Consider the following 109,533-nt stretch of genomic DNA (forward strand, 5'->3'; position numbering starts at 1 on the left):
AGGTCGCTCCGATCTCAAAGTGGAATCGTGGGGGTATATGCTTGTTGCGCTTGTTTGGTGGGCGCTGCGGTCTGTCTATATGGGGAGTATGTGACGCTGGCCGCTTGCGCAGCCGCACGCTGTCCACACGTCCAGCGTGCGCGGCGCCCTGTGGGGCGCGCCCGGCTCACCAGCCCCGCAGCAGCCGCGCCTGCTCCTGCTCGGCGCTCAGCGCGCCGGCGGGCAGCTCGCGGGCGATGAAGGCATCCACCGCTTCGTGCAGCGCCGTGCCGGCGGTCTGGTAGCCGCCACCGGGCGTGGCCGCGTGCGGCGCGTGCCGCAGAAAGGCCAGGCGCCACTGGCCGTCGGCCTCGCGGCAGGCCACGCCCACCTCGTCGCGCGCCACCGGGGCCGGGCGCGTGGCGGCAAATTCGCGGCACACCTGGCCGTCGGCGCGGGCAAAGCTGGCCACCAGTTCCACTTGCCCATCGCCCGTGGCCAGGTGGCGGCCGCTGGGCGCGGCCTCCAGCGCCAGCGCCAGCGCGGGCTCGCGCACGATCTGGCCGGCCTCGGCCAGCACAGGGCCGGCGGTGCCAGGGCCTTGCCAGGCGTGGCCCAGAAAGCCGCCCACAGCCAGCAACGCGACCGAGGCGAAGGCCGCGGCGCCCCAGTTCAGGCCACCGTTCAGGCCCAGCCAGCCGCTCAGGCGTTCACCCAGGCTGGGCGCGACGGGTGGCGGGCGGCGCGCACCGGTCGGCGCGGGTTCGGGTGCCGGCGCGAGGGTGGCCTGCAGCGCGGTGGGCAGCGGCGCGTTCAGGACGGCGGCGATCAGCGCCGGCGGCACCGGCGCCTCCAGCACGGCGTCGAAGGCGCGGCGCGCCTGCTCGCCGCTGTCCACCAGCGCCTGCAGGCGCGCGCGCAGGGCGGGCTGGGCGGCCAGCGCGTCCTCGACGGCGACGTAGCGCGCCTCGTCATCGAACTGCGCGTCCAGGTAGGCCAGCAGGGTGTCGTCGTCGATCAGCGCGGGGTTCATGGCGCGTCTCCGGCGCTGCGGCCCAGCCCGTCGGCCAGCTTGCCGCGGGCGCGCGCCAGCCGGCTCATCACGGTGCCCACAGGCACGCCCAGGGCCGCCGCCGCGTCCTTGTACGACAGGCCGTCCACCGTCACCATCATCAGCACCACTTTCTGCTCCTCGGGCAGGGTCGCAATCAACCGTCGCACGGCGCGCGCATCGCTGCGGGCCTCCAGCACCTGCCGGCCGTCCTCGCCCACCACGTCGGCCAGCGCCTCGGTGTCGGTATCGGTCTGCCGGCGCTGGCGGGTGCGGTGCTCGTCCAGCCAGGTGGTCTGGATGATGCGGAACACCCAGCTGGCCAGGCTGGTGCCCGGCTGCCACTGGTGCCAGCGCTCGATGGCCTTCAGGCGCGCCGCCTGCACCAAGTCGTCGGCCGCGTGGCCGTCGCCGGTCAGGCCGTGCGCAAAGCGCCGCTGCCGGGGCAGCAGACTGACCAGTTCGGCACGCGGATCGGTGGCGGGCGACATGCGCTCTCGTGCTTGGGGAGACAACGTGGTGGGGCTGGGTTTATTCCGCCGATCCGGTGGCGCGAAGGGAATGAACCCCCGCGCCTTGCGTTATCGTGCGGCGTGGGCATGCTAACGCAAGCCCCGGCGTGCCCCCTTGACGCCGATTCAGCACCCTCCGATTCATGCCAACGCGAGTCCTCACTTTCGTCCGAAGCCTCTTGCGCCTGTCTCTGGCGCTGGCCCTGATGCTGGCGCTGCCGATGCTGGAATGGCGCGGCTGGGATGGGCAGTGGCGGCACGGCGCCGCCGCCTGGGCCGACGATGGCGATGGCGGTGATGGCGGCGGCGGTGCCGATGGCGAGGGCGGCTTCACCTTCCCGTGGCGCGAGCCCAGCCGCCCCGCGGCCCGGCCCACGCGCCCGCCGCCGCGCCGCACCCAGCGTGCCCCCAAGCCGCCCCCGCCGCCCGCCGACGTGGTGCCCAACGAGCTGCTGGCGCTGAACCCCACCCCCGCCGCGCTGGGCCGCGCCACCGCCCTCGGCGCCACCGAGGTGGAAACCGTGGCCGCCGGCGCGCTGGGGCTGCGCGTGGTGCGCCTGCGCCTGCCGGCGCGGCTGAGCGTGCAGAACGCGCTGGCCCAGCTGGTGACCACCGATCCCGGCGTGTTCGAGCGCCACCACCGCTACACCCTGCAGCAGGCCAAGGCCGCCACCCCGGCGGCCGACCGCTGCGAGGGCCCGGCCTGCACCATGCCCGGCCGCCTGGCGGGGCTGATCGACTGGCCGGCCGATGCGCGCCAGTGCGGGCGCGGCCAGGTGGTGGGCATGGTCGACACGCCGGTGCAGGCCAGCCACCCGGCGCTGGCCGGGGCCGAATTGCGCGCCGAAGGCTTTCACGACGCCGACCGCACCGCCGCGCCGGCCGACCACGGCACCGCCGTGGCCGCGCTGCTGGTGGGCCGGGCCGACGACGCCTTTGCCGGCCTGCTGCCGCGCGCGCGGCTGTTCACGGCGGCGCCGTTTCACCAGCCGGCCCAGGGCGAGCCCATCGCCGACGCCAGCGCGCTGGTCAAAAGCCTGGACTGGCTGGCCGCGGCCGCCGGCAACGGCGGGCCGAACGCGGCGCCGGCCTATCCGGCGGCGTTCGAGCGCGTGCTGGGCGTCACCGCCATCGACGCCAAGCGCCAGGTCTACCGCCGTGCCCAGCGTGGCGCCCACATCGACTTCGCGCTGCCCGGCGTGGAGGTGTGGACGGCCGGGCTGGACGGCCAGGGCCGGCGGCGCAGCGGCACCTCGTACGCCGTGCCGTTCATGGTGGCCTTCGTGTCGCAGTCGCTGGCGCAGCGCAGCATCGGCCGCGACGAACTGCTGCAGGGCCGCGCCGGCCCCGTGCTGGACCTGGGGGCGCCAGGGCACGACCCGATCTTCGGCTGGGGGCAACCGCGGTTCGAAGGCAAGTGCTAGTTTGCTACTGATATGATAGCTGTCGGCGCCCTGTGGATGGGCGCTGAAGGTCGATCTGGCTTGAAAAAACAGCGCCCGTGCGATGCGGTCCGCACCGGCCAAACTCCTTGTTACATCCTCGTGCCCGATGACGGAATAAGCCGTTTGCCGGCCCGTTGTCGGAATGCGGAGGTGATGGATGGCTCCGCGCTTCCTTCACGCATTACAAGGAGATCGCCATGAGGATCGAACACGGACTGATTGCATTGAGCTGCGCCCTGCTGGTGGCCTGCGGCGGCGGTGACGATGACAACCCCAGCGCGCCCGCCACCCCGCCGGGGGCCGGCACCGGAGACACCGGCGGCACCGGCGGCACGACCACGCCGCCGCCCACTGGCGGCACCGGCGGCACCACCACCCCGCCGCCCACCACCCAGCTGCCGGTCGACCCGGCGCCCACCGGCGGTACCTACCAGTGCCGCAACGCCACGCTGCTGGCGGTGCGCATCGACAACCTGGAAGTGCCCGCGGGCTTTCAGTGCGCGCTGCGCGGCACGCAGCTCATCGGCACGGCCAAGGTCAACCAGGGCGCGCTGCTGGACGCGCAGGACGTGCGCATGAACGGCAACATCCAGGCGCAGGGCGCGGCGCACGTCACGCTGGTCGGCAGCAGCTGGATCGGCGGCTCGGTGCAGATCGAGCAGGGCCAGTCGGCCTCGCTGACCGGCGCGCGCATCGACGGCGACATCCAGCTGACCGACAACCGCGGCGCGCTGAGCGTGGAGCGCAACCAGGTCGGCCAGAACGTGCAGATCAAGCAGAACCTGGGCGGCGTCAGCGTCAACGGCAACCGCGTCGACGGCAACCTGGAATGCCAGGCCAACCAGCCCGCGCCCACCGGCGGCGGCAACACGGCGGCGCTGAAGACGGACCAGTGCCGCGCGCTGTGAGCGGGCCAGGGCGCCTGCGGACTGCACGGCGCCCTAGGCTTGCTACCAAACAAGAAGCTGCCGGCGCTTTTGTGGCAATGGTTTCAGGCTGTTTTGGTTAAAAATCAGGCCGTCTGCACCTGCGCATGCGCCCACTCGATCCAGGGCATCAGCGCGCGCACGTCATCCGGCTCCACCGTGGCACCGCACCAGATGCGCAGGCCGGGCGGCGCGTCCTTGTAGGCGCCGATGTCGTAGGCCACGCCTTCGGTCTCCAGCAGCTGCGCGATGCGCTTGACCTGCTCGGGCGGCAGGTCGAGCGTCAGGCACACGCTGGTGCACGAGCGCGTGTCCTCGCGCCGCGCGAGGAAATGCAGCCACGGGTGCGCGGCGACGAAGTCCTCGATCACCTTCAGGCTCGCCTCGCTGCGCGCCTTCAGCCCCGGCACGCCGCCCTGGGCGTCGGCCCAGGCCAGCGCGTCCAGGTAGTCGGCCACGCACAGCATGCTGGGCGTGTTGATCGTGTCGCCGACGAAGATGCCCTCCATCAGCTTGCCGGCCGAAGTCATGCGGAAGATCTTGGGCAGCGGCCAGGGCGGGGCGTAGCTTTCGAGCCGTTGCACCGCGCGCGGGCTCAGCACCAGCATGCCGTGCGCGCCTTCGCCGCCCAGCGCCTTCTGCCAGCTGAAGGTGGCCACGTCCAGCTTGTGCCAGGGCAAGTCCATGCTGAAGGCGGCGCTGGTGGCGTCGCAGATGGTCAGGCCCTGGCGGTCGTCGGCGATCCAGTCGGCATGCGGCACGCGCACGCCGCTGGTGGTGCCGTTCCAGGTGAACACGATGTCGCGCGCCGCATCCACTTGCGACAGATCGGGCAGCTCGCCATACGGCGCCTTGAACACGCGTACGTCGGGCAGCCTGAGCTGGTTGACGATGTCGTTCACCCAGGTCAGGCCGAAGGTTTCCCACGCCAGCACGTCGACGCCGCGCGCGCCCAGCAGGCTCCACAGCGCCATCTCCACCGCGCCGGTGTCCGACGCCGGCACGATGCCCACGCGGTAGTCCGCCGGCAGGCCGAGGATGCGCGCGGTTTCGCTGCACGCTTTGCCCAGCAGCTCCTTGCCCAGCGCCGAGCGGTGCGAGCGGCCGAGCGCGCGCAGATCGAGTTGCGACACGTCGTATCCCGGCCGCTTGGCGCAGGGGCCGGAGGAAAAGTGGGGGCTGCGGGGACGAGCGGCGGGCTTTTGCATGATGGCTGAACAGAGTGGCCGCGCACGGGAGCGCGAAGCCATGGATTCTAGAATCCGCCCCATGACCTTCCTCGACCAGCTGCGCGAAGCCGAAACCCTGAACCAGTCGATGCTGTGCGTGGGGCTGGACCCGGAGCCCAGCCGCTTTCCCACCGGCATCACGCGCGATGCCGAGGGCATCCATGACTTCTGCTTGAAGATCGTCGAGGCCACGGCCGATCTGGCGATCGCCTTCAAGCCGCAGATCGCCTACTTCGCCGCGCACCGCGCCGAGCCGCAGCTGGAGCGCCTGATCGCCCGCATGCGCGAGATCGCGCCGAAGGTGCCCGTCATCCTGGATGCCAAGCGCGGCGACATCGGCAGCACGGCCGAGCAGTACGCCAAGGAGGCCTTCGAGCGCTTCGGCGCCGACGCGGTGACGCTGTCGCCCTTCATGGGCTTCGATTCGGTCGAGCCGTACCTGAAATACCAGGGCAAGGGCGCCTTTCTGCTGTGCCGCACGTCGAACCCGGGCGGCGACGATCTGCAGAACCAGCGCCTCGCGTCGGTCGAAGGCCAGCCCTTGCTGTACGAGCACGTGGCCAGGCTGGCGCAGGGGCCATGGAACCTGAATGGCCAGCTGGGCCTGGTGGTGGGCGCGACCTACCCGCAGGAGATCGAGCGCGTGCGCGCGCTGGCGCCGACGCTGCCGCTGCTGATCCCCGGCGTGGGCGCGCAGGGCGGCGATGCGGCGGCCACGGTGCAGGCCGGCTGGCGCCCCGACGGCCCCATCGTCGTCAACAGCTCGCGCGCCATCCTGTACGCCGGCAAAGGCAGCGACTTCGCCGATGCCGCGCGCGCCGCGGCGCTGGCCACGCGCGACGCGCTGAACGCCGCCCGCCCGGCGTGATGCTTTTGATTTGATAGCTTCCGGCGCCCGCCAAATAAGCGTTACAGGCCATTTTCGCAAGTAACAGCCATGGAACTGCGCCAACTGCGTTACTTCGTCAAGGTCTGCGAAGCCGGCAGCATGGGCAAGGCCGCGCTCGACCTGGGGCTGGCCACCTCGGCGCTGAGCCAGCAGATCAGCCGGCTGGAGGGCGAGCTGGCCACGCGCCTGCTGCAGCGCCAGGCCACCGGCGTGGTGCCCACGGATGCGGGCCTGGCGTTTCTGCAGCAGGCCCAGCTGACGCTGCGCCACGCCGACGACGCGGTGCATGCGGCGCAGACGGCGCGCCTGTCGGGCCACGTCAGCATCGGCCTGGCGTCGACCACCGCCTCGGTGCTGGGCGTGCCGCTGATGCAGGCCATGGCCGAGCGCTACCCGGCGGTGCGCGTGCACCTGGTCGAGGCGCTGTCGGGGCACCTCACGACGATGCTGAACGCGCGCCAGCTCGACTTGGCGATCCTGTTCCGCGACGACGCCGCGCGGCGCTGGAGCGTGACGCCGTTGCTGGAAGAGAAACTGTTCGTCATCGGCGCGCCCGATCTGCCCGGCATGCCCGCCGGACCGCGCGTGCGGCTGAAGGACCTGCGCGCGCTGCCGCTCATCCTGCCGTCGCCCAGCCACGGCCTGCGCGCGCTGACCGACGCCGCCTTCGCGCGCCAGCGCATCACGCCGCGCGTGCAGGCCGAGGTGGATGGCCTGTCGCTGCTGATGGACGCGGTGCGCGCGGGGCTGGGCGCCACCATCCAGCCCGGCGCCGCCACGGCGCGGCTGCCCGAGGGCGCGGTGCGCAGCGTGCTGCTGGCCGATGCGCTGACGGGGCGCCGCAACCTGCTGGCCAGCCTGTCGGACGACGAGCTGTCGCCCGCCGCGCTGGCCGCGCGCGTGGTGCTGGCCGACGTGGCGCGGGCGCTGGTGCGCGCCGGGCGCTGGGCCGGTGCCACCCTTCACAAGAACTGAAGACCCGTTGCCGCGCGCCGTCTTGTGCGTGCGCGCAGCGGTGCCTACAGTTCGCCCCTGCAAACCTGAGGAGACACTCTTGGTCGATGTGCTTGTCATCGGCGGCGGCAACGCCGCGCTGTGCGCCGCGCTGATGGCGCGCGAGGCCGGCGCCAGCGTGTTGCTGCTGGAGGCGGCGCCGCGCGCATGGCGTGGCGGCAACTCAGGCCACACGCGCAACCTGCGCTGCATGCACGACGCGCCGCAGGACGTGCTGGTCGACGCCTACCCCGAAGACGAGTACTGGCAGGACCTGCTGAAGGTGACCGGCGGCCAGACCAACGAGCACCTGGCGCGCCTGGTGATCCGCCATTCCGCCACCTGCCGCGATTGGATGCGCGCGCACGGCGTGCACTTCCAGCCGCCGCTGTCGGGCGCGCTGCACGTGGCGCGCACCAACGCCTTCTTCATGGGCGGCGGCAAGGCGCTGGTCAATGCCTACTACCGCAGCGCCGAGAAGCTGGGCGTGCAGATTCGCTACGAGGCGCCGGTCGACCGCATCGAGATCGAGAACGGCCGCTTCGTCGCCGCATACGTGAAGGGCGAGCGCATCGAAGCCAGGACCTGCGTGCTGGCCGCCGGCGGCTTCGAGTCCAACCGCGACTGGCTGCGCGAAGCCTGGGGTCGCAACGAGCGCGGCGAATGGCCGGCCGACAACTTCCTGATCCGCGGCACGCGCTTCAACCAGGGTGTGCTGCTCAAGCACCTGCTGGATGACCACGGCGCCGACCGCATCGGCGACCCGACGCAGGCGCACATGGTGGCCATCGACGCGCGCGCGCCGCTGTACGACGGCGGCATCTGCACGCGCATCGACTGCGTCAGCCTGGGCGTGGTGGTGAATCGCGAGGCCGAGCGCTTCTACGACGAGGGCGAGGACTTCTGGCCCAAGCGCTACGCCATCTGGGGCCGCCTGGTGGCGCAGCAGCCGGGGCAGATCGCCTGGTCGATCATCGACGCCAAGGCCATCGGCCGCTTCATGCCGCCGGTGTTCCCCGGCGTGGTGGCCGACAGCCTGCCCGCGCTGGCGCGCAAGCTGGGGCTGGATGAGGCCACCTTCATGCGCACGCTGAACGCCTACAACGCCGCCTGCGTGCCCGGCACGTTCGACCACACCGCACTCGATGATTGCCACACGCAAGGGCTGACGCCCGCCAAGACCCACTGGGCGCGCCCCATCGACACCGCGCCGTTCTACGCCTACGCCGTGCGCCCGGGCGTGACCTTCACCTACCTCGGCCTGCACACCGACGACACGGCCGCCGTGCGCTTTGGCGACCAGCCCAGCGCCAACCTGTTCGTGGCCGGCGAGATGATGGCCGGCAATGTGCTGGGCAAGGGCTACACGGCCGGTGTCGGCATGTCTATCGGCACGGCGTTTGGCCGCATCGCCGGCGCCAATGCGGCGCGGGCAGCCATGAATCAAGGAGCATTGCATGGCCTCGCTTGAAGCCCTCGCACGCAACGCGCGCGCCCTGGCCAACGGCGAGGTGGTGCCGATGACGGCCGCCGAGACCGAGGTCGCGCGCCAGCTCACCATCTGCAACGCCTGCCGCTACTGCGAAGGCTTCTGCGCCGTGTTTCCGGCCATGACGCGCCGGCTGGAGTTCGCCAAGGCCGACGTGCACTACCTGGCCAACCTGTGCCACAACTGCGGTGCCTGCCTGCACGCCTGCCAGTACGCGCCGCCGCACGAGTTCATGGTCAACGTGCCGCAGGCCATGGCCACGGTGCGCGGCCAGACCTATGCCGACTACGCCTGGCCACCGGCGCTGGGCCGCCTGTACAAGACCAACGGGCTGATGCTGTCGGTGGCGCTGGCGCTGGGCCTGGCGCTGTTCCTGGTGCTGGCGGTGATGACCCGGGGGCCGATCTGGGGCGCGGGGCTGGGTGGCGACTTCTACGCCATCTTTCCGCACAACCTGCTCGTCGGCCTGTTCGCGCCGGTGTTCGGGTTCGCGGTGCTGGCGCTGGGCATGGGGGTGCGCGGCTTCCTGCGCCAGGTGAAGCCCGCCACCAGCGGCGCGGCGGCCAGCGGCGCCGCGGCGGCCGAGGCCACGCACGACGTGCTGCGCCTGAAGTATCTCGACGGCGGCCACGGCGACGGCTGCCACAACACAGACGACGAATACACGCTGAGCCGCCGGCGCATGCACCACTTCACGTTCTACGGCTTTCTGCTGTGCTTTGCCGCCACCAGCGTGGGCACGCTCTACCACTACCTGTTCGGCTGGCCGGCCCCGTACGACCTGCCTTCGCTGCCCAAGCTGCTGGGCGCGGTCGGTGGCGTCAGCCTGGTGATCGGCACCGTCGGCCTGTGGCGGCTGAACCGCGCGCGCCACCCGCTGCATGGCGATGCGGCGCAGAAGCCGATGGACCTGGGCTTCATCGCGTTGCTGTTCCTCGTCAGTCTCAGCGGCCTGCTGCTGTGGTGGGCACGCGGCAGCCACGCCATGGCCCTGCTGCTGTGCCTGCACCTGGGCGCGGTGATGGCGCTGTTCGCCACGCTGCCCTACGGCAAGTTCGCCCACGGTGTCTTCCGCAGCGCGGCCCTGCTGCGTTATGCGGTGGAAAAGCGCCAACCTAACCCGATCGGCCTCGGCGCCGACTGATCCGACTCACTCAAGGAGACAAGCGATGAACAAGCGTCAACTGATGCGCGGTGCCACCGCGCTGGTCTGCGCGGCCCTGGCCGGCGGCCTGGCCCAGGCACAGGACTTTCCGCCCAAGAAGCCGGTGACCCTGGTGGTGGGCTTTGCCGCCGGCGGCGCGGCCGACGCCGCGGCGCGCCTGATCGCCAAGAAGCTGGGCGAAAACGTCGGCCAGACCGTGGTGGTCGACAACAAGGCCGGCGCCGGCGGCAACATCGCGCACCAGTTCACCGCCAAGGGGCCCGCCGATGGCTCGCTGCTGCTGTTCGGCTCCATCGGCCCGCTGACCATCGCGCCGCACCTGATGAAGGTGGGCTACGACCCGTTCAAGGACTTGGCGCCGGTGTCCGGTGGCGTCAACTTCCCCAACGTGCTGGTGGTGCACAAGGGCGTGGGCGCGAAGACGTTGGCCGAGTTCGTCGCGCTGGCCAAGAAACCGGGTGCCAGGGTGGAGTTCGCCTCCACCGGCGCCGGCTCGGCCTCGCACCTGGCGGGGGAGATGTTCAACCAGGCGGCGAAGGTCGACATGGTGCACGTGCCCTACAAGGGCGGCGCACCGGCGCTGCAGGATCTGCTGGGCGAGCGCATCAGCTCCTACTTTGCCGCGCCGCCCACGGCCATGCCGCACGTCGAGGCCGGCAAGCTGATTCCGCTGGCCACCACCGGGCTGAAGCGGCCCGCCTACCTGCCCAACATTCCCACCGTGGCCGAATCGGGCTACCCGGGCTTCGAGGCGCTGAACTGGTACGCCTTCGTGGCGCCGGGCAAGACGCCGGCACCGATCCTGGACCGCTGGAACACCGAGATCGTCAAGGTGCTGAACGACGCCGAAGTGAAGAAGGCGCTGGAAGGTCACGGCCTGACGCCGCAGCCGACCACGCGCGCCGAACTCACCGAGTTCATGAAGAAGGAAGACGCCAAGTGGTCCGGCATCGTCAAGAGCCGGAACATTCACGCCAACTGACGCGCTGGCGCGTCCTCAGCGCCGGGCGCGCGCCTGCTCGTAGAGCGGCAGCACGCGCGGCATGGCGTTCTGCAGCGCGGCCATGCGGTCGCCCGAGTTGGGGTGGGTGGACAGGAAGCTCGGTCCGCCGCCACCGCCCTGCTGCGCCATCTTCTGCCACAGCGTGATGGCCGCGCGCGGGTCGTAGCCGCCGCGGGCGGCCAGCTCCAGGCCGTACAGGTCGGCCTCGCTCTCCATGTGGCGCGAGAAGGGCATGTCCAGCGCCAGCTGCTTGCCCAGGCCGGCCAGCTGCTGCGCGCCTTCGCCCACGCCCAGCAGCGCGCCGCCGATGGCGATCGCCATGTCGCCGGCGGCGCTTTGCGAGATCTTCTCGCGCGTGTGCTCGCGCAGCGCGTGGGCCATCTCGTGGCCCATGATGGCGGCGATCTCGTCATCGGTCAGGCGCAGCTTGCGGATGATGCCGGTGTAGAAGGTGATCTTGCCGCCCGCCATCACGTGGGCGTTGACGGTGTCCTCGTCGATCAGCACCAGCTGCCACGGCCAGCGCGCGGCGTCGGGGCGGAAGGTGGCCACATGCGGCACCAGGCGCTGCATGACGGTGTTGACGCGGTTCCACTCGGCGCCGCTGGTGACCAGCTTGCCCTGCGCGCGCGCCTTGGTGTTCTGCTGATCGTAGTACTGCAGCGACTGCTGCATCACCTGCTCGGGCGATACCAGCAGCAGCTGCGAGCGCGCCGAGCCGCCCGAGGCGACGCTGCCGGTGGTGGTGCTGGCGCAGCCGGCGGCCAGCAGGGCGGCGGCGAGGACGGCGCTCAGGTGGGCACGGTATTTCACGGGTCACTCCTTCGTCAGGGATGTGCGCCGACACCGCCGGCGCAGGATCGGGTTGACGGCATTTTGCCTGCCGCGCGGCGTGGCGGATGTCGGACGCCGCCCTGCGTGCAGGCGCCCGCTGGTTTCAAGCCAGATTGGCCTTCAGCGCTTGCTGGGTGGGCGCTGACAGCTATCAACAAAGGAGTATTCTGCGGTGTGCCGGCTCACTTGGGCATGGCGCAGTGCCCGCCCGACACGGCCTGGCCCGAGCCGGCGGTGATCATGGGCGGCTCCAGCCGCAGGTTGACGGGATCGGACTGCGCGAAGTCCCAGGCGATGAAGCCCACGAGCAGGCCCCAGAACAGCAGGCGGCGGACGTTGGTGGCGGTCATGGTGTGTGCTGCCTTCCGATCAGAAGCCGAAGCGGCGCCGCACGCGGATGCCGATCAGCGTGCCCAGGAAGGCCATCGGCACCCAGATCCAGCCGTGCAGGCTGCCGGTGCTGATGCCGCTGACCATGGCGCCCACGTTGCAGCCAAACGCCAGGCGCGAGCTGTAGCCCATGATGAAGCCCGCCGCCAGGCCGATCAGCCATTGCTGGCCGGTCAGCGGCTTGGCGTCCTGCGGGCGCCTGGGCGCCACCCACAGCGCGCCGGCCAGGATGCCGATGTTGGTGATGCTGGTCACGTCCAGCAGCAGCGTCTGCGAAAGGCGCTGGGCGTGGCCCGGGTCGCTCCAGAAGGCGTTCTGCGCCGGGTCGAACAGGCCCAGCGCCGTGGCGCCCTTGGCTGCCCACAGGCCGAAGCCGTACACCACGCCCCAGGGCTGGCCGGCGATCAGCAGGTTGAGCGCGGCGAACAGCGCCAGCACCACCGCGCCCCACACCCAGCGGCGCGGCATGCGCCTGAGGCTGAAGCGCTGGCCGCTCCACAGCCCCACCCCCACGGCCACCACGGCCAGCGCCGCCAGCGTGGCCAGCAGCGCGCCGGTGGCGCCGAACGATTGCACCAGCCCCACCGGCTCGGTGGCGCCCAGCGCCAGCCAGCCGTTGAGGTGCACCGAGCCCAGAAAGCTGCCCAGCGCGAACAGCGGCAGGATGCCCATGTTCAGCGGCACGCCCAGGCCCGCCTTGTACAGCGTGCCCGAGCCGCAGCCGTCGGCGATCTGCATGCACAGCCCGAACACGAAGGCGCCGACCACCAGGCTGATGGAGGGCGGCCCCAGCGCGGCGTGCGTCTCGGGGAAGTGCGCCAGCATCGGCATGCTGACGGCCGCCAGCAGCGCCAGCAGGATGATCTGGCCGTACACGCCGGATGGGTCGCGCTGCTCCACCAGAATGCGCCAGCCGGTGGTGAAGCCGAAGCGCGCCGCCGCCAGCCCCCAGCCCAGGCCCACGCCCACCAGCAGCAGCAGCGCCTGGCGCGACGAGACCGACCACAGCAGCCAGCCGAACAGCGCCAGCACGACGATGGCGATGGGCAGGCGCTGCGCCCACAGGCTGGGCGCGCGCGTGGCGCCAGCGGCGACGGTCGCGCCGGGTGAAGTGACAAGCGTGCTCATGGTGCCTTGGTTCCCAGGTTGCGGTGCGACCAGCCCAGCAGCTGGTAGCGCAGTTGTGCCAGCCGGCCGGGCTCGTTGGCCATGGGCAGTGGCGTGGCGGCCTGGCTCCACTCGACCATCGAGCCGGGGTAGAGCTTCACGTCGGGCTGGCCCAGCACCTCGGACAGCACGAACCAGTCGGTGGCGGCCCAGTGGCCGGTGTTGCAGAAGGCCACGGTGGCCTGGCCGGGCCGCGCGTGCAGGGCCGCGGCCTCGCTGGCCAGCTGCGCCTTGTCCATCAGCGCGGCGCTGCCGGGCTCGAAGAACAGGTCGCTGTCGAGGTTGATGGCGCCCGGCAGCGTGCCGGCGGCCTTGGCCGCGCCGTGCGACTTGCGGCCCTGAAAGAACGGCGCCGGCCGCGAATCGACCAGCACCGCGCCCTGGCCGTGCAGGTCGCCTTTCACGTCGTCCTGCGTGGCCAGCCACTGGTGGCTGAAGCGGGGCTGCCAGCTGCTGGCGGGCACGCTGGCCGGCTGCGCCGTCACCGGCAGGCCGGCGGCCTTCCAGGCGTTCAGCCCGCCGTTGAGGATCGACAGCTCGCGCATGCCCAGGCTCTTGAGCGTCCAGTACACCCGCGCGGCCGAGCCGAAGTCGGTCGAATCGACGCCGGTGTAGACGATGACGGCGTGCGTCTCGGGCGTCAGGCCGAGCTCCTGCACCAAGGCCGTCAGCTGCTTCATCGGCGGCAGCTGGCCGGGGTTGGTGGCCGGGCCGCGCCAGCGGCCGTAGGGCGCCGACACGGACCCGGGCAGGTGCTGCAGCGCGTACGCTGGGCCTTCGCGCGTGTCGACGATGCGCACCGAGCCCGTCAGGCGCAGCGCCTGCAGCTCGGCCGGTGTCAGCAGCGGCGGCGCGGCCCAGGCCGAGGCCGCCAGCAGCGCGCCGGCCAGCCAGGTGATGAAAAACGAGATCAGGGTTCGCATGCAACCAAACCAGCAAGGCAAATAAGCAAAGCCTGATATTTTCGCCAGTCGGGGCTGGCGGCCAAATACAGTTTCGTCACATGCTTATGCCGCGGGCGCAGAAACCTGCCGTGCGCGGCGCGTGAGCCGCTGTCCGACAGCCGCGGTGCGCCCGGCCCGACGATCAGTGCCGGGGCGCGGCCTTACGCTGTGTCGAGGCGCCTCGCCGGGGTGTTGGCGTTGGAAATGCTGACGAGCTTTACCCGCGCTTCACCGGGATCCGGCGCTGGCCCCTCAACCTTGGCGGGGTGCCACGCGTTGAACAGGCCAGCGGACGCCGACCGTGGATCGGTGCCCTGCATCGAAGGAGAGCGACATGACACAGACCCCTTCCAACTCCCGTATCGCCCGCCGCGGTGTGGCTGCGGCACTGGCCGCGCTGCTGGGTGCGGGCGTGTTCGGCCTGTCGGCGCCGGCCGCCGCAGCCGATGGGCGCTACTACCGAATGCCCGATGGCTCGGTGCAGTACGTGCGCGACCGCGACCTGCCCGACTCGCGCCGTTGGCAGGACCGCCGCTGGCGCGATGACGACCGGCCGCGGCGGTGGCGCAACGACGGTTACTCCTACGGCCAGGGCCGCAACAGCGGTGAACTGGGCGATGGGCGCCGGCGCTACAACGCGCCGCGCAACAGCGGCGAGCTGGGTGACGGCCGTCGCGACTGGCGCTTCGACGACCGTGACTGGCAGCGCTCAGCACCGCGCAACGGGCGCGGATACCAGTATCCGGCCGACGGCGGCTGAAGCCCGTCAGCCTTCCAGCATTCTTTTCAGATAGCGCCCGGTGTGGCTGGCCGGGTGGGCCGCCACATCCTCGGGCGTGCCCTGCGCCACCACGGTGCCGCCGCCATCGCCGCCTTCCGGCCCCATGTCGATCAGCCAGTCGGCGGTCTTGATGACGTCGAGGTTGTGCTCGATCACGACGATGGTGTTGCCCGCGTCGCGCAGCTGGTGCAGCACCTTCAGCAGCAGTTCGATGTCGGCGAAGTGCAGGCCGGTGGTGGGCTCGTCCAGGATGTAGAGCGTGCGGCCGGTGTCGCGCTTGGACAGTTCCAGCGCCAGCTTCACGCGCTGCGCCTCGCCGCCGGAAAGCGTGGTGGCGCTCTGGCCGAGCTGGATGTAGGAAAGGCCCACGTCGAGCAGCGTCTGCAGCTTGCGCGCCAGACTGGGCTGGTCCTTGAAGAAGGCGTGGGCCTCTTCCACCGTCATCTCCAGGATCTGCGCGATGTGCCGGCCCTTCCACTGCACCTCCAGCGTCTCGCGGTTGTAGCGCTGGCCGTGGCACACGTCGCAGGGCACGTAGACGTCGGGCAGGAAGTGCATCTCCACCTTCACCACGCCGTCGCCCTGGCAGGCTTCGCAGCGGCCACCGCCGCTGGACTGCGGCACGTTGAACGAGAAGCGCCCCGGCCCGTAGCCGCGCTCGCGCGCCGTGGCGGTCTCGGCCATCAGCTCGCGGATCGGCGTGAACAGGCCGGTGTAGGTGGCCGGGTTGCTGCGCGGCGTGCGGCCGATGGGCGACTGGTCGACCGCGATCACCTTGTCGAACTGCGACAGGCCCAGGATGGCCTGGTGCGGCGCCGGCTCGGTGTGGGCGCGGTGGATGTCGCGCGCGGCGGCGGCGTACAGCGTGTCGTTGACCAGCGTGGATTTGCCCGAGCCCGACACGCCGGTCACGCAGGTGAACAGGCCCACGGGGAAGTCCACCGTCACGTTCTTCAGGCTGTGGCCGCTGGCGCCGACGATGCGGATGCGACCGTCGATTTCAGGCGTTTTAGGTGCTGAAGCTCCGTCTGACGGGCGTGAGAAGCTATCAACCTTGTAGCTTAGTCGACGTCGCTTCGGTATCTCGATGCGCCGCTCGCCACGCAGGAACTGCCCGGTCACCGAATCCCGGGCCGCCGCCACGTCGTCGAAGCGGCCCTGCGCCATCACCCGGCCGCCGTGCACGCCCGCGCCCGGCCCCATGTCGATGATGTGGTCGGCGGCACGCATCATGTCCTCGTCGTGTTCCACCACCAGCACGCTGTTGCCCAGGTCGCGCAGGTGCTGCAGCGTGCCGATCAGGCGGTCGTTGTCGCGCTGGTGCAGGCCGATGCTGGGCTCGTCCAGCACGTACATCACGCCCGTCAGGCCGCTGCCGATCTGGCTGGCCAGGCGGATGCGCTGCGCCTCGCCGCCGCTCAGCGTCTCGGCGCTGCGTTCCAGGCTCAGGTAGTTCAGGCCGACGTCGTTCAAGAACTTGAGGCGGTTGCCGATCTCGCGCACCACCTTGTCGGCGATCTCGGCCTTGGCGCCGGCGAGCTGCAGCGCGTCGAAATACGCTTTGGCTTCGCCCAGCGTGACGTGGCTGATCTCGTAGATGGCGCGGCGCTGCCCGGCCTCGCCCACGAACACGTGGCGCGCCTCCTTGCGCAGACGCGTGCCGCCGCAGGCGGTGCAGGGCTGCGTACCGCGGTAGCGCGCCAGCTCCTCGCGCACGATGGGCGAATCGGTCTCGCGGTAGCGCCGCGCCATGTTGGGCAGGATGCCCTCGAACGGGTGCTTCTTGTTCACCTTGCGGCCGGCCGAGGCGCCGCTCTCGAAGGTGTAGCTGAACTTGATCTCCTCGTCGCCCGAGCCGTGCAGGATGGCGTGGCGCACCGCCTCGGGCAGTTGCTCGAATGGCGTGTCGACGCTGAACTTGTAATGCTTGGCCAGCGATTCGATCAGCGCGAAGTAATAGCCGTTGCGCCGATCCCAGCCCTTGATGGCGCCGCTGGCCAGGCTGAGCGAAGGGAAGGCCACCACGCGTTCGGCGTCGAACACCTCCGTGGTGCCCAGGCCGTCGCAGCTGGGGCAGGCGCCGGCCGGGGCGTTGAAGGAGAACAGGCGCGGCTCCAGTTCGGCAATCGAATAACCGCACACCGGGCAGGCGAACCTGCTGTTGAACAGGTGCTCCTGGCCGCTGTCCATCTCCAGCGCGATGGCGCGCCCGTCGGCCAGCCGCAGCGCGGCCTCGAAGCTGTCGGCCAGCCGCGAGGCGATATCGGGGCGCACCTTGAGGCGGTCGATGACCACGTCGATGTCGTGCTTCTCGGCCTTCTTCAACGCGGGCAGGTCTTCCACCGCCAGCACCTGGCCACCGACGCGGAAGCGCACGTAGCCCTGCGCCTGCATCTGCTCGAACAGCTCGGTGAACTCGCCCTTCTTCTCGCGCGCCACCGGCGCGAGGATCATGATCTTCGTGTCCTCGGGCAGCGCCAGCACCGCGTCGACCATCTGGCTTACCGTCTGCACGGTGAGCGGCAGGTCGTGCTCGGGGCAGTACGGCGTGCCGGCGCGCGCGAACAGCAGGCGCAGGTAGTCGTGGATCTCGGTCACCGTGCCGACGGTGGAGCGCGGGTTGTGGCTGGTCGCCTTCTGCTCGATGGCGATGGCGGGCGACAGGCCCTCGATCAGGTCCACGTCGGGCTTGTCCATCAGCTGCAGGAACTGGCGCGCGTAGGCGCTCAGGCTTTCGACGTAGCGGCGCTGGCCTTCGGCGTATAGCGTGTCGAAGGCCAGCGACGACTTGCCCGAGCCCGACAGCCCGGTGATCACCACCAGCTGGTGCTTGGGAATGTCGAGGTCGATGTTCTTCAGGTTGTGCGTGCGGGCGCCGCGGATGGCCAGGCGCTGCGCGCGCAGGGCGGCGGCCAGCGGCGTGCCGGCCTCGGGCTCGGCGGAAATCGGGGGCTTGGAAAGATCGGTCATGACAGCGGTGCCCTGGCGCAGGGCAACCGACCATTATCGGTTTTCAGGCAAAAGATTGCAGGCGCGCCAGCCTGCCATCAGCCGCGCCGGGTGCGGCACCGTGATGGTTCGGCCGCTGACCTGCAGCAGCTCTGCCTGCTGCAATTCCTGCAGGATGCGCGAGAAATGTTCCGGCGTCAGGTTCAGGTGCGAGGCGATGGCGCGCTTGGTGGAGGGCAGGGTGACGACGAAGGGCGCTCCGGTGTCGTCGCAGCGGCGCAGCAGCCAGGCGATGAAGCGCTCGGTGCCATTGCTGAGGGCCTGCAGCGCTAGCTCCTGCACCAGGCTCTCGACGCGCCGCGACAGGCCGACGATGATGCCCCGCGCCAGCAGAGGGTTGCGCTCCAGCTCGTCGAACAGCGCCTGCTTGGGGATTTGCAGCAGCAGCGCATCGCTGGCGACTTCGGCGGTCACCACGGCGGTGTGGTCGAGAAACGCGAGCGGTTCGGCAATGCTGTGGCCGGGCCCCGCGATGCCGGTCAGCCGCTGCGCGCCTGGTGGCCCGGCGCCCAGCAGGCGAATCTGGCCGTAGACGACGACATACATGCCGCCCAGCGGCTCGCCATGGCGGAACACCTGTTCGCCGCGCTTGAATTCATGCCGCGTGGCGACAGCCGCCAGCCGCGCCAGCGTGGCCTTGTCCAGCGCGCTAAACAAGGGCAGGCGCGCCAGCAGGGTTTCAGGGGGGACTTCGCGCCGGGCCATGCCCGACAGCGTACCGCGAACGCGAACGGGGGCGTCAGGCGGCCGTCTCGACCCACTCCGGCGGGCAGGCCGGGTCGGTCATCTGCTCTACCCAGCCGCTCCAGCGCTGGGCGAAGGCGCGCCGGGCAGCTTCGGTGGCCTCGGGCGCCACGGCGGCGCGCAGGAGTTGCGTCAGTTCGGCCGAACGCGGCACGGCAAAGCCCTGGCGCGTGAACTCGACCGAACGGCCGTCGTCCAGTCTGGTGAAGCGGATGTCGCCGCGCATCGGCACGCCAAAGGCCAGCAGGTCCTTGCGGCCATGGCGGCCGGCAAAGCCCTTGAAGCCGCCGGCATTGGCGGCGCCCGTCACCAGCGAGACGACGCTGGCGATCACGCCGACCACCCCGTCATCGAGCGACTCCCGCAACTCCACCCTGATCTCGCCGCGCCGTGGCGTGCCCTGCGGGTACAGGCGGGCCAGCGCGTCGCGTGTCAAGCGCCACGCGCCGGCCACGGTGGGGCAGGAGTGGCCGGTCAACTTGACGGCGTCGAGGTAGCGGTATTCGAGCGTGCCGCCCTCGGCCGAGCCGAGCGTTTCGGCCAGCGGGTCGGTCATCGTGATGGGCGGCACGGTGTCGTAGTAAGCGGGCGTGTTCATGCTGGTCTCTCTACCGCGAATGGCAAACCACGCTGCGGCCACGACCAGCCGCGGCCAATGAGGCGCCCGATGAGCGCCGCGCGGGCGATGTAGGGCTGGCGCCAGCTGCGGCTGTCGCTGGAGGCGTCGCGATGGTCGCCCAGCAGCAGGTAGTGGCCAGCGGGGACGTGAAAGGTGTCGGTAAAGACGGAACGGCTGGCGTAGGGTTCGGCCAGCGGCTGGCCGTTGATCGACACCCGTCCTGCCTCGATGGCGACGGTCTCGCCCGGCAGGCCGATGACGCGCTTGACCACGTGCCGGCCCAGCTCGCGCGAATCGACCACCACCACGTCACCGCGGCGCACCGGGGTGCGGCGCCACAGCCGGCGCGTCAGCGCCAGCGCGCCGCCGGGCAGCGTCGGGGCCATGGAGTGCGATTGCACGCGGGTGAGCCACAACATGCCGGTGATCCCTTTCCGATCAGTGGTGGTCGCCGCCATGACCGTGGTGGCCGTGCCCATGCTCGTGGTCGTGCCCTTCGGCGTATTTGAAGAAGGACACGTAGGCGTCCATGTAGGTGCGCGCGGCGGGCAGGTCGTCGTCGTCGAAGTGCTTCAGCGCGATGGCCTTGTCGAAGCGCTTTTCCAGCTCGGGCCAGCGCTCGGCGTCGATCAGGCCGCGCAGCGGCTCGATGCTGCCCTTCTCCAGCGCCTCGTCGGCGGCACGCACCTGGGCCGGGACATGGGAGCCAGCCGGCTTGATGCCGTCGTAGCCCGCGCCTTCGCCGGCCCGGTGGATGCGCACCATGTTCTCCAGGAACCACTGCTCGGCCAGCGCGGCCGCTTCACCGCCCACGGCGCGCACGCGCTGGGCGCGGTCGAAGGCGGCACGCAGTTCGTCCTCGCCCTCGGGCATGACCCATTTCAGGGCGATGTTGACGTTGCCCTGGCTCAGCGCGCGGCGGCCATCGACGACGGCGGGGCCGTCAGCCGTGTCGCAGTGCGCCGAGGCGGGGCGGATGACGAGGCTGGTGATCGACGATGCCAGCGTGCGAAGGAAAGTGGTGAAGGTCATGATGGTCTCCTCAGGTGGTGGTCAGACGGGCCATGAAGCGCTCAGTGCGCGATCGGGAGGGCACGAAAGCCCGGGTGGTCGAAGTAGTGGGGGTATTGGTTGACGGCGTGCGTCACCTTCAGCAGTCCATCGACCGGCCGGGTGTCGGCGGACTTGCCGTTCAAGGCGTCGACGCCGGCGCCGATCTCGGCGATCAGGCCGTGCAGCTGGGCGTCGGCGGCGGGCTCCAGCTTGCAGTTCTCCACGATGCCGGCGACTTCGCGTTCGATCTTGCCGGCCAGTTGCTTGTATTGGGCGGCGCTGAGCTTGCCGGCGTGCGCGGCCTTCAGCTGCGGTGCAACCAGGCCCCGGATGCCATCCATGCCCTTGCGCAGCGGCGCGTCGGTGGCCCATTTCTGGCCCTGGTTGAGCGTCAGCGACTGCGGCGCGCTGCCGTGGTCGTGGGCGGCGGTTTGGGCCTGGGCGTGGATCGGCGCGCCCAGCGTCATCAGCGTGACCACGGCGGTGGCCGCGAGCGTCCATTTCAGGGCTTTCATCCTCATCTCCTTGACGTCAGGCGGACATCGCCTGCATGGAACGTCGGAGGGCGGGATTCAGCGCGCGTTCCTGCGAAGCTTCCGATCCTTAGCAAACATCAAGAACGCGGCGTGTTCGGGCGCGCTCAGCGCCGCGTTTCAACGCCCGCCCAACCGGCGTCGGGATAGCGCCCGCCCTGCGCCGCGCCGGGCGCGAACACGGCTTCGATGCGCGCGGTCTGCGCCGGCGTCAGCGCCACCCGCGCGGCGGCCAGGTTCTCCTCCAGCCGGGCGATCCGGCGCGTGCCAGGGATGGGGATGGCGTGCGGCTGCCGGGCCAGCATCCAGGCCAGTGCGAGTTGTGCCGGCGTCAGTCCCCACTCGCGCGCCAGTGCGCCCAGTTGCTCGACCAGCGCTGCGTTGGCCGCAGCCGCTTCGCCCTGAAAGCGCGGGTTGTTGGCGCGGAAGTCGCCCGCTTCCAGCTTGGCCGTATCGAGCGCGCCGGTCAGCATGGCGCGGCCCAGCGGGCTGTAGGCGACGAAGGCGGTGCCCAGTTCGCGGCAGGCCGGCAGCACGTCGGTCTCGGGCTCGCGCGTGAACAGCGAGTACTCGCTCTGCAGCGCGGCGATGGGGTGCACGGCGTGGGCGCGGCGCAGCGTGTCGGCGCTGACTTCGGACAGGCCGATGGCCTTCACCTTGCCCGCGCGCACCAGCTCGGCCATGGCGCCCACCACCTCCTCGATCGGCACCGCCGCATCGCGCCGGTGGCAGTAGTAAAGGTCGATCTGCTCCACGCCCAGGCGCTGAAGCGATGCCTCGCACGCGGCGCGGATGTAGGCGGGCGAGTTGTCGATGCGGCGCTCATACGTGCCGGCCTGCCGCACGATGCCGAACTTGGTGGCGATCACCATGCGCGCGCGCCGCGCGGCGCCGCCTTCGGCGATGAAGCGGCCCAGCAGTTCTTCATTGGCGCCCAGGCCGTAGGTGTCGGCCGTGTCGAACAGCATCACGCCCAGCTCGACGGCGCGCGCCAGCGTGGCCAGCGATTCGGCGTCGTCGCTGGCGCCGTAGAACTCGCTCATGCCCATGCAGCCCAGCCCGATGGGGAAGACGGGCGGCAGCGTGGAACCGAGGGGGCGATGGGTGGCGGTCATGGCGGGTCCTTTTCTTCAATGAGGGGTTCAGCTTACGCCGGCCGGCTGCGTTTGATAATCGCCCCGCCATTCATCGAATTGCTGAGCCACTTTCACCAATGACCTTGCCGGACGCCCCGCTGAACGAGCTGCAAGCCTTTGCCGCCGTGGCCGAGGCGGGCAGCTTTCGCGCCGCTGCCACGCGCTTGGGCGTGACGCCCTCGGCCGTCAGCCACAGCCTGCGCACGCTGGAAGCGCGCCTGGGCCTGCGCCTGCTGCACCGCACCACCCGCAGCGTGGCGCCCACCGAAGCCGGCGCGCGCCTGCTGGCCACGCTGGCGCCGGCGCTGGCCGACATCCGCCGCGCGGTGGGCGAGGCGCGCGAGGCCGCCGACACCCCGCGGGGCACCCTGCGCCTGACCGCCCCGCGCACCGCCGCCCACCTGGTGCTGATGCCGCGGCTGGCGCGCTTTCTGGCCGCGCACCCCGGCATGGCGGTGGAGCTGAGCTGCGACGAGGCGCTGGTCGACATCGTGGCCGCCGGCTTCGACGCCGGCCTGCGCTTTGGCGAGAGTCTGCAGGGCGACATGGTGGCGCTGCCGGTGGGCGCGCCGCAGCGCTTTGCCGTCGTCGCCGCGCCCGCTTACCTGGCGCGCCACGGCACGCCGCGCACGCCGGCCGAGCTGATGGCGCACGCCTGCATCCGGCTGCGCTTTCCCAGTGGGCGGCTGTATGGCTGGGAGTTCGTCGCACCGGACGGGCGCGGGTTCGAGGTGCAGGTGGCGGGCGCTTTCACCGCCAACGACCAGACGGCCATGCTGCTGGCGGCCGAGGCCGGCCTGGGGCTGGCCTACGTCTACGAAGGGCAGGCCGCGCCCGCCGTGGCCGCCGGGCGGCTGGTGCGGGTGCTGCAAGACTGGCTGCCGCCGGCCGAGCAGCTGTACCTGTACCACCCCAGCCGGCGCCTGCAGCCGGCGGGTTTGCGCGCGCTGCTCGATCTGCTGCGCAGTACCGAAGATTCGGCATGAAAATGGCCTTCAGGCGTTACCAGTACTGCGCAGGAAGCTATTGAATCGGGAGTATTTCTGCGGCACACGCTGCCTGCCTTGTGAGCAACGCCCGTGCCTGCTGGTGTCACCCCAGCAGTCCTCTATCGCTCTTTTTTGGATAGCTTCCAGCGCTTTCTGGACGGCGCCTGAAGCCCGATTCGATGCCTTGTCCGGCAGCTACGCGCCGATGATCGACAATACCGGGCGCGGCCCGCGGGGCCGCGTTCTGCCCGGCTTCGTTGTTCAATTCGCGTGACCGCTGCTTCCTCCTCCTCCCCCGTTTCCCACCGCATGACGCCGGACGAGCGGCGCGCCAGCCTGTCGCTGGCGGGCATCTTCGCGCTGCGCATGCTGGGGCTGTTCCTGGTGCTGCCGGTGTTCGCGCTGGAGGCGGCGCGTTACCCCGGCGGCGACGACCCGGCGCTGGTGGGGCTGGCGATGGGCATCTACGGGCTGACGCAGGCCGTCATGCAGGTGCCGCTGGGGCTGGCGTCCGACCGCGTGGGGCGCAAGAAGGTCATCGTGGTCGGGCTGCTGGTGTTCGCCCTGGGCAGCGCCGTCGCGGCGCTGGCGGGCAGCGTGCAGATGCTCATCATCGGCCGCGCCATCCAGGGCGCGGGTGCGGTGTCGGCAGCGGTGACGGCGCTGCTGGCCGACCAGACGCGCGACGAGGTGCGCACCAAGGGCATGGCGCTGGTGGGCATCAGCATCGCGGCGATGTTCGCGCTGTCGCTGGTGGCGGCGCCGCCGCTGGCCGCGGTGATCGGCCTGGGCGGGCTGTTCTGGCTGACCTGCGCGCTGTCGCTGGCCGGCATCGCCGTGGTGCTGTGGTGGACGCCGGCCGAGCCGGCCAAGCACGCCGACGTGCCGCGCGGCCGCCTGGCCGACGTGTGGCTGCACCCGCACCTGTGGCGGCTGGACCTGGGCGTGTTCGTGCTGCACACGGTGCAGATGGCGATGTGGGTGGTGGTGCCCGCGCTGCTGGTGCAGGCCGGGCTGCCCAAGGCGCAGCACTGGCACGTGTACCTGCCGGCGGTGCTGGCCTCGTTCCTCATGCTGGGCGGGCTGTTCGCGGCCGAGCGGCGCGGTGCGCTGCGCGGGGTGCTGCGCACCGGCATCGCGCTGCTGTTTGCCGTGCAACTGGCGCTGCTGCTGCTGGCGCCGCGTGCGCCGGGGCTGTGGACGCTGGGCGCGCTGCTGTTGTTCTTCTTCATCGCCTTCAACCTGCTGGAGGCCACGCAGCCGAGCCTGATCTCGCGCCTGGCGCCAGCGCATGCGCGCGGCGCGGCACTGGGCGTCTACAACACGCTGCAGTCGCTGGGCCTGTTTGCCGGCGGCGCGCTGGGCGGCTGGCTGGTCAAGGCCGGGGGGCCGCAGGCGGTGCTGGTGGCAACGTCGGTGTTGGCGCTGCTGTGGCTGCTGCTGGGCTGGGGGCAGGTGATGCCGGCGTCGAAGGCATCGGCTGCGCCATCTGCTGCTCGGGCGTTCTAGCGGTGGCGTCGGGCGCCAGGCGCGCCACCAGTTGGTCGGCGATCGTTGCGTACAGCGGCCGGCTGACCATGCGCGACACCAGGCTGGCCAGCAGCGCGCAGGCCATCAGCCCCAGCACCATGGCGTAGCCGTCCACCATCTCCATCACGATGATCATGGCGGTGATGGGGGTCTGCGTCATGGCGCCCAGAAAGCCGGCCATGCCCAGCGCGATCAGCACCGTGGTGTATTCGGGCGCCAGCAGCTGCGCCACGTCGTGCCCCAGGCTGGCGCCGATCGACAGGCTGGGCGTGAACAGCCCGCCCGGCACGCCCGACCAGGCCGACAGCCAGGTGGCGACGAACTTCAGCAGCGTCCACAGCAGCGGCGCGTCGGGCGATTCGCCCGCCAGCAGCGTGCGCGTGTGCGCATGCCCGCCACCCACGGCCGTGGCCTGCGTCACCAGGCCGATCACCGCCACCGCCAGCCCGCAGGCGGCGGCAAAGCGGATCGGATGTTGGCGACGATAGGCGCTGAAGCGGTCGGTGCCGCCGAACAGCGACACGATGAGCAGCCGCGCGAACAGCCCGCCCACCAGCCCGCAAACCAGCGCCAGCGTCAGCCCCGGCAGCAGCACGCCCCATTCCACGCGCTCGATGCGGATGCGCCCGAAATACGACAGGTTGCCGAACGCCGCCACGGCCACCAGGCCGGCCATCACGATGGCGCCCAGCATCAGGCCGGACGAGCGCGTCTCCAGCCGGCGCGACAGCTCCTCGATGGCGAACACGATGCCGCCCAGCGGCGTGTTGAAGGCCGCCGCGATGCCCGCCGCGGCGCCCGCCACCAGCAGCTCGCGCGCGCTGATGCCCGAGCGCGGCGACAGAAAGCGCCGCGCGGCGTACATCACGCCCGCGGCGATCTGCACCGACGGCCCCTGGCGCCCGATCGACAGCCCTGCCAGCAGCCCGCCCACCACCGCCAGCGCCTTGGCCAAGGAAATCTTTAGCGACACCAGCGCCGAGCGCGAGGACGCGTCCAGCCGCGGATCGAGCGCCGCCAGTGCCTGCGGCGGCCCCGAGCCGCCCGCGCCGGGCGCAAAGCGCGTGGTGGCCCACACGATCAGCGCCGTCAGTGCCGGTGTCCACAGCAGCGGCCACCAGCGCCCGCTGGCCTGCATCGACTTGAAGGCCTGCTCGGCCGCGTCGGCCAGCAGCGTGAACAGCACCACCGACAAGCCGGCCAGCAGCGCGAACAGGCCGACGACGAAGCGGTCGATCCAGATGCGCGGGTCGGTCACCTCGCTGCGTACCTGGTCCAGGAAATCCGGATCGTCCTTCATGCGGGGCATTCTGGCATGGGCGTTGCGGCACAATTGCCAGTTTCGTTCAGTTCAACCGCTGTTTCCCTTTTCACTTTCACAGGAACAAGCCATGGCCTCCGTCAACAAAGTCATCCTCGTCGGCAACCTGGGGCGCGACCCCGAGATGCGCACCTTTCCCAGCGGCGACCAGGTGGCCAACGTGACGCTGGCCACCACCGACAAGTGGCGCGACAAGCAAAGCGGCGAGCCGCGCGAACACACCGAATGGCACCGCCTGGTGTTCAACGGCCGCCTGGCCGAGATCGCCGGCCAGTACCTGCGCAAGGGCAGCCAGATTTACGTCGAAGGCAGCATCCGCACCCGCAAGTGGCAGGACCAGGCCACCGGCCAGGACCGCTACAGCACCGAGATCCGCGTCGACCAGATGCAGATGCTGGGCAGCCGCCAGGGCATGGGCGGCCCGTCGGACGATGGCGGTGGCGGCTACGGCGGTGGTGGTGATGGCGGTGGCTACGACGCCCCACGCCGCGCGGCGCCCGCCCCGCGCGCTGCCCCTGCACCGCGCGCACCGGCGCCTGCCGCGTCAAAGCCCGGCTCGGGTTTTGACGACATGGATGACGACATCCCGTTCTGATGCTCCCCCTGAGGCGCTGACGCGCCTTCCCCCTGTGGGGGACAACGCTGGCGGCCGGGGGGACCCCGGCCACGGCGTTCCGGCATGGCCTGCTCCGCGGCCTTCTGAGCGGCTTGCTGCGCAGCCTGGGATGAAGTGGGCGGTCATGTTTTTTATGAAACAGGCCTCCAGCGCTTGTCTATCAAGCGCGAACAGCTATCATTTTGATATGACCCACACCGTCTCCCGCCGGCACTTGCTGGGGGCCGCCGCATTCGCCCCACTCGTGGCGCGAGCGCAGGACACGGCGCCAGCCCCCATCTTCGGCCAGCCCGGCAAGGACGTCATCTGGGCGCCCACACCCGATGCCATGGTCGATCGCATGCTGCGGCTGGCGGGTCTCAGGCCGCGCGACTTCGTGATCGACCTGGGGGCGGGCGACGGCAAGATCGTCATCGCCGCCGCCAAGGCTGGCGCGCGCGGGCTGGGCATTGAATACAACCCCGAGCTGGTGACATTGGCGCGGCAGCGCGCGCAGGCGGCCGGCGTGGCCGAGCACGCGCGCTTCGAAAAGGCCGACATCTTTGAATCCGACTTCTCGCGCGCCAGCATCGTCACGCTGTACCTGCTGCCGCGCCTGAACCTGCGCCTGCGCCATCGCCTGCTGGCGCTCACGCCGGGCACGCGCGTGGTGTCGCACTCGTTCGACATGGGCGACTGGCGGCCCGACGAAGTCACCAACGCGGGCGGGGCGACGGCCTTTTTGTGGCTGGTGCCGGCGAACTTTGGCGGTGAATGGGCGCTGCGCTTTCCGCTCGCCGATGGCAGCGAGGCGCGCGGTTTGCTGGAGGTCGATCAGCGCTTTCAGCAGGTCGGCGGCGCCGCCGTGTTCCGCGATTTCACCGCCAGCCTGCGCCAGCCGCTGCTGGCCGGCGACCGCGTGCGCTTCGCGCTGACCGATGCCGAGGGCCAGCTGCGCGAGTTCGACGGCCGCATCGCCGGGCGCGAGCTGATCGGCAAGGTGACGCAAGGCGATGCGCGCGTGCCGTTTCGCGCCGACCGCACCGATGCGGCCATCCCACTCATCGGCGGCAGCGAGCCGGTGCGGCCGCCCCGCGATTGATTTTCAAGCCAAATCGGCCCCTGGCGCTTGTGTATCAAGCGCCAGCAGCTATCAAAAACAGAGTATTCGCGGATAGGGCCTAGGCCGCTTTCACGCACAGCACGGGGCACGACACCGTCATCAGAATCTCCTGCGCCGTGCTGCCCAGCAGCAGCTTGCCCACGGCGGTACGGCGGCGCAGGCCGATCACCAGCACCGACACGTCCAGGTGGTTGACCAACGCCTCGATCTCGTCGACCGTGCTCTTGCCGCGCACGAAGTGCTTGAACTCGGCGGGCACCGGCAGCTTGGCCAGGCGCTCGGCCAGACGCTCGCCCTCGTAGCCGTCGACCACGCCGGTGTCGTCCTTGCCGCCCGGGCCGGCGTTGACCACCACCAGCGGTTCGTTGCGGCGGGTGGCGATTTCAATGCCTTTGTCGAGCGCGGCCTGGCCTTCGGGGCGGGCAACGTAGGCAACGAGGATGGTCATGGCGTGCGATCCTTTCTTTTCGAAATATGGGCAGGTGATGAGCTGGATGCCGCAGGCGTCCGGCCCGGCAGCACAGCGCGGCATGGCCAGGAGGGCCAAACCGTGTCGAAAGCACGGCGGAAAGCACCAGGCGCATCCTAGAATTTGAAGCAACTTATCAAGGGAGGGACTACATGCCGTCAAGAAAAGACACACTGCGGGCTGCTGCCGCCTGCGCGCTGCTGGCCTGGGCTGGCTGGTTGCACGCCGCCGAGGGCGTGACGGCCCAGCAGGTGCTGGTGGGCCAGAGCATCACGCTGCAAGGAGGCAAGAACGCCTACGGCGCGGCCGTGATGGACGGTGTGCGCACCTACCTGGACAAGATCAACGCGCAAGGCGGCGTGCATGGCCGCCAGGTGGCGCTGGGCACGTTGGACGATGACAGCCAGGCCGCCAAAGCCGAGGCGAATGCGCGCCAGCTGGTGGAAAAAGACCGGGTGTTCGTGCTGTTCGGCTCTGTTGAGGGCGGCCCCTCCACCGCCGTGATGCGTGTGGCGGTGTCGCACAAGGTGCCTTTTATCGGACCCATGGCCGGCTCACCCAGCTTGCGCGTGCCGCACCAACCCATGGTGTTCCCGGTGCGGGCCGAGCACAAGGAGGAATTCCGCGTGCTGCTGGAATACGCCAAGATGACCGGCATTCAGCGCGTGGGTTTCATGCGCGCCGATTCCGATACGGGTCAGCAGCACCTGAAGAACGTGCAGGCCCTGTGCCAGCAGCTGGGCTTGCAGTTGACGGCTGATCTGCCGTTCAAATCGGATGAGAGCGATGCGCAGATCGCCGCGCTGGCCCAGCGCCTTGGCAGCTCCAACACGCAGCTGGTGTTCAACCACGGCGGCATTGGCGTGTATGAAAAGCTGATCCGCCAGGCGCGCCAGCAGGGCGTGAAGGTGCAGTTCAGCGCCGTGAACTCAGGCGCCACCCAACTGGCGGCCAACCTGGGCCCGCTGGCGCAGGGCATGGTGGTGGCGCAAGTGGTGCCCAGCCCGTGGGAGCGCAAGACGGCCATCGCCCGCGAGTACCAGGACGACTTCAAGCAACGCCATCCCGGCAAAGCGTTTTCCTACGGCAGCCTGGAAGGCTACATCACGGCCAAGGCGCTGGTGGCGGCGCTGCGGCTGGCCGGCCCGCAGCCCACGCGCGAGAGCCTGGTGACCGGCATTGAAAAGGCGGGGCAGCTGGAGCTTTCCGGCTTGCGCAACAGCTACCGACCCGGCCAGCACTTGGGCATGCAGTTGGTGGATCTGTCGCTGGTCAACCCGCAGGGGCGCTTTGTGCATTGAGCGCTCGGCCTGTGCGCTGGGCGCTCAAATCATCGCCGCCGGGTCGTCTACCGTTTCCAGAAACACGCGCGCCTTGCGTGGTGACACCCGCACGCTGTCGCCTTCTTGCACGCCCAGTTGGCGGAATTCGTTGGCCGGCAGGTGCGCTTCCAGAATGTGGCTGGGGTTGTCGTGCGGCGTCAACTCCAGCCGCGCCAGGGGGCCGATGAGCAGGGCGCGGTCGAGCCGGGCGGCCAGGCCGCTGGTGGCGCCGGCGGCGTAAGGGGCCACGGTCAGATCGCTGGGGCGCACGAAGGCCATGGCTTCGGCGTCCAGCGCGTGGGCGTGCTCGGGCGCGGCAATTTGCCAGTCGCCCACCTGCACCTGCCCGCCCGTGGCGCGGCCACGGAACAGGTTCACATCGCCCAGAAAGCCATAGACGAAGGGGCTGGCGGGGTGTTCCCACACCTCTTGCGGGGTGCCCACTTGCTCGATGCGGCCCTTGTTCATCACCACCACGCGGTCGGCCACTTCGAGCGCTTCTTCCTGATCGTGCGTGACGAAGATGCTGGTGACGTGCAGCTCGTCGTGCAGGCGGCGCAGCCAGCGGCGCAACTCTTTGCGCACCTTGGCGTCGAGCGCGCCAAAGGGCTCGTCGAGCAGCAGCACCTTGGGCTCCACCGCCAGCGCGCGCGCCAAGGCAATGCGCTGGCGCTGCCCGCCCGACAGTTGCGACGGGTATCGGTCGGCCAGCCAGTCGAGCTGCACCAGGCCGAGCAGCTCGTGCACCTTGGCCTTGATCTGCGCATCGCTCAGGCGCTCGCGGCGCGGCTTGACGCGCAGGCCGAAGGCGACGTTCTCGGCCACCGTCATGTGGCGGAACAGCGCGTAGTGCTGAAACACGAAGCCTACCTGCCGCTCGCGCACGTGCACATCGGTGGTGTCGGCGCCGCTGAACAGGATGCTGCCCGCGTCGGCCGATTCCAAGCCCGCGATGATGCGCAGCAGCGTCGTCTTGCCGCAGCCCGAGGGGCCGAGCAGCGCGACCAGCTCGCCCGAGGCAATGTCGAGGCTGACGTCGTTCAGCGCACGGAAGGCGCCGAAGTGCTTGGTGACGTGGCGGATTTCGATGCTCATGAGGGGTGGCTTTCTTGATACCGAATACCGGACGCAGAGGACGCAGAGGTTTCGCAGAGGACGCAAAAGAAACAGCCAAAACTGGTTTTCCTTTGGGCGTCAACGCCATCAGCCGAAAGAAAGTCTTGGCTGTTTTTTCTGCGCCTTCTGCGAAACCTCTGCGTCCTCTGCGTCCGGCTGTTGGGTTGTTCGGTCTTCATGCCGGCCGCTCCGGCGGCAGCTCGGCGATGGCTTTCATCTCGCGCTCGTGCCGCCACTCCACCACCGTCTTGACGATGAGCGTGACGATGGCCAGCAGCGCCAGCAGCGAGGCCACCGCGAATGCGGCCTGGCCCTGGTATTCGTTGTAGAGCACTTCCACGTGCAGCGGCATGGTGTTGGTCTGGCCGCGGATGTGGCCGCTGACGACCGAGACGGCACCGAATTCGCCCATCGCCCGCGCGTTGCACAGAATCACGCCGTAGATCAGCCCCCACTTGATGTTGGGCAGCGTCACGTGCCAGAAGGTCTGCCAGCCGCTGGCGCCCAGCACCTGGGCGGCCTGCTCCTCGTCGCTGCCCTGCGCCTGCATGAGCGGAATCAGCTCGCGCGCGATGAACGGAAAGGTGACGAACACCGTGGCCAGCACGATGCCCGGCACGGCAAAGATGATCTTGATGTCGTGCTCGGCCAGCCACGGGCCCAGCCAGCCCTGCGCGCCGAACACCAGCACGTAGACCAGGCCGGCGACCACGGGCGAGACCGAGAACGGCAGGTCGATCAGTGTCGTCAGAAAGGCCTTGCCGCGGAACTCGAACTTGGCGATGCACCACGCCGCCGCCACGCCGAAGACGAGGTTCAGCGGCACGGCGATGGCGGCGGTGAGCAGCGTCAGGCGGATGGCGGACAGCGCGTCGGGCTCCTTCAGCGCGGCCCAGTACGCGGTCCAGCCGGCCTTGAGCGCCTCGACGAACACGGCCGCCAGCGGCAGCACCAGGAACAGCCCCATGAAGCCCAGCGCCAGCGCCGTCAGCAGCCAGCGGATGGCGGGCGACTCGGTGGTGCGCACGCGCCGCGCGATGCCGGCGGCGCTCATCCCGCACCCCCGTAGCGGCGACGGCCCCAGGCCTGCAGGCCGTTGATGATGAGCAGCAGGATGAAGGAGATCAGCAGCATCACGCAGGCCACGGCGGTGGCGCCGGCGTAGTCGTACTGCTCCAGCTTGCCGATGATGACCAGCGGCGTGATCTCCGACACCATGGGCATGTTGCCGGCGATGAAGATGACCGAGCCGTATTCGCCCACCGCGCGGGCGAACGCCATGGCAAAGCCGGTGAGCAGCGCCGGCGCGATGGCCGGGAAGATCACGCGCCAGAAGGTCTGCCAGCGCGTGGCACCCAGGCAGGCCGCTGCCTCTTCCAGCTCCTTCTCGGTGTCTTCCAGCACCGGCTGCACGGTGCGCACCACGAAGGGCAGGCCGATGAAGATCAGCGCGATGACGATGCCCGCGGGCTGGAAGGCGAGCTGGATGCCCAGCGGCTCCAGATATTGCCCGATCCAGCCGTTGCCGGCCAGGATGGCGGTGAGCGCGATGCCCGCCACGGCCGTGGGCAGCGCGAAGGGCAGGTCGACCAGCGCGTCGGCGATCTTCTTGCCGGGGAACTGGTAGCGCACCAGCACCCAGGCCACCAGCAGCCCGGCCACCACGTTGACGCAAGCGGCGATCAGAGACGCGCCGAAGGTGAGCCGGAACGAGGCCAGCACGCGCGGCGCGCTGACGGCGGCCCAGAAGTCGGCCCAGCTCATCGACAAGGTGTGGATGACCAGCGCCGACAGCGGGATCAGCACGACGAGGCTGAGGTACAGCAGCGTGTAGCCCAGCGTGAGGTTGAAACCGGGCAGCACGCGGCGCGCGCTGCGGCGGCGGGGCGTGGCCGGCAGTGGGGGCGCGGTGAGGGCGGCGGCGGTCATATCAAATGAATAGCGGCTGGCGCAGGTTCAGCGGGCGGTGGCGGCTGTTTACTCCCTCGCCCCTCTGGGGAGAGGGCTGGGGTGAGGGGCTGCGGCGCTTCTTGTCGCTCAGACGCCGTCAGCCCCCACCCCAACCCTCCCCCAGCGGGGGAGGGAGTGAAGTCACCCTCACCCCGGTCCTCTCCCGCCAGCGAGAGAGGGAGTGAGAAACCTCACTTGCCCGGCTGGTACAGCTTGTCGAACTGTCCGCCGTCGTTGAAGTGCACTTTCTGAGCCTCGGCCAGCGAGCCGAAGTACTGGTCCACCGTGAACAGCTTGATCGGCTTGAACACGTTGGCGTGGGACTTCAGGATGGCTTCGTTGCGCGGACGGATGTTGTGCTTGGCGGCGATCTGCTGGCCTTCGTCGGAGTACAGGAAGTCGAGGTAGGCCCTGGCCTCGGCGGCCGTGCCCTTCTTGGCCACCGTGCGCTCGACGATGGCGACCGGGTTCTCGGTGACCAGGCTCGCGCTGGGGTGGATGGCATCCACCTTGCCCTTGCCGAACTCGTTCTCGACCGACACCACTTCGGATTCGAAGGTCACCAGCACGTCGCCCAGGTTGCGCTGCAGGAACATGCCCGTGGCATCGCGCCCGCCGCGTGCCAGCGCCGGCACGTTCTTGTACAGCTTGCCCACGAACTCGGCCGCCTGCGCATCGCTGCCGCCCTTGGCGCGCACCTGGCCCCAGGCCGCCAGATAGGCCATGCGGCCGTTGCCGCCGGTTTTGGGGTTGACCACCACCACCTTCACGTCGGGGCGGATCAGGTCGTCCCAGTCCTTGATGTTCTTCGGGTTGCCGTGGCGCACCAGGAACAGCATGGTCGAGGTGGTGGGCGAGGCGCCATGGGGGAACTTGCTGCGCCAGTCCTTGGCGACCACGCCGCGCTCGGCCAGGAAGTCGACGTCTGTGGTGGTGTTCATGGTCACCACATCGGCCGCCAGCCCGTCGGCCACGGCACGCGCCTGCGCGCTGGAGCCGGCGTGCGACTGGTCGACCTTGATGTCCTTGCCCGTGGTCTTCTTGTAATGGGCGACGAAGGCGGTGTTGAAGTCCCTGTAGAACTCGCGTGCCACGTCGTAGGAGACGTTGAGCAGCGCGGTCTGGGCGCTGGCGGCAGCGCTGAAGCTGCCGGCCGCGGCCAGCGCGAGGGTGGAAACAAGAAGGCGGAACGAGGTTTTCATGGCGAGGCTTGTGAAACAGCAAGGCCGGCGAAGTGCCGGCCGCAAGCGGTAGTCTGTGTGCCACGCCTTAAAACTCAAACTACTTTTTTATTGTTTCTTTATATCCAATAGGGAATGAAAAAGCCCCGCATCGAACGGGGCTTGGGCGTGGGCAAGCCGGCCGGGCCGGCGCGGTGCTGTCCTCAGCCCCGCACTTCCCCTTCGCCCAGCACGATCCACTTCAGCGAAGTCAGCCCCTCGATGCCCACCGGCCCGCGGGCGTGGAACTTGTCGGTGCTGATGCCGATTTCGGCGCCCAGGCCATACTCGAAGCCATCGGCAAAGCGCGTGCTGGCGTTGACCATCACGCTGGCCGAATCGACTTCGCGCAGAAAGCGCTGGGCGTGGACGTGGTCGGTGGTCAGGATGGCGTCGGTGTGGTGGCTGGAATAGCGGTTGATGTGCGCGATGGCCTCATCGACGCCGGCCACCACCTTGATGCTGATGATGGGCGCCAGGTATTCCTCCGACCAGTCGGCGTCCTGCGCAGGCTTCACCAATGCTTCAATATCAATAGCTGTCTGCGCTTGACTGGCGGGCGCTGGAGGCTGATTTTGCTTGAGAATGTCGGTGGCCTCGGCATCGCAGCGCATCTCCACGCCCTTGGCCGCGAAGAGGGCGCCGATGCGCGGCAGGAACTGCGTCGCCACGCCGCGCGCCACCAGCAGGCTCTCGGTGGCGTTGCAGGGGCTGTATTTCTGCGTCTTGGCGTTGTCGGTCACCTTCACGGCCAGGTCGAGGTCGCACGGGTCGTCCACATAGGTGTGGCAGTTGCCGTCCAGGTGCTTGATCACGGGCACCTTGGCCTCGGCGCTGATGCGCTCGATCAGGCCCTTGCCGCCGCGCGGGATGATGACGTCGACGAACTCGGGCATGGCGATGAGCTGGCCCACGGCGGCGCGGTCGGTGGTGGGCACCAGCTGCACCGCCTCGCGCGGCAGGCCGGCGCTTTCAAGCGCCTGCTGCACCAGCGCGGCCAGCGCCTTGTTGGAGTCGATGGCCTCGCTGCCGCCGCGCAGGATGCAGGCGTTGCCGCTCTTGATGCTCAATGAAGCGGCCTCGATGGTCACGTTGGGCCGGCTCTCGTAGATCATGCCGAACACGCCGATGGGCACGCGCATCTGGCCCACGCGGATGCCGCTGGGCTGCTGCTTCATGCCCACGATGTCGCCGATCACATCGGGCATGGCCGCCAGCTGCTCGCAGCCTTCGGCGCAGGTCTCGATGATTTTCGGCGTGAGCTTGAGGCGGTCCACCATCGGCTCGGCCAGGCCGGCCTCGCGGGCGCGGGCCAGGTCGCGCTCGTTGGGCGCTTGCAGCGCGGGCACGTTCTCGCGCAGCAGGCGCGCCAGCGTGCGCAGCGCGGCGTTGCGCGCGGCGGTGCCGGCGCGGGCCATGGCGCGCGAGGCCTGGCGGGCCTGCAGGCCCAGGGTGTGCATGGTGTCGGCGACGTTCGGGGCGTTCATGCCCCGATTGTCCCAAAAAGCCGCTTCAGCGGCAGGGCGCCGCCTGCGCTTCACCTTTCAGTTGCGACAGCGGCGCAAAGCCCAGCGCCTGGGCGCGCGGCAGGTCGGCGGCGGCGATGTCGAACAGGTTGATCTCGTCCGTGCCGGCGCCGCACACCGCCGGGCGCATGCGGCCATCCGAGCCGCAGGCGCTGGCCTGCACGCGCACGCCGGCGCGCTCGAGTTCGGCACGCATGGCTTCGGGCGCGGTGCCGCGGCCTTCGCACTGCACGGCGCCGCGGCTCTTGAACACCTTCACCACATCGCCTGCGGGCGACGATGCCGGTGCGTGCGCCGCACAAGCCGAAAGCACAGACAGCAAGATCAAGGATGAAGCTGCAAGAAAGCGTCGATAGACCATGGTTGTGAACTAGTTGCGGGTTGGCATGCGGCCATCGTAAGACAGTGGCGGCCGGTTGCTGCGCTAAACATCGAATCCATCACGAGAAGCGGCCGCAAAGGCGCGGCGGTGCATTGCGACGCCCATGATCCGCGAATTACCATGCCATCAGCATGTAACGCATTGCAATGTGCTGCGAAGCAAGCGAACCCCTCAATCCATTGGCCAAGAAGGAAACGAACATGGCGACCATCAAGCAAACCCTCGACGAACTGATGACCCTGGATGGCGCCATGTGCGCGGCCGTGGTCGACTCTGCCAGCGGCATGATGCTGGGCTCGGTCGGCTCCGGCGTCGATCTGGAAGTGGCTGCCGCCGGCAACACCGAAGTGATCCGCTCCAAGATGAAGACCATGCGTTCGCTGGGCCTGAACGACGTGATCGAGGACATCCTGATCACCCTGGGCAAGCAGTACCACATCCTGCGCCCGTCGGCGCGCAAGGACGGCGTGTTCGTCTACTTCGTGCTGGACAAGCAGCGCGCCAACCTGGCCATGGCCCGCCGCAAGGTGCAGGACGTGGACAAGGAAATGAACTTCTGATCTGGCCCTGGCGCCACATCGAATGAACGAAGCCCCGGCATGCCGGGGCTTTTTCGTGGCCCATCGGAGAGCCGATGGCGCAGCCGCGGGCGCGACGCGTCAACGCTTCATGCGGTTCGGGTTTTCAAGTGGGAAGCAGAGGGTGTCAGTCCTGCGATGCCATCGACGACGGCTGCTGGTCGTCGATCTCGCCGGGCGCCCACTGCACGCCGTGCTGGCGCAGATGGTCGCGGATCAGGCGGCGCACCACCTGCGACGGCGTCACGTCCTGCGACGCGCACAGCGCCTCGAACGCCTTCTTCTTGGAAGGGTCGATGAGCACGGTCAGCCGGGCGGTTTTCTGTTCGAGGTTGCGCATACGCGTTGGATTGAACTTGCATTCTAACGAGCATGTCATTCAGAGCTGCATCCACAGGGCCTGGCGGCCAACGCAGCGCAGACAGGCGTGAAATCGTACCGCGCTACCGCCGCGCGGCCGGTTATCGGGCCGCGCCGCCGCAGGCGCCACACAGGCTTTGCGCCAGCCGGTGCAGTGCGGGCCAGGGCTCCTGCGGCCAGCCAGGGTGCTTCAGGCCCTTGACGATGCCATCCACCTGGTGCGCCGCATGCAGCAGGTTGGCCAGCTGCATGTCGGTCAGGCGCGGCAGGACGCGCTCGAACAAGCGCTCGCGCAAGCCCCACACGCGCTGCTCGCGCAGCGCCATCGGCAGCGGCCGGCCTTCGCCCACGGCGTCCTTCACGCGCTTGAGGGCGCGGATGTCCTCGGCCAGCGCGTAGTGCACCAGCACCTCGGCCTCGCCCTCGGCCTGCAGGCCGTCGAGCATGCGCTGCACGCGCGCGCGCTGGCCGCCCAGCACGGCTTCGGACAGCTTGAAGACGTCGTAGCGCGCCACGTTCAGCACCGCCGCCTCGATCTGCTCGACGCTCAACTCGCCCGCGGGGTACAGCAGCGCCAGCTTGCTGATCTCCTGGTGCGCGGCCAGCAGGTTGCCTTCCACGCGGTCGGCAAAGAAAGCGAGCGCGCGCTGCCCTTCCTCGCCCGGCATCACCCGCTGCCCCTGCGCGGCCAGGCGCTGGGCGATCCATTGCGGCAGCGCGGCGCGTTCGATGCTGTCGATCTGCACCGTGGCGCCGGCGCCGTCGAGCGCGGTGAACCAGGCGCCGGATTTCGTCTGCTTGTCCAGCCGCGGCAGCAGCACCAGCGTCAGCGTGCTGTCGTTGCCGGCGGCGCTGTCGGCCAGTTGCTGCAGCGCGGCGCTGCCGTCCTTGCCCGGCTTGCCGGACGGGATGCGCACCTCGACGATCTGCTTGTCGGCGAACAGGCTCAGACTGCTGCCGGCTGCCAGCACCGCGCTCCAGTCGAAGTGCGCGCCGGCGACGGTGTGCACCGTGCGCTCGGTGTAGCCTTGCGCACGCGCCGCGGCGCGGATGGCGTCGGCCGCCTCCTGCTGCAGCAGCGGCTCGTCACCGTGCAGCGTGTACAGCGGGCGCACGCCCTTCTGCAGATGGTTCGCGAGTTGCGCGGCGGCGAGTTGCATCAGGCGCTCTTTGCCAGAAGGCGCGCGGGCGATGGACGCGTGCCCTCACCCCAACCCTCTCCCGCACGCGGGAGCGGGAGCACACGGGCTGCGCAGCAAGCCCGAACCCAAGGCCGCGGAGCAGGCCATGCGAGAACGCCGTGGCCGGACCTGCGCCGGCCACTGGCGTTGTCCCCCTTCCCGCAGAGAGAAGGGGGAAGCGGCGCAAGCCGCTCAGGGGGATGTTCCGAATCCTGGGGAAGGCGCCGCAGGCGACTCAGGGGGGTCATATTTTTACTGTCGCCAGCCGCCGCATCACCTGCTGCACGATGTCGCTCTGCATGTTCTGGTACAGCATCAGCGCCTCCTGCTCCTTCGACAGCGCGGCGGATTCGCTGTAGCTCTGGTCGATCTGGCGCAGGATCTCGGACATGGGCAGCAACTCGCGCCCCTCGGGCGTGCGCAGCCTGAAGCGGAAGCGGATGCGCAGCTGGAATTCGCGCACTTCGCCGGTGGCGGTGACGCTGACCACCGTGCGCTCGCGCTGCTCGCCGGGGCTTTCCAGCACCACCTCGGCCTTGCTCTGGTCGGCCACGATCTCCAGCCGGCCCGTGCCCTCGAGCTGGCGGCGCAGCTCGACCGCCAGTGACGACGCGGCGGGCAGGGCCAGGGCGATGCGGCGGAATGCGAACTCGGGCGCGCGCCGCAGCTGGAAGCCGCAGGCGCTGAGCAGCGGCGCCGTGGCAGCGGCCAGCAGCAGGGCGCGGCGCGGCGGCATGGCCATCAGCCCACCACCACGTTGACCAGGCGGCCGGGCACCACCACCACCTTCTTGATCGCGCCGCCGCTGCTGTGCCTCAGGAAGGCTTCGCTGGCGAGTGCGGTCTGCTCGATGTCGTCCTTGCTGGCGCTGGCCGGCACCAGGATGGCGCCGCGCAGCTTGCCGTTGATCTGCAGCATCAGTTCGATCTCGTCCTGCTTCAGCGCCTCGGGGTCGATCTGCGGCCAGGGCGCGTCGAGCAGCTCGCCCTGCACGGCGGCAAAACCCAGTTGCTGCCACAGCGTGTGCGTGATGTGCGGCGTGACCGGGTACAGCACCCGCAGCAGCTTGCTGAAGCCCTCGGCCAGCGCCGCGTTGTCGCCGGGCGAGCCGTCGCCCTTGAAGGCTTCCAGCGCGTTCAGCATCTTCATCGCGCCCGACACCACGGTGTTGTACTGCAGGCGCTGGTAGTCGTAGTCGACCTGGCCGAGCACGCTGTGGATCTCGTGGCGCAAGGTCTTGGCGGTCTTGCTGAATTGAATGCCATTCTGGGCTGCAGCGCCCGCCAATAGGGCGCTGGCAGCTACATTTTCAATAGTATTCAGCTTGAGGCCGAAGTTCCACACGCGGCGCAGGAAGCGGTAGCTGCCTTCGACGGCGGCGTCGTTCCACTCCAGCGTCAGCTCGGGCGGCGAGGTGAACATGGTGTACAGGCGCGCGGTGTCGGCGCCGTACTGGTCGATCAGCGCCTGCGGATCGACGCCGTTGTTCTTCGACTTGGACATGGTGCCCACGCCCTCGTAGTCGATCAGCGTGCCGGCGGGCAGGTTGCCCACGTCCTTGTTCAGGCGCGCGGCCACCTGCTTGCCGTCGGCGTCGATCACGGGGTCGACGTCGGCCGGCCAGAAGTATTCGATGCCGCCCTTCTCGTTGCGGCGCGAATAGATGTGGTTCAGCACCATGCCCTGCGTGAGCAGCCTGGTGAAGGGCTCGTCGATCTGCACCAGCCCCAGGTCGCGCATCACCTTGGTCCAGAAGCGTGCGTACAGCAGGTGCAGGATGGCGTGCTCGATGCCGCCGATGTACTGGTCCATCGGCATCCAGTACTGCGTGCCGCCCGCCACCATGGCCTGGTCGTTGGCCGGGTCGCAGTAGCGCATGAAGTACCACGACGAGTCCACGAAGGTATCCATGGTGTCGGTTTCGCGCCGCGCCGGCTTGCCGCATTGCGGGCAGGTGCACGCCAGGAAGGCCTCGCATTTGTTCAGCGGGTTGCCGCTGCCGTCGGGCACCAGGTCCTGCGGCAGCACCACGGGCAGGTCCTGCTCGGGCACCGGCACGGTGCCGCAGGCCTCGCAGTGGATCATCGGGATCGGCGTGCCCCAGTAGCGCTGGCGGCTGATGCCCCAGTCGCGCAGGCGCCAGGTGGTCTTCTTCTCGCCCAGGCCCTGATCGGCCAGTGCCTTGGCGACGGCGTTCACCGCCTCCGGGTACGCCAAGCCGCTGAAATTTTCGGAGTTGATGGTGACGCCGTTCTGCTTGTCGGCGTACCAGTCCTGCCACTGGGTGTAGCTGTATTCCTGCCCGTCGACATGCACCACCTGCACGATGGGCAGGCCGTACTTCAGCGCGAAGGCGAAGTCGCGCTCGTCGTGGGCGGGCACGCCCATCACGGCGCCGTCGCCGTAGCTCATCAGCACGTAGTTGCCCACCCACAGCGGCACGGCCTCGCCGGTCAGCGGGTGCGTCACCGTCAGGCCGGTGGGCATGCCCTCTTTTTCTTTCAGCGCCAGCTCGGCCTCGGTGGTGCCGCCTTGCTTGCACTTCTCGATGAAGGCGGCCAGCTCGGGGTTGCCCTTGGCGGCCTGCGCGGCCAGCGGGTGCTCGGGCGCCACGGCGCAGAAGGTCACGCCCATGATGGTGTCGGCGCGCGTGGTGAACACGTACATGCGCCCGTCCTGGATCAGCGCGCCGTCGTCGCCCCGGATGTCGTGCGGGAAGGCAAAGCGCACGCCTTCGCTCTTGCCGATCCAGTGCTCCTGCATCAGGCGCACGCGCTCGGGCCAGCCGTCGAGCGTGGCCTTGGGGTTGCCGATCTGCACGTGGTCGAGCAGCTCCTGCGCGTAGTCGGTGATCTTCAGGTAGTAGCCGGGGATCTCGCGCTTTTCCACCACGGCGCCGGTGCGCCAGCCCTTGCCGTCGATGACCTGCTCGTTGGCCAGCACGGTCTGGTCCACCGGGTCCCAGTTGACGACCTGGGTCTTGCGGTAGGCGATGCCCTTTTCCAGCATCTTCAGGAACAGCCACTGGTTCCACTTGTAGTAGCTGGCGTCGCAGGTGGCGACTTCACGGCTCCAGTCGATGGCCAGGCCCATGGCCTGCATCTGGCCCTTCATGTGGGCGATGTTGTCGTAGGTCCACTTCGCGGGCGGCACGCCGTTCTTCAGCGCGGCGTTTTCGGCCGGCAGGCCGAAGGCGTCCCAGCCCATGGGCATGAGCACGTTGAAGCCCTTCATGCGCAACTGGCGCGCCAGCATGTCGTTGATGGTGTAGTTGCGCACGTGGCCCATGTGCAGCTTGCCGCTGGGGTAGGGCAGCATGGAGCAGGCGTAGTACTTGGGCTTGGGCGCGCCCTGGGCGTTGCGCGCGTCCTCGGTCACGCGATAGGCATCGCGCGCCTGCCAATGGGCGTGCGCCGCCCGTTCCACGTCGGTGTGGCTGTATTTCTCTTGCATGGGCAAATTGTAGGCGGGCGCGTGGCGGGGTTGCGGCGCCGGCGCCTCTCGTTGATGCTATCTGGTTGATAGCTGCCGGCGCTTGCCGTGTCTGCGCAAACGCCCGAAAAGGCTCTGAATCAGTTGGAGGCTGCCGGCGTCGGTGGCGCGGCGCCGGCCGGCGCCTCGGCCACGAAGCCGATGCGGTTCAGCCCGGCCTTCTGCGCCTCGCCCATCACCTCGACCACGCGGCCGTAGGGCACGCCCTGGTCGGCGCGCAGCTGCACCTCGGTCTCGGGGTTGGCGCGGGCGGCGTCCTGCAGGGCGGCGCCCAGCTCGGCCTGCGTCACCGGCCTGTCGTCGAAGAAGGCCTGGCCGGCCTTGTCGACTGCGACGGTGACGAACTTGGGCGGATCGCCCGGCTTGGCGGCGTCGGTCTTGGGCAGGTCAAGCCGGATCGAGCTGGCCAGCAGCGGCGCGGTGATGATGAAGATCACCACCAGCACCAGCATCACGTCGACCAGCGGCGTGACGTTGATGTCGCTCATGGGCTCGCTGCCCTTGGTGCGTTCGAGTCGTCCGAATGCCATGAGTCACATGCCCCCACGCTTCGCCGCTGCGCGTGCTGCGCTGCCCCCCGAGGGGGCCGCGGCCGCCTTGGGGCGGCCCGGCGGCGTCCGGTGGGTGTTGGATAGGTTGATGAACATGTTCGGGTGCATCAATGTTTTGCCAGCAGTTCGCGCAAGTCGCGCGCAAAGCCTTCCAGCTCGGCCTCGATGTTGCCGATGACGCGGCCGAACCAGTTGTAGGCCAGCACGGCCGGGATGGCCACCGCCAGGCCGGCGGCGGTCATGATCAGCGCCTCGCCCACCGGGCCGGCCACGCGCTCGATGCTGATCTGCCCCGAGCCGGCGATGCCGATCAGCGCATGGTAGATGCCCCACACCGTGCCCAGCAGGCCGACGAAGGGCGCCGTGGAGCCGATGGTGGCCAGCAGCACCTGGCCGAACTGCAGCCGCCCCATGACGGCGTGCAGCGCATCGCGCAGCGCGCGCGTGAGCTGCTGCGCACGGTCGCCCGCCGCCGCCAGCGTGCCGCCGGCGGGCGCCTGGGTGGACTGGATCAGCGGCAGCACCAGCTGGCCGCGGTCGAAGCCGCCGACGCGGCCGGCCGCATCGGCCAGCGAGGGCGCCTGCCAGAACGCCGCCACGCTGCGCGCCACGTCGCCACCGGCGCGGCGCAGCATCCACGCCTTCCACAGAATCACCACCCAGCTGGCGATGGACATGAGCAGCAGCAAAATCGCCACGGCCTTGCCGATGGCGTCGCTCTGCATGAAGACTTGTTGCAGGTTCATGGGATGGAGGTCAACGTGATATGAAAATCATAGCTGCTTGCGCTTGTTATATCTCGATTTCAGGTTGTTTTCATGCTGAAATCGTTATATATCAAGCGCTGGCAGCTATCAAAATAATGAAGGCCGGTCACTTCAGGCCCAGCACATCGGCCATGTCGAACAGGCCGCTGCGCTTGCCGGCCAGAAAGCGCACGGCGCGCAGGCTGCCCTGCGCGTAGCCCTGGCGGTTGCTGCTCTTGTGGCTGATCTCGATGCGCTCGCCGGTGCCGGCGAACAGCACCGTGTGGTCGCCCACGATGTCGCCGCCGCGGATGGTGGCGAAGCCGATGGTCGACGGGTCGCGCTCGCCGGTGTGGCCGTAGCGCTCGTACACGGCGCAATCCTTCAGCTCGCGCCCCAGCGCGGCGGCGATCACCTCGCCCATCTGCAGCGCGGTGCCGCTGGGCGCGTCCACCTTGTGGCGGTGGTGCGCCTCGATCACCTCGATGTCGTAGCCGGTGGACAGCGCCCTGGCCGCCATCTCCAGCAGCTTGAGGGTGACGTTGACGCCCACGCTCATGTTGGGCGCCATGACGATGGCGATGTCCTGCGCGGCAGCGGCGATCTCGGCCTTCTGCGCCTCGCTGAAACCGGTGGTGCCGATCACCAGCGCCACGCCATGGCGGCGGCAGGCGGCCAGGTGCACCATCGTCGCCTCGGGGCGGGTGAAGTCGATCAGCACCTGCGCGCCCTGCAGGCCGGCGTCCAGGTCGGCCGTGACGGCCACGCCGCTGGCCCAGCCGGCAAAGCCGCCGGCATCCTGGCCCAGCGCGGGGCTGCCTTCGCGGTCCAGCGCGCCGGCCAGGGCGCAGTCGCCGGCGGTGCGCACGGCCTCGATCAGCATCTGGCCCATGCGGCCGGTGGCGCCGGCAACGGCAACGCGCAGCGGTGAAGTGGTGGTGGTCATTGGCAGATGAAGTCCAGTCAGACAACCGGCCCGCGGGCCGGCGCGGGGCGTGCGCTCAGCGCGCCGGCTCCAGCGGCGGGTAGCTGCCCGCCGGCTGCGCGGACGCGGGCGCGGCCGAAGCGGCACCGGCCGGGCCGGCAGCGGCGGGGAACTTGGCCAGCTGCTCCTCGGTGGCCTCGAGCCGCGGCACCTTGACCTTGCGCTCGCGGCTGATGCGCTGCACGAACTCGGTCTCGCTGGGCATGTCGTCGCCCTCGAAGCGCTCCAGCACGTCGCCCTGGAAGAACAGCGTGAGCCGGAAGTTCTGCGGCTCGACGCGCTGGCGCCGCATGGTGAACACGTAGTCCCAGCGGTCGCCGTGGAACAGGCTGGTGACCAGCGGCGTGCCCAGGATGTCGCGCACCTGCAGCCGCGTCATGCCCGGCTGCAGCGCGGCCACCTGCTCCTTGGAGACGAAGTTGCCCTGCACCACCTCGGGTTTGTAGAGGGTGATGGCATCGGCCAGGCTGCGGGTGCCCTGGTCGAAGCTGCTGCAGGCGCCCAGGGCCGCGGCCAGCACGGCCAGCATGACCCGCGCGGTCATGCGGGCATGGGTTCGGTGAATGACAGACATGCGTCGCGGCTCATGCACAATACGGCCGGTCATTGTAGCGGCGGCGCCACGGCGCGCTGTGACGAGACGATCCGGCATGGACATGATCGACGAACTCAAGAGCACCGGCCTCAAAGCCACCCTGCCCCGGCTGAAGATTCTGGAGATCTTCCAGAAGGCCGAGCAGCGCCACATGACGGCCGAGGACGTCTACCGCGTGCTGCTGGCCGAGCAGTCCGAGATCGGCCTGGCCACCGTGTACCGCGTGCTGATGCAGTTCGAGCAGGCCGGCCTGCTGAGTCGCCACCACTTCGAGGCCGGCAAGGCGGTGTACGAGCTGCGCGAGGACGAGCACCACGACCACCTGGTGTGCCTGGACTGCGGCCATGTCGAGGAATTCCACGACCCCGAGATCGAGAAGCGCCAGACCGCGGTGGCCAAGGCGCGCGGCTTCACCATTGCCGACCACGCGCTCAGCCTGTACGCCCACTGCACCAAGGCCAAGTGCCCCTACCGCGACAGCGGCACGCCGCCGGTGCGGCGCTGAGGTTTCAGGTCAAAAAGGCCTCCAGCGCCCGCCGGTAGGGCGTAAGCAGCTATCAAGACGGAAGCGTCAGGCGTCGCCGCCTTTTTCCATCGCGCGGCGGTGGCGGTCGACGAACTCCTGGTAGGTGTCGATGCCGCGCAGCTGCAGGATGTGGTTGCGCACCGCCGCCTCCACCAGCACGGCGATGTTGCGGCCGGCCACCACCTGGATCACCGCCTTCTGGATCGGCACGCCCAGCACCTCCTGCGTCAGCGGCTCGTAGGGCAGCCGCTCGTAGTCGCGCTCCATGGTTTCGCGCCGCACCAGGTGCACGATCAGGCGCAGCCGCATGTGGCGGCGCACGGCGGTCTCGCCGAAGATGGCGCGGATGTCGAGCAGGCCGATGCCGCGCACTTCCAGCAGGTTCTGCAGCAGCTCGGGGCAGCGGCCCTCGATGGTGGCCTGGTTGATGCGGAACAGGTCCACCGCGTCGTCGGCCACCAGGCCGTGGCCGCGCGAGATCAGCTCCAGCCCCAGCTCGCTCTTGCCCAGGCCCGATTCGCCGGTGATCAGCACGCCCAGGCCCAGGATGTCCATGAACACGCCGTGCATGGTGGTGCGGTTGGCGAAGTGCTTGGACAGGTAGGCGCGCAGCACGTCGATGACGAAGGCCGCCGATTCGTGCGTGGCGAACATCGGGATCTGCGCCCGCTCGCACATCGACAGCAGCGCGTCCGGCGCGGTCTGGCCGTCGCACAGCACCAGCACCGGCGGCTCCAGCGTGACGATGCGCGCCACACGGCGCGCGCAGTCCTCGGGCGAGCCGTTGGTCAGGTAGGCGACCTCGCGCTCGCCCAGGATCTGCACGCGGTAGGGGTGGATGTAGTTCAGGTAGCCGACCAGGTCGGCACTGGAGCGCGCCTGGCTGATGGCGGCATCGTCGAAGCGGCGCTCGGAGGCCTCGAGCCCGGCGATCCAGTGCCAGCGCAGCGTGGCGCGGTGGTCCTCGAACAGGACGTCGGCACTGATGACGGTGGGCTTCATGGCCGGCGCTGCGTCGCGTCAGCGGCGCGGGCAGGGCCCGCGGTCACGGGGCAACCTGGGCCGACTGCCACTGCGCGATCAGGCCGTGCAGCTCGGGCACCGAGCCCGCCGCCTTGATGCGCTCGCGCAGGCCCGAGTCGCTCAGCAGCTCGGCGATCTCGGACAGGATCTCGAGGTGCTTCTGCGTCGCCGCCTCGGGCACCAGCAGGAAGATCAGCAGGCCCACGGGCTGCTCGTCGGGCGCGTCGAAGCCGATCGGCTGCGCCAGTTGCAGCACCGCGGCCATGGGCGCCTTCAGGCCCTTGATGCGGCCGTGCGGAATGGCCACGCCGTGGCCCAGGCCGGTGGAGCCCAGGCGCTCGCGCGCGAACAGGCTGTCGGTGATGAGCGCGCGCGACAGGCCGTGCAGGTTCTCGAACAGCAGGCCCGCTTCTTCAAAAGCGCGCTTCTTGCTGGTGGCTTCGACACCCACCAGCACCTGCGATTCAGGAAGGATGGAGGCTAGACGGTTCATGGGCATTGACCCTGCAATTATGCGCCTGTGGCGCGCGGCATTTCATGGCGGCGCCGCCACCGCGTGCAGGCAGGCATCGCCCAGGGGGCGAGTTCGGGCACTTCACCGGGTACGTGCACATCTCGGACTGAAAAAGAAAGCCGCCCGGCAGGATGCCGGGGCGGCTTGCAAACTGGAGTCTACAGTCTTCGCTCGTTGTTGTTACACGATACTACATCAAATGCTTGGCGGCCGCCCTGTCGTGGGATTGCAGCTTCTCCTTGTGCTTGGCCACCTGACGGTCGAGCTTGTCGACCAGCTCATCGACGGCGGCGTACAGATCCTCGTGGGCACTTTCGGCAAACAGGTCGTTGCCCTTGACCCCGATGCGGCACTCGGCCCGCTGGCGCTTGTCCTTTTCCTGCTTGTTCTCGACCGAGAGCAACACCTTCACGTCCACCACCTGGTCGAAGTGCCGGGTCACCCGGTCCAGCTTGCTCGTCACGTAGCTGCGCAGCGCAGGAGTGACTTCGAGATGGTGTCCGCTGATCGTCAAGTTCATAAAGGAGTCTCCTTCTGGGATGACGGCCCCGGACCGGAGCGCCCGGTGGCCAGGAACACAGCACCTGACGGGGGCGTCATGGCACTGTCACGCCAAGCCACTATGCGCCGGTTCGGGGGCGAAAGCAATCCCGCCCGGCAAATCCCTTTCAGGCACACGGTTCGGCCGTGGCAAGGTTGACAGCGGCGGCGCCGTGCGCTTCGCGGATCATGGCGCAGTGCCATAATCCGCCCCGTCCTGATCGTTCAACGAAAGCCCGCCTTGGAACCCGTCCCGAGTCGATAGCTTTCGCCTCCCTGGGAACCGCTGGCGCGCGGGGGGCCGAAAGCCACCCACCGCCCGCCGCGCCACACCCGCCTTCACCGCCCAGGGAGTCTTGCCATGCTCAACGTCTTCACGCTGTCCAACGGACGGCTGTTCCAGGAAGAGATCGAATCGCTGGAGGAACTGTCCAAGTTCCTCCCGATCTGGGTCGACCTGGAGGACCCGACGCCGGAGGAAAAGCGCTGGGTCAAGCAATACTACGGGCTGTCGATTCCCGAGGACGCGACCGACGACGACATCGAGGAATCGGCCCGCTTCTACGAAGAGGACAACGGCGAGCTGCACATCCGCAGCGACTTTCTGGTGGCCGACTTCGACGAGTCGCGCCAGGCGCGCGTGGCCTTCATCCTGAACAACGTCAACCAGCAGCTGCGCAGCCATGGCGTGCTGTTCTCGATCCACGAGGAGACGGTGCCGGCCTTTCGCCTGCTGCGCATGCGCGCGCGCCGCATGCCCGGCCTGCTGGACGACGCCAAGGACGTGCTGCTGGCGCTGCTGGATGGCGACGCCGAATACTGCGCCGACACGCTGGAGGGCGTCTACGACGCGCTGGAGGCGGCGGGCAAGAAGGTGCTGGACGGCAACGTGGGTGACGAGGTGGCCGGCGAGGTGCTGGCCACCATCGCCCGGCAGGAAGACATGAACGGCCGCGTGCGCCGCAACGTGATGGACACGCGTCGCGCGGTGAGCTTTCTGATGCGCAGCAAGATGCTGGATGCCGAGCAGTTCGAGGAAGCGCGCCAGATCATGCGCGACATCGACTCGCTGGACAGCCACACCACCTTCCTGTTCGACAAGATCAACTTCTTGATGGACGCCACGGTCGGTTTCATCAACATCAACCAGAACAAGATCATCAAGCTGTTCTCGGTGGCCAGCGTGGCGCTGCTGCCGCCCACGCTGGTGGCCAGCCTGTACGGCATGAACTTCAAGCTGATGCCCGAACTGGAATGGCAGTACGGCTACGCCTGGGCGCTGGGGCTGATGGCGGTCAGCGCGCTGCTGCCGATGTGGTACTTCCGGCGCAAGGGCTGGTTGAAATGACGCCCCCTGTGCCGCTGCGCGGCTTCCCCCACTGGGGGACAACGCCTGCGGCCGGTGCAAGCCCGGCCGCGGCGTTCGCGCGTGGCCTGCTCCGCGGCCTTCCGATCGCGCTTGCTGCGCAGCGCTTTTTTACTCCCTCTCCCGCTGGCGGGAGAGGGTTGGGGTGAGGGCTGGTTTCAATAAAAAGCGGTCGTGGCCCAGAACCGGCAAGCGCTAGAAGCTACCTAAATCATAGCGTTTCGAAGTAATGCTCCAGGATCGCGGCGCTGTAGCGGCTGGCGACCTGGTCGATGAAGCGCATGAAATCGACATGCGCGGCGTCGTCGGCACGGTCGCTGACGGTGCGCACGGCGGCGAAGGGCAGGCCGTAGTCGTGGCACACTTGGGCGACGGCGGCGCCTTCCATTTCGACGGCCAACGCATCGGGCAGGGCGGCGCGCAAGGCCGCGCTTTCGGCGCTGGTGGCGACGAAGCGGTCGCCGCTGACGATCAGGCCTTGGTGAACGCGCGGCGCGCCCAGGCCGAACTCGGCCACCGCATCGGCACCCAGGGTGACCATCGGCGCAGCCACCGCGCTGCGTGCGGCCTGCGCCAGCGCCTGGGACAAACCGGCGTCCACCGCGAAGCGCGACTGGCCATACAGCGGCACCTCGAAGCGTGGGAACAGCGGCGAGGCATCCATGTCGTGCTGCATGAACGCGTCGGCCACCACCAGGTCGCCCACGCGCACGCCTTCCGCCAGTCCGCCCGCCGTGCCGGTGAAGACGATGCGGTCGACACCGAAACGCTCGATCAGCGCCGCCGCCGTGGTGGCCGCGGCCACCTTGCCGACGCGCGACAGCACCGCCACCACCTCGTGCCCGTGCCAGTGGCCGACCCAGAAGTCGCGGCCGGCCACGCGCTGGCGCTGCTCGTCGGGCAGGCGCGCCAGCACGGCCGACAGCTCCTGCTGCATCGCCGCGACAATGCCGGTGCGACCGTGGGTTTTCATGTCAAATCGACCTTCGGCGCTTGTCTGGCAAGCGCTGATAGCTATTTTATCAATAGCAAACGTCGATGGTGCCGGGCGCTCAGTTGACGGATACGCCCGCGGCCTTCACGGGTGCCGGCTTGTCGCGCAGCTCGCGGCGCAGCACCTTGCCGACGGGCGTCTTGGGCAGTTCGTCGCGGAACTCGATGACGCGCGGGCGCTTGTAGCCCGTCAGGTTGTCGTGGCAGAACTTGCGCACCGCGTCCTCGGTCAGGCCAGGGTCCTTCTTGACGATGACCAGCTTCACGGCCTCGCCCATCTTCTCGTCGGGCACGCCCACGGCGGCCACTTCCAGCACGCCGGGCATGCCGGCCACCACGTCCTCGATCTCGTTGGGGTAGACGTTGAAGCCGCTCACCAGGATCATGTCCTTCTTGCGGTCGACGATCTTGGTGTAGCCGCGCTCGTCCATGATGCCGATGTCGCCGCTCTTGAAGTAGCCGTCGGCGGTCATGACCTTGGCGGTCTCGTCCGGGCGCTGCCAGTAGCCGGCCATCACCTGCGGGCCCTTGATGGCGATCTCGCCCGCCTGGCCCAGCGGCACCTCGTGGCCGTTGTCGTCCAGGATCTTGATGTAGGTGCTGGGCAGCGGCAGGCCGATGGTGCCGCTGAATTCCTTCGACGTCACCGGGTTGCAGGTGGCCGAGGGGCTGGTCTCCGACAGGCCGTAGCCTTCGCAGATCGGGCAGCCGGTCTTCTCGAGCCACAGCTTGGCCACGGCGCTCTGCACCGCCATGCCGCCGCCGATGGAGACCTTCAGGTTGCTCCAGTTGACGGTGTTGAAGTCGGGATGGTTGGCCAGGCCGTTGAACAGCGTGTTGACGGCCGGGAAGCTGTGGAAGGTGTGCTTGCTCAGCTCCTTCAGCACCGCCGGCAGGTCGCGCGGGTTGGGGATCAGGATCACCTTGCCACCGTTGCGCAGGCTCAGCATCATGTTCACCGTGAAGGCGAAGATATGGTAGAGCGGCAGCGCGCACACGCTGGTGGACTGCTCGCCGGCCGGGATCTGCTTCATCACCGGCTCGTTCCAGGCCTCGGACTGCAGCACGTTGGCGATCAGGTTGCGGTGCAGCAGCACGGCGCCCTTGGCCACGCCGGTGGTGCCGCCGGTGTACTGCAGCACAGCCACGTCGTCGGGGCCGATCTGCGGTGCACTGAAAGGCGCGCCCTGGCCCTTGGCGATGGCGTCGTTGTAGCGCACGGCGCCCGGCAGGCTGAAGGCGGGCACCAGCTTCTTGACCTTGCGCACCACGAAGTTGACGATCATCCCCTTCAGGCCGCCCAGGCGGTCGCCCATGCTGGCCAGCACCACGTGCTTGATCTGCGTGTTGGCGATGCACTTCTGCAGCGTGGCGGCGAAATTCTCGATGATGACGATGGCCTTGGCGCCGGAGTCCTTCATCTGGTGCTCGAGTTCGCGCGCGGTGTACAGCGGGTTGACGTTGACGATCACGTAGCCGGCGCGCAGGATGGCGGCCACCGTGGCCGGGTACTGCGGCACGTTGGGCATCATGATGGCCACGCGGTCGCCGCGCGCCAGCCCCAGGCTCTGCAGGTAGGCCGCCAGGGCGCGGCTTTGCGCGTCGGTCTCGGCGTAGCTGATGTCCTTGCCCATGAAGCTGTAGGCCGTGCGGTCGGCGTACTGCTTGAAGCTGTTCTCGAGCAGCGCCTCCAGCGAAGGGTATTGCGACGGGTCGATGTCGGCCGGGACACCTGCGGGGTAATCGGCGAGCCAGATGCGCTCAGTCATGTCGTGACAACTCCTGGAGGCTGCGCCACGGGGCGTGGCGGGTAGAAGAAATGATGCACGGGTGGGCCGCGAATGGCCACCCCTGTGCACCATTGTGTAACGTCATGCTGCGCTGCGGTACTGGCGTTTACCAGAATCCAGCGTCGCGCGACAAAAAGTAGCGCGCAATGATACTTTTCGCACGATCGTGCGATTCAGCATCGTGTGCCGGCCAGCGACCCGGCCGGCGTGGGGTTATTCGATGGCCTTGCCGATGTCCTCGACCACCTTCTTGGCGTCGCCGAACACCATCATGGTCTTGTCCATGTAGAACAGCTCGTTGTCCAGGCCCGCATAGCCGGCGGCCATGGAGCGCTTGTTGACGATCACCGTCTTGGCCTTGTAGGCCTCCAGGATCGGCATGCCGTAGATCGGGCTGCCCTTTTGCAGCGCGGCCGGGTTCACCACGTCGTTGGCGCCCAGGATGATGGCCACGTCGGCCTGGCCGAACTCGCCGTTCACGTCTTCCATCTCGTGCACCTGGTCGTAGGGCACCTCGGCCTCGGCCAGCAGCACGTTCATGTGGCCCGGCATGCGGCCGGCCACGGGGTGGATGGCGTACTTGACGTCGATGCCCTTGTCGACCAGCTTGTCGACCAGTTCCTTCACGGCGTGCTGCGCGCGCGCCACCGCCAGGCCGTAGCCGGGCACGATGATCACGCTGTCGGCGTTGCCCAGCATGAAGGCGGCGTCGTCGGCGCTGCCGCTCTTGACCGGGCGCTGCTCCTGCGCGCCGGCCGGACCCGCGCCCGCCTCGCCGCCGAAGCCGCCCAGGATCACGTTGAAGAACGAGCGGTTCATGGCCTTGCACATGATGTAGCTCAGGATCGCGCCCGACGAGCCCACCAGCGAGCCGGCGATGATCAGCATGCTGTTGTTGAGCGAGAAGCCGATGCCCGCCGCCGCCCAGCCCGAGTAGCTGTTCAGCATCGACACCACCACCGGCATGTCGGCACCGCCGATGGGGATGATGATCAGCACGCCCAGGATGAAGCTCAGCGCCAGCATCAGGTAGAAGGCGGTCCAGCTCTGAGTGGCCATGAACCACAGGCCGCAGGCCACCGTGGCGATGCCCAGGATCAGGTTCAGCATGTGCTGGCCGCTGAACACCACCGGCGCGCCCTGGAACAGGCGGAACTTGTACTTGCCCGACAGCTTGCCGAAGGCGATGACCGAGCCGCTGAAGGTGATGGCACCGATGGCCGCGCCGAGGAACAGCTCCAGCCGGTTGCCGGCCGGGATCGGCTGGCCGTGGGCCGAGATGCCGAAGGCCCAGGGCTCGGCCACCGCGGCGATGGCGATGAACACCGCCGCCAGGCCGATCATGCTGTGCATGAAGGCCACCAGCTCCGGCATCTTGGTCATCTCGACCCGCTTGGCCATGATGGCGCCGGCCGTGCCGCCCACCAGCAGGCCCAGCAGCACCCAACCCAGGCCCAGGGCCGAGCCGGCCAGCGAGATGATGAGACCGGCGGTGGTGAAGATGGCGATGGCCATGCCGACCATGCCGAACAGGTTGCCGCGGATCGAGGTGGTGGGGTGCGACAGCCCCTTCAGTGCCTGGATGAAACAGACGCTGGCCACCAGGTACAGCAGGGCGACGAGGTTCATGCTCATGTGGAATGCTCCTTATTTCGTAGCTGCTCAGGCTTTCTCAGCCTTGGCAGGACGCTCTTTTTTCTTGAACATTTCAAGCATGCGCCGGGTCACCAGAAAACCGCCGAACACGTTGACCGCCGCCAGCGCCACGGCCAGCACGCCCATCGTCTTGGCGAAGCCGCCTTCGGTCAGCGCCGCCGCCAGCATGGCGCCGACGATGACGATGGCCGAGATGGCGTTGGTCACGGCCATCAGCGGCGTGTGCAGCGCCGGGGTCACGTTCCAGACCACGTGGTAGCCGACGTAGATCGCCAGCACGAAGATGATGAGGTTGAAAACGATGGGCGAAATGGCTTCCATGCGGGTCTCCGTGGGTCTCGGGCTCGTGTGGGGAATGGTTGAAAAGCGTTATTCGCGGTCGCGGCGCGGCGCCTGCACGGGCGGGCGTGGCGGCACCTGCGTGGCGCGGGCGGGCGGCGGCGGTGCCACGACGGCCGGCGGGGCCGGTGGCGCCACCTGCGGCGCAAACGGGAACGGCGGCACGTTCAGCACGCCGCTGCCGCTGGCCGCGCGCGTGGCGGCCGCCAGTTCGCGTGCCCATTGCAGGCCGGGCTGGCCGCCGGCCAGGAAGTCGGTGTTGTTGCGCGTGGTCGGCTCAATCAGCGACGGGTCGATCAGCGCGTGTGTCTCGATGGCGCGACCCCCGTCGGCCGGCACGCGGTAGCCCACCCAGGCACGTGGCTGCGAGGTCCAGCCGCGGCCGTCCAGCCAGTGGTAGAGCACCGAATGCTGCTGTTGCAGCCAGCGGTCGAAGTCGGCGTCGCGGCGCAGGCGCAGGCAGCCGTCGGCGGTGGTGCCGGTGTCGACCACGTGCAGGCTGGTCGGCAGCGGGCACGGCGCGCCGCCGGCGGGCGCGGTCTGCGTCAGCACGATGGCGAGCCAGCGGCCGTCCTCGCGGCGCAGGCCGGCCACGCGCGTGGGTGCGGCCGGACCGCTGACGGGCACGGGCGCATCGCCGGCCATCCAGGGCGCCAGCACATGGCCGAGGTCGAACCAGGTGCCGACGCTGGTGGGCGGCACCTGGATCAGCGGCGCGGCGGCGCTGCCGGCCACGGCCGCCGGGCTGCCGCGGTCGGGCCACTTGGCCGACCATGTGCCCGGCGAGGCACAGCCAGCCAGCAGGGCGGCGCCGGCCAGGGTGGCCAGCGCCAGCGCGCCGCGGGTGAATGTCGGGGTGTGAACGGTCATGAGGTACAGCCTGTTCTCTTACTTGCGCGTCACCGCGCCTTCGTGCGCCATCAGGCAGGCGGCGACGATGTCGTCCTCCATGTCGATGCGGAAGCTGGCCGGCGGCTCGCCCTTGGCGGCGGGCGGCAGCAACAGCTTGAGGAAGTCGAGCACGTTGCGCGCGTACAGCGCCGAGGCGTCGGCGCCCACCAGGGTCGCCAGGTTGGTCTCGCCCACGATGGTCACACCGTGCTTCTGCACCGTCCTGTCGGCCTCGGTCAGCGGGCAGTTGCCGCCCACGCTGCCGTCGGGGTTGGGCGCGCCCTTGCCGGCGGCCATGTCGATGATGACGGAGCCGGGCTTCATGCTCTTCACCATGTCCTCGGTGATCAGCACCGGCGCGGCGCGGCCGGGGATCAGCGCGGTGGAGATCACCACGTCGGCCTGCGCCACGCGCTTGGCCACCTCGACCTTCTGGCGCTCCAGCCAGCTGGGCGGCATGGGGCGGGCATAGCCGCCCACGCCTTCGGCGGCTTCCTTCTCCTCGGCTGTTTCATACGGCACGTCGATGAACTTGCCGCCCAGCGATTCGATCTGCTCCTTCACGCTCGGGCGCACGTCGCTCGCCTCGATCACCGCGCCCAGGCGCTTGGCCGTGGCAATGGCCTGCAGGCCGGCCACGCCCACGCCCAGGATGACCACGCGCGCCGCCTTCACGGTGCCGGCGGCGGTCATCAGCATGGGGAAGAACTTCTGGTACTTGTCGGCCGCCATGATCACGGCCTTGTAGCCGGCGATGTTGGCCTGGCTTGAAAGCACGTCCATGCTCTGCGCGCGCGTGGTGCGCGGCGCGGCTTCGAGCGCAAAGGCGGTCAGGTTGGCCGCGGCCAGGCGTTGCAGGCCCTCGGCGTTGAACGGCTCCAGCATGCCCACCAGCACCGTGCCCGGCTTCATGGCGGCGATTTCGGCGGGCGAGGGGTTGCGCACCTTCAGCACCATCTCGGCGCCGAAGGCGCCCGCGGCATCGGTGATTTCGGCGCCGGCGGCCTGATAGGCCTCGTCCGTCGCGCTGGCGCGCAGGCCGGCGCCGGACTGCACACGCACCGTGTGGCCCTGGCCGACCAGCTTCTTGGCCGTTTCCGGGGTCACGGCAACGCGGGTCTCGCCAGCCGCCGTTTCGGCAGGTACGCCAATCAGCATGAAACGTCTCCTCGTGGGGGGCAGCGGGCCGGCCATGCCTGGCACGCTGTACTGGGTTTGTATAAGTGAGAGCTTATCAAAGCAAACTCCCTCGAACCGATTATGCTTTATTTTGGTGCCGCCCCAGCGCCTTGCGCGACACCCCGGGCGGGCCGCAAGCGGCGCGCCGGCTGGCGGGCCACATAATCGCCCGCCATGAATTCGAGCCGATGGAAACCCAGCGTCACCGTGGCCGCGGTGATCGCGCACGAGGGCCGCTACCTGCTGGTCGAGGAACAGACCCGCGACGGCCTGCGCCTGAACACGCCCGCCGGGCACCTGGAGCCCGGCGAGTCGCCGCAGGACGGCGCGGTGCGCGAGGCGCTGGAGGAAACCGGCCGCGTGTTCACGCCCGAGGCCTTGCTGGGCGTGTACATGGCCGCCTCGCACGACGCGCGCGGCGAGCCGACGACCTGGCTGCGCTTTGCCTACTGCGGCCGCGCCGGCGAGGCCGACCCGGCGCGCCCGCTGGACGACGGCATCGTGCGCACGCTGTGGCTGACCCCGGCCGAGATCGAGGCCAGCCAGGCGCGCCACCGCAGCCCGCTGGTGTGGCGCTGCGTGCAGGACCATCTGGCCGGCCGCCGTTTTGCGCTGGACGCGGTGCACATGGACCCGTCGGCCGGCGCACCGGGCTGAAGGACCGCGGGTTCTGCTAGAGGGCAGTGCATTGATGTGGGGGTATACGGTTTTAGCGCCCGAATATCAAGCGCTGTCGGATGGGTGTATGGGGAGTATGTGGCGCAGCAGAGCGCATCTTGCCTTGTGGGAGCGGGCTTGCCCGCGATGCAGGGTTGGACGGAGGCGCCGCCGCATCGCGGGCAAGCCCGCTCCGACAGCATCGCCTCTGAGCAGCCGCTGAACCGCGCCAACGGCCCGGCTGCAGCGCGCTGTCTACACTGGCTGCGCCCGCCACCCTGGCATTCACCTCGCCTCGCATGGATCCGATCCTCAACTTCGCCCTGCTCGCCGCCGCGGCCTTCGCGGCCGGCGTGCTGAACGCCATCGCCGGCGGCGGCACCTTTCTCACCTTTCCGGCGCTGGTGTGGGCGGGCGTGCCGCCGATTGCCGCCAACGCCACCAGCGCGCTGGCCGTGTGCCCCGGCTACCTGGGCAGCGCGCTGGGCTTCCGGGCCGAGCTGGCGGCGCTGCCGCGCGCGCTGCTGGTGCGCGAGGTGGTGCTGAGCGCCCTCGGCGGCGTGGCCGGGGCGCTGCTGCTGCTGGTCACGCCCGCCAGGGTGTTCGCCGGCGTGGTGCCGTGGCTGCTGCTGTTCGCCACCGCGCTGTTCGCGCTCGGCCCGCGGCTGGCGCGCTGGGCGGGTGGCGGGCACGGCGGCGGCCTGGCCGGCTGGCGCAGCGTGGGCTTGCTGGCCGTGGCGGTGTACGGCGGCTACTTCAACGGTGGCCTGGGCATCCTGCTGATGGCGCTGTACCTGCTGGTGGGCGAGCAGCGGCTGAACACCGTCAACGCGCTGAAGAACCTCAACTCCTTCGTGCTCTCGGTGGTCTCCGTCATCGCCTTCGCCATCGGCGGCGCCATTGTCTGGAAGCCCGCGCTGCTGATGGCCGTGTTCGCCACGCTGGGCGGCTTTGCCGGCGCCGGCCTGGCCAAGCGCCTGCCGGTGCGCGTGGTGCGCGCCATCGTCATCGTGACTGGGCTGGTGATGAGCGCGCTGTTTTTTGCGCGCAGCGGCTGAGGCGGCGGCGCCTCAGCGCCTGAAGCGGCCGTCGCTGCCGATGATCGACAGTTCGACGAAGTTCAGGCCGGTGCGGTCGCCCGGCCCGAAGCCCAGTTCCAGCCCGCCCAGGTCGTAGTGGCTCATGTTGCCCAGCGCCGCCACGATGCGCTCGCGCGTGGGCTTTGGGCCGGCGCGGCGCAGCGCCTCCACCAGCACCTTGGCACCGGCAAAGCCTTCCATCATCTGCGGCGACAGGGCCACGTCGCCCTTGGCCTTGGCCAGCGCGTCGGCCTCGCGGTTGATGCCGTAGCCCATGGCGCGCACGTTGGGAAACACCTGCGTCACGATCACCCCGTGCGCCGCGTCGCCCAGCTGCTTGATGAAGCCGCCCGAGGCGTTGTTGGACACCGTGACCACCTGCGCCGCCGAGCCCGCCGCCCGCAGCGCTTTCACGCCGCCGCTCACCGCCACGCTGGAGCCGATCCAGATCACCGCCTGCGCCTTGGCGGCCACCAGCTCCGGCACGATGGCGGCGTAATCGGGCTTGGCGCGGTCGGCCTTGATCACGGTGACGGGCTGGAACTTCAACCGGTCGAAACCCTTCATGGCGCCGGCCAGGCAGTCTTCGCCGAACGAGTCGTCCACGTGCACCACGGCAATGCGCTGCAGCGTCAGCGTGTGCAGGTGCTCGACGGCCTTTTCCGTCTCGGCCTGGTAGCTGGAGCGCACGTTGAACACCAGCGGGTTGACCGGCTGGTGCAGCACCATGGCGCCGGTGGAGGGCGCGATGAGGGCGATCTGGTGCTTGGCCAGGTGCGGCAGGATGGCCTGGGTGTGCGGCGTGGCGCGGCTCATGAACAGCGCCGCCACCTTGTGCTCCTCGATCAGCTGGCGCGCGTTCTCGCCCGCCAGCTTGGGTTCGAACTTGTCGTCCAGCGTGATCAGCCTGATCTGTTCGCCATGCACGCCGCCGCGGGCGTTCACGTGGTCAAGGTACAGGCGCACGCCCACCAGCGTCTCACCCACGCTGGCGGCCACCGGGCCGGTGACGGCCGTGGTCTGGCCGATCAGGATCTGGGCCTGCGCGGCCACCCCGCCCACGGCCAACAGCAGCGCGGCCGCTGCGCGGCGCCAGGCAGGCCGCACAGCGAAGGAACGCGGTCGAAAAGCGGCAGCGTAGGGCAGGGTGTTCATCGGCTTCATCCGGGGGCGTGCAAGGTGGACGGGGGCAGGCTGCACCCCTTGAATGAGGGGTGATTGTTAAAAAATGTGCACTTTTTATCTATGGGTAAATACCCCCAGGCCGTTGCCACCGGCCGTGTGGGCTTGGACGGCGCGCGCGCAGGGCCGCGGTGGCCACACTCGATAATCCCCGCACCATGCATGCCAAACACCGCGTCGTCGTCGGCCTGTCCGGCGGTGTCGATTCCGCCGTCACCGCTTACCTGCTCAAGCAAGCCGGTCACGAGGTGGTGGGCATCTTCATGAAGAACTGGGAAGACGACGACGACAGCGAATACTGTTCGTCCAACGTCGATTTCGTCGATGCCGCTGCTGTGGCCGACGTGATCGGCATCGAGATCGAGCACGTCAACTTCGCGGCCGACTACAAGGACCGCGTGTTCGCCGAGTTCCTGCGTGAGTATTCAGCCGGCCGCACGCCGAACCCCGACGTGCTGTGCAACGCCGAGATCAAGTTCAAGGCCTTCCTCGACCACGCCATGCGGCTGGGCGCCGAGAAGATCGCGACGGGTCATTACGCAAGAGTGCGGTTCAACGAGGCGCTGCAGCGGCACGAGCTGCTCAAGGGTCTGGACCCGGCCAAGGACCAGAGCTACTTCCTGCACCGCCTGACGCAGGCGCAGCTCGGCAAGACGCTGTTCCCCGTGGGCGAACTGCACAAGACCGAGGTGCGCCGCATCGCCGCCGAGATCGGCCTGCCCAACGCGAAGAAGAAGGATTCGACCGGCATCTGCTTCATCGGCGAGCGGCCGTTCCGCGAGTTCCTCAACCGCTATCTGCAGACGAAACCCGGCCCGATCAAGGACGAGCGCGGGCGCAAGATCGGCGAGCACGTGGGGCTGAGCTTCTACACGCTCGGCCAGCGGCAGGGCTTGGGCATCGGCGGCGTGAAGGAGAAAGGTGCGCAAAGGGGCGGAGGCGACCACGCGCCGTGGTTCGTGGCGCGCAAGGACATGGCGACCAACACGCTCTACGCCGTGCAGGGCCACGACCACCCGTGGCTGCTGTCGCACGGGCTGGTGTTCGACGACGCGGCGTGGACAGCCGGCGAAGCCCCGGCGCCCGGCGCCTATGCGGCCAAGACGCGCTACCGGCAGCAGGATGCGGCCTGCACTCTGGCCGCCGGCGATGCGCCGGGCACGTTGCGCCTGCATTTCCCTGAGGCCCAATGGGCCGTCACGCCCGGCCAGAGCGCCGTGCTGTACGACGGCGAGCGCTGCCTGGGTGGCGGCGTGATCGCGTCGGCGGTCACGCTGGCCTGATACCGCGCGCGCCGCTCCACGCTTTCGGCGGAAAGGCTGAAAACAGGGGAGTATATGGATGCGACGACCATCGCACGGGCGCTGGCGGCCATCAACCAGGGGAGTATATGGTCCGCATGCCTCAGCCCACCATGCCCGTGCCGAACAGCTTGCCGATCAGTGCCGAGGCGCCCATGGCCAGCGCGCCCCAGAACAGCACGCGCGCCGCGCCCTTGCCCATGGGGGCGCCGCCCAGCTTGGCGGCCACCGCGCCCAGCACCGCCAGCAGCACCAGCGTGGCGCCCACCAGCAGCGTGGTCAGGCCCGGGCCGTGGTACAGCAGCACCACCAGAATCGGCAGCAGCGCGCCGACCACGAACGACGCGGCCGAGGCCAGCGCCGCCTGCAGCGGCCGCGCGGCGCTGTGCGCGGTGATGCCCAGCTCGTCGCGCAGGTGCGCGCCCAGCGCGTCCTTCTCGGTCAGCTGGCGCGCCACCTGGTCGGCTAGCTCGGGCGACAGGCCGCGCTGCACGTAAATCTGCTTGAGTTCGTTCAGCTCCCACTCGGGGCGCTCGGCCAGTTCACGCGCTTCGGTGGCGCGGTCGGCCTGCTCCACGTCGGCCTGCGAGCTGACCGACACGTACTCGCCCGCCGCCATCGAGAACGCGCCCGCCGTCAGCCCGGCGGCGGCCGTGAGCAGCAGCGTCTTCAGCTCGGTGCCCGCCGCCGCCATGCCGACGACGAGACCGGCGGTCGAGATCAAGCCATCGTTGGCGCCCAGCACGGCGGCGCGCAGCCAGCCGGCGTTGTGCAGCTTGTGGGATTCGCGATGGGTGGTGCGGGGCATGCAGGCACGCGCCGGAGGCGCGTCGGGAAGTGGGCCAGGCGGGCATTGTCGCCGCCCGCCTGCGCCGTGCGCTCATGGCTTCGAAAGAAAGCCACTTGAAAAACCCTTGAACGCAGAAGTCGCCAAGGCAGCGCAGAAGACGCAGAAGCATCGTCTGACGCTCATCAAGGAAGCTTGACTGTCAAGCAGTCTCCGACCCTGTTGTGGGAGCGGGCTTGCCCGCGATCAGGCGCCTCGTCGCCACCAACGCTTGATCGCGGGCAAGCCCGCTCCCACACGGCGGATGCGGCCCGAGCGTCATCTGACGCTTCTTGATCATGAAGCAAGGAAGATCGCCACCCTCACTTGTGAAACCTGAAGCCGCGCAAGGTTTTCACCATCTCGTTCTGCGCCTTTTGCGAAGTCTTGGCGTCCTCTGCGTTCAAGAATTCAGCGCATCTTCCAGTCGACAGCTCTCCCATCAACCCGCTGTGCTGAAGGCGCACCTGCCTGCGCGTCCGTTGCCGGGCACGACGCGGCGCCGATGCTTCATGGCTTGCGCGCCACCGGGCTCAGCCCGGTCGATTCGATCACGCCCGCCGCGGCCGGCGAGGCCAGGTAGCGGATGAAGCGGCGCGCGCCCTCGGGGTTGGGCGCGTCCTTCAGCACGCCGGCCGAGAAGAACACCTTCTGCTGCACCTCGTCGGGCAGCGGGCCCAGGTAGTCCAGCTCGGTGAAGGGCAGCAGCTCGCTGGCCTGCTGAAAGCCCAGCTCTGCGTCGCCGCGCGCCACCACGGCGCCGACGCGCTCGCTCATGATCTTCTTCGCCGTCACCTTCATGCGGTCGGCCACGCCGAGCTTGGGGAACAGCTCTTCCGACAAATAGGTGCCGCTGGCGCTGGCCGAATAGGCGACCGACTTGGCGTTCAGCAGCGCGGCCTTCAGCGCCGGCACGCTGCTGATGTCGGGCTTGGGTGTGCCCTTCTTCACTGAGGCCCCGATCAGCGAGCGGCCCAGGTCCACGCGGCTGCCCGGCACGGCCTGGCCCTTGGCGATGAAGCCGTCCAGCGCCGAATCGGCCAGGATGATGATGTCGAACTTCTCGCCGCGCGCCAGCCGGCTCGGAATCGAGTCCGGCGCCGTGCCCATCGAGGCGCCGTAGCTGCTGACGATCTTCACGCCGCTGGCCTGCTCGTACAGCGGCGCCAGCACCTTGTAAGCCGCGGTGAAGCCGCCCGAGCTGACCACGCGCACCTCGTTGACGGGCGCGGCAGCCGGCGCCTGCAGGCTGCCGGTGCTGCTGCAGGCGCCCAGCAGCGCCACGCTGACGGCGACGAAGGCGCGGCGCGTCAAGGTGGCTGCGGCGCGCGCGGGTTGGCGGGGTGGGGTGGGGTGCATGGGGTGTCTCCTGGTGGTGCTGGCGTGGTTCATGCGGAAGCCGGGCGCGATGCTAGGGTTTGTCGCCTGCGATGTGAATTGCATCTTTCTTCAAAATTGATGCATGAAACGCATGAATTTCGATCTGGCCGAACTGCAGGCGTTCGTCGCCGTGGCCGAGCGGCAGAGCTTTCGCGCCGCGGCCGAGGCGCTGCACCTGTCGCAGCCGGCGCTCAGCCGCCGCATCGACAAGCTGGAGGCGGCGCTGGGCACGGCGCTGCTGGCGCGCACCACGCGGCGCGTGGCGCTCACCGCCACGGGGCGCGACTTTCTGGCGCCGGCGCGGCTGGCGCTGGGCAGCCTGCAGGACGCGGTGCTGCGCCTGGCCGGCGACAAGGCGCTGCGGCGCGGCCAGGTGCGCGTGGCCTGCGTGCCCACGCTGGCCACGCAGGTGCTGCCGGCGGTGCTGCGGCCGTTCGCGGCGCGCTTTCCGGGCGTGCGCGTGCAGCTGCTCGACGGCAGCGCCAGCGCCGTGCTGGCGGCGGTCACCGGCGGCGAGGCCGATTTCGGCATCGACTTCGTCGGTGCGCAGGCGCCCGAGGTGCGGTTTGCGCAGCTCGGGCGCGAGCCCTACGTGCTGGTGCTGCCGCGCACGCACGCCTGGGCGCGGCGGCGCCAGGTGCGCTGGGCCGAACTGGCGGACGAGCGCATGGTGGCGGTGTCGCGCCGCAGCGGCAACCGCGTGCTGATCGACCAGGCGCTGGCCGAGCTGCCGGCGCGCCCGGAAGTCTTCCACGAGGCCGAGCACGTGGCCGGCGCGCTGGCGCTGGTCGAGGCCGGGCTGGGCCTGGCCGCGCTGCCGCGGCTGGGCGTGCCGGCGCGCCATGCCACGCTGGCGGCGGTGCGGCTGGTGGAGCCGGTGGTCGAGCGCGTGCTGGGCCTCGTCACGCCGGTGGACCGGCCGCTGCCGCCGGCCGCCGCGGCGCTGCACGATCTGCTGGCCACCGCGCTGCCCGGTCGCTGGCTGACGCCGATCGCCCCTAGCGCTGCGCCAGCGCGTACGCCAGCACGATGAGCAGCGTGATGAAGCTCAGCCCGCCGATCAGCGCCCAACGCCAGGCGGCCGGCGCGTGGCGCAGTTCCATGAACTCCAGGATCACGCCCACGCCCTTCAGCCAGGCCAGCCCGAACACCAGCGCCACGATGGACAGCCGCGGCACGGCCAGCGCACCGGTGTGGCCCAGCCACCAGGTGAAGGCGGTGGCCGCCAGCAGCAGCAGCCAGATGAGGTCAAGCAGCTTCGGTTTCATCGCAGTCACCGCATGACGTAGACGAGGGGAAACAGCACCAGCCACAGCAGATCGACCAGGTGCCAGAAGGCGGCGGCCGTCTCCAGCGCGTGGCCGTTCAGCGCGTCGCGGCGCTGGCGCATCAGCCCCACGCCCACCAGCCCCAGCGCCAGCAGGCCGGCCAGCACGTGCAGCAGGTGGAAGCCGGTGAGGATGAAATAGAAGTCGAAGAACAGGTTGTCCTGCCCCAGGCCGATGCCCTGGTCGAACTTGTCGCCGTATTCCTTCAGCTTCAGCCCCACGAAGCCCGCGCCGCCGGCCATGCCCGCGGCCAGCCAGCCCAGCGCGGTGCCGCGCGTGCCGCCGCGCACCGCCAGCACGGCGCGCGCCACGCACCAGCTGGCCGTCAGCAGCAGCGCGGTGTTGATGGCGCCGGCGCTCAGGTCCAGCTGCTGCTGCGCGGCGTTGAACAGCTCCAGGTGCCGCACCCGCGTGAACGCGAAGGCGCCGAACAGCACGCAGAAGGTGGCGCCCTCCAGCAGGATGACGTACCAGATGAACACGTCACCCGGCAGGCGTGGGGCAGGGCGGGCGGCGGCGGGCATGGGGCGATCAGGCGGCGGCGGGCGGGGCAGGCGGCCGGTGGCTGACGATGAAGCAGGCGATAGCCATTTGGCGGGCTTTACCGATTCATGAAAAAGAGCTGCTGGCGCCCACTGTTCGGGCGCAAGCGGCGTTTTTCATGGTCAAGAAAATCTGACAAGTCCCCCCCTTCCAGCCGCCGGCGGCGCTGCGGCCCGCTCATTGCGGCCCCGGCGCCGTGGGGCTGCCCGGCACGGCGACGATGGCGACCGGCTCGGGCTGCAGCAGGCTGCCTTCGCGCCAGCCCTTCCAGGTGGCGATACCCAGCACCACGGTCACCAGTGAGGCCAGCGCCAGCGCCATCATGGCCGGCGCCTGCGCGCCCGGGTGCTGCACCGCCAGCCGCAGGCTCAGCGAGGCGAACGCCGCCAGCGGAAAGCCCATCGACCAGAAGGCGATCGAGAACGGCTGCGCCAGCATGCGGCGGCCGATCTGCGCGCTCCACAGCAGAAAGAACAGCGCCACGCCCCAGCACATCCAGCCCAGTACCACGGGGCCGCCCAGCTGCAGCGCCGCGGTGCCGATGACCGCCGGCGGCGCGATGCTGATGAAGGTGGTGGGCAGCAACCGCTCGGGCCACATGCCGTGCGTGGCGATGCGCGCGAACAGCAGCGCCAGCAGCACCGGCCACAGCAGCAGGCCGATGCCGAACTGCGCCGCCGCCCAGGCGCCCGCGCCCAGGCTCGTGCCGGCCAGCGGCGCCAGCACGTTGCCCACCACCGGCACGATCAGCACCGGCGTCAGCGCCGGCCAGCTGAAGGCCTGGGTCTTGTCGGCGCTCAGCCAGCGCGCCAGCACCCACAGCGTGACGCCGAACTGCGCCAGCGAGCCCAGCCACCACAGCCCCACCACCCACCATTCGGCGCCGAACAGCGAGGCCGCCACCGTGGCCACCAGGATCAGCGACACCGGCAGCGTGGCGATGAAGCCGTGGCGCACCGGGTGCTTCATGTCGCCCGCCACCGCCTCGGGGTAGTGCTGCCAGCGCATCCACGACAGCACCAGCAGGCCCAGCAGCGCCAGCGCCGCCGCGGCGCCCAGCACCAGCGCGCCGGCGCCGGCCATGTCGCCCAGGATCGGCGTGGCCCGCCCCCAGGCCAGCGACAGCCCCGCCAGCGTCATGACGACGGCAAACCAGTTGAAGGCGAGGTACTTCAGGGCATCGGGGCGTTGCGGCATGGGGTGATGATGCCACGATGGACGCTATTTTTTCAATAGCTTCAGGCGCCGTGTGGTCAAGCGCTGCGGCGGCATTTCATTCAATGCCTTGGGTAAGCCGGCGGCGCCCGGCATAAGCAAACAAGAAAAGAATCGTTCCCGCGCGCGGCGTCCGCCGGCAGCATCGCGGCCTTCTCAACACGATTGGTCTGCAGGAGTTTCGCCATGTCCCTTCGCCGCCGCACCGCCCTGCGCGCGCTGGCCGCCGCCACCCTGGCCGCCACCGGCGCGCCGGCGTTCGCGCAGCCCGCGCCCGTGACGCTGCTCAACGTCAGCTACGACCCCACGCGCGAGTTCTACGTCGCCTTCAACCAGGCCTTTGCCGCGCACTGGAAGGGCAAGACCGGCCAGGTCGTCACTATCAAGCAGTCGCACGGCGGCTCGGGCAAGCAGGCGCGCGCCATCATCGACGGGCTGGCCGCCGACGTGGCCACGCTGGCGCTGGCCGGCGACACCGACGCGCTGCACGCGCACGGCGGCTGGATCCCGAAAGACTGGCAGAAGCGCCTGCCGCACAACAGCGCGCCCTACACCTCCACCATCGTGCTGGTGGTGCGCTAGGGCAACCCCAGGGGCATCAAGGACTGGGAAGACCTGGCCAAGCCCGGCGTGAAGGTCATCACCCCCAACCCCAAGACCAGCGGCGGCGCGCGCTGGAACTACCTGGCGGCGTGGGAATACGCCCGGCGCAAGCTGGGCGGCGACGCCAAGGCCAAGGACTTCGTCGCCCGGCTGTACGCCAACGTGCCCGTGCTCGACACCGGCGCGCGCGGCTCGTCCGTCAGCTTTGCCCAGCGCGGCCAGGGCGACGTGCTGATCGCCTGGGAGAACGAGGCGCACCTGCTGAACAAGGAGTTCGGCGGCCGCTTCGAGATCGTCTACCCCAGCCTGTCGATCCTGGCCGAGCCGGCGGTGACCGTGGTCGACCGCAACGTCGACCGGCGCGGCACCCGCGCCGTGGCGCAGGCGTACCTGGACTACCTGTACAGCGACGAGGGCCAGGACTTGGCCGGCCAGCACTTCTACCGGCCCACCTCCGACAAGGCCGCGGCCCGGTATGCGAAGCAGTTCCCCAGGCTTCAGCTCTTCAGCATCGACCAGGCCTTCGGCGGCTGGGCGCAGGCCAGCCAGGCGCACTTTGCCGACGGCGGGCACTTCGACCAGATCTACACCGCCCGTTGAACGTGGCGCGGCGCGCCGCGGCAGCCCACTACACTGGCGGGCACTGTCGCCTCACGCCCGCCGCCCATGGTTCCTCACCTCGTCACTGCCCTGTCCGGCCCCATCAACGAGCTGGAGCAGCGCATCCTCGACGCCACGCCGGTGATCGAGCGCTGGTTCCGCCTGGAGTGGATGGAGCACACGCCGCCGCTGTACTGCTCGGTCGACATCCGCAACGCCGGCTTCAAGCTGGCGCCGGTGGACACCAACCTGTACCCCGACGGCTGGCACAACCTGTCGGCCGACGTGCTGCCACTGGCGGTGCAGGCGGCGCAGGCGGCCATCGAGAAGATCTGCCCCGAGGCGCGCAACCTGATGATCGTGCCCGAGAACGGCAAGCCCGGCAGCTTCTACCTGGCCAGCCTGGCGCGGCTGCAGGAGATCTTCCGCATGGCGGGGCTGAACGTGCGCTTCGGCTCCATCGACCCGGCCATCAAGCGCAGCAGCACCATCGCGCTGCCCGACGGCGAGACGCTGACGCTGGAGCCGGCGCAGCGCACGCGCTACCGGCTGGGGCTGAAGCACTTCGACCCCTGCACCATCCTGCTGAACAACGACCTGTCGGCCGGCGCGCCCGGCATTCTGGAAGACCTGCACGAGCAGTATCTGCTGCCGCCGCTGCAGGCCGGCTGGAGCGTGCGGCGCAAGAGCCGCCACTTCCAGTGCTATGAAGAAGTGAGCAAGCGCTTCGGCAAGCTGCTGGGCATCGACCCGTGGCTGATCAACCCCATGTTCGCCAGCTGCGGCGAGGTCGACATCCGCGAGGCCAGCGGCGGCGAATGCCTGCGCACCAACGTCGATGCGCTGCTGACCAAGGTGCGCCGCAAGTACAAGGAGTACGGCATCAACGAGAAGCCCTTCGTCGTCGTCAAGGCCGACCAGGGCACGCACGGTGCGGGCCTGCTGACGGTGCGCGACGTGAAGGATCTGGAGCCGCTGCTGCAGAAGCCGCGCGCCAAGGCGGCGCAGATCGTGCCCCGGGGCGAGGTGATCATCCAGGAAGGGGTGCTGACGCACGAGCGCATTCACGACGCGGTGGCCGAGCCGGTGGTGTACATGATCGACCGCTACGTGGTGGGCGGCTTCTACCGCGTGCACGCCGAGCGCGGCGAGGACGAGAACCTGAATGCGCCCGGCGCGCACTTCGTGCCGCTGGCCTTCTCCAGCGCGGCGCAACTGCCCAAGCCGGGCGCCAAGGCGGGCGCCAGCGCGCCCAACCGCTTCTACATGTACGGCGTCATCGCGCGTCTGGCCATGGTGGCGGCCAGCTACGAGCTGGAAGCGACCGACCCGGAGCTGCAGAGCCTGGAGTGAGTCGCCACGAACGTGTCGCCGACCCTGTGCAGGGTGCAAAACAAGTGATAGCGATTTGAAGCCATGTGTTGCCATCAATATGGGAGCTGCTTGCGCCTGATTTTCAAGCGCGAGAGGCTGTTTTCGATATCCGAATAATTCGGTAAGTCCCCCCCGGCCTTGATGCCCCGTGCCACCGCACCTGGCCCGCGCAGGTCGCCGGTGACATGCACCCAGTTGCCGGCGCACGACAACCACCGCACCGGCTCGCCAAAAAGACCGCCACAGCCGCGCCGCACCGGCGCACAATCGCGCCAACGCATTCTTGGCGCCGCGCCCCACCCCGCTGTTTCAGGCCAGGGCCGGCGACTTTCTGTGTCCGCCTCCAAATCCTCTCTCGGCGCCCTCACTCTGGGCGCCATCGGTGTCGTCTACGGCGACATCGGCACCAGCGTGCTGTACACCATCAAGGAGGTGTTCGGCTCGGGCCACGTACCGTTCACGCATGGCAACGTGTACGGCGTGCTGTCCATCGTGTTCTGGACGCTGACCATCATCGTCTCGCTGAAATACGTCACCCTGGTGCTGCGCGCCGACAACCATGGCGAGGGCGGGCTGGTCGCCATGCTGGCGCTGGCCTCGCAAAGCGTGAAGGACAAGGCGCCCGCGCTGCGCAAGTGGATGCTGCTGATCGGCATCTTCGGCACCTGCCTGTTCTATGGCGACGGCGTCATCACCCCGGCCATCACGGTGCTGTCGGCGGTGGAGGGGCTGGACGTGGTCTCGCCCGCGTTCCGCAAAGCGGTGATACCGGTCACGCTGGCGATTCTGTTCGTGTTGTTCTGGGTGCAGAAGCGCGGCACGGCGGGCATCGGCCGCTTCTTCGGGCCCGTGATGGTGCTGTGGTTCCTCGTCATCGCGGCGATGGGCGTGTGGCACATCATTGACCACCCCGAAATCCTGTGGGCACTCAGCCCGCACCACGCGCTGCGCTTCATCTTCGCGCATCCGGGCATCACCTTCATCATCCTCGGCGCGGTGGTGCTGTGCGTGACCGGCGGCGAGGCGCTGTACGCCGACATGGGGCACTTCGGCAAGAAGCCGATCCGCGTGGCCTGGTTTTCCATCGTCATGCCCTGCCTCACGCTCAACTACTTCGGCCAGGGCGCGCTGCTGCTGGCCGAGCCCGAGGCGGTGGAAAACCCCTTCTTCCACATGGCGCCCGAGTGGCTGACGCTGCCGCTGGTGGGCCTGGCCACCATGGCGGCCGTGATTGCGTCGCAGGCGCTCATCAGCGGTGCCTTCAGCGTCACCAAGCAGGTCATCCAACTCGGCTACCTGCCGCGCCTGCAGATCCGCCACACCAGCACCAAGGACACGGGGCAGATCTACATGCCCTTCGTCAACTGGGGCCTGTTCGCGATGATCGTGCTGGCGGTGGTGCTGTTCCGCTCGTCCAGCAACCTGGCGGCGGCCTACGGCATCGCGGTGACGCTGGACATGACGATCACCACCGTGCTCACCTTCTTTGTCATCCGCTACGGCTGGGGCTATCCGCTGGCGCTGTGCATCGCGGCCACGGGCTTCTTCTTCGCCATCGACATTGCCTTCTTCAGCTCCAACCTGCTCAAGCTGTTCCAGGGCGGCTGGTTCCCCATCCTCATCGGCGGCGCCATCTTCATGCTGATGACCACCTGGAAGGACGGGCGCGAGCAGCTCAACCAGTCGCTGCGCGACACGTCCATCGACCTCGCGTCCTTCCTCGAATCGGTGTTCGTCAGCCCGCCGGCGCGGGTGGATGGCACGGCGGTGTTCCTCACGGCGCAGCCCGACATCGTGCCCAACGCGCTGATGCACAACCTGAAGCACAACAAGGTGCTGCACCAGCAGAACCTGTTCGTCACCGTGCGCAGCCACGAAGTGCCGTGGATCGGCATGGACAAGCGCCTGAGCGTGGAGCCGCTGGGCCACGACTGCTGGCAGGTGACGCTGAACTACGGTTTCAAGAACGACATCAACCTGCCCAAGGCGCTGGCGCTGCTAACCGGGCGCGGCATCGACCTGAACCCGATGAGCACCAGCTACTTCCTCTCGCGCGACATCGTCACGCCCACGCTGGGGCAGGGCATGGCACTGTGGCGCGAAAAGCTGTTCGCGCAGATGCACCACAGCGCCACCGGCGCGGCCGAGTTCCTGAACCTGCCCAGCAACGCGGTGGTGGAACTGGGCAGCAAGGTGGAGATCTGATGGGCTGCCATATACTCCCAATGCATATGGCCGCTGGCGCCCTGAAACAGGGCGCTAACATCTTATACTCCCGATCAATCCATGCGGGATGGTGGCGTTGCGCCCCACCGGCCCCGGCTCATTCGTCATGCCGGCGCCAGCCGGCGGTCGTTCGTCATTCGTCATTCGTCATTGGGCCAGCCCTCAGTCCGCCTCGATCTGCGACGCCTTGATGACGTTCGCCCATTCGGCGTAGTCGGCCTTCACCTTGTCGCCCAGCTGCGCGGGCGTCTGGTAGTCGGCCGTGGCGCCTTGCTCCAGCGCCTTCTGCTTGAAGGCCGGGTCGGCCATCACCTTCTGCACATCGGCGGCCAGCTTGGTGGCGATGTCCTTGGGCATGGCGGCGGGCGCGAACAGGGCGAACCACGACGTGGGTGTGAGCTTGGGGTAACCCGCCTGCGCGGTGGTCGGCACATCGGGCAGGCTTTGCAGGCGCTCGGCGCCCGTCACGGCCAGCACGCGCAGCTTGCCACCCTGGATGTGCTGCATGAAGGGCGGCGCGGTGCCGAAGGTCAGCTGCACCTGGCCGGCCAGCAGATCCTGCAGCGCCGGGCCGGTGCCCTTGTACGGCACGTGCACCATCTTGATGCCGGCCTGCTGCTCGAGCATGGCTCCCGTCACGTGCTGCAGCGAGCCGTTGCCGGACGAGGCGTAGTTCAGCTTGCCCGGGTTGGCCTTGGCGTAGGCCACCAGCTCGGCCAGCGTCTTGGCCGGCACGTCGTCGCGCACCACGATGATCTGCGGCGCCGACAGGATGTTGGCAATCGGCTGGAAGTCGGCCAGCTCCCACTGGCGCTGCTTCATCAGGTGCGGCGAGATGACGTGGTAGCCCGAGTACTGCATCAGCAGCGTGTAGCCATCGGCCGGCGCGCGCTTGACGATGCCCGCTGCGATGGCACCGTTGCCGCCGCTCTTGTTGTCGACCACCACCTGCTGGCCCACCACCGTGCTCAGGCCCTGCGCCAGCATGCGGCCGGCCAGGTCGGTGGTGCCGCCCGCCGCGGCGGGTACGACCAGCGTGATCGGCTTGCTCGGGTAGCCCTGCGCGAACGCGCTGCCGGCCACCAGCGCGGCGGTCAGGGCGATGAAATGCTTGCGGGTGAGTTGCATGGTCTTGTCTCCTGTTGACTATGAATTAAATAGCTGCTCGCGCTGGATGGGCGGGCGCTGAAGGCTGATTTAGCTTGTTTTTCAGGTCAGTCCACCTTGGCGCCGGTGTCGGCCACCACCTGCTTCCACTGCGCGAGGTCGGATTTGACCAGGGCGCCCAGCTGCGCCGGCGTGCCCTTGAACGGCTCGGCGCCCACGCCGGCCAGCTTGTCGATCACGTCCTTGTCGTCCAGCGCCTTCATCACCTCGGCATTGAGCTGGTCGACGATGGCCTTGGGCGTGCCCGCCGGCGCGAACATGCCGTACCACGGCGTCTTGCCGAAGCCCTTGATCGTCTCGCCGATGGTGGGCGCATCGGGCAGCGCGGCCACGCGCTTCTCGTTCACCACGCCCAGCACCTTCAGCTTGCCGCTCTTGATGAAGGCAATCGACGACGGCAGCGACTGCACCGACAGCGGCACCTGCCCGCCCACCACGTCGGTGGCGGCGGCAGCCGAGCCCTTGTAGGGCACGTGCGTCAGTTCGATGCCGGCGGCCTTGCCCAGCATCTCGCCGATCAGGTGGTTCAGCGTGCCGTTGCCGGCCGAGGCGATGTGGTACTTGCCCGGGTTGGCCTTGGCCAGCGCGATCAGCTCCTTCACGTTGTTGGCCGGAAAGCTCGGGTGCGCCGTCAGCACATAGCCCGCGTGGGCCAGCGGCGCCACGGGTTCGAAATCCTTCACCGGATCGAAGCCGGTGCTCTTGTACAGCCAGGGGTTGATGACCTGCGCGCTGTCGGCCTGCACCAGCAGCGTGTAGCCGTCAGGCTTGGTCTTGGCCACCCAGGCCGTACCCACGTTGCCACCCGCGCCCGGGCGGTTGTCGATGACGACCGACTGGCCGATCTGCTGCGACAGCTTCTGACCGATGACGCGCGCGATGGCGTCGTTGGCACCACCGGCGGCCTGCGGCACGACGATGGTGATGGGCTTCGATGGAAAGCGCTCCTGCGCCGTGGCACCGAAGGCCGTGACACTGGCGAGCATCAGCACGGCCAGGTGGCGGCGCCGCAGGGTGGGGGTGGTCATCAAGGGTCTCCTGTTCAACTTCAGTCAAGGGTTCAATTGTCATGCCCCGCCTGCAGGCGGGGCGGAACGCAATTCAGGCCCGGCCGCCGGCACCTTGCCACGGCCTGCTCACTGGATGATGGCCTTGTCGCGCAGCGTCGCGATCTGCTCGGCGCTCAGGCCCATCTCGCGCAGCACGGCATCGGTGTCGTCGCCCACATGCGGCGCGTTGCTGCGCACGGTGCCGGGCGTGGCCGAGAGCTTGGGCACGATGCCGGGCACTTCGACGGTGTAGCCGTCGCGCGTGGGCTGCTGCAGGATCATGTCGCGGGCGCGGTAGTGCGGGTCTTCGGCGATGTCCTTGGCGGTGTAGACCTTGCCGGCGGGCACGCGCGCGGTAGCCAGGGCGTCCAGCACCTGCTGCACGGTGCGCGGCTTGGTCCAGTCGCCAATCGCGGCGTCGATCTCGGCCACGCGCGCCACGCGGCCGGCGTTGTCGGCCAGGTCGGGCGCCGCGCCCAGGTCGTCGCGGCCGATGGTGGCCATGAGGCGCTTGAAGATGCTGTCGCCGTTGCCGGCCACCAGCACCCAGCCATCGGTGCAGGCGTAGGCGTTGCTGGGCGCGATGCCGGGCAGGGCGCTGCCGGCGGCCTCGCGTACGGCGCCGAAGGCGCTGTATTCGGGGATCAGGCTTTCCATCACGTTGAACACCGCCTCGTGCAGCGCCACGTCGATCACCTGGCCGGCGCCGCCGTTCACCTTGCGGTGGTACAGCGCCATCATCACGCCGATGACGCCATGCAGCGCCGCCAGCGTGTCGCCGATCGACACGCCCACGCGCACCGGCACGCGGCCCGGCTCGGCCGTGAGGGCGCGCAGGCCGCCCATGGCTTCGCCGATCACGCCGAAGCCCGGCAGGTCGCGGTACGGCCCGGTCTGGCCGTAGCCCGAGATGCGCAGGATGACCAGGCCCGGGTTCAGCGCATGCAGTTCGTCTGGCGACATGCCCCAGCCTTCCAGCGTGCCGGGGCGGAAGTTCTCCACCAGCACGTCGGCCTCGGCGATCAACTGACGTGCGAGCTGCTGCCCCTCCGGCTGGCGCAGGTCGATGGCCACCGAGCGCTTGTTGCGCGACTGCACCTGCCACCACACCGAGGTGCCGTTCTTGATGAGGCGCCAGTTGCGCAGCGGATCGCCCGCGCCGGGCGGTTCGATCTTGACCACATCGGCGCCGAACTCGCCCAGCGTCTTGCCGGCGAACGGGCCGGCGATGAGCTGGCCCATCTCGACCACGCGCACGCCGGCCAGGGCCATGGGGGCGGGGGCATTCATGTTCGTCTTCTCCGTGGGTGGGCGGCAGCGCGGGCGGCCGCAGGTTGTGAAGTCTTCTATCCTACGGTGCGCCGCGCGCGGCGCGGTCACGTGCAGGTGGTGCTGCTGCAGTGTGGCAGCTGATTCATGGTCAAATCGGCCTCCAGCGCCCGTCCTGAAAGCGCGGGCAGCTATCAATAACAAAGCATTGTGGCCTTGCGCCAAGCCCTTCTTCAGCCATGCGCTTTTTCAAGGACCTGAGCCCTTCGGCCGCCACCGCCGGCGTGGTGGCGGTGCTGGTGGCCTACAGCAGCTCGGTGGCCATCGTGTTTCAGGCGGCGCGCGCGTTCGGTGCCACGCCGGAGCAGGTCGCCTCGTGGATGTGGGCGCTGGGCCTGGGCATGGGGCTGTGCACCGCGCTGCCCTCGCTGGTGCTGCGCCAACCGGTGATGGTGGCCTGGTCCACGCCCGGCGCGGCCGTGCTGGCGACGGCCGGGGTGGCGGGCGGCTTCGGCATGGGTGAGGCCGTGGGCGCTTTCATGGTGTGCGCGCTGCTCATCGTCGTGGCCGGCGCCACCGGCTGGTTCGAGCGCGTGATGAACCGCATCCCCATGGCGATTGCCGCAGCGCTGCTGGCCGGCGTGCTGGCGCGCTTCGGGCTGCAGGCGTTCGAGGCGGCGCCCGCAGCGCTGCCGCTGGTGCTGACGATGCTGGGCGTGTACCTGCTCGGTCGCCGCCTGGCGCCGCGCTACGCCGTGATGGCCACGCTGCTGGCCGGCATCGCGGTAGCCGGGCTGGTGGGGCAGATCAGCTCGCCCGGCATCGCCAGCGTGGGCGATGCGCTGGCGCGGCCGGTGTTCATGGCGCCCGTGTTCACCTGGCAGGCGGTGGTCAGCCTGGCGCTGCCGCTGTTCGTGGTGACGATGGCCTCGCAGAACCTGCCCGGCGTGGCGGTGATGCGCGCCACCGGCTATGCGCTGCCGGTGTCGCGCCTGATCACGCTGGCGGGCATCGTTACGCTGCTGCTGGCGCCGTTCGGTGCCTTCGCGCTCAACTTCAGCGCCATCACCGCCGCCATCTGCATGGGCGACGAGGCCCACCCCGACAAGGCGCGGCGCTACACCGCGGCCACGGTGTGCGGGCTGCTGTACATGGCGCTGGGCGTGTTCGGCGCGGTGATCGCGGCGCTGCTGGCGGCCTTTCCGAATGCGCTGGTGCTGGTCATCGCCGGGCTGGCGCTGCTGGGCAGCATCGGCAGCGGGCTGACGCAGGCGCTGCAGGAAGAGGGCACGCGCGAGGCGGCGCTCATCACCTTTCTCGTCACGCTCAGCGGTGTCGTCATCGCGGGCATCGGTTCGGCCTTCTGGGGCGTGGTGGCCGGCAGCGTGGCGCTGTTTGTGCAACAGTACGGCCGAAACCAACCCACCGCACCATGAAACTGCTCTTCGTCGCCGACCCCATCGAATCCTTCAAGGCCTACAAGGACACCACCTACACCATGATGCGCGAGGCGCAGCGCCGCGGCCACGCCATTGCCGTGTGCGAGCCGCGCCACCTGCGCTGGCAAAGCGGTGGCCAGGTGATGGCGCAGGTGCGCGACATCCGCCTGACGGGCAATGAGGATGACTGGTTCACCGAGGTCGGCACGCGCGATCTTGCGCTGAGCGAATTCGACGCCGTGCTGATGCGCAAGGACCCGCCCTTCGACGCCGAATTCATCTACGCCACGCACCTGCTGGAGCAGGCCGAGCGCGAAGGCGCGCGCGTCATCAACAGCCCGCAGGCGCTGCGCAACCACCCGGAGAAGCTGGCGGTGATGGAGTTCCAGCAGTACCTTGGCCCGACCCTGGTCACGCGCTCGCCCGAGGACGTGAAGCGCTTCCACGCCGAGCACGGCGAGATCGTGCTGAAACCCCTGGACGGCATGGGCGGCATGGGCATCTTCCGCGTCGGGCCCGACGGGCTGAACTTGGGGTCAATCACCGAGACGCTGAACCACCACGGTGCCACCACCTTCATGGTGCAGAAGTTTCTGCCCGAGATCGTGGCAGGCGACAAGCGCATCATCCTCATCGACGGCCAGCCCGCGCCCTACGTGCTGGCGCGCATTCCGCAGGGCAGCGAAGTGCGCGGCAACCTGGCCGCGGGCGGCAAGGGCGTGGCCCAGCCCCTCACCGACACCGACCGCGCCACCGCGCTGGCCATCGGCCAGGTGCTGGCGCCGCGCGGCCTGCTGCTGATCGGGCTCGACATCATCGGCACCAAGGTGACCGAGATCAACGTCACCAGCCCCACGGGCTTCCGCGAAATCCTCGACCAGACGGGTTGTGACGTGCCCGCGCTGTTCGTCGATGCGGTCGAGCGGGCCGTGGCACGCTGAGTCCGCCTCATGAGCCGATCAGACACCGCCACCGACGACCCGGCCACGCCCGACAAGGACACGCCGCTGCGCGACGACATCCGCCTGCTGGGGCGCATCCTGGGCGACACGCTGCGCGAGCAGGAGGGGCAGGCGCTGTACGAACTGGTCGAGCAGGTGCGGCGCACGGCCATCCGCTTTGCCCGCCACAACCACCCCGAAGCGCGCGCCGAGATGGCGGCGCTGCTCGACCCCCTGCCGCAGGACCAGGCGCAGGTGGTGGTGCGCGCCTTCAGCTACTTCCTGCAACTGGCCAACATCGCCGAGGACGAGCACCACGTGCGCCGCCGGCGTGCGCACGACCTGGCGCAGTCGCCGCCGCGCGAGGGCAGCCTGCCCTTTGCACTCGACCGCCTGGCGGCCGATGGCGTGGCCGCCGATACGCTGGCCGAGCTGCTGGGCCGCGCGCTGGTGGCCCCCGTGCTCACCGCGCACCCCACCGAGGTGCAGCGCCAAAGCCTGATCCACAACCACCGGCTGATTGCGGACCTGCTGGACCAGCGCGAACGCCTGCAGCTCACCCCCGACGAGGCCGCCGACAACGACGTGCAGCTGACCGATGCCGTGCTGCGCATGTGGCAGACGCGCATGCTGCGGCCGGTGCGGCTGAACGTGATCGACGAGGTACGCAACGGCATCAGCTACTTCGAAGAAACTTTCTTCACCGAGTTGCCCCGGCTGTACCTGCAGGCCGAGCAGCAGCTGCGCCAGCGCTATCCCGAACGGACGTGGCAGCTGCCGCCGTTGTTTCGCGTCGGCAGCTGGATCGGCGGCGACCGCGACGGCAACCCTTTCGTCACCGCCGAGACGCTGCAGCAGGCCATGCGCCTGCAGGCGTCGATGGCCTTTGCGCACTACGAGGCCGAGGTGCACGCGCTGGGCAGCGAGTTGGCGCTGTCCGAACTGTTCCTGCAGCCCACCGCCGCCTTGCGGGCGCTGGCCGAGCGCGCGGGCGATGCGTCGCCCCAGCGCGCCGACGAGCCTTACCGCCGCGCGCTGATCGGCATCTACGCGCGCCTGGTCGCCACGCAGCGGGGGCTGAACCCCGACACGCCGCCGCGGCATGGCGTGGCGGTGGCCGAGCCGTATGCCGATGCCGACGCACTGGGCGCCGATCTCGCCGTGCTGTCGGCCTCGTTGCGCAGCCACGGCAGCGGCGCCCTCGCGGCTGGCCGGCTGGCCCGGCTGCAGCGTGCGGTGCAGGTGTTCGGCTTTCACCTGGCACCGATCGACCTGCGCCAGAACTCCGACGTGCACGTGCGCACCGTGGCCGAACTGCTGGCGCTGGCGGGGCGTTGCGCCGATTACGCGGCGCTGCCGGAAGCAGCGCGCGTGGCCCTGCTGACGGAAGAGCTGGCATCGACGCGGCCGCTGCGCTCGCCGTACCTGGACTATTCCGAAGAGACACGCTCCGAACTCGCCATCTTCGACGCGGCCCGCGAACTCCGCGCGCGCCATGGCGCGGCCGCCATCGTCAACTGCATCATCTCCAAGACGGATGGCGTGTCGGACATGCTGGAGCTGGCGCTGCTGCTGAAGGAAAGCGGCCTGCTGCGCCCCGGCCCGAAGCCTCAGGCCGACGTGAACCTGGTGCCGCTCTTCGAGACCATCGAAGACCTGCAGCGCAGCGCGCAGACCATGGACGCGCTGTTCCGCCTGCCCGGCTACCGCAGCCTGGTGGCGGCGCGTGGCGACGAGCAGGAGGTGATGCTTGGCTATTCCGACAGCAACAAGGACGGCGGCTTCCTGACCTCGGGCTGGGAGCTGTACAAGGCCGAGATCGCGCTGGTCGAGGTCTGCCGCGCGCACGGCGTGCGGCTGCGCCTGTTCCATGGCCGGGGCGGCTCGGTCGGGCGCGGTGGCGGGCCGTCGTACCACGCCATCCTGGCGCAGCCACCGGGTGCGGTGTCGGGCCAGATCCGGCTGACCGAGCAGGGCGAGGTGATATCCGCCAAGTACGGCACGCCCGAAACGGGCCGCCGCAACCTGGAGGTGCTGCTGGCCGCCACGCTGGAGGCCAGCCTGGCCCGGCAGGAGGGCGAGGCCGCGGCGGTCGATCAGTTCCAGGCCGTCATGGACGATCTCTCACAACGCGCCTTCCAGGCCTACCGCGCGCTGGTCTACGAAACACCGGGGTTCGCCACCTACTTCCAGCAGTCCACCGTGGTGTCCGAGATCGCGGCGCTCAACATCGGCAGCCGCCCCGCGGCGCGCAAGTCGTCGCAGCGCATCGAGGACCTGCGGGCCATCCCCTGGGTGTTCAGCTGGTCGCAGTGCCGCCTCATGCTGCCGGGCTGGTACGGCTTCGGCTCGGCGGTGGAAGGCTATCTGCAGGCGAACCCGGATGGTCTGGTCAGCCTGCGCTGCATGCGCGCGTCGTGGTCGTTCTTCGCCAGCCTGCTGTCGAACATGGACATGGTGCTGGCCAAGACCGACATGGCCATCGCCTCGCGCTACGCCGATCTGGTGACGGATGCCGAACTGCGCGCCAAAATCTTCGAGCGCATCTGCGCTGAGTGGGCACTCACACGCCGCCACCTGCTGGCCATCCTGGAGCAGGATGAACTGCTGGCCGACAACCGCCAGCTCAGCCAGTCGCTGCAACTGCGTTCGCCCTACATGGACCCGCTCAACCACCTGCAGGTGGAGTTGCTCAAGCGCTACCGCGAGGGCGACACCAGCCCGCGCCTGGCCACTGGCATCCACATCACCATCAACGGCATCGCGTCAGGCTTGCGCAACAGCGGGTGAGGGTTCTCTGTGGTTGAAAATCGAGGAGGTATAGGGTGTTTAAGTTTATCTGATAAGCGCTAACAGCCTGAATGTATGGGAGTATATGGTGCGCCGGCACGGGCACGCTTCATAGCCTGTGCCAGATCGAATCGCACGCGTTCCACATAGTGATCCGACGACGGTGGCACGGAGCGAGGCAGGCGGCACGGCGGCAAAACCGATCCCCCATTCGCGCCCTTCGCTGACATCGCCAGCCGCCGCGCTCAGGCAGACTGGCTTGATGAGCGAAACAGCAGCGCCGAAGAAAAAGCCCTTCTCGATGATCCGCGAGTTCCACCTCGCGGACTGGTTCACGCTGGCCAACGCGGTGTGCGGGGTGGGGGCGATGTTCGCCATCATCACGTTCATCCAGACCGGCGAGGTGCACCACGTGTACTACGCCTGCGCGCTGGTGCTGGCGGCGCTGGTGTTCGACATCTTCGACGGCCGCGTGGCGCGCTGGCGGCAGAAGTCGTCGCTGCTGGGGCGCGAGCTGGATTCGCTGGCCGATGTGATCTCGTTCGGCGTGGCGCCGGCGCTGATCGCCTACGGCGTCGGCATGCAGGGGCTGTGGGACCGCATCATCCTGTGCTTCTTCGTCGCCTGCGGGGTGTCGCGGCTGGCGCGCTTCAATGTCACGGCCGAGGCCATGTCGGCCGGCGGCGACAAGGTGAAGTATTTCGAGGGCACGCCGATCCCCACTTCGATCCTGCTGGTGGCGCTGCTGTGCGTGGCCGCGGCCGTGGGCGCCATCGGGCCGGCCCTGTGGGGTGGCTCGCTGAAGATCGCCGGCTACACGCTGCACCCGCTGGTGCTGCTGTACGCGCTGTCGGGCTCGCTGATGATCAGCCGCATCCGCATCCCGAAGCTCTGATTCTTTACAAGTCAAATCGGCCTCCGGCGCCTGTCAATCAAGCGCAGACAGCTATTGATTGAATAGTGTCAGGCGCTGCGCCCCGTGGCGCATTGGCCTATCATCGGCGGCTTCCCATGCCCGATTCCGATCGCCCGGCGGCCGCGGCCGCCCCCTCATCCGCCGACCTTGGCCCGCTGGCGCCGTTCCAGCACGGTGTGTTCACCATGCTGTGGAGCACCTGGCTGATCGCCAACCTGTGCATGTGGATGAACGACGTGGCGGCGGCCTGGCTGATGACCACGCTGACTTCCACGCCGATCTGGGTGGCGCTGGTGCAGACGGCGGCCACGCTGCCCGTGTTTCTGCTCGGCCTGCCCTCGGGCGCGCTGGCCGACATCCTGGACCGCAAGCGCTTTTTGTTCTTCACCCAGGTGTGGGTGGCGGTGGTGGGCGGGCTGCTGGCGCTGGCGATTTTTCTGGACGTGGTGACGCCGCCGCTGCTGCTGGTGCTGTTGTTCCTCAACGGCGTGGGGCTGGCGCTGCGCTGGCCGGTGTTCTCGGCCATCGTGCCCGAGCTGGTGCCGCGTGCCAAGCTGCCGGCGGCGCTGGCGCTGAACGGCGTGTCGATGAACGCCTCGCGCATCATGGGGCCGCTGATCGCCGGTGCCGTCATCGCCAGCCTGGGCAGTGCCTGGGTGTTCCTGCTGAACGCGCTGCTGTCGGTGGGCGCGGCGGTGGTCATCACGCGCTGGCGGCGCGAGCACAAGCCTGACCCGCTGGGGCGCGAAAGCCTGCGCGGCGCCATGCGCGTGGGGCTGCAGTACGTGGCGCAGTCCTACCACCTCAAGGGCGTGCTGCTGCGCATCGGCATCTTCTTCTTCCACTCCACCGCGCTGATGGCGCTGCTGCCGCTGGTGGCGCGCCACATCAAGGGTGGCGATGCCGGCACCTTCACCGTGCTGCTGGCGGCCATGGGGGCAGGTGCCATCGCCTCCACCTTCGCGCTGCCGCGGCTGCGGCAGACGTTCTCGCGCGACAAGGTGGTGCTGCTGGGCGCCGGCGTGCAGGCGGCCACCATGGCCATCATGGCCGTCAACACCAACATCTGGCTCGGCGTGCTGGCCATGGCGCTGGGCGGCGCGGCGTGGCTGACCACGGCCAACACGCTCAGCGTGTCGGCGCAGATCAGCCTGCCCGACTGGGTGCGCGCGCGCGGTATGTCGATGTACCAGATGGCCATCATGGGCGCGTCGGCCTCGGGCGCGGCGGTGTGGGGCCAGGTGGCCACCTGGAGCAGCGTGCCCGTGGCGCTGGGCCTGGGCGCGGCCAGCGGCATCGCCGCCATGGCGCTGGCCAGCTGGCGATGGCCCGACCGCGGCGTGATGGAAGACCCCACGCCCGCCGGCCCCCTGCCGCGCCCCAACGTCACCGCGCCACCAGAGAGCGGTCACGTGCTGGTGACCATCGAATACCGCATCGACCCCATCGACGCGCCGGCCTTCCGCGCGCTGATGGAGGAAAGCCGCCGCTCGCGCCTGCGCCAGGGTGCGGTGGGTTGGGAGCTGCTGCACGACATCAACGAGCCGGGGCGCTTTGTCGAGGTGATCGAGGACGCGTCATGGACCGACCACCTGCGCCGCTTCGAGCGCGTCAGCGCCGCCGACGTGGCGCTGCGCGAGCGCAAGCTGGCTTACCACCTGGGCGATGAACCGCCCGTGGTGCGGCGCGCGGTGCGCGAGACGACGGTGCGGGGGGCTTGAGCATGGGGCTGCGGGTGTAGGCAGGGTATTTGTGCATACTCCCTGCATAGGTGACTGCTTGCGCCCGACTATCGGGCACAAGAGCAATATACTCCCTGTTTGACGCTGGTGCTGCGACGCTGCCTTCAGGCTTCCAGCGGCGCCCCATCCACGAACACCTTCAGCTCGCCGGGCGCGAACGGCGTCCACTGCTCGTCGCGCGTCAGCGGCGTGGTGGCCACCACAGCCACGCGGTCGCTGGGCGTGGTGTGCTCGGCAAAGTTGACCGACAGGTCCTCGTCCGCCAACTGCGCGCTGGCAAACGGGTGCTGGCGCACGATGTAGCACAGCTTGGTCGAGCCGTGCGCCCACAGCGCCTCGCCGTTGGAGAGCAGCATGTTGAAGGTGCCGTGGCGCGCCACCTGCGGCACCAGCTCGCGCAGCGTGCGCGTCAGCTCATCCACCGGCGGCACACTGGCGTGGGCCTTGGCCAGCTCCTGCATCAGCCAGCAGAAGGCCTGCTCACTGTCGGTGCTGCCCACGGGGCGGAAGTGGCCGTGCAGGCGCGGCGCGTAGTCCTTCAAATCGCCGTTGTGGGCGAACACCCAGTAGCGGCCCCACAGCTCGCGCACGAAGGGGTGGCAGTTCTCCAGCGTCACCGCGCCCACCGTGGCCTTGCGGATGTGCGAGATGACGTTGCGGCTCTTGATGGGGTAGCGGCGGATCAGCTCGGCCACGGGCGATTCGGCCGCGGCACCCGGGTCGACGAACAGGCGCGCGCCGCGCCCCTCGAAGAAGGCAATGCCCCAGCCATCGGCATGGTGGTCGGTGCGGCCGCCGCGCTGCGCGAAACCGGCGAAGCTGAACGTCACGTCCGTCGGCGTGTTGCAGTTCATCCCCAGCAGCTGGCACATGGGGCGATTATGCGATCCGCTCCGGCGGCTGCACGGGTTGGTTCAGGTGCCGCGCGGCCAGCATGGCCAGCCCGCACAGCGCGGCCAGGATGAGGAATACGTCGTCGAACGCCGCCAGCCGCGCGGCGCTGGGCGGGCCGTCGGTCAGCGAGGCCCCGCGCGCCACCAGCCGCCATTCGAGCAGGATGCCGCACAGGCTGACGCCCGCCGCGCCACCCAGCATGCGCACGAAGTTGATGGTGCTGGAGCCCTGCGGAATCAGCGCCTTATCCAACCCGCGCATGGCGCCCAGGTTGAGCGAGGGCAGGATGAAGCCGAGGCCGATGCGGCCGATGACGGTGATCGCCATCAGCAGCCACAGGCTGGATTGCAGCCCGATCACCACCATGGCGGCAAACGATAGCGCCAGCAGCGACAGGCCCATGCTCACCAGCCCGCTGGCGGGTTGCCGGTCGGCCGCGCGCGCCGCCAGCGGAATCGCCAGCGCCAGCACCAGGCCCGAGGGCAGCAGAATGCTGCCCACCAGCGAGGCCGACAGCCCCAGCCCCATCTGCATGTACACCGGCAGCAGGTAGGTGGAGCCGAACAGGGCGGTGCCGTAGATCAGCGCCACCAGCGCGCCCATGGCAAACGGCCGCCAGGCAAACAGCGCCAGGTTCATCAGCGGCGCCTGCCCCCGCCGCGCGCGCCGCCGCTGCCAGGCAATGAAGGCCACCAGGCACACGGCCGCCAGCGTCAGCAGCAGCGCGGCCTCCATCGGCGGGCCGCTGCGCAGCGCCACCAGGCCGTTGAGCAGGCTCAGCGTGCCCATGGTGCCCACCGTCAGGCCGATCCAGTCGAGCGACTCGGCCCGGCTGGCCGCTGCGCCGCCCGGCCCCGTGGTGGGCACGTAGCGCCGCGCCATCCACAGGCACAGCGCACAGAACGGCGCCACCATGAAGAAGATCGATCGCCAGCCGAAGGCATCGACCAGCAGGCCGCCCACCGACGGCCCCAGCGCTGGCGCCAGTACCACGCCCATGCCGAACAGCCCGCTGGCGCGGCCCTGCTCGTGCGGCTCGAAGGCGCGCATGATGATGATGGCCGGGATCGGCTGCACCACGCCCGCGGCCAGCCCCTCGGCCACGCGCGCCACCAGCACCAGCGGGTAGTTTTGCGCAAAGCCGCCCAGCAGCCCGCCGGCCAGCAGCAGCACCATGCAGCCGTTGAAGGTGGCGCGGTAGCCGAAGCGCGCCAGCAGCCAGGGCGTGACCAGCATCGACACCGTGCTGGCCACCATGAAGCCGCTGGTGACCCACTGCGCGCGCTCCTGCCCCAGCGCGAACTGGTGCGACAGCCCCGGAATCGCCACGTTGACCACGGTGGACGACATGATCGAGGCCATCACCCCCACCATCACCGTGGCCAGCAGCAGCCAGCGGTAGCGCGGGCCGTAGCGGGCGCGCAGCGCCTCGCCCGAACCGGGCACGGGCGCTGGGCTAGAGGGGCTGGACATGGGGTGGGCGCGGGCCAAAAGGGACTGAGCATAACGGCGCCGCAGCGCTATCATGGCCGCATGAAAACCGCTCCCTGGGCCTTGGCCACCTTCTCTGCCGCCGTGCTGGCCCTGGCGGCGCTCCAACCCGCGCAGGCGCAGGACGCAGCGGCGGCGCAGCCGCGGTCGGGCATGCCCGTCGGCTCGGCGCTGGCGGCCGACATGGGCTGCCTGAACTGCCATGGCACGCCGCCGCGCGGCGACGCGCCCGCCTTCAAGGCCATGCGCGAACGCGCCGCCAGCCGCGAGGGCGACCGCAGCGGCATCGCCGCCCACTGGGTGGAGGAAATGCGCGCCACCACCAGCGGCTGGCGCACCATCGTCGGCCACCGCCAGGTCAGCGACGAGACGGCGCGCGCGCTGGCCGACTGGCTGGTGCAGCCGCTGCCGGCCAAGCCGGTGAACTGATCAGCCGGGCGCCGGCGCGGCGCGTTCGGCGCAGGTGCGGCAGATGCAGGCCTGCCGGCGCGCTTCGGGCGGCAGCCGATCCAGCAGCGCGGGCGAGAAATCCACCTGCGTGCACCAGCAAGGCGGCTGCGGCTGGCCGCTGGCGCGCTCGGTCTCCATGGCGCAGGCGTTGGACTGGCCGCACAAGGGGCAGCGCGTGGGATCGGTCACGGTCTGGGGGTGCATGCGGGTGGTATTCTGCGGGACAGGCGCCTGCCGCAGGCGGCGCAGTCGAGTTTTGTGCTTTTTGATGATTGCAGGAGAGAAGAGATGAGCGATGCCCTGACCCCGGCCCAGCTGAAGGAGCTGAAGGATCTGCTGCTGGCCCGCCGCAAGGAGCTGCAGGACGAGATGGAGCAGAACCTGGCCAACCTGGCGCCGGCCGAGCGCACCAGCAGCGTGTCGCAGGACGAAAGCGCGCGCCTGAAGAACCAGACGCGCGAGGTCGATTCGGTGCTGACCACGCTGGACGCGCAGGAACTGGCGCGCATCGACCGTGCGCTGGAGGCCATGGAAGCGGGCGACTACGGCCTGTGCGACGAGTGCGGCTGCAACATCCCGTTCGAGCGCCTGAAGATCGAGCCGATGACCCAGCACTGCGTGGCCTGCAAGTCGGCCTGGGAGCAGAAGCAGGGCATCCGCGGCTGAACGCGGCAGCGCGGCCATGCAGCAAAAAGGGCGCCGGCGGCGCCCTTTTTGTTGGTCTGGATATGGGTATGCATCGCCAGCGCTTGTGCAGCAAGCGCTGGCGGATGACATATGGGGGAGTATATGCTTCCCTCCGAATGCTCAGGCCCCCGCCTTCACCTTCTGCCGCCAGGCGTGCAGCAGCGGCTCGGTGTAGCCGCTGGGCTGTTCGACACCCTTGAACACCAGATCGCACGCGGCCTGGAAGGCGGCCGACTTGGCGAAGTTGCCGTGCATGCGGCGGTACAGCGGGTCGCCGCCGTTCTGCTGGTCGACCAGCGCGGCCATGCGCTCCATCGTGGCCTGCACCTGGCCCTTGCTGACCACGCCATGCAGCAGCCAGTTGGCCATGTGCTGGCTGCTGATGCGCAGCGTGGCACGGTCTTCCATCAGGCCGATGTGGTTGATGTCGGGTACCTTGGAGCAGCCCACGCCCTGGTCCACCCAGCGCACCACGTAGCCCAAGATGCCTTGGGCATTGTTGTCCAGCTCCTGCTGCTTCTCGTGGTCGGTCCACTTGGCCTCGGGCACCACGGGGATGGTGAGCAGGCCGGTCAGCAGCTCGTCGCGCAGGACGTTGACGTCGGCCTTGGCCAGCTCGGCCAGCAACTGCTTCTGCACGTCGCTGACCAGCACCTGGTGGTAGTGCATGGCGTGCAGCGTGGCGCCGGTGGGGTTGGGCACCCAGGCGGTGTTGGCGCCGGCCTTGGGGTGGCCGATCTTCTGCTTCATCATCTCGGCCATCAGGTCGGGCGCGGCCCACATGCCCTTGCCGATCTGCGCCTTGCCACTCAGGCCGCAGGCCAGGCCCACCAGCACGTTGTTGCGCTCATAGGCCTGGATCCAGGCGCTGGTCTTCATGTCGCCCTTGCGGTACACCGGACCGGCCTGCATGCAGCTGTGCATCTCGTCGCCGGTGCGGTCCAGAAAGCCCGTGTTGATGAAGGCCACGCGCGATTTGGCGGCGTCGATGCAGGCCTTGAGGTTGACGGAGGTGCGGCGCTCCTCGTCCATGATGCCCAGCTTGACGGTGCTGTCGGCCAGCCCCAGCAGCTGTTCGACGCGGCCGAACAGCTCGTTGGCGAAGGCCACTTCGGCCGGGCCGTGCATCTTGGGCTTGACGATGTACAGGCTGCCGGTGCGCGAGTTGCGCAGGCCGTTCGCGCCCATGCCGCGCAGGTCGTACATGCCGATGGTGGTGGTGATGGCGGCGTCCAGGATGCCTTCGGGGATTTCCTTCCATTTGCCGTCGCTGCCTTTCCACAGCACGGCAGGGTTGGTCATCAGGTGGCCGACGTTGCGCACGAACATGAGCGAGCGTCCGTGCAGCGACACCTCGCGCTTGCCGTTGGCGGCGGTGTAGACGCGGTCGGGGTTCAGGCCGCGCGTCATCATCTTGCCGTCCTTCTCGAACGACTCGGTCAGCGTGCCGCGCAGGATGCCGAGCCAGTTGCGGTAGCCCAGCACCTTGTCCTCGGCGTCGACGGCGGCCACCGAATCCTCCAGGTCGAGGATGGTGGAGACGGCGGCCTCGACCACCAGGTCGGCCACGCCGGCCGGGTCGTTCTTGCCGATGGGCGACTTGGGGTTGATGCGGATGTCGAGGTGCAGGCCGTTGTGCACCAGCAGGATCGAGGTGGGCGCCTTGGCATCGCCCTGGTAACCCACGAACTGGCGGTTGTCCGCCAGCTTGCTGCTCTTGCCGCCCTTGAGCTTGACCACCAGCTCGCCGTCCTTGACCACGTAGCCGGTGGAGTTGACGTGCGAGCCCTTCTTGAGCGGCGCGCAGCGGTCGAGCACGTGGCGTGCCCACTCGATCACCTTGGCGCCGCGCTTGGCGTTGTACTTGCTGCCTTTTTCCAGGCCCTTGGTTTCGGCAATCACGTCGGTGCCGTACAGCGCGTCGTACAGACTGCCCCAGCGCGCGTTGGCGGCGTTGAGTGCGTAGCGGGCGTTGAGGATGGGCACCACCAGCTGCGGGCCGGCCTGCACGGCCAGCTCGTCATCGACGTTGGCGGTGGTCACCTGCACGCTGGCGGGGTTGGGCACCAGGTAGCCGATGCCTTCCAGAAAGGCGCGGTAGGCGCGCATGTCCTTGATGGGGCCGGGGTTGGCGCCGTGCCAGGTGTCCAGCTCTTTCTGCAGGCGGTCGCGCTCGGCCAGCAGGGCGGCGTTCTTGGGCGCCAGGTCGGTCACGAGGCTGGAGAAGCCCTGCCAGAAGGTGGCCGGCGCCACGCCCAGGTCGGGCAGCACCTCCTGGTTGACGAAGTGGTACAGCTCGTTGGCGATCTTCAGGTCGCGGACGGTGGTGCGTGCGGTCATGGCGGGCCTCTGGTGCAAAAAAACAGGAATCGGGCGCCCCATGCACCCGCTGCAGACACTGTATTCGAATTGTTTTGGGCAATAAATGGCAGGCAGATTGAAAAACCTTTGACTTTTTCGCAATGATTAGTCGTGCCTTCGATCTCGACTGCAGGCGTATGCTGCGCTCCACACATAGAACGAGGAGACGCGCATGCCCGGCTTCGATCCGCACCAGATCCACCACAGCCCGTACAAGAACAAGATCGTCACCGCCGCCGAGGCCGTGCAACTGGTGCACGACGGCGACACCGTGGCCACCGGCGGCTTCGTCGGCATCGGCTTTGCCGAAGGCGTGGCGGTGGCGCTGGAAGAGCGCTTCCTCGCCTCGCAGCACCCGCGCGACCTGACGCTGGTCTACGCCGGCGGCCAGGGCGACGGCAAGACGCGCGGGCTCAACCACTTCGGCCACGCGGGGCTGCTCAAGCGCGTGATCGGCGGGCACTGGGGCCTGGTGCCCAAGGTGCAGAAGCTGGCTGTGGACAACCAGATCGAGGCCTGGAACCTGCCGCAGGGCGTGATCACGCACCTGTTCCGCGACATCGCCGCCGGCAAGCCGGGCACGCTGACGCGCGTGGGGCTCGACACCTTCGTCGACCCGCGCCACGGCGGCGGCAAGCTGAACGCGCGCACCACCGAAGACCTGGTGCAGCTGCTGCGCGTGGGCGACGAGGACTGCCTGCTCTACAAGGCCTTCCCCATCCACGTCGGCATCATCCGCGCCACCACAGCCGACCCGGACGGCAACCTGACCATGGAGCGCGAGGCGCTGACGCTGGAGGCGCTGGCCATCGCCATGGCGGCGCGCAACTCGGGCGGCGTGGTGATCGCCCAGGTCGAGCGCCTGGCCGAGCGCGGCACGCTGCACCCGCGCCAGGTCAAGGTGCCGGGCGTGCTGGTGGATGCGGTGGTGGTGGCGCACGACCCGGCGCACCACCAGCAGACCTTTGCCGAGCCCTACAACCCAGCCTTCGCCGCCGAGATCCGCGTGCCGGTGGACCGGCTGGCGCCCATGGGCCTGTCGGAGCGCAAGATCATCGCCCGCCGCGCGGCGCTGGAGCTGCGCCCGCACCAGGTGGTCAACCTCGGCATCGGCATGCCCGAGGGCGTGGCCAACGTGGCGGCGGAAGAGAAGATCATCGACCTGCTGACACTCACCGCCGAGCCCGGCGTGGTGGGCGGCATCCCGGCCGGCGGGCTGAACTTCGGCGCCGCGGTGAACCCGCAGGCCATCATCGACCAGCCCTACCAGTTCGACTTCTACGACGGCGGCGGGCTCGACCTGGCGGTGCTGGGCCTGGCGCAGGCCGACAGCCAGGGCAACCTGAACGTCAGCAAGTTTGGCCCGCGGCTGGCGGGGGCGGGCGGCTTCATCAACATCAGCCAGAACGCGCGCACGGTGGTGTTCGTCGGCACCTTCACCACCGGGCAACTGGAGGTGCGGCTTCAGGATGGGCAACTCGCCATCGTGCGCGAGGGCGGCGCGCGCAAGTTCGTGCGCGCCGTCGAGCACCGCACCTTCAGCGGCGCCGAAGCGGTGCGGCGCGGCCAGCGCGTGCTGTACGTGACCGAGCGCGCCGTGTTCCGCCTGGTGCCGGCCGAGGACGGTGACGGCGGTGCGCTGGAGCTGTTCGAGATCGCGCCCGGCATCGACCTGGAGCGCGACGTGCTGGCCCACATGTCGTTCAAGCCGCACATCGCGGCCGATCTGAAGACCATGGACGCGCGCTTGTTCGTGCCCGAGCTGATGGGCCTGCGCAGCGATCTGCTGGAGCGCCCGCTGGGCGAGCGCCTGCACCTCGACCCGGCGGCGCGCGTGCTGCACATCGACTTCTCGGGGCTGCAGGTCAACTCGTCGGCCACCATCGTCGCCATCGACTCGGCCGTGCGCGCGCTGCTGCAGCCTTTCGGCGAGCGGGTGGACGTGGTGGTCAACTACGACCACTTCGGCATCGTGCCCGAGCTGGTCGACGCCTATGCCGACATGGTGCACGGGTTGACGGCCGAGCTGTACAAGCGCGTCACGCGCTACGGCACCACGGGCTTCGTCAAGTCGCGCCTGAAGTTCGCGGCAGGCGACTGATTGCTAATGAATTGATAGCTGTTTGCGCTTTCTGGACGGGCGCTGGAGGCTGATTTGGCTTGAAATCACTCCAGCGGCTCGCGCACCGAGCGCACCGCCATCCACAGCGCGGCGATCCACACCGGCGCCGCCTGCACCAGCGCCAGGCCGAAGCTGCCCTTGGCGATCTGCCAGGCCCAGGCCAGCGCCACCAGCAGCAGCACGCCATGCAGCACCATGGCCCAGCGGCTGCACTGCAGCAGCAGCCAGCCTACGGCGGCCGAGCCGACGCCGCACAGCAGGTAGTACAGCCCGCCGCCGCGCGACAACATCACCAGCCCGCCGAACATCAGCATCACGCCCCAGGCGATCAGCACCAGGCCCACCAGGCGTGGCGGGCCGTCGGCGCGCGAGCGCGCCTCGTCCTGGCGCGCGATCAACTCCAGTTGCTGCACCAGTGCGTCGTGCGGCGCGGGGGCCGGGTCGTCGGCAGGGGCCGGCGGCGCCAGGGGCGGGTCGACCGCGCCGCGCAGGGGGGCTGCGACGGCGCGCTCGGTCAGGGTCGGGATCGGGCCAGCCGGCGGGCGCGGGGCCGACGTGGGCCTGGGCGGCGTGGCGCTGGGCATCGCGGCCGGGCTGCTGCCGGTGGCTGCGCGCATGCGGCCTTCCAACTCGGCCTTGGCGCGCCGGCTGCCGCGCTCAGCCAGCTTCTGCAGCTGCACCAGGCTCAGCGTGCGGACATCGACGCTGGATTTGGCGGAGGACGAGGACGGTGCGGCGGACATGGTGTAACAAGGCGCGACAGGCGCGCGCCATGATCGCACACCCCGCCAGCACCACCAAAGGCCGTGTGGCGCCCGCGCCGCACCTGTGCGCGGCCGCTGCGGATAATTCCCGCCCATGGACAAGCTCAAGGCCTTCGAGACTTTCGCCTCGGTGGCTGCGCGCGGCTCGCTCAGCGCCGCCGCCCGCGCCGAAGGGGTGGCACCGGCCGTCATCAGCCGCCGGCTCGACGCGCTGGAAGAGCACCTGGGCGTCAAGCTGCTGGTGCGCACCACGCGCCGCATCGCCCTCACCCATGAGGGCACGGCCTTTCTGGACGACTGCCAGCGCATTCTGGCCGAGGTGGCGGGGGCCGAGGCCAGCGTGTCGGCCGGCGGCGTGCAGGCCAGCGGGCATTTGCGCATCACCGCGCCGGCGGGCTTTGGGCGACGGCACGTGGCGCCGTTGCTGCCGGATTTTCACGCCGCGCACCCGCGGCTGCGCATCTCGCTCAACCTGTCCGACCGCGTGATCGACCTGGCCGGCGAAGGCTACGACTGCGCCGTGCGCGTGGGCGACCTGCCCGATTCGTCGCTGGTCAGCATCCGCCTGGCCGACAACCGCCGCATGGCCGTGGCCGCGCCCGACTATCTGGCGCTCCGCGGCACGCCGCAGCACCCGCGCGATCTGGCGCAGCACGATTGCCTGGTGCTGTCGTCCGACGCCTCGCAGACGCGCGGCTGGGCATTCGCGGATGAGGACGGGCAAGTGACGTACCTGCGCCCCGGCGGCCCGCTGGACTGCAGCGACGGCCAGGTGCTGCACGACTGGTGCCTGGCCGGCCACGGCATCGCCTGGCGCAGCACCTGGGAGGTGGAGCACGAGATCGCCGCCGGCCTGCTGGTGGAGGTGCTGGCCGACTTTGCCGCGCCGCCCAACGGCATCTACGCCATCCTGCCGCACCCCACGCGCCACGCGCCGCTGCGGGTGCGGCTGTGGGTGGATTTCCTGCGCGAGCGCTACGGCGATGCCGCCTTCTGGCGCCGCGCGGGCTGAGGCGGCGGTTAGCATCGCGCCATGCTCGAACCCTGGCTCGCCTTCTTTCACATCAGCGCCTTCCTGGGCTGGATCGTGTTCGCCTCGGCGCAGGCCGCGCTGTGCCGCACCGAATGGCTCAACGCCGCCGTGGTGCCGCGGCTGGTGCGGCTGGACGTCATCCTGTGGATTGCCACCGCCGCCGTGCTGCTGTCGGGCCTGGCGCGCATCTACTGGGGCGCCAAGGGCAGCGCCTGGTACTGGAGCAACTGGCTGCTGCATCTGAAGCTGACGCTGTTCATCGTCGCCGCCATCATGCAGATTGGCCCCGCGCGGCAGTACCGCCGCTGGCGCGACCGGCTGGCCGCTGGCGGCGCGCTGCCGTCCGACACCGAAATCCGGGGTGCGCGCCGGCTGGTGATGCTGGCCACGCACGTGGTGGCGGTGATCCCGCTGGCGGCGGTGTTCCTGGTGCGGGGCTGGGGCGCCTGAAGCGTCGATAGCTATCGTATAGATAGCTGATTGCGCTTGCCGGATAAGCGCTGAAGGCCGATTTGGCTTGTAATCCAGGGGCGGCGGTGCCGGCCGCCTAAAATCCGCCGATGCAATCCGTGAAGAACGAACTGCTCGCCGCGCTGGCGGCCGAGCTGGACCAACTCTCGCCCGGCGCAGGCGAGAAGGCCGCCTTCGAATCGCCCAAGCAGGCCGCGCACGGCGACCTGGCCTGCACCGCCGCCATGCAGCTGGCCAAGCCGCTCAAGAGCAACCCGCGCGCGTTGGGTGAGCAGCTGAAGGCCGCGCTGGAGGCCACGCCGGCATTCCAGCGCTGGGCCGACGCCATCGAGTTGGCCGGACCGGGCTTTCTGAACATCCGCCTCAAGCCCGCTGCCAAGCAGCAGGTGGTGCGTGATGTGCTCTCTGAAAAAGCGCGCTATGGGCAGCAGCCGCCACGCAACGAGCGTGTGCTGGTCGAGTTCGTCAGCGCCAACCCGACCGGCCCGCTGCACGTCGGCCACGGCCGCCAGGCGGCGCTGGGCGATGCCATCTGCAACCTGTTCGCCACCCAGGGCTGGCAGGTGCACCGCGAGTTTTATTACAACGACGCGGGCGTACAGATCGAAACGCTCACCACCTCGGTGCAACTGCGCGCCCAGGGCCTGAAGCCGGGCGACGCGGGCTGGCCCGAAGCCGCCTACAACGGCGACTACATCCAGGACATCGCGAACGACTTCCTGGCAAAGAAGACGGTGCAGGCCGACGACCGCAGCTTCACCGCCAGCGGCGACGTGAATGACCTCGATGGCATCCGCCAGTTCGCCGTTGCCTACCTGCGCCACGAGCAGGACAAGGACCTGCAGGCCTTCCGTCTGAAATTCGACGAGTACTACCTCGAGTCGAGTCTCTACACCTCGGGCCGTGTCGAGGCCACGGTGCAGAAGCTCATCGACGCCGGCAAGACCTACGAGCAGGACGGCGCGCTGTGGCTGCGCACCACCGACTACGGCGACGACAAGGACCGCGTGATGCGCAAGTCCGAGGGCGGCTACACCTACTTCGTGCCCGACGTGGCCTACCACATCACCAAGTGGGAGCGTGGCTACCCCAAGGTCGTCAACATCCAGGGCACCGACCACCACGGCACCATCGCCCGCGTGCGCGCCGGTCTGCAGGCGGCGGGCGTGGGCATCCCGGCCGGCTATCCCGACTACGTGCTGCACACCATGGTGCGCGTGATGAAGGGTGGCGAGGAGGTCAAGATCAGTAAGCGCGCCGGCAGCTACGTCACGCTGCGCGATTTGATCGAGTGGACCAGCGCCGATGCCGTGCGCTTCTTCCTGCTCAGCCGCAAGCCCGACACCGAATACACCTTCGACGTCGACCTGGCGGTGCAGAAGAACAACGACAACCCCGTGTACTACGTGCAGTACGCCCATGCGCGCATCTGCTCGGTGCTGGAGGCCTGGGGCGGCGACGCGGCCACGCTGGCCGATGCCGATCTGGCGCCACTCGATACGCCCGCCGCGCAGGCCCTGATGCTGCAACTGGCCAAGTACCCCGACATGCTCACCGCCGCCGCGCAGGACTTCGCGCCGCACGACGTCACCTTCTACCTGCGCGAGCTGGCCGCCAGCTACCACAGCTACTACGACGCCGAGCGCATCCTGGTGGACGACGAAACGGTGAAAAAAGCCCGCCTCGCCCTGGTCGCCGCCACGGCGCAGGTATTGCACAATGGCCTGTTGGTGCTGGGCGTGTCGGCCCCCACCCGGATGTAACGCGTTATCCCACCATGATTTTTCACTTCAACGATCGGGCCGTGCCAAGGCGCGCCGCGGGCCATCAGGGCGGCGGCACCTTCCTCGGCATCATTCTGGGCATCGTCTTCGGCCTGGCGGCGGCGCTGGGCGTGGCCATCTACGTGGCCAAGGTGCCGGTGCCCTTCGTCAACAAGAACACCTCGCGCACCAGCGGCCAGGACGCCGCCGAGGCCGAACGCAACCGCAACTGGGACCCCAACGCCACGCTGCGCAACCGCAATGGCGCGCGGCCCAGCGCGCCCAACGGTGGCGTGGCCAGCGGCACCGTGGCCCCGGCGCCCGAGCCGGCGCCCATTCCCGCGCCGGCCGAAGTGGCGCGCCCCGCGCCGCGGAGTGCGCCCACGCCGGCCGAGGTGAAGCCCGCCGAACCCCGCACCGCCGAGGCCAAACCGCCCGCGCGCGCGGCGGAAAAGCCGCCGGCCGAACCCACGCCGCCCGCCGTGGCCGAGCGCAAGCCCGCACCCGCCCCGGTGCCGCCGCGCGCCCAATCCAACGACCCGCTGGGCGATCTCGCCGCGGCACGCGCCGGCACCACGCCGCCTGCCGCCACGGTCGATCCGTTCACCTACTTCGTGCAGGCCGGTGCCTTCCGCACGCCCGACGATGCCGAGGCGCAGCGCGCCCGCCTGTCGCTGATGGGCGTGGAAGCCCGCGTGACCGAGCGCGAGCAGGCCGGTCGCACCGTGTACCGCGTGCGGGTGGGCCCGTTCCAGAACAAGGACGCCGCCGACCGCGTGAAAGACCGCCTGGACGGCAATGGTTTCGACTCCGCGCTGGTGCGCGTGCAGCGGTAAAGTTTCACAAAGCTGGTCGAGTCGCGAAGCTGCTGAGGAACTTCGCGCCGGCGGGCCGGCTCCATCAGCCGCATTCCCGAATTTGGAGAACAACACATGAATCGTCGCGAATTTGCCTTCGGTGCTTCGGCCCTGGCACTGCCGGGCCTGCTGGCTCTGCCCGCCCATGCCCAGTCGGGCGTCGGCTACACCACGCTGAAGGACCGTGCCCCCGTCGAGGCGCCCGCAGGCAAGGTCGAGGTGGTCGAATTTTTTTCGTATGGCTGCTCGCACTGCAAGAACTTCGAGCCCATCTTCACGGCCTGGAAGAAAGCCGCGCCGGCCGATGTGGTGGTGCGCCGCGAGCACGTGGGCTTCCAGAGCAGCTTCGAGCCGCTGCAGCGCATCTATTACGCGCTGGAGTCCATGGGCGAGGTCGACAAGGTGCACGCCAAGGTGTTCGAGGCGCTGCAGACGCAGCGCAAGCGCATCGACAAGCCGGAGGTGCTGTTCCCCTGGATCGCCGAGCAGGGCCTGGATCGCGCCAAGTTCGAGGCGGCCTACAAGTCCTTTGGCGTGGCCACCAAGGTGCGCCGCGCGGTGCAGTTGCAGGACGCGTACAAGGTCGAGGGTACGCCCGCGCTGGGCGTGGCCGGCCGCTACTACACCGACGGCTCGATGGCCGGCGGCTTCGAGCGCATGATCCAGCTCGCCAACAACCTGATCGCCCAGGAGCGCAAGCGCGGCTGATGCAGCGGTTGCCACAAGGCGTCTCCAAGCCCGCTTCGGCGGGCTTTTTCACGCCTGTGCACCCGCGCGCGCCGTGGCCCGCGCGTACAATGAAACGAGCCATAAAGCAAAAAACGTGCCTTCCATGAAGCCTTCCGTTTTCACCCGTACCGGCGCGGCCGCCGCCCTGTGCATCCTGTTGACGGCGCCCGCGTGGGCCGAACGCGCCGACCGCGACAAGCCGATGAACATCGAGGCCGATGCGCTGCGCTATGAGGATCAGAAGCAGCTGTCCACCTTCAGCGGCAACGTGGTGGTGACCAAGGGCAGCATCGTCATGCGCGGCGCGCGCCTGGAGGTGCGGCAGGACGCTGCAGGCAACCAGTCGGGCACCATGTTCGCCGAGTCGGGCAAGCGCGCGTTCTTCCGCCAGAAGCGCGAGGGCGTTGACGAATACATCGAGGGCGAGGGCGAAACCATCGAATACAACGGCAAGGCCGACACCGTGCGCTTCGTGCGCCGTGCCGAGATGCGGCGCCTGGCCGGCGCCACCGTGATGGACGCGGTCATGGGCAGCCTGATCGTCTACAACAACACCACCGAGGTCTACACCGTCGACGGCACGGCGCGCGCCGACGGCACGCCATCGGCCGCGCCGGGTGGGCGCGTGCGCGCCACGCTGGCGCCGCGCAGCCATGGTGGTGCGGCCCCTGCGCCCGCACCGGTGCCGCTGCGGCCGTCGACCACGCTGCCGCCAGGGGCCGGCCAGTGAGCGCAGTGGCCATCGACGACCTGGCCTCCAGCTTCAGTGCCACCGCGCCGGGCGCGCTGGCGGCCGCCCCGGGTCAGAGCCGCCTGGAGGTGCGCGGGCTGCGCAAGAACTACGGCGCGCGCCGCGTGGTACACGATGTGTCGCTCGACGTGGTGAACGGCGAGGTGGTGGGCCTGCTGGGCCCCAATGGCGCTGGCAAGACCACGTCCTTCTACATGATCGTCGGCCTGGTGCGGGCCGACGCCGGCACCATCGCCATCGATGGGCAGCCGATCCACGACATGCCGATCCACCAGCGCTCGCGCCTGGGCCTGTCGTACCTGCCGCAGGAGGCGTCGATCTTCCGCAAGCTCACGGTGGCCGAGAACGTGCGCGCCGTGCTGGAGCTGCAGGTTGGTCCCGATGGCCGTGCCCTGCCGCGCGCCGAGATCGAACGCCGCCTGACCGAGCTGCTGGAGCAGTTGCACGTGAACCAGCTGCGCGACTCGCCCGCGCCTGCGCTGTCGGGCGGTGAGCGGCGCCGTGTCGAGATCGCCCGCGCTCTGGCCACGCAGCCCCGCTTCATCCTGCTGGACGAACCCTTTGCGGGTATCGATCCGATCGCCGTGATCGAGATCCAGCGCATCATCGCCTTCCTCAAGAGCCGGGGCATCGGCGTGCTGATCACCGACCACAACGTGCGCGAAACGCTGGGCATCTGTGACCACGCCGTCATCATCAGCGAGGGGCGCGTGCTGGCCACAGGCACGCCGGCCGACATCGTGGCCAATCCCGAGGTGCGACGCGTCTACCTGGGCGAGCACTTCCGCCTGTGACCGCGGAGGCTGGGCAGTAGGCAGTGAAACCCGGGCTTTCCCTTCGCGTCTCGCAGCATCTGGCGCTCACGCCGCAGCTGCAGCAATCAATCCGCCTGCTGCAGCTGTCGACGCTGGAGCTGGCCAGCGAGGTCGAGCAGATGCTCGACGACAACCCTTTCCTGGAGCGCGATGACGAGGCCGCGCCGCGCGAGGAGTTCGGCCTGACCCGGGCCGATGCGCGCGTCAGCGAGGGCGATCGGATCCAGGAAGTCGCTTCTGAATCGATAGCTGCTGGCGCAGATGGGTCAGGCGCAGAAGCCGAATTTGGCACTGAATCCCCGCTGCCGGACAGCTGGGACGGCGATGGCAGTGTCGAAGTGTCGCCCGACGACGGCGAATGGGGCGGTGATGCCCCGGCGCGCGCCAACAACCTCGACGGCGACGACGAGCTGGACCCGGGCGAGCGCGCCCGCCCGCAAGAGTCCCTGGCCGAGCACCTGCACCGCCAGGCGCTGGCGCTGCGCCTGTCGCCCGAGGACACGGCGGCACTGCGCTTTCTGATTGAATCGCTCAACGACGATGGTTACCTGGAAGATTCGCTCGCCCAGCTGGCCGCCACGCTGACCGACGAAGGGGACGACCTGGAGCATCTGGAAGAACTGGTGCACCGCTTCACCCTGGGGCTGAAGCTGCTGCAGTCGCTGGAGCCGGCCGGCGTGGGTGCGCGCAACCTGGCCGAGTGCCTGACGCTGCAGCTCAAGAGTCGCCAGGCCGAGCGCGACGTGGACGCGGTCGAGCAGGCGTGCATCGCCGCCGCGCTGCGCATCTGCGCCCAGCATGGCGCCGTCGATCTGCTGGCGCGGCGCGATGCCAAGCGCCTGGCCCAGCTCACGGGCGACGGTGAAGACGCTGTGCGTGCCGCCATGCAGTTGATCGGCCGGCTCGACCCCAAGCCGGGCCGCCAGTTCGCCGACGTCGAACGCAACACCGTGGTGCCCGACGTCATCGTCAGCAGCGTGGGCAGCGGTGCGGCGCAGCGCTTTCGCGTGCAGCTCAACCCCGACGTGATGCCTAAGCTGCGCGTGCACGACATCTACGCCAACGCACTGCGCGGCGGCAAGGGCGGCGAGAACCACCAGGCGCTGGCCCAGCGCCTGCAGGAGGCGCGCTGGTTCATCAAGAACATCCAGCAGCGCTTCGACACCATCCTGCGCGTCTCCACCGCCATCGTCGAGCGGCAGCGCAATTTCTTCATCCATGGCGAGCTGGCCATGCGCCCCATGGTGCAGCGCGAGCTGGCTGATGAACTGGGCGTGCACGAGTCCACCATCAGCCGCGTGACCACCGCCAAGTACATGGCCACGCCGCGTGGCACCTTCGAGTTGAAGTATTTCTTCGGCTCGGCCCTGGGCACCGAGGCCGGTGGCAACGCCAGCAGCACCGCGGTGCGCGCGCTCATCAAGCAGTTCATCGCCGCCGAGGACACGGCCAAACCACTGTCCGACAACCAGATCGCCGACATGCTGAAAGAACAGGGCATCGACTGCGCGCGCCGCACCGTCGCCAAGTACCGCGAGGGCCTGCGCATTCCCATCGCCAGCCTGCGCAAGGCCACGGCGGGTGCCGCATGAAGACGCTCACCCTGTTCCTGCCCTGTGCCGGCGGCGTCGAGGACTTCCTGGCCGACGAAGTGCACGGCCTGACCGGTCTGGTGGGCGAAGACCTGCTCACCGTGCGTGGTGGGGTGCGTGTGCGTGGCGACTGGGCGCTGGCCCTGCGCCTGAACCTGCACAGCCGGCTGGCGCAGCGCGTTCTGGTCGAGCTGGCGCACGCGCCGTATGCCGACGAGCACGACCTGTACCACCTGGCTGCCGGCGTGGCGTGGGAGGAGTGGTTTACACCGCGCCAGAGCTTTCGCGTCGACATCACCGCGCAGGGCAGTCCGCTGCGCAGCCTGAACTTCGCCACGCTGCGCGTGAAGGACGCCGTGGCCGACCGTTTTCGCGAGCGCGCGGGCGGCGTGCGCCCGAGCATCGACACGCAGCGCCCCGATGCGCGCGTGACTGCACACCTCAGCGCCAGCCACGCCACGCTGTACATCGACACCAGCGGCGAGCCGCTGTTCAAGCGCGGCTGGCGGCAGGACAAGGGCGACGCGCCGCTGAAGGAAACGCTGGCCGCCGCCATGCTGGCCGCCAGCGGCTGGTGGCAGCCCGCTATGCGGCAGGTGTTGCCGGTGCCACTGTACGACCCCTGCTGCGGCAGCGGCACCATCGTCATCGAGGCGGCGCAACTGGCGCTGGGCCTGCCGCCAGGCGGGCAGCGGCGCTTTGCTTTCGAGCGGCTCAAGCCCTTCGATGCACAACAATGGAATGCTATCAAGAAAGAATCTGCTGGCGCAGTACCCGCGGGCGCTGAAGGCCAAAATGGCTTGAAACCCACGGTGCATGTCTTCGGCAGCGACGTGGCGCACCGCATGGTCGACTTCGCGCAGCGCAATGCCGAGCGCGCGGGCGTGGCCCATGCCGTGCAGTTGCGCGGCGGCGATGCCCTGCAACGCATGCCGCCCACCGAACAGCCCGGTGTGCTGCTGATGAACCCACCCTACGGCGAGCGCATTGCCGCCGCCGGTGTGGCGGGGCGCCGGGCGGGCGGGCGCGAAGCGTTCCAGAGTGGCACCCTGGCGCGCCAGCGCAGCGATGATGTCGCGCCCGCGCTGGAGGTCAACGCCGGTGATGAATTCTTTACCCGCCTGGCCGCGCACTGGAAGGGCCACTACGCCGGCTGGACGGCGTGGCTGCTCACGCCCGACCTCAAGCTGCCGGGCCGCCTGCGCCTGAAGGAATCGCGCCGCGTGCCGCTGTGGAACGGGCCGATCGAATGCCGGCTGTTCCGCTTCGACCTGACGGCACGGCAGGTGAATTTCAAGCCAAATCAGCCTTCAGGCCAGGAATGACAGGCGCGAATAGCTATCAATATGATAGTTATGAAATGCTTTCTGGTCGCACTCCGGCCATGTACGGCGAGATCGTCATCGACACCAACTGCGTGCTGGACCTGTGGGTGTTTCATGACCCGGCCGTCGACGCGCTGCGTGCTGCCCTGACGACCGGTCGGCTGCGCTGGATCGCCACGCCGCCCATGCGCGAAGAACTGGCCCGCGTGCTGGCCTACCCGCGCATCGCAACCCGACTGGGCCGGCCAGGTCCGACCCGCGATGCGGTGCTGGCGGCCTTCGACGAATGGGTGGTGCCGGTCGACGTGCCGGTGCCGGCTTCTGTGCGCTGCCGTGACCCGGACGACCAGGGCTTCATCGACCTGGCGGTGGCCCGCCGCGCGCTGCTGCTCAGCAAGGACGCCCGCGTCACGGGCCTGGCGCGTCGCCTGGCGCCACTGGGCGTGCACGTGCTGCGCCGGTGGCCGGTGGTGTCGCCGGCCAAGGCAGACAAGCCAGCGTGAAGCGAACGGAAAACGGCGCCTTTGAGGCGCCGCTTTTTTCTGACCATGGGGTGATCAGAGCGACTTTTTGATCGCTGCCCCGATTTCGCCCACGATGCCGCGGCGGAACAGCAGGACCACGACCACGAAGATGATGCCCTGCACGATGGTGACCCAGGCGCCCAGCTGCGCCAGGTAGTTCTGCATACCGACCATGATCGCAGCGCCGATCACCGGGCCGAAGATGGTGCCCAGGCCGCCCACCAGCGTCATCAGCACCACCTCCCCTGACATGCTCCAGTGCACGTCGGTCAGCGAGGCCAACTGGAACACCAGCGCCTTGGTACCACCTGCCAAGCCGGCGATGGCTGCCGACAGCACGAAGGCGCGGTGCTTGAATTTGGCGGTGTCGTAACCCAGCGAGGTGGTGCGCGGCTCGTTCTCGCGGATCGCCTTCAGCACCTGGCCGTAGGGCGAGTGGATGATGCGGTAGATCAGCAGGAACCCGCCCAGGAAGATGGCCAGCACGAAGAAATACATGGCCAACGGCTGCGACAAGTCGATCAGCCCCAGCAGGCGCCCGCGCGGCACGGCCTGGATGCCGTCCTCGCCACCGGTGAACGGAGCCTGCAGCGCGAAGAAGTACACCATCTGCGCCAGCGCCAGCGTGATCATCGTCAGGTAGATGCCCTCGCGGCGAATGGCCAGCTTGCCCGCTATCCAACCCAGCACGGTGGCAGCGGCCACGCCCAGCAGGATGGCCAGTTCAGGCGTCAGGCCCCACACCTTGGCAGCGTGGGCGGTAACGTAGCCTGCACTGCCAAAGAACATGGCGTGTCCGAAGGACAGCAGGCCCCCAAAACCCAGCAACAGGTTGAAGGCGCAGGCGAACAGCGCAAAGCACATCACCTTCATCATGAATACCGGGTACAGGCCCACGAAGGGCGCTGCGACCAGCACCGCGGCCATGATGAAGAACAGGATGCGGTGCAGGCGGGCGTTGTCGGCCGGAGCGGCGGCGCGTGCAGCGGCGGGGGAGGAAACGGTGGTAGCGGTGGCAGACATGTCGGTTCTTACTTCTGCGTGCCGAACAGACCGGCCGGACGGATGAGCAGCACGATCGTCATGATGATGAAGATGACGGTGGTCGAGGCTTCGGGGTAGAACACCTTAGTCAGGCCCTCGATCAGGCCCAGGCCGAAGCCGGTGACGATGGCACCCATGATGGAGCCCATGCCACCGATCACCACCACCGCAAACACGACGATGATCAGATCAGCGCCCATCTGGGGGCTGACCTGGTAGATCGGGGCGGCCATCACACCGGCCAGTGCCGCTAGCGCCACGCCGAAGCCGTAGGTCAGCGTGATCATGCGCGGCACGTTGATGCCGAACGACTGCACGATCTGGGGATTCTCGGTGGCAGCACGCAGGTAGCCGCCCAGTTTGGTGCGCTCAATGATGTACCAGGTGGCCAAGCACACCACCAGCGAGGCCACGATGACCCAGGCACGATAATTGGGCAGGAACATGAAGCCCAGGTTCTGACCGCCCTGCAACTGCGAGGGCATGGAATAAGGCAGGCCGGTGGAGCCGTATTCGTTGCGGAAGATGCCCTGGATGATGAGCGCCAGGCCGAAGGTCAGCAGCAGGCCATACAGGTGATCGAGCTTGTATAGGCGCGACAGCATGGTGCGCTCGACGAGCACGCCGGTGGCGCCCACCAGGATCGGCACCAGCAGCAGCGACCACCAGTAGCCGAGGCCCAGTTTGTTGAGCAGCAGGTAGGCGCCGAAGGCACCCAGCATGTACTGGGCGCCGTGGGCGAAGTTGATGATGTTGAGCAGGCCGAAGATCACCGCCAGCCCGAGCGACAGCAGGGCGTAGAACGAGCCATTGATCAGGCCAATGAGCAACTGGCCCATCATGGCCTGGATCGGGATGCCGAAGAGTTCCATAGATCGTTCGCCGCCGTGCGGTCGCTTGGGTTCAGGCTGTGATTACTTCTTGGCGACCAGCGGGCAGGCGCCTTCGCCGATCGGGCGGAACGCCTTGTCGGCGGCGATGGTCTGCTGCAACTTGTAGTAGTCGTAGGGGCCCTTCGACTCGGACGGCTTCTTGACCTCGAACAGGTACACCGGGTGGATCTTGCGGCCGTCGGCGCGGATGCTGCCCTTGCCGAACAGCGGATCGTCGGTTGGCAGTTCCTTCATCTTGTCCACCACCTTGGTGCCGTCGTCGGTCTTGGCGGCATCGACGGCCTTCAGGTAGTGCAGCACGCCGGCGTACACGCCAGCGTGGTCGGACGACGGGTACTTGCCGCCGTTGGCCGCCACGAAACGCTTGGTCCAAGCGCGGCTGGCGTCGTTCAGGTCCCAGTACCAGGACTCGGTCACGTTCAGGCCTTGCGCCGTGGCCAGGCCCAGGCCGTGCACGTCGGGCAGGAACACCAACAGGCCGGCCAGCTTCTGGCCGCCCTTGACGATGCCGAACTCGGCTGCCTGCTTGATCGAGTTGATGGTGTCGCCGCCGGCGTTGGCCAAGCCGATGATCTTGGCCTTGGACGATTGCGCCTGCAGCAGGAAGGACGAGAAGTCCTGCGTGGCCAGCGGCACCTTCACGCTGCCCAGCACCTTGCCGCCGGACGCCTTGACGACCTCGGAGGTGTCACGCTCCAGCGCGTGGCCGAAGGCGTAGTCGGCGGTCAGGAAGTACCAGGTGTCGCCACCGTTCTTCACCACCGCGCTGCCGGTGCCGTGCGCCAGCATCCAGGTGTCGTACAGCCAGTGCACGGTGTTGGGCGAGCAGTCCTTGCCGGTCAGGTCGGACGTGGCGGAGCCGGTGTTGATATAGGCCTTGCCCTTCTCCTTGGTGACCTGGTTGATGGCCAGGCCGACCGACGAGGTGGGCACGTCGATGATCATGTCGACGCCGTCGGAGTCGTACCACTTGCGGGCGATGCTGGAGCCGACGTCGGGCTTGTTCTGGTGGTCGGCGGAAACCACCTCGACCTTCAGGTTGGACTTGGTGGCCTTGATGTAGTCCTCCACGGCCATCTTGGCAGCCAGCACGGAGCCGGGGCCGCCGATGTCGGCATACACGCCCGACATGTCGTTCAGGACGCCGATCTTGACGAGGTTGCCCGAAATCTGGGCTTGCGCTAGGCCGGCGCTAGCCAGGCCGATACCGGCGATCAGGGCGCTGAGCAGTTTGCGTTTCATCGATACATCTCCTTAATGGATGGACTGCCAAAGAAAAAAGGACAGGGGAAAAAGGGACAGGGAAAAACAATCAGGGACTCAGACCCCGAGGTACTCTTGCAACATTTCCATGTTGTCCTGCAACTCGGTGGCGGTGAACTCGCGCACGATCAGGCCGCGCTCCATGATGTAGAAGCGGTCGGCCAGCGGCGCGGCGAAGCGGAAGTTCTGCTCCACCATCAGCACGGTGAAGCCGCGCTGGCGCAGTTCCTTGATCATGCGGGCCAGCGCCTGCACGATCACGGGTGCCAGGCCTTCGGAGATTTCATCCAGCAGCAGGGTCTTGGCGCCCGTGCGCAGGATGCGGCCCACGGCCAGCATCTGCTGCTCGCCGCCCGAGAGGCGCCCGCCGGGGCTGTTCTTGCGCGCCTTCAGGTTGGGGAACATCTCGTAGATCTCGTCCACGCTCATGCCGCCCTCGGCCACCTTGGGCGGCAGCATGAGGTTTTCCTGGCAGGAGAGCGAGGCCATGATGGCGCGCTCTTCCGGGCAATAACCCAGGCCCAGCCGGGCGATCTGGTGCGGTGCCATCTTGATGGTCTCGACACCATTGACCTGGATCGAGCCGGTGCGCTTGCCTGTCAGGCCCATGATGGCGCGCAGCGTGGTGGTGCGGCCGGCGCCGTTGCGGCCCAGCAGCGAGACCACCTCACCGGGCATCACCTCGATGTTGATGCCGTGCAGGATGTGCGATTCGCCGTACCAGGTGTGCAGATCCTGGATGCGGATGGCGGGGGTGGTGTTGCTCATCTCAGTGTGCCCCCTGCAAGACTTCGTCGGCGCTGCCCATGTAGGCTTCCAGCACCTGCGGGTCCTTCGATACCTGCTCGTATTGCCCCTCGGCAATCACCTGGCCGAACTGCAGCACGGTGATCATGTCGGCGATCTTGCCGACCACGCCCATGTTGTGCTCGACCATCAGCACGGTGCGGTTGGCCGCCACCTTCTTGATGAGTTGGGTGACCATGTCCACGTCCTCGGAGCCCATGCCCTGCGTCGGTTCGTCCAGCAGCATCAGCTTCGGCTCCATGGCCAGGGTGGTGGCGATCTCCAGCGCGCGCTTGCGGCCGTAAGGCAGCTCCATCGCCTTGTGCTGCGCGAAGTCGGCCAGGCCGACGAAGCCCAGCAACTCCATGCAGCGGTCGTTGAGGCGATCGAGCGTGCGCTCCGAACTCCAGAAGTTGAACGCCGTGCCCAGCTGCTGCTGCAGCGCCACGCGCACGTTCTCCAGCACCGTCATGTTGGGGAAGGTGGAGGAAATCTGGAACGAGCGCACGACGCCGCGGCGTGCGATGTCGGCCGGCTTCTCACGCGTGATGTCATGCCCGTCGAACAGGATCTGGCCGCGGGTCGGGTCCAGGAACTTGGTCAGCAGGTTGAAGCAGGTGGTCTTGCCGGCGCCGTTGGGGCCGATCAGCGCATGGATCGTGCCGCGACGCACCTGGAGGTTGACGTCGTTGACGGCTACGAAGCCCTTGAACTCCTTGACGAGTCCACGCGTTTCCAAAATGTTGTCCGAACTCATGCGGCTCGCGGTGCCTTGAAGACTGTGAAAAAACGGGCGGATTATGCGTGACGCACTGCAGCATTCAGCTAGGGGTTTTTACCCGCCATGAACATGCGTGAACGCTTATTTAAAAAGGACTTGCACAGGCCTTCAAAACGCCTGCCGTGCAGGGTGTGTTGACGAGGAAAACCCGAATGCGCCGACAGCGCCCGCTGCAACACTGCAAGCCCTGTTCAACGTGCATCGGAGCCGCGCCATGCATCGGGCACTTCGGTGGCCGATGCCGGCGTGGCCGCATCGGGCGAGGCTTGCGTGGGCTCGATGGTGCTGCGCGCCGCCGGCCCGGGCGCCTGCGCCGGGCGCATCTGGCGTGCCACCTCGTAGGCCGAGGGCGGCGCGCCGGAGGGCCGCACGCCGCTGCGCACGCGCAAGTCGGGCGGCGCCTCGCCGGGCGCCGGCTCGCGCGGATCGAAGCTGTCGGCGCTGGCCAGCGGCCAGTACAGCCGGTACACGTTGGGCAGATGGCCCAGGTCGTTGAGGATGGCGCCGGGCGCCATCTGCGGCATCAGCGACGACAGCAGCCGCACCTCGGCATCGTCGATGCGGCGCACGATGTGGTGTGCGGTGATCTGGCTCGGGTGCGTCAGCCCGGCCGCCTGCAGCAACTCCTTCAGCGCGTGCATGGTGTTGGCATGGAACTGCGCCACGCGCGGCGCCTTGTCGGCCACCACCAGCGCGCGCTGGCGCGCCGGGTCTTGCGTGGTCACGCCGGTGGGGCAGCGGCCGGTGTGGCAGGTCTGCGCCTGGATGCAGCCCAGCGCCATCATGAAGCCGCGCCCGGCATTGGCCCAGTCGGCGCCCAGCGCGACCATGCGCGCGATGTTGAAGGCGTTGGTCACCTTGCCGGCGCAGCCCAGGCTGATGCGCTCGCGCAGGCCCACGCCGACCAGCGTGTTATGCACCAGGCGCAGGCCCTCCTGCAAGGGCGTGCCGACGTGGTCGGTGAACTCGACCGGCGCCGCGCCGGTGCCGCCCTCGGCGCCGTCGACGACGATGAAGTCCGGCGTGATGTCGGTGGCCAGCATGGCCTTGACGATGGCGAACCATTCCCACGGGTGGCCGATGCACAGCTTGAAGCCCGTGGGCTTGCCGCCCGACAGCTGGCGCAGTTGCGCGATGAACTGCATCAGCTCGATTGGCGTGGCAAAGGCGCTGTGCGCCGAGGGCGAGATGCAGTCCATGCCCACCGGCACGCCGCGCGCGGCGGCGATCTCGGGTGTGACCTTGGCCGCCGGCAGCATGCCGCCGTGGCCGGGCTTGGCGCCCTGGCTCAGCTTCAGCTCGATCATCCTGATCTGCGCGTCGCGCGCCTGCTCGGCAAAGCGCTCGGGGCTGAAGTGGCCGTCGGTGGTGCGGCAGCCGAAGTAGCCGGAGCCGATCTCCCAGATCAGATCGCCCCCGTGCACGCGGTGGTATTGCGAGATGGAACCCTCACCCGTGTCGTGCGCGAAGCCGCCGATCTTCGCGCCCTGGTTCAGCGCCAGGATGGCGTTGGCCGACAGCGCGCCGAAGCTCATGGCCGAGATGTTGAACACGCTGGCGCTGTAGGGCTGCGTGCACGGCGCCACGCCGGGCAGCGGCGCGCCGGGGCGGCCGCCGATCCAGAGGCGGAAGTCCTGCGATTCGATATGCGTGGTGTGCAGCGAGTGGTTGATCCATTCATAACCTTCGACACCCACGTCGAGTTGCGTGCCGAAGGGCCGGTTGTCCGGCTCGCCCTTGGCGCGCTGGTACACCACCGAGCGCTGCGCGCGCGAGAACGGCTGCGCCTCGGTGTCGCTCTCGATGAAATACTGGCGGATCTCGGGGCGGATGAACTCCAGCCCGAAGCGCAGCCAGCCCACGATGGGGTAGTTGCGCAGGATGGCATGGCGCGTCTGGTTCAGGTCGTGAATGCCCAGCGCCACCAGCGCGCCCGACAGCACGAACCACGGCAGGCCGCGGCCGAAGGCGATGAGGGCAAACAGGCTGAGCACGAACACCAGCACGCACAGCGCCAGCGTGCTGTAGCGCACGGTGTTGGTGAAGGTCAGGGGTGGGGGCATCGGCAGTGACTCCGCAAGGGCGGGCGCGGCGCCGGCAGGCCGCGCCGAACATCGGCAGGCCGCGCTGCACCGCCAGGGTGCGGCCGGCCAAGGGTGGGGCACAGCCTAACACCCGCGGGTTGCGGTGGGCGGTTGGCATCAAAAACACTTGATCATCAACAAGTCGCCAATGACGGGCGGACCGCATCCGCTGTGTGGGAGCGGGTTTGCCCGCGATCAAGCGTTGGTGGCGACGAGGCGCCTCATCGCGGGCAAGCCCGCTCCCACAACGTGGTCTGATACTGGTTGCCCATCACGCAAAAACAATAGCGGCCTGCGCCCTGTTTGAAATGATTTCAGGATGAAATGCCTTGAAATCAAGTTTCTGCGTGCGCAAGCAGCTATCTTTTTTGATGTGGCCGCCCCGCTGCGTCAGGGACTTCCCTCTGTGTCGGCGGCCCTGCAGCTTGCATACTGACGCGTTTTGCAACCGCACAGGAAGGGCCAACAACATGAACATCCGCACCCTCTCTCTGGCCGCGCTGGCCGTGTGCTGCGCGCTGCCGCTGCACGCCAAGACCTTCCGGTGGAGCAGCGCCAGCGACATCCCCACGCTCGACATCCATTCGCAGAACAACGCGCTGGGCAACGGCGTGCACGCCGCCATCTACGAATCGCTGGTGTACTACAACAGCAAGAGCTTCAAGATCGAGCCCATGCTGGCCACCGCCTGGAAGCAGGTCAGCCCCACGCACATGCAGTTCACGCTGCGCGAGGGCGTGAAGTTCAGCGACGGCAGCGCGCTGACGGCCGAGGACGTCAAGTTCTCCATCGAACGCGCCATGGCCAAGACCTCGAACTACCACGTCTTCACCCAGGGCATCGACCGCGTCGAGGCCGGCGCCGGCAGCATCGACATCCACACCAAGTCGCCCAACCCGGTGCTGCTGAACCAGCTGACCGAGCTGCGCATCATGAGCAAGGCCTGGGCCGAGAAGAACAACTCCACCCAGCCCAAGGACATCAAGACCAAGGAAGAAAGCTTTGCCCACCGCAACGCCATGGGCAGCGGCCCCTTCATGGTGAAGGAGTGGCAGCCCGACCAGCGCCTGGTGCTGGTCGACAACCCGAACTGGTGGGGCCACGCCGCCAAGGCCAAGCCGGGCAACGTCACCGAGATCGTCTACAGCCCCATCAAGTCCGAGGCCACGCGCATGGCGGCGCTGCTGTCGGGCCAGGTCGACCTGGTGCTCGACCCCACCCCGCAGGACCTGCAGCGCGTGCAGGCCAACAAGGCGCTGAAGGTGGTCACCGGGCCCGAGAACCGCACCATCTTCTTCGGCATGGACCAGCACCGCGACGAACTGCCCGGCTCCAACATCAAGGGCAAGAACCCGCTGAAGGACCAGCGCGTGCGCCAAGCGCTCTACCAGGCCATCGACATTGACGCCATCCACAAGGTGGTGATGCGCGGCCAGAGCCAGAACACCGGCACGCTGATCGCGCCGCAGGTGGCCGGCTGGACCAAGCGCGCCGACCAGCGCTACCCCTTCAACCTGGCCGCGGCGCAGAAACTGCTGGCCGATGCCGGCTACAAGGACGGCTTCGAGGTCGACTTCGCCTGCCCCAACAACCGCTACATCGCCGACGAGCGCATCTGCCAGGCCGTGGCCGCCATGTGGTCGAAGATCGGCGTCAGGGCCAAGCTGCGCACGCTGCCGCTGGTCACCTACTTCCCCATGATCCAGCGCTACGAGGCCAGCATCTACATGCTCGGCTGGGGCGTGCCCACCTTCGACGCGCTGTACAGCCTGCAGTCGCTGGTGCGCAGCGTGGGCGCCGGCGGCGACGGCAACTACAACGTCGGCCGCTACAGCAACCCGCAGATGGACGCGCTGATCGAGCGCATCAAGGTCGAGGTCGACCAGAAGCGCCGGCTGGAGCTGATCGAGCAGGCACTGATCCTGGAGCACCAGGACGTGTCGCACCTGCCGCTGCACAACCAGGTCATCCCCTGGGCGATGAAGAGCAACGTCGACGTGACGCACCGCGCCGACAACCGGCTGGATTGGCGGTTGATCACCGTGAAGTAAGCGCGCACAGCCCGTGCCGCCAAGGGCTGCCCGCGGGCAGCCCTTTTGCATGGGCGCGCGGGCCACGCGGAGGACGCCCCGCAAAAAGGGGGGGGGGCTTGAAAATTATTCAAGGCAAGAAAAAGGCCTTCAGCGCCCATAAGCCGGGCGCAAGAAGCTACTTTTTTTGACGGTTCAAACGGCGTCAAAACGCTATCGCCTGTGATTCCATTTCCAGTTCATACCGTTTCGGGTTCCAAACGTTAGCTCTTGACGGATGACGCAATGAATTCGCCGCTGCGCGGCGTGATGACGAAATGACACCGCTGATGCGTGGACTGCCTTGCACTTGGCTGGCGTCATGGCGGCGCAGCCGCCGTCATGGAAGCGCAGCGAGGTCATTTCGTCATCGCATCACGTGCCAGCAACCATCTTTTTGAACGCGAAGCAGTATCAATCGCCGCCGTGCCGGCGAAGGCCGGGATCCATGTTGCTCCGCACACGCCGTCTGGATTCCGGCTTGCGCCGGAATGACGAGCTATTGCAGCTCTGATCTGGAAATGGAATCAGGCCTCGGCCGGCCCCTGCAAGCGCTGCACCAGCCGCGCCAGCGCATGCGCCACCGTCTGCGCACGCACGGCGGCGCGGTCGCCGTCGAAGTGCTGGCGTTCGGCGAACGTCTGCCCATCCACGCACCAGCCGAACCACACCGTGCCCACTGGCTTGCCGGCACTGCCGCCGCTGGGCCCGGCGACGCCGGTGACGGCCACGCTGAGCTGGGCGCGCGAGTGCGCCAGGGCGCCTTCGGCCATGGCGCGCACCACCGGCTCGCTGACGGCGCCGTGCGCTTGTATCAGCGCGGCGGGCACGCCCAGCAGCTCGGTCTTGGCGGCGTTGCTGTAGGTCACGAAGCCGCGCTCGAACCAGTCGCTGCTGCCGGCCAGATCGGTGCAGGCGGCGGCGATCAGGCCGCCGGTGCAGCTTTCGGCGGTGGCCAACAGCCAGCCGCGCCGGCGCAGCAGGGTGGCCAGGTCTTGAACGATTTCGGCTTCCAGCGACCGCCCAGAAAGCGCAGACAGCTCATTGTTTTGTAGCATCCGGCGTCACCATGCGCGCCACAGCGCGATCACCACCAGCGTGCAGAAGGCGGCCACCAGGTCGTCCAGCAGGATGCCGAAGCCGCCTTTCCAGCCGCGCGCGCTGTGCAGCAGGCGGTCGGCCCAGCCCACGGGGCCGGGCTTGGCGGCGTCGAAGAGGCGGAACAGCGCGAAGGCCACGAACTGCGCCCACAGCCCGGCCGGCAGCAGCAGCCACAGCACGAGCCAGAACGAGACGATTTCGTCGATCACGATGGCGCTGGGGTCGGCGCTGCGCAGGTGGCGCGCGGTCACGGTGCTGCTCCACACCGCCAGCGGCAGCGATGCGGCCAGCAGCCAGCCCAGCTGCGCGGGCGTCAGCCACCAGCCCAGCACCACCCACGCCAGCCAGGCCCACAGCGTGCCCGCTGTGCCGGGCGCCACGGGCGACAGGCCGGCGCCGAAGCCCAGCGCGATCCAGTGCGCCGGGTGCGCGCGCATGAAGCGGGCGGTGGGCCGCACGGCGCCGGCGGGTGGTGGGCCGTCGCCGGGGGGCGCGGTGGCTTCCAGGTCGATGGGAG

102 protein-coding genes and 2 pseudogenes are annotated in these 109,533 nt (G+C 68.9%); 42 read left to right on the forward strand and 62 right to left on the reverse strand.

Features of this window, described 5'->3' with window-relative positions:
- Nucleotides 1-166 precede the first annotated feature (166 nt).
- Nucleotides 167-1,012 (reverse strand): hypothetical protein, encoded by an 846-nt coding sequence (locus ACFSCU_RS13340; RefSeq protein ID WP_180550230.1) that lies wholly within the window; start codon nt 1,010-1,012, stop codon nt 167-169.
- Entirely contained in the window at nt 1,009-1,521 is a 513-nt protein-coding gene (locus ACFSCU_RS13345; RefSeq protein ID WP_377560941.1) for an RNA polymerase sigma factor, read from the reverse strand. Before ACFSCU_RS13345 ends, ACFSCU_RS13340 begins: the two co-directional genes overlap by 4 nt.
- Nucleotides 1,522-1,721: 200 nt before the next feature.
- Here ACFSCU_RS13345 and ACFSCU_RS13350 point away from each other — a divergent pair, with 200 nt between their 5' ends.
- Both ACFSCU_RS13350 and ACFSCU_RS13355 read left to right on the forward strand, forming a co-directional pair.
- Nucleotides 1,722-2,966, forward strand: coding sequence for a S8/S53 family peptidase (locus tag ACFSCU_RS13350; RefSeq protein WP_377560942.1), 1,245 nt, complete (start codon nt 1,722-1,724; stop codon nt 2,964-2,966).
- 218 nt (nt 2,967-3,184) lie between these two features.
- A complete protein-coding gene (locus ACFSCU_RS13355; protein WP_180550226.1) occupies nt 3,185-3,895 on the forward strand; it encodes a hypothetical protein in 711 nt (236 codons plus the stop codon).
- 104 nt (nt 3,896-3,999) lie between these two features.
- On the opposite strand, the gene ACFSCU_RS13360 is transcribed toward ACFSCU_RS13355, so the two are convergent.
- Nucleotides 4,000-5,301, reverse strand: a complete 1,302-nt coding sequence (locus tag ACFSCU_RS13360) for a phosphoserine transaminase (protein ID WP_377560943.1) — start codon at nt 5,299-5,301, stop codon at nt 4,000-4,002.
- On the opposite strand from ACFSCU_RS13360, the gene pyrF reads away from it, so the two are divergent.
- The 5 genes from pyrF (at nt 5,183) to ACFSCU_RS13385 (ending at nt 10,660) form a co-directional block, all read left to right on the forward strand.
- Complete coding sequence (gene pyrF / locus ACFSCU_RS13365) at nt 5,183-6,010, forward strand: orotidine-5'-phosphate decarboxylase (protein WP_180550224.1); 828 nt, start codon at nt 5,183-5,185, stop codon at nt 6,008-6,010. The two genes, ACFSCU_RS13360 and pyrF, sit on opposite strands and share 119 nt — an antisense overlap.
- Nucleotides 6,011-6,079: 69 nt before the next feature.
- Nucleotides 6,080-7,006, forward strand: a complete 927-nt coding sequence (locus tag ACFSCU_RS13370; RefSeq protein ID WP_180550223.1) for a LysR family transcriptional regulator — start codon at nt 6,080-6,082, stop codon at nt 7,004-7,006.
- Between the two features lie 79 nt (nt 7,007-7,085).
- Entirely contained in the window at nt 7,086-8,495 is a 1,410-nt protein-coding gene (gene tcuA / locus ACFSCU_RS13375) for an FAD-dependent tricarballylate dehydrogenase TcuA (protein ID WP_180550222.1), read from the forward strand.
- Entirely contained in the window at nt 8,482-9,657 is a 1,176-nt protein-coding gene (gene tcuB, locus ACFSCU_RS13380; RefSeq protein ID WP_180550221.1) for a tricarballylate utilization 4Fe-4S protein TcuB, read from the forward strand. Before tcuA ends, tcuB begins: the two co-directional genes overlap by 14 nt.
- Nucleotides 9,658-9,682: 25 nt before the next feature.
- Nucleotides 9,683-10,660, forward strand: a complete 978-nt coding sequence (locus ACFSCU_RS13385) for a Bug family tripartite tricarboxylate transporter substrate binding protein (RefSeq protein WP_377560944.1) — start codon at nt 9,683-9,685, stop codon at nt 10,658-10,660.
- 15 nt (nt 10,661-10,675) lie between these two features.
- On the opposite strand, the gene ACFSCU_RS13390 is transcribed toward ACFSCU_RS13385, so the two are convergent.
- The 4 genes from ACFSCU_RS13390 to ACFSCU_RS13405 form a co-directional block, all read right to left on the reverse strand.
- Complete coding sequence (locus ACFSCU_RS13390; RefSeq protein ID WP_180550220.1) at nt 10,676-11,494, reverse strand: M48 family metallopeptidase; 819 nt, start codon at nt 11,492-11,494, stop codon at nt 10,676-10,678.
- Between the two features lie 203 nt (nt 11,495-11,697).
- Nucleotides 11,698-11,865: a hypothetical protein gene (locus ACFSCU_RS13395; protein ID WP_180550219.1), complete on the reverse strand. Its 168-nt coding sequence runs from the start codon at nt 11,863-11,865 to the stop codon at nt 11,698-11,700.
- 19 nt (nt 11,866-11,884) lie between these two features.
- A complete protein-coding gene (locus ACFSCU_RS13400) occupies nt 11,885-13,033 on the reverse strand; it encodes a YeeE/YedE thiosulfate transporter family protein (RefSeq protein ID WP_180550218.1) in 1,149 nt (382 codons plus the stop codon).
- Nucleotides 13,030-13,995 (reverse strand): sulfurtransferase, encoded by a 966-nt coding sequence (locus ACFSCU_RS13405; RefSeq protein WP_180550217.1) that lies wholly within the window; start codon nt 13,993-13,995, stop codon nt 13,030-13,032. Before ACFSCU_RS13405 ends, ACFSCU_RS13400 begins: the two co-directional genes overlap by 4 nt.
- Before the next feature lie 355 nt (nt 13,996-14,350).
- Between ACFSCU_RS13405 and ACFSCU_RS13410 the strand changes: the two genes are divergently transcribed.
- The gene (locus ACFSCU_RS13410; RefSeq protein ID WP_180550216.1) at nt 14,351-14,776 is read left to right on the forward strand and encodes a hypothetical protein; all 426 of its coding nucleotides are present in this window, start codon (nt 14,351-14,353) and stop codon (nt 14,774-14,776) included.
- A gap of 6 nt (nt 14,777-14,782) precedes the next feature.
- Here ACFSCU_RS13410 and uvrA read toward each other — a convergent pair whose 3' ends face one another.
- From uvrA to ACFSCU_RS13445, 7 genes are all read right to left on the reverse strand, one after another.
- Nucleotides 14,783-17,767: an excinuclease ABC subunit UvrA gene (uvrA, locus tag ACFSCU_RS13415; protein WP_180550215.1), complete on the reverse strand. Its 2,985-nt coding sequence runs from the start codon at nt 17,765-17,767 to the stop codon at nt 14,783-14,785.
- Nucleotides 17,768-17,800: 33 nt separating this feature from the next.
- Nucleotides 17,801-18,511 carry a Crp/Fnr family transcriptional regulator gene (locus tag ACFSCU_RS13420; RefSeq protein ID WP_377560945.1) on the reverse strand — a complete coding sequence of 237 codons (711 nt, stop codon included), beginning with the start codon at nt 18,509-18,511 and terminating at the stop codon, nt 17,801-17,803.
- 34 nt (nt 18,512-18,545) lie between these two features.
- Nucleotides 18,546-19,148, reverse strand: a complete 603-nt coding sequence (locus ACFSCU_RS13425) for a hypothetical protein (RefSeq protein ID WP_180550213.1) — start codon at nt 19,146-19,148, stop codon at nt 18,546-18,548.
- Nucleotides 19,145-19,588: a signal peptidase I gene (gene lepB, locus ACFSCU_RS13430; protein WP_180550212.1), complete on the reverse strand. Its 444-nt coding sequence runs from the start codon at nt 19,586-19,588 to the stop codon at nt 19,145-19,147. Before lepB ends, ACFSCU_RS13425 begins: the two co-directional genes overlap by 4 nt.
- A 19-nt stretch (nt 19,589-19,607) precedes the next feature.
- The gene (locus ACFSCU_RS13435; RefSeq protein ID WP_333707983.1) at nt 19,608-20,201 is read right to left on the reverse strand and encodes a DUF6448 family protein; all 594 of its coding nucleotides are present in this window, start codon (nt 20,199-20,201) and stop codon (nt 19,608-19,610) included.
- A 41-nt stretch (nt 20,202-20,242) separates the two neighbouring features.
- Nucleotides 20,243-20,737, reverse strand: coding sequence for a hypothetical protein (locus tag ACFSCU_RS13440; protein WP_180550209.1), 495 nt, complete (start codon nt 20,735-20,737; stop codon nt 20,243-20,245).
- Nucleotides 20,738-20,862: 125 nt separating this feature from the next.
- Entirely contained in the window at nt 20,863-21,870 is a 1,008-nt protein-coding gene (locus ACFSCU_RS13445) for an aldo/keto reductase (RefSeq protein ID WP_333707981.1), read from the reverse strand.
- Between the two features lie 98 nt (nt 21,871-21,968).
- On the opposite strand from ACFSCU_RS13445, the gene ACFSCU_RS13450 reads away from it, so the two are divergent.
- Together ACFSCU_RS13450 and ACFSCU_RS13455 are read left to right on the forward strand one after the other, a co-directional pair.
- On the forward strand, nt 21,969-22,877 hold the full coding sequence (locus tag ACFSCU_RS13450) for a LysR family transcriptional regulator (protein ID WP_377560946.1): 909 nt from the start codon (nt 21,969-21,971) through the stop codon (nt 22,875-22,877).
- A gap of 312 nt (nt 22,878-23,189) precedes the next feature.
- A complete protein-coding gene (locus ACFSCU_RS13455) occupies nt 23,190-24,389 on the forward strand; it encodes an MFS transporter (protein WP_333707978.1) in 1,200 nt (399 codons plus the stop codon).
- An 82-nt stretch (nt 24,390-24,471) separates the two neighbouring features.
- Here ACFSCU_RS13455 and ACFSCU_RS13460 read toward each other — a convergent pair.
- A pseudogene (locus ACFSCU_RS13460) lies at nt 24,472-25,719 on the reverse strand (chloride channel protein); the annotation flags it as partial.
- Between the two features lie 82 nt (nt 25,720-25,801).
- Between ACFSCU_RS13460 and ssb the strand changes: the two are divergent.
- Nucleotides 25,802-26,326, forward strand: coding sequence for a single-stranded DNA-binding protein (gene ssb, locus ACFSCU_RS13465; protein ID WP_377560947.1), 525 nt, complete (start codon nt 25,802-25,804; stop codon nt 26,324-26,326).
- A gap of 208 nt (nt 26,327-26,534) precedes the next feature.
- Entirely contained in the window at nt 26,535-27,428 is an 894-nt protein-coding gene (locus ACFSCU_RS13470) for an SAM-dependent methyltransferase (protein ID WP_180550208.1), read from the forward strand.
- A 79-nt stretch (nt 27,429-27,507) separates the two neighbouring features.
- Here ACFSCU_RS13470 and ACFSCU_RS13475 read toward each other — a convergent pair whose 3' ends face one another.
- Nucleotides 27,508-27,897 carry a universal stress protein gene (locus ACFSCU_RS13475; protein ID WP_180550207.1) on the reverse strand — a complete coding sequence of 130 codons (390 nt, stop codon included), beginning with the start codon at nt 27,895-27,897 and terminating at the stop codon, nt 27,508-27,510.
- Between the two features lie 173 nt (nt 27,898-28,070).
- On the opposite strand from ACFSCU_RS13475, the gene ACFSCU_RS13480 reads away from it, so the two are divergent.
- Nucleotides 28,071-29,219 carry an ABC transporter substrate-binding protein gene (locus ACFSCU_RS13480; protein ID WP_180550206.1) on the forward strand — a complete coding sequence of 383 codons (1,149 nt, stop codon included), beginning with the start codon at nt 28,071-28,073 and terminating at the stop codon, nt 29,217-29,219.
- A 24-nt stretch (nt 29,220-29,243) separates the two neighbouring features.
- On the opposite strand, the gene ACFSCU_RS13485 is transcribed toward ACFSCU_RS13480, so the two are convergent.
- The 6 genes from ACFSCU_RS13485 to ACFSCU_RS13510 form a co-directional block, all read right to left on the reverse strand.
- On the reverse strand, nt 29,244-30,335 hold the full coding sequence (locus ACFSCU_RS13485) for a sulfate/molybdate ABC transporter ATP-binding protein (protein ID WP_377560948.1): 1,092 nt from the start codon (nt 30,333-30,335) through the stop codon (nt 29,244-29,246).
- A 196-nt stretch (nt 30,336-30,531) separates the two neighbouring features.
- Nucleotides 30,532-31,410 (reverse strand): sulfate ABC transporter permease subunit CysW, encoded by an 879-nt coding sequence (cysW, locus tag ACFSCU_RS13490; RefSeq protein ID WP_377560949.1) that lies wholly within the window; start codon nt 31,408-31,410, stop codon nt 30,532-30,534.
- Entirely contained in the window at nt 31,407-32,285 is an 879-nt protein-coding gene (gene cysT, locus ACFSCU_RS13495; RefSeq protein WP_377560950.1) for a sulfate ABC transporter permease subunit CysT, read from the reverse strand. Before cysT ends, cysW begins: the two co-directional genes overlap by 4 nt.
- A 212-nt stretch (nt 32,286-32,497) precedes the next feature.
- Nucleotides 32,498-33,508 (reverse strand): sulfate ABC transporter substrate-binding protein, encoded by a 1,011-nt coding sequence (locus ACFSCU_RS13500; protein ID WP_377560951.1) that lies wholly within the window; start codon nt 33,506-33,508, stop codon nt 32,498-32,500.
- 182 nt (nt 33,509-33,690) lie between these two features.
- Entirely contained in the window at nt 33,691-35,013 is a 1,323-nt protein-coding gene (locus ACFSCU_RS13505) for a glutamate-5-semialdehyde dehydrogenase (RefSeq protein WP_377560952.1), read from the reverse strand.
- Nucleotides 35,014-35,038: 25 nt separating this feature from the next.
- On the reverse strand, nt 35,039-35,380 hold the full coding sequence (locus tag ACFSCU_RS13510) for a hypothetical protein (protein WP_180550204.1): 342 nt from the start codon (nt 35,378-35,380) through the stop codon (nt 35,039-35,041).
- Between the two features lie 254 nt (nt 35,381-35,634).
- On the opposite strand from ACFSCU_RS13510, the gene ACFSCU_RS13515 reads away from it, so the two are divergent.
- Nucleotides 35,635-35,994 carry a hypothetical protein gene (locus tag ACFSCU_RS13515; protein ID WP_180550203.1) on the forward strand — a complete coding sequence of 120 codons (360 nt, stop codon included), beginning with the start codon at nt 35,635-35,637 and terminating at the stop codon, nt 35,992-35,994.
- Nucleotides 35,995-36,139: 145 nt separating this feature from the next.
- Here ACFSCU_RS13515 and ACFSCU_RS13520 read toward each other — a convergent pair whose 3' ends face one another.
- From ACFSCU_RS13520 to ACFSCU_RS13555, 8 genes are all read right to left on the reverse strand, one after another.
- Nucleotides 36,140-36,352 carry a CopG family transcriptional regulator gene (locus tag ACFSCU_RS13520; protein WP_180550202.1) on the reverse strand — a complete coding sequence of 71 codons (213 nt, stop codon included), beginning with the start codon at nt 36,350-36,352 and terminating at the stop codon, nt 36,140-36,142.
- A 121-nt stretch (nt 36,353-36,473) separates the two neighbouring features.
- Nucleotides 36,474-37,532: a DNA polymerase III subunit delta gene (gene holA / locus ACFSCU_RS13525; RefSeq protein WP_180550201.1), complete on the reverse strand. Its 1,059-nt coding sequence runs from the start codon at nt 37,530-37,532 to the stop codon at nt 36,474-36,476.
- 265 nt (nt 37,533-37,797) lie between these two features.
- Nucleotides 37,798-38,295, reverse strand: a complete 498-nt coding sequence (locus ACFSCU_RS13530; RefSeq protein ID WP_307776790.1) for an LPS-assembly lipoprotein LptE — start codon at nt 38,293-38,295, stop codon at nt 37,798-37,800.
- Nucleotides 38,295-41,006 (reverse strand): leucine--tRNA ligase, encoded by a 2,712-nt coding sequence (gene leuS / locus ACFSCU_RS13535; protein ID WP_180550200.1) that lies wholly within the window; start codon nt 41,004-41,006, stop codon nt 38,295-38,297. Before leuS ends, ACFSCU_RS13530 begins: the two co-directional genes overlap by 1 nt.
- Before the next feature lie 119 nt (nt 41,007-41,125).
- Entirely contained in the window at nt 41,126-41,575 is a 450-nt protein-coding gene (locus ACFSCU_RS13540) for an ExbD/TolR family protein (protein WP_180550199.1), read from the reverse strand.
- A 128-nt stretch (nt 41,576-41,703) separates the two neighbouring features.
- Nucleotides 41,704-42,342, reverse strand: coding sequence for a MotA/TolQ/ExbB proton channel family protein (locus tag ACFSCU_RS13545; protein ID WP_180550198.1), 639 nt, complete (start codon nt 42,340-42,342; stop codon nt 41,704-41,706).
- 127 nt (nt 42,343-42,469) lie between these two features.
- The gene (dapB, locus tag ACFSCU_RS13550) at nt 42,470-43,288 is read right to left on the reverse strand and encodes a 4-hydroxy-tetrahydrodipicolinate reductase (protein ID WP_180550197.1); all 819 of its coding nucleotides are present in this window, start codon (nt 43,286-43,288) and stop codon (nt 42,470-42,472) included.
- Nucleotides 43,289-43,343: 55 nt separating this feature from the next.
- Complete coding sequence (locus ACFSCU_RS13555; RefSeq protein ID WP_257645699.1) at nt 43,344-43,871, reverse strand: outer membrane protein assembly factor BamE; 528 nt, start codon at nt 43,869-43,871, stop codon at nt 43,344-43,346.
- Nucleotides 43,872-43,977: 106 nt separating this feature from the next.
- On the opposite strand from ACFSCU_RS13555, the gene fur reads away from it, so the two are divergent.
- Nucleotides 43,978-44,427 carry a ferric iron uptake transcriptional regulator gene (gene fur / locus ACFSCU_RS13560; RefSeq protein WP_180550195.1) on the forward strand — a complete coding sequence of 150 codons (450 nt, stop codon included), beginning with the start codon at nt 43,978-43,980 and terminating at the stop codon, nt 44,425-44,427.
- Nucleotides 44,428-44,493: 66 nt separating this feature from the next.
- On the opposite strand, the gene hprK is transcribed toward fur, so the two are convergent.
- From hprK to hpf, 3 genes are all read right to left on the reverse strand, one after another.
- Nucleotides 44,494-45,450 carry an HPr(Ser) kinase/phosphatase gene (gene hprK / locus ACFSCU_RS13565; RefSeq protein WP_180550194.1) on the reverse strand — a complete coding sequence of 319 codons (957 nt, stop codon included), beginning with the start codon at nt 45,448-45,450 and terminating at the stop codon, nt 44,494-44,496.
- A 43-nt stretch (nt 45,451-45,493) separates the two neighbouring features.
- Nucleotides 45,494-45,964, reverse strand: coding sequence for a PTS sugar transporter subunit IIA (locus tag ACFSCU_RS13570; protein ID WP_180550193.1), 471 nt, complete (start codon nt 45,962-45,964; stop codon nt 45,494-45,496).
- A gap of 211 nt (nt 45,965-46,175) precedes the next feature.
- Nucleotides 46,176-46,505 carry a ribosome hibernation-promoting factor, HPF/YfiA family gene (gene hpf / locus ACFSCU_RS13575; RefSeq protein ID WP_180550192.1) on the reverse strand — a complete coding sequence of 110 codons (330 nt, stop codon included), beginning with the start codon at nt 46,503-46,505 and terminating at the stop codon, nt 46,176-46,178.
- A 381-nt stretch (nt 46,506-46,886) separates the two neighbouring features.
- Between hpf and corA the strand changes: the two genes are divergently transcribed.
- Nucleotides 46,887-47,873, forward strand: coding sequence for a magnesium/cobalt transporter CorA (gene corA / locus ACFSCU_RS13580; RefSeq protein WP_180550191.1), 987 nt, complete (start codon nt 46,887-46,889; stop codon nt 47,871-47,873).
- A 229-nt stretch (nt 47,874-48,102) separates the two neighbouring features.
- Here the strand turns inward: corA and ACFSCU_RS13585 are convergent, their stop codons facing one another.
- From ACFSCU_RS13585 to ACFSCU_RS13610, 6 genes are all read right to left on the reverse strand, one after another.
- Nucleotides 48,103-48,864 (reverse strand): 5'-methylthioadenosine/adenosylhomocysteine nucleosidase, encoded by a 762-nt coding sequence (locus ACFSCU_RS13585; protein WP_180550190.1) that lies wholly within the window; start codon nt 48,862-48,864, stop codon nt 48,103-48,105.
- 79 nt (nt 48,865-48,943) lie between these two features.
- Entirely contained in the window at nt 48,944-50,653 is a 1,710-nt protein-coding gene (locus tag ACFSCU_RS13590) for a long-chain-fatty-acid--CoA ligase (protein WP_377560953.1), read from the reverse strand.
- A 234-nt stretch (nt 50,654-50,887) separates the two neighbouring features.
- Entirely contained in the window at nt 50,888-52,309 is a 1,422-nt protein-coding gene (locus tag ACFSCU_RS13595; protein WP_180550189.1) for an NAD(P)(+) transhydrogenase (Re/Si-specific) subunit beta, read from the reverse strand.
- Between the two features lie 27 nt (nt 52,310-52,336).
- The gene (locus tag ACFSCU_RS13600) at nt 52,337-52,651 is read right to left on the reverse strand and encodes an NAD(P) transhydrogenase subunit alpha part 2 (RefSeq protein WP_377560954.1); all 315 of its coding nucleotides are present in this window, start codon (nt 52,649-52,651) and stop codon (nt 52,337-52,339) included.
- Nucleotides 52,652-52,699: 48 nt separating this feature from the next.
- Nucleotides 52,700-53,539: a hypothetical protein gene (locus ACFSCU_RS13605; RefSeq protein WP_377560955.1), complete on the reverse strand. Its 840-nt coding sequence runs from the start codon at nt 53,537-53,539 to the stop codon at nt 52,700-52,702.
- 18 nt (nt 53,540-53,557) lie between these two features.
- Nucleotides 53,558-54,718: a Re/Si-specific NAD(P)(+) transhydrogenase subunit alpha gene (locus tag ACFSCU_RS13610; protein ID WP_333706844.1), complete on the reverse strand. Its 1,161-nt coding sequence runs from the start codon at nt 54,716-54,718 to the stop codon at nt 53,558-53,560.
- A 195-nt stretch (nt 54,719-54,913) separates the two neighbouring features.
- Between ACFSCU_RS13610 and ACFSCU_RS13615 the strand changes: the two genes are divergently transcribed.
- On the forward strand, nt 54,914-55,396 hold the full coding sequence (locus tag ACFSCU_RS13615; protein WP_180550185.1) for an NUDIX hydrolase: 483 nt from the start codon (nt 54,914-54,916) through the stop codon (nt 55,394-55,396).
- Nucleotides 55,397-55,695: 299 nt separating this feature from the next.
- A complete protein-coding gene (locus ACFSCU_RS13620) occupies nt 55,696-56,454 on the forward strand; it encodes a sulfite exporter TauE/SafE family protein (RefSeq protein WP_333706843.1) in 759 nt (252 codons plus the stop codon).
- A gap of 12 nt (nt 56,455-56,466) precedes the next feature.
- Here ACFSCU_RS13620 and ACFSCU_RS13625 read toward each other — a convergent pair whose 3' ends face one another.
- Nucleotides 56,467-57,630, reverse strand: a complete 1,164-nt coding sequence (locus tag ACFSCU_RS13625; RefSeq protein ID WP_180550184.1) for an ABC transporter substrate-binding protein — start codon at nt 57,628-57,630, stop codon at nt 56,467-56,469.
- Between the two features lie 185 nt (nt 57,631-57,815).
- On the opposite strand from ACFSCU_RS13625, the gene mnmA reads away from it, so the two are divergent.
- On the forward strand, nt 57,816-58,940 hold the full coding sequence (gene mnmA, locus ACFSCU_RS13630) for a tRNA 2-thiouridine(34) synthase MnmA (RefSeq protein ID WP_180550183.1): 1,125 nt from the start codon (nt 57,816-57,818) through the stop codon (nt 58,938-58,940).
- A gap of 121 nt (nt 58,941-59,061) precedes the next feature.
- Here the strand turns inward: mnmA and ACFSCU_RS13635 are convergent, their stop codons facing one another.
- Together ACFSCU_RS13635 and ACFSCU_RS13640 are read right to left on the reverse strand one after the other, a co-directional pair.
- Nucleotides 59,062-59,766, reverse strand: a complete 705-nt coding sequence (locus ACFSCU_RS13635) for a VIT1/CCC1 transporter family protein (protein ID WP_180550182.1) — start codon at nt 59,764-59,766, stop codon at nt 59,062-59,064.
- 528 nt (nt 59,767-60,294) lie between these two features.
- Nucleotides 60,295-61,143 (reverse strand): substrate-binding domain-containing protein, encoded by an 849-nt coding sequence (locus ACFSCU_RS13640; RefSeq protein ID WP_180550181.1) that lies wholly within the window; start codon nt 61,141-61,143, stop codon nt 60,295-60,297.
- 103 nt (nt 61,144-61,246) lie between these two features.
- On the opposite strand from ACFSCU_RS13640, the gene ACFSCU_RS13645 reads away from it, so the two are divergent.
- Complete coding sequence (locus ACFSCU_RS13645; RefSeq protein WP_180550180.1) at nt 61,247-62,197, forward strand: LysR family transcriptional regulator; 951 nt, start codon at nt 61,247-61,249, stop codon at nt 62,195-62,197.
- On the opposite strand, the gene ACFSCU_RS13650 is transcribed toward ACFSCU_RS13645, so the two are convergent.
- The 3 genes from ACFSCU_RS13650 to ACFSCU_RS13660 all read right to left on the reverse strand — a co-directional run bounded on the left by ACFSCU_RS13650 (nt 62,163) and on the right by ACFSCU_RS13660 (nt 64,232).
- Complete coding sequence (locus ACFSCU_RS13650) at nt 62,163-62,432, reverse strand: cytochrome C oxidase subunit IV family protein (RefSeq protein WP_180550179.1); 270 nt, start codon at nt 62,430-62,432, stop codon at nt 62,163-62,165. The two genes, ACFSCU_RS13645 and ACFSCU_RS13650, sit on opposite strands and share 35 nt — an antisense overlap.
- A gap of 5 nt (nt 62,433-62,437) precedes the next feature.
- Nucleotides 62,438-63,016 carry a cytochrome c oxidase subunit 3 gene (locus ACFSCU_RS13655; protein WP_377560956.1) on the reverse strand — a complete coding sequence of 193 codons (579 nt, stop codon included), beginning with the start codon at nt 63,014-63,016 and terminating at the stop codon, nt 62,438-62,440.
- Between the two features lie 196 nt (nt 63,017-63,212).
- Nucleotides 63,213-64,232: an SLAC1 family transporter gene (locus tag ACFSCU_RS13660; protein ID WP_180550178.1), complete on the reverse strand. Its 1,020-nt coding sequence runs from the start codon at nt 64,230-64,232 to the stop codon at nt 63,213-63,215.
- 204 nt (nt 64,233-64,436) lie between these two features.
- Between ACFSCU_RS13660 and ACFSCU_RS13665 the strand changes: the two are divergent.
- The 3 genes and pseudogenes from ACFSCU_RS13665 to ACFSCU_RS13675 all read left to right on the forward strand — a co-directional run bounded on the left by ACFSCU_RS13665 (nt 64,437) and on the right by ACFSCU_RS13675 (nt 69,032).
- Nucleotides 64,437-65,453 (forward strand): annotated as a pseudogene (locus tag ACFSCU_RS13665) (sulfate ABC transporter substrate-binding protein).
- A gap of 66 nt (nt 65,454-65,519) precedes the next feature.
- On the forward strand, nt 65,520-66,806 hold the full coding sequence (gene gshA, locus ACFSCU_RS13670) for a glutamate--cysteine ligase (protein WP_377560957.1): 1,287 nt from the start codon (nt 65,520-65,522) through the stop codon (nt 66,804-66,806).
- Nucleotides 66,807-67,160: 354 nt separating this feature from the next.
- Nucleotides 67,161-69,032: a potassium transporter Kup gene (locus tag ACFSCU_RS13675; RefSeq protein ID WP_377560958.1), complete on the forward strand. Its 1,872-nt coding sequence runs from the start codon at nt 67,161-67,163 to the stop codon at nt 69,030-69,032.
- A 183-nt stretch (nt 69,033-69,215) separates the two neighbouring features.
- Here the strand turns inward: ACFSCU_RS13675 and ACFSCU_RS13680 are convergent, their stop codons facing one another.
- From ACFSCU_RS13680 to ACFSCU_RS13690, 3 genes are all read right to left on the reverse strand, one after another.
- On the reverse strand, nt 69,216-70,181 hold the full coding sequence (locus ACFSCU_RS13680) for a Bug family tripartite tricarboxylate transporter substrate binding protein (protein ID WP_180550176.1): 966 nt from the start codon (nt 70,179-70,181) through the stop codon (nt 69,216-69,218).
- A gap of 86 nt (nt 70,182-70,267) precedes the next feature.
- On the reverse strand, nt 70,268-71,248 hold the full coding sequence (locus ACFSCU_RS13685; protein WP_180550175.1) for a Bug family tripartite tricarboxylate transporter substrate binding protein: 981 nt from the start codon (nt 71,246-71,248) through the stop codon (nt 70,268-70,270).
- A gap of 108 nt (nt 71,249-71,356) precedes the next feature.
- Nucleotides 71,357-72,559, reverse strand: a complete 1,203-nt coding sequence (locus ACFSCU_RS13690) for a CaiB/BaiF CoA transferase family protein (protein ID WP_180550174.1) — start codon at nt 72,557-72,559, stop codon at nt 71,357-71,359.
- A 218-nt stretch (nt 72,560-72,777) separates the two neighbouring features.
- Here ACFSCU_RS13690 and ACFSCU_RS13695 point away from each other — a divergent pair, with 218 nt between their 5' ends.
- The 5 genes from ACFSCU_RS13695 (at nt 72,778) to ACFSCU_RS13715 (ending at nt 80,345) form a co-directional block, all read left to right on the forward strand.
- The gene (locus ACFSCU_RS13695) at nt 72,778-73,974 is read left to right on the forward strand and encodes a benzoate/H(+) symporter BenE family transporter (protein ID WP_180550173.1); all 1,197 of its coding nucleotides are present in this window, start codon (nt 72,778-72,780) and stop codon (nt 73,972-73,974) included.
- Nucleotides 73,971-74,918 (forward strand): glutathione synthase, encoded by a 948-nt coding sequence (gene gshB, locus ACFSCU_RS13700; RefSeq protein WP_180550172.1) that lies wholly within the window; start codon nt 73,971-73,973, stop codon nt 74,916-74,918. Before ACFSCU_RS13695 ends, gshB begins: the two co-directional genes overlap by 4 nt.
- 9 nt (nt 74,919-74,927) lie before the next feature.
- Entirely contained in the window at nt 74,928-77,708 is a 2,781-nt protein-coding gene (ppc, locus tag ACFSCU_RS13705) for a phosphoenolpyruvate carboxylase (RefSeq protein ID WP_377560959.1), read from the forward strand.
- A gap of 262 nt (nt 77,709-77,970) precedes the next feature.
- Nucleotides 77,971-78,603, forward strand: a complete 633-nt coding sequence (pssA, locus tag ACFSCU_RS13710) for a CDP-diacylglycerol--serine O-phosphatidyltransferase (RefSeq protein WP_180550171.1) — start codon at nt 77,971-77,973, stop codon at nt 78,601-78,603.
- Between the two features lie 116 nt (nt 78,604-78,719).
- The gene (locus tag ACFSCU_RS13715) at nt 78,720-80,345 is read left to right on the forward strand and encodes an MFS transporter (protein WP_377560960.1); all 1,626 of its coding nucleotides are present in this window, start codon (nt 78,720-78,722) and stop codon (nt 80,343-80,345) included.
- Between the two features lie 125 nt (nt 80,346-80,470).
- Here the strand turns inward: ACFSCU_RS13715 and ACFSCU_RS13720 are convergent, their stop codons facing one another.
- Together ACFSCU_RS13720 and ACFSCU_RS13725 are read right to left on the reverse strand one after the other, a co-directional pair.
- On the reverse strand, nt 80,471-81,238 hold the full coding sequence (locus ACFSCU_RS13720) for a class II glutamine amidotransferase (RefSeq protein WP_377560961.1): 768 nt from the start codon (nt 81,236-81,238) through the stop codon (nt 80,471-80,473).
- 7 nt (nt 81,239-81,245) lie between these two features.
- On the reverse strand, nt 81,246-82,733 hold the full coding sequence (locus tag ACFSCU_RS13725) for an MFS transporter (protein ID WP_377560962.1): 1,488 nt from the start codon (nt 82,731-82,733) through the stop codon (nt 81,246-81,248).
- A 60-nt stretch (nt 82,734-82,793) separates the two neighbouring features.
- Here ACFSCU_RS13725 and ACFSCU_RS13730 point away from each other — a divergent pair, with 60 nt between their 5' ends.
- Nucleotides 82,794-83,180 carry a c-type cytochrome gene (locus tag ACFSCU_RS13730; RefSeq protein WP_180550170.1) on the forward strand — a complete coding sequence of 129 codons (387 nt, stop codon included), beginning with the start codon at nt 82,794-82,796 and terminating at the stop codon, nt 83,178-83,180.
- Here the strand turns inward: ACFSCU_RS13730 and ACFSCU_RS13735 are convergent, their stop codons facing one another.
- Complete coding sequence (locus ACFSCU_RS13735; protein ID WP_180550169.1) at nt 83,181-83,405, reverse strand: cysteine-rich CWC family protein; 225 nt, start codon at nt 83,403-83,405, stop codon at nt 83,181-83,183.
- Nucleotides 83,406-83,489: 84 nt separating this feature from the next.
- Here ACFSCU_RS13735 and ACFSCU_RS13740 point away from each other — a divergent pair, with 84 nt between their 5' ends.
- Nucleotides 83,490-83,867, forward strand: a complete 378-nt coding sequence (locus ACFSCU_RS13740) for a TraR/DksA family transcriptional regulator (protein WP_180550168.1) — start codon at nt 83,490-83,492, stop codon at nt 83,865-83,867.
- A 141-nt stretch (nt 83,868-84,008) separates the two neighbouring features.
- Here ACFSCU_RS13740 and ACFSCU_RS13745 read toward each other — a convergent pair whose 3' ends face one another.
- A complete protein-coding gene (locus ACFSCU_RS13745; protein ID WP_180550167.1) occupies nt 84,009-86,228 on the reverse strand; it encodes a malate synthase G in 2,220 nt (739 codons plus the stop codon).
- A 193-nt stretch (nt 86,229-86,421) separates the two neighbouring features.
- On the opposite strand from ACFSCU_RS13745, the gene ACFSCU_RS13750 reads away from it, so the two are divergent.
- Nucleotides 86,422-88,350, forward strand: coding sequence for an acyl CoA:acetate/3-ketoacid CoA transferase (locus ACFSCU_RS13750; RefSeq protein WP_180550166.1), 1,929 nt, complete (start codon nt 86,422-86,424; stop codon nt 88,348-88,350).
- 65 nt (nt 88,351-88,415) lie between these two features.
- Here ACFSCU_RS13750 and ACFSCU_RS13755 read toward each other — a convergent pair whose 3' ends face one another.
- Entirely contained in the window at nt 88,416-89,114 is a 699-nt protein-coding gene (locus ACFSCU_RS13755; RefSeq protein WP_377560963.1) for a hypothetical protein, read from the reverse strand.
- Nucleotides 89,115-89,229: 115 nt separating this feature from the next.
- Between ACFSCU_RS13755 and ACFSCU_RS13760 the strand changes: the two genes are divergently transcribed.
- The 10 genes from ACFSCU_RS13760 (at nt 89,230) to ACFSCU_RS13805 (ending at nt 98,974) form a co-directional block, all read left to right on the forward strand.
- Nucleotides 89,230-90,147, forward strand: coding sequence for a LysR family transcriptional regulator (locus tag ACFSCU_RS13760; protein ID WP_180550164.1), 918 nt, complete (start codon nt 89,230-89,232; stop codon nt 90,145-90,147).
- 21 nt (nt 90,148-90,168) lie between these two features.
- The gene (locus tag ACFSCU_RS13765; RefSeq protein ID WP_180550163.1) at nt 90,169-90,618 is read left to right on the forward strand and encodes a DUF2214 family protein; all 450 of its coding nucleotides are present in this window, start codon (nt 90,169-90,171) and stop codon (nt 90,616-90,618) included.
- A 110-nt stretch (nt 90,619-90,728) separates the two neighbouring features.
- Complete coding sequence (argS, locus tag ACFSCU_RS13770) at nt 90,729-92,402, forward strand: arginine--tRNA ligase (RefSeq protein ID WP_377560964.1); 1,674 nt, start codon at nt 90,729-90,731, stop codon at nt 92,400-92,402.
- Nucleotides 92,403-92,443: 41 nt separating this feature from the next.
- Complete coding sequence (locus ACFSCU_RS13775) at nt 92,444-93,238, forward strand: SPOR domain-containing protein (RefSeq protein WP_308645805.1); 795 nt, start codon at nt 92,444-92,446, stop codon at nt 93,236-93,238.
- 96 nt (nt 93,239-93,334) lie between these two features.
- Complete coding sequence (locus tag ACFSCU_RS13780; RefSeq protein ID WP_377560965.1) at nt 93,335-93,967, forward strand: thiol:disulfide interchange protein DsbA/DsbL; 633 nt, start codon at nt 93,335-93,337, stop codon at nt 93,965-93,967.
- Between the two features lie 124 nt (nt 93,968-94,091).
- Nucleotides 94,092-94,718 (forward strand): lipopolysaccharide transport periplasmic protein LptA, encoded by a 627-nt coding sequence (lptA, locus tag ACFSCU_RS13785; protein ID WP_180550161.1) that lies wholly within the window; start codon nt 94,092-94,094, stop codon nt 94,716-94,718.
- 20 nt (nt 94,719-94,738) lie between these two features.
- On the forward strand, nt 94,739-95,533 hold the full coding sequence (gene lptB, locus ACFSCU_RS13790; protein ID WP_180551741.1) for an LPS export ABC transporter ATP-binding protein: 795 nt from the start codon (nt 94,739-94,741) through the stop codon (nt 95,531-95,533).
- Between the two features lie 23 nt (nt 95,534-95,556).
- Entirely contained in the window at nt 95,557-97,146 is a 1,590-nt protein-coding gene (rpoN, locus tag ACFSCU_RS13795; protein WP_180550160.1) for an RNA polymerase factor sigma-54, read from the forward strand.
- The gene (locus ACFSCU_RS13800; protein ID WP_180550159.1) at nt 97,143-98,471 is read left to right on the forward strand and encodes a THUMP domain-containing class I SAM-dependent RNA methyltransferase; all 1,329 of its coding nucleotides are present in this window, start codon (nt 97,143-97,145) and stop codon (nt 98,469-98,471) included. Before rpoN ends, ACFSCU_RS13800 begins: the two co-directional genes overlap by 4 nt.
- A gap of 35 nt (nt 98,472-98,506) precedes the next feature.
- Nucleotides 98,507-98,974 carry a putative toxin-antitoxin system toxin component, PIN family gene (locus ACFSCU_RS13805; RefSeq protein WP_377560966.1) on the forward strand — a complete coding sequence of 156 codons (468 nt, stop codon included), beginning with the start codon at nt 98,507-98,509 and terminating at the stop codon, nt 98,972-98,974.
- Nucleotides 98,975-99,028: 54 nt separating this feature from the next.
- On the opposite strand, the gene ACFSCU_RS13810 is transcribed toward ACFSCU_RS13805, so the two are convergent.
- The 7 genes from ACFSCU_RS13810 to ACFSCU_RS13840 all read right to left on the reverse strand — a co-directional run bounded on the left by ACFSCU_RS13810 (nt 99,029) and on the right by ACFSCU_RS13840 (nt 106,324).
- Complete coding sequence (locus ACFSCU_RS13810) at nt 99,029-100,018, reverse strand: branched-chain amino acid ABC transporter permease (RefSeq protein ID WP_377560967.1); 990 nt, start codon at nt 100,016-100,018, stop codon at nt 99,029-99,031.
- An 8-nt stretch (nt 100,019-100,026) separates the two neighbouring features.
- Entirely contained in the window at nt 100,027-100,911 is an 885-nt protein-coding gene (locus tag ACFSCU_RS13815) for a branched-chain amino acid ABC transporter permease (RefSeq protein ID WP_180550156.1), read from the reverse strand.
- Between the two features lie 42 nt (nt 100,912-100,953).
- Nucleotides 100,954-102,174: an ABC transporter substrate-binding protein gene (locus ACFSCU_RS13820; RefSeq protein ID WP_377560968.1), complete on the reverse strand. Its 1,221-nt coding sequence runs from the start codon at nt 102,172-102,174 to the stop codon at nt 100,954-100,956.
- A 78-nt stretch (nt 102,175-102,252) separates the two neighbouring features.
- Entirely contained in the window at nt 102,253-102,963 is a 711-nt protein-coding gene (locus ACFSCU_RS13825; protein WP_180550155.1) for an ABC transporter ATP-binding protein, read from the reverse strand.
- Nucleotide 102,964: 1 nt separating this feature from the next.
- Nucleotides 102,965-103,738, reverse strand: coding sequence for an ABC transporter ATP-binding protein (locus ACFSCU_RS13830; protein ID WP_180550154.1), 774 nt, complete (start codon nt 103,736-103,738; stop codon nt 102,965-102,967).
- Between the two features lie 215 nt (nt 103,739-103,953).
- Nucleotides 103,954-105,825, reverse strand: a complete 1,872-nt coding sequence (locus tag ACFSCU_RS13835; RefSeq protein ID WP_377560969.1) for an FMN-binding glutamate synthase family protein — start codon at nt 105,823-105,825, stop codon at nt 103,954-103,956.
- Between the two features lie 292 nt (nt 105,826-106,117).
- A complete protein-coding gene (locus tag ACFSCU_RS13840; RefSeq protein ID WP_377560970.1) occupies nt 106,118-106,324 on the reverse strand; it encodes a hypothetical protein in 207 nt (68 codons plus the stop codon).
- On the opposite strand from ACFSCU_RS13840, the gene ACFSCU_RS13845 reads away from it, so the two are divergent.
- Nucleotides 106,317-107,897: an ABC transporter substrate-binding protein gene (locus ACFSCU_RS13845; protein ID WP_180550153.1), complete on the forward strand. Its 1,581-nt coding sequence runs from the start codon at nt 106,317-106,319 to the stop codon at nt 107,895-107,897. The genes ACFSCU_RS13840 and ACFSCU_RS13845 overlap by 8 nt on opposite strands.
- A gap of 545 nt (nt 107,898-108,442) precedes the next feature.
- On the opposite strand, the gene ACFSCU_RS13850 is transcribed toward ACFSCU_RS13845, so the two are convergent.
- Both ACFSCU_RS13850 and ACFSCU_RS13855 read right to left on the reverse strand, forming a co-directional pair.
- On the reverse strand, nt 108,443-108,973 hold the full coding sequence (locus ACFSCU_RS13850) for a CinA family protein (protein ID WP_180550151.1): 531 nt from the start codon (nt 108,971-108,973) through the stop codon (nt 108,443-108,445).
- Nucleotides 108,974-108,979: 6 nt separating this feature from the next.
- Nucleotides 108,980-109,453: a phosphatidylglycerophosphatase A family protein gene (locus ACFSCU_RS13855; protein ID WP_180551739.1), complete on the reverse strand. Its 474-nt coding sequence runs from the start codon at nt 109,451-109,453 to the stop codon at nt 108,980-108,982.
- Between the last annotated feature and the right edge of the window lie 80 nt (nt 109,454-109,533).

The organism is Ottowia beijingensis (assembly GCF_042680925.1).
GTDB lineage: Bacteria > Pseudomonadota > Gammaproteobacteria > Burkholderiales > Burkholderiaceae_C > Ottowia > Ottowia beijingensis.

What these genes read in the sequence shown, in the direction of transcription:
- pyrF (WP_180550224.1), top strand. Translation starts at nt 5,183, where the DNA reads ATGACCTTCCTCGACCAGCTGCGCGAAGCCGAAACCCTGAACCAGTCG.
- ACFSCU_RS13620 (WP_333706843.1), top strand. Translation starts at nt 55,696, where the DNA reads ATGGATCCGATCCTCAACTTCGCCCTGCTCGCCGCCGCGGCCTTCGCG.
- ACFSCU_RS13660 (WP_180550178.1), bottom strand. Translation starts at nt 64,232, where the DNA reads ATGCCGCAACGCCCCGATGCCCTGAAGTACCTCGCCTTCAACTGGTTT.
- ACFSCU_RS13455 (WP_333707978.1), top strand. Translation starts at nt 23,190, where the DNA reads ATGACGCCGGACGAGCGGCGCGCCAGCCTGTCGCTGGCGGGCATCTTC.
- ACFSCU_RS13480 (WP_180550206.1), top strand. Translation starts at nt 28,071, where the DNA reads ATGCCGTCAAGAAAAGACACACTGCGGGCTGCTGCCGCCTGCGCGCTG.
- ACFSCU_RS13685 (WP_180550175.1), bottom strand. Translation starts at nt 71,248, where the DNA reads ATGACCACCCCCACCCTGCGGCGCCGCCACCTGGCCGTGCTGATGCTC.
- ACFSCU_RS13370 (WP_180550223.1), top strand. Translation starts at nt 6,080, where the DNA reads ATGGAACTGCGCCAACTGCGTTACTTCGTCAAGGTCTGCGAAGCCGGC.
- ACFSCU_RS13735 (WP_180550169.1), bottom strand. Translation starts at nt 83,405, where the DNA reads ATGCACCCCCAGACCGTGACCGATCCCACGCGCTGCCCCTTGTGCGGC.
- ACFSCU_RS13800 (WP_180550159.1), top strand. Translation starts at nt 97,143, where the DNA reads ATGAAGACGCTCACCCTGTTCCTGCCCTGTGCCGGCGGCGTCGAGGAC.
- ACFSCU_RS13475 (WP_180550207.1), bottom strand. Translation starts at nt 27,897, where the DNA reads ATGACCATCCTCGTTGCCTACGTTGCCCGCCCCGAAGGCCAGGCCGCG.
- gshA (WP_377560957.1), top strand. Translation starts at nt 65,520, where the DNA reads ATGGTTCCTCACCTCGTCACTGCCCTGTCCGGCCCCATCAACGAGCTG.
- lepB (WP_180550212.1), bottom strand. Translation starts at nt 19,588, where the DNA reads ATGTTGTGGCTCACCCGCGTGCAATCGCACTCCATGGCCCCGACGCTG.
- holA (WP_180550201.1), bottom strand. Translation starts at nt 37,532, where the DNA reads ATGCAACTCGCCGCCGCGCAACTCGCGAACCATCTGCAGAAGGGCGTG.
- fur (WP_180550195.1), top strand. Translation starts at nt 43,978, where the DNA reads ATGGACATGATCGACGAACTCAAGAGCACCGGCCTCAAAGCCACCCTG.
- ACFSCU_RS13835 (WP_377560969.1), bottom strand. Translation starts at nt 105,825, where the DNA reads ATGCCCCCACCCCTGACCTTCACCAACACCGTGCGCTACAGCACGCTG.
- ACFSCU_RS13780 (WP_377560965.1), top strand. Translation starts at nt 93,335, where the DNA reads ATGAATCGTCGCGAATTTGCCTTCGGTGCTTCGGCCCTGGCACTGCCG.
- ACFSCU_RS13695 (WP_180550173.1), top strand. Translation starts at nt 72,778, where the DNA reads ATGCGCTTTTTCAAGGACCTGAGCCCTTCGGCCGCCACCGCCGGCGTG.
- ACFSCU_RS13545 (WP_180550198.1), bottom strand. Translation starts at nt 42,342, where the DNA reads ATGAACCTGCAACAAGTCTTCATGCAGAGCGACGCCATCGGCAAGGCC.
- ACFSCU_RS13635 (WP_180550182.1), bottom strand. Translation starts at nt 59,766, where the DNA reads ATGCCCCGCACCACCCATCGCGAATCCCACAAGCTGCACAACGCCGGC.
- ssb (WP_377560947.1), top strand. Translation starts at nt 25,802, where the DNA reads ATGGCCTCCGTCAACAAAGTCATCCTCGTCGGCAACCTGGGGCGCGAC.
- ACFSCU_RS13385 (WP_377560944.1), top strand. Translation starts at nt 9,683, where the DNA reads ATGAACAAGCGTCAACTGATGCGCGGTGCCACCGCGCTGGTCTGCGCG.
- ACFSCU_RS13750 (WP_180550166.1), top strand. Translation starts at nt 86,422, where the DNA reads ATGCCCGGCTTCGATCCGCACCAGATCCACCACAGCCCGTACAAGAAC.
- ACFSCU_RS13815 (WP_180550156.1), bottom strand. Translation starts at nt 100,911, where the DNA reads ATGGAACTCTTCGGCATCCCGATCCAGGCCATGATGGGCCAGTTGCTC.
- ACFSCU_RS13765 (WP_180550163.1), top strand. Translation starts at nt 90,169, where the DNA reads ATGCTCGAACCCTGGCTCGCCTTCTTTCACATCAGCGCCTTCCTGGGC.
- ACFSCU_RS13435 (WP_333707983.1), bottom strand. Translation starts at nt 20,201, where the DNA reads ATGACCTTCACCACTTTCCTTCGCACGCTGGCATCGTCGATCACCAGC.
- ACFSCU_RS13830 (WP_180550154.1), bottom strand. Translation starts at nt 103,738, where the DNA reads ATGAGTTCGGACAACATTTTGGAAACGCGTGGACTCGTCAAGGAGTTC.
- ACFSCU_RS13655 (WP_377560956.1), bottom strand. Translation starts at nt 63,016, where the DNA reads ATGCCCGCCGCCGCCCGCCCTGCCCCACGCCTGCCGGGTGACGTGTTC.
- ppc (WP_377560959.1), top strand. Translation starts at nt 74,928, where the DNA reads ATGAGCCGATCAGACACCGCCACCGACGACCCGGCCACGCCCGACAAG.
- ACFSCU_RS13445 (WP_333707981.1), bottom strand. Translation starts at nt 21,870, where the DNA reads ATGACCGCCACCCATCGCCCCCTCGGTTCCACGCTGCCGCCCGTCTTC.
- ACFSCU_RS13850 (WP_180550151.1), bottom strand. Translation starts at nt 108,973, where the DNA reads ATGCTACAAAACAATGAGCTGTCTGCGCTTTCTGGGCGGTCGCTGGAA.
- ACFSCU_RS13515 (WP_180550203.1), top strand. Translation starts at nt 35,635, where the DNA reads ATGGCGACCATCAAGCAAACCCTCGACGAACTGATGACCCTGGATGGC.
- tcuB (WP_180550221.1), top strand. Translation starts at nt 8,482, where the DNA reads ATGGCCTCGCTTGAAGCCCTCGCACGCAACGCGCGCGCCCTGGCCAAC.
- cysT (WP_377560950.1), bottom strand. Translation starts at nt 32,285, where the DNA reads ATGACCGCCGCCGCCCTCACCGCGCCCCCACTGCCGGCCACGCCCCGC.
- ACFSCU_RS13595 (WP_180550189.1), bottom strand. Translation starts at nt 52,309, where the DNA reads ATGAGCATGAACCTCGTCGCCCTGCTGTACCTGGTGGCCAGCGTCTGT.
- ACFSCU_RS13650 (WP_180550179.1), bottom strand. Translation starts at nt 62,432, where the DNA reads ATGAAACCGAAGCTGCTTGACCTCATCTGGCTGCTGCTGCTGGCGGCC.
- dapB (WP_180550197.1), bottom strand. Translation starts at nt 43,288, where the DNA reads ATGACCACCACCACTTCACCGCTGCGCGTTGCCGTTGCCGGCGCCACC.
- ACFSCU_RS13440 (WP_180550209.1), bottom strand. Translation starts at nt 20,737, where the DNA reads ATGAAAGCCCTGAAATGGACGCTCGCGGCCACCGCCGTGGTCACGCTG.
- ACFSCU_RS13640 (WP_180550181.1), bottom strand. Translation starts at nt 61,143, where the DNA reads ATGCACCCCACCCCACCCCGCCAACCCGCGCGCGCCGCAGCCACCTTG.
- gshB (WP_180550172.1), top strand. Translation starts at nt 73,971, where the DNA reads ATGAAACTGCTCTTCGTCGCCGACCCCATCGAATCCTTCAAGGCCTAC.
- ACFSCU_RS13725 (WP_377560962.1), bottom strand. Translation starts at nt 82,733, where the DNA reads ATGTCCAGCCCCTCTAGCCCAGCGCCCGTGCCCGGTTCGGGCGAGGCG.
- ACFSCU_RS13760 (WP_180550164.1), top strand. Translation starts at nt 89,230, where the DNA reads ATGGACAAGCTCAAGGCCTTCGAGACTTTCGCCTCGGTGGCTGCGCGC.
- ACFSCU_RS13425 (WP_180550213.1), bottom strand. Translation starts at nt 19,148, where the DNA reads ATGAACACGCCCGCTTACTACGACACCGTGCCGCCCATCACGATGACC.
- ACFSCU_RS13345 (WP_377560941.1), bottom strand. Translation starts at nt 1,521, where the DNA reads ATGTCGCCCGCCACCGATCCGCGTGCCGAACTGGTCAGTCTGCTGCCC.
- ACFSCU_RS13745 (WP_180550167.1), bottom strand. Translation starts at nt 86,228, where the DNA reads ATGACCGCACGCACCACCGTCCGCGACCTGAAGATCGCCAACGAGCTG.
- ACFSCU_RS13410 (WP_180550216.1), top strand. Translation starts at nt 14,351, where the DNA reads ATGACACAGACCCCTTCCAACTCCCGTATCGCCCGCCGCGGTGTGGCT.
- ACFSCU_RS13845 (WP_180550153.1), top strand. Translation starts at nt 106,317, where the DNA reads ATGAACATCCGCACCCTCTCTCTGGCCGCGCTGGCCGTGTGCTGCGCG.
- ACFSCU_RS13395 (WP_180550219.1), bottom strand. Translation starts at nt 11,865, where the DNA reads ATGACCGCCACCAACGTCCGCCGCCTGCTGTTCTGGGGCCTGCTCGTG.
- ACFSCU_RS13555 (WP_257645699.1), bottom strand. Translation starts at nt 43,871, where the DNA reads ATGACCGCGCGGGTCATGCTGGCCGTGCTGGCCGCGGCCCTGGGCGCC.
- ACFSCU_RS13720 (WP_377560961.1), bottom strand. Translation starts at nt 81,238, where the DNA reads ATGTGCCAGCTGCTGGGGATGAACTGCAACACGCCGACGGACGTGACG.
- ACFSCU_RS13680 (WP_180550176.1), bottom strand. Translation starts at nt 70,181, where the DNA reads ATGCAACTCACCCGCAAGCATTTCATCGCCCTGACCGCCGCGCTGGTG.
- ACFSCU_RS13450 (WP_377560946.1), top strand. Translation starts at nt 21,969, where the DNA reads ATGACCTTGCCGGACGCCCCGCTGAACGAGCTGCAAGCCTTTGCCGCC.
- ACFSCU_RS13360 (WP_377560943.1), bottom strand. Translation starts at nt 5,301, where the DNA reads ATGCCCTCGGCATCGCGCGTGATGCCGGTGGGAAAGCGGCTGGGCTCC.
- ACFSCU_RS13810 (WP_377560967.1), bottom strand. Translation starts at nt 100,018, where the DNA reads ATGTCTGCCACCGCTACCACCGTTTCCTCCCCCGCCGCTGCACGCGCC.
- ACFSCU_RS13615 (WP_180550185.1), top strand. Translation starts at nt 54,914, where the DNA reads ATGAATTCGAGCCGATGGAAACCCAGCGTCACCGTGGCCGCGGTGATC.
- cysW (WP_377560949.1), bottom strand. Translation starts at nt 31,410, where the DNA reads ATGAGCGCCGCCGGCATCGCGCGGCGCGTGCGCACCACCGAGTCGCCC.
- ACFSCU_RS13405 (WP_180550217.1), bottom strand. Translation starts at nt 13,995, where the DNA reads ATGCGAACCCTGATCTCGTTTTTCATCACCTGGCTGGCCGGCGCGCTG.
- ACFSCU_RS13530 (WP_307776790.1), bottom strand. Translation starts at nt 38,295, where the DNA reads ATGGCCATGCCGCCGCGCCGCGCCCTGCTGCTGGCCGCTGCCACGGCG.
- uvrA (WP_180550215.1), bottom strand. Translation starts at nt 17,767, where the DNA reads ATGACCGATCTTTCCAAGCCCCCGATTTCCGCCGAGCCCGAGGCCGGC.
- ACFSCU_RS13625 (WP_180550184.1), bottom strand. Translation starts at nt 57,630, where the DNA reads ATGAACACCCTGCCCTACGCTGCCGCTTTTCGACCGCGTTCCTTCGCT.
- ACFSCU_RS13730 (WP_180550170.1), top strand. Translation starts at nt 82,794, where the DNA reads ATGAAAACCGCTCCCTGGGCCTTGGCCACCTTCTCTGCCGCCGTGCTG.
- ACFSCU_RS13840 (WP_377560970.1), bottom strand. Translation starts at nt 106,324, where the DNA reads ATGTTCATGTTGTTGGCCCTTCCTGTGCGGTTGCAAAACGCGTCAGTA.
- ACFSCU_RS13690 (WP_180550174.1), bottom strand. Translation starts at nt 72,559, where the DNA reads ATGAATGCCCCCGCCCCCATGGCCCTGGCCGGCGTGCGCGTGGTCGAG.
- ACFSCU_RS13820 (WP_377560968.1), bottom strand. Translation starts at nt 102,174, where the DNA reads ATGAAACGCAAACTGCTCAGCGCCCTGATCGCCGGTATCGGCCTGGCT.
- ACFSCU_RS13340 (WP_180550230.1), bottom strand. Translation starts at nt 1,012, where the DNA reads ATGAACCCCGCGCTGATCGACGACGACACCCTGCTGGCCTACCTGGAC.
- ACFSCU_RS13600 (WP_377560954.1), bottom strand. Translation starts at nt 52,651, where the DNA reads ATGGAAGCCATTTCGCCCATCGTTTTCAACCTCATCATCTTCGTGCTG.
- ACFSCU_RS13855 (WP_180551739.1), bottom strand. Translation starts at nt 109,453, where the DNA reads ATGCGCGCGCACCCGGCGCACTGGATCGCGCTGGGCTTCGGCGCCGGC.
- lptA (WP_180550161.1), top strand. Translation starts at nt 94,092, where the DNA reads ATGAAGCCTTCCGTTTTCACCCGTACCGGCGCGGCCGCCGCCCTGTGC.
- leuS (WP_180550200.1), bottom strand. Translation starts at nt 41,006, where the DNA reads ATGCAAGAGAAATACAGCCACACCGACGTGGAACGGGCGGCGCACGCC.
- ACFSCU_RS13520 (WP_180550202.1), bottom strand. Translation starts at nt 36,352, where the DNA reads ATGCGCAACCTCGAACAGAAAACCGCCCGGCTGACCGTGCTCATCGAC.
- mnmA (WP_180550183.1), top strand. Translation starts at nt 57,816, where the DNA reads ATGCATGCCAAACACCGCGTCGTCGTCGGCCTGTCCGGCGGTGTCGAT.
- ACFSCU_RS13570 (WP_180550193.1), bottom strand. Translation starts at nt 45,964, where the DNA reads ATGAACCGTCTAGCCTCCATCCTTCCTGAATCGCAGGTGCTGGTGGGT.
- ACFSCU_RS13825 (WP_180550155.1), bottom strand. Translation starts at nt 102,963, where the DNA reads ATGAGCAACACCACCCCCGCCATCCGCATCCAGGATCTGCACACCTGG.
- ACFSCU_RS13355 (WP_180550226.1), top strand. Translation starts at nt 3,185, where the DNA reads ATGAGGATCGAACACGGACTGATTGCATTGAGCTGCGCCCTGCTGGTG.
- ACFSCU_RS13585 (WP_180550190.1), bottom strand. Translation starts at nt 48,864, where the DNA reads ATGAAAACCCACGGTCGCACCGGCATTGTCGCGGCGATGCAGCAGGAG.
- ACFSCU_RS13610 (WP_333706844.1), bottom strand. Translation starts at nt 54,718, where the DNA reads ATGCTGATTGGCGTACCTGCCGAAACGGCGGCTGGCGAGACCCGCGTT.
- ACFSCU_RS13740 (WP_180550168.1), top strand. Translation starts at nt 83,490, where the DNA reads ATGAGCGATGCCCTGACCCCGGCCCAGCTGAAGGAGCTGAAGGATCTG.
- ACFSCU_RS13590 (WP_377560953.1), bottom strand. Translation starts at nt 50,653, where the DNA reads ATGACTGAGCGCATCTGGCTCGCCGATTACCCCGCAGGTGTCCCGGCC.
- ACFSCU_RS13400 (WP_180550218.1), bottom strand. Translation starts at nt 13,033, where the DNA reads ATGAGCACGCTTGTCACTTCACCCGGCGCGACCGTCGCCGCTGGCGCC.
- hpf (WP_180550192.1), bottom strand. Translation starts at nt 46,505, where the DNA reads ATGAACTTGACGATCAGCGGACACCATCTCGAAGTCACTCCTGCGCTG.
- ACFSCU_RS13485 (WP_377560948.1), bottom strand. Translation starts at nt 30,335, where the DNA reads ATGAGCATCGAAATCCGCCACGTCACCAAGCACTTCGGCGCCTTCCGT.
- hprK (WP_180550194.1), bottom strand. Translation starts at nt 45,450, where the DNA reads ATGAAGCCCACCGTCATCAGTGCCGACGTCCTGTTCGAGGACCACCGC.
- ACFSCU_RS13805 (WP_377560966.1), top strand. Translation starts at nt 98,507, where the DNA reads ATGCTTTCTGGTCGCACTCCGGCCATGTACGGCGAGATCGTCATCGAC.
- ACFSCU_RS13505 (WP_377560952.1), bottom strand. Translation starts at nt 35,013, where the DNA reads ATGAACGCCCCGAACGTCGCCGACACCATGCACACCCTGGGCCTGCAG.
- ACFSCU_RS13500 (WP_377560951.1), bottom strand. Translation starts at nt 33,508, where the DNA reads ATGAAAACCTCGTTCCGCCTTCTTGTTTCCACCCTCGCGCTGGCCGCG.
- ACFSCU_RS13540 (WP_180550199.1), bottom strand. Translation starts at nt 41,575, where the DNA reads ATGGCATTCGGACGACTCGAACGCACCAAGGGCAGCGAGCCCATGAGC.
- pssA (WP_180550171.1), top strand. Translation starts at nt 77,971, where the DNA reads ATGAGCGAAACAGCAGCGCCGAAGAAAAAGCCCTTCTCGATGATCCGC.
- ACFSCU_RS13645 (WP_180550180.1), top strand. Translation starts at nt 61,247, where the DNA reads ATGAAACGCATGAATTTCGATCTGGCCGAACTGCAGGCGTTCGTCGCC.
- ACFSCU_RS13420 (WP_377560945.1), bottom strand. Translation starts at nt 18,511, where the DNA reads ATGGCCCGGCGCGAAGTCCCCCCTGAAACCCTGCTGGCGCGCCTGCCC.
- argS (WP_377560964.1), top strand. Translation starts at nt 90,729, where the DNA reads ATGCAATCCGTGAAGAACGAACTGCTCGCCGCGCTGGCGGCCGAGCTG.
- ACFSCU_RS13470 (WP_180550208.1), top strand. Translation starts at nt 26,535, where the DNA reads ATGACCCACACCGTCTCCCGCCGGCACTTGCTGGGGGCCGCCGCATTC.
- corA (WP_180550191.1), top strand. Translation starts at nt 46,887, where the DNA reads ATGCTCAACGTCTTCACGCTGTCCAACGGACGGCTGTTCCAGGAAGAG.
- ACFSCU_RS13605 (WP_377560955.1), bottom strand. Translation starts at nt 53,539, where the DNA reads ATGACCGTTCACACCCCGACATTCACCCGCGGCGCGCTGGCGCTGGCC.
- ACFSCU_RS13715 (WP_377560960.1), top strand. Translation starts at nt 78,720, where the DNA reads ATGCCCGATTCCGATCGCCCGGCGGCCGCGGCCGCCCCCTCATCCGCC.
- ACFSCU_RS13755 (WP_377560963.1), bottom strand. Translation starts at nt 89,114, where the DNA reads ATGTCCGCCGCACCGTCCTCGTCCTCCGCCAAATCCAGCGTCGATGTC.